Raw genomic sequence first — 111,779 nt, 5'->3', positions numbered from 1 at the left:
GCTACAAAGCGAAGCTAAACGCGTGTTGTTGGTGTACTCTGATGAAGTGCCTCCGGCGGTGTATTCCGGGCAAGTTCAATCGCCAGCGAAAAGCTTTTCGCATGCGGTTTTACTCGATAGGGAAAACGGACAAGAATTGATTTTGGATCGCCTTGTTGCAAAAGAAAGTCAGTTACAGGAAGACGTCTGGGGAGTTGCGAGCAGCGTGCAGAAGATGTTTGATGATGGTGGCGGTAAGGTGGTTCAAGACTATAACGGGGTAAGGTGGAGCTGGCATGTTGCTGAGTCTCTGGCAGATAATTAATCGCACCTGGCGACGTTTCGCCACAGGGCTTTGCTTTGCCATTTTTGGCTTAGGCGGCCTGTTGCTGTCGGTGACTGCGCTGCCCTTACTGGCCATACTCTCGAAAGGGAGTGAGCAGCAGCGCCAAGCCCGGGCCCGGCGTTTAGTGCAACTGACGTTTAAGTGGTTTATTGGTGTGATGAAGTGGACCGGCGTGTTCAACTTTGACTTTAAGGCAATTGAGAAGCTACGAAGCGTTCGGGGCCATGTCATTATTGCTAATCACCCCTGCTTAATTGACGTGGTGGCGCTAATCTCTTTTGTGCCGAACCCAGATTGTGTGGTCAAGTCACACCTCTGGAAGAACCCATTTATGCGTGGTGTTATTCGCTCGACGGGTTACCTGAGCAATGATGACCCTGAAGATTTGGTGACGGACTGTGAGCGTTCTCTGGCCTGGGGAAATAACCTCATTATATTCCCCGAAGGTACACGCAGCACCCCGGAGAAAGCCATTAAATTTCAACGCGGTGCAGCGCATCTTGCGTTACGTACAGGGGCAAAAATTACGGCGCTGCGTGTGGATTGCTTACCCGTAACGTTGATTAAACATGAGGCCTGGTATTGTGCCCCGAAACGGAAGCCGACGTTGTCGGTTTCCTATCTGGGCGAAATAGATTCGGCCGTATACTGCCAGGCTGAAAAGCTTAGCATTGCCGCGCGTCAACTGACTCGTGACTTACAGAAGTACTATGAAAAGGTGTTAGAAGATGACGGAAAACCTGAAGCAAGAGATCAAAGCCTTGATTATCGAGTCGCTGGATCTTGAGGATGTTGAGGTATCAGACATCAATGATTCAGCCGCTTTATTCGGAGATGATGACGACGGCCTGAACCTTGATTCCATTGACGCATTGGAACTGGGTTTGGCGATAAAGAAAAAGTACGACGTAAAGCTGGATGCAAACTCAGCGGAAACAAAAAAGCACTTTTACAGTGTTGATACGTTAGCGGACTTTGTCGCTAATAATCGCGGCGAATAAACGAGGGAACGATGAAAACGAAAGACGAAGTGTATGCGCGATTAGTTCAAATTCTTGAAGAAGACTTCGAGATAGAATCTGATGATATTTCTTTAGACGCAAACCTGTATCAGGATTTAGATCTTGATTCGATTGATGCGGTGGATTTAGTGGTTAAATTACGCGAAATCACGGGTAAAAAAATCAGTCCGGATGCGTTTAAAGCGGTGCGTACTGTCGAGGATGTTGTCGAAGAAGTTTATAAACTCGTTCACAGCGAATAATGAAAAACGTGCTGCGCATACTCATCAGTGGCTTGCTGATTGCCTACCCTCTGATGGTTTGGTGGTTTGCGCAGAACGGCCTGACAAACTGGTTGCTACTGGCACTGATTACCTTACTGAGTTTAAGCATTGTTGCCCAGGGTATTGGTCATCCCAGAAGCTGGCTTTCAATGGCCGTGTTATTGGTCGTTTCCGTAACGGCTATTTTTGCTGACCAGCTGACCGGTGTGTTGTTCTATCCGGTTTGGATGAACGCGGCGTTACTCCTGGTCTTTGTTGCATCCTTATGGCGTAAGCCGGCGGTAATAACCCGTTTAGCGACGTTAATGGAAGGCCCGTTATCAGAGAAGGCGATTGCTTACACTGAAAAGGTGACCATCATCTGGGCTGTATTTTTCCTTCTAAATGGTGCTCTTTCCCTAGCCACGGCAGTTCATGGTGACATTGAACTTTGGACGCTATACAACGGTTTAATATCTTACGTGCTGATTGGGTTACTTTTTGTGATTGAATGGAGTGTCCGGCGTGTTGTTAAAAACAAGCACTGAGCAATGGGAGCTGCAATGGCGGCGCCCGGATGCAAAACTAGCCTCAATTAAAGGCGAACCCATTAGTGCATCAACCTGGCTTCAGGATGTTGCCGCCGCTACCCATTGGCTTAATGAGCAGAAAGGCGATGCGTTACTTTATCAGCGTGACTGGTATCGTTTTAGTGTTTGGTTCTTTGCGCTGCTAGAGAGTAAAAAGCGAATTATTCTGCCAGCTAATGATAAACCTGCGACCCTGTCCGAGCTATCATCTCAGTATGCATTCAGAGTACCGGAAGAGTTACCCTCCATAGGACGTTCGGATGCGCCTTCTTTGCTCTTAAAAGGTGACTTGGACTCCCCTCTGACCTTTTTCACCTCTGGTAGCAGTGGCAAACCTAAAGCAGTAGAAAAAACGCTGAGACAGTTATGGCTGGAAGTAGAGACGCTGGAGCAGACCTTTGCAGCTCAACTCGGTCAGACGGATATTCTGGCTACGGTGACCCATCAGCATATTTACGGGCTCTTATTTACGGTTCTGTGGCCTCTTGCCGCTGGGCGTTCGGTAACATTGCCTTTAGTGGATTACCCTGAGCAATTGCAGCAAATATTGGCGAAAGCAAGCCACCAGCGTTACGCTTTGGTAAGCAGCCCTGCTCATTTGCAGCGCCTGGATAATCTGCCGCAGCTGGCTGATTATAATCACGCTTTGGCTGTGGTTTTCTCGTCAGGCGGAGCACTGGCCGACTCGGTGCCTAACGATTTTGCTGACCATGGGTTACCAGCTCCAACCGAAGTGTACGGCAGCACAGAAACCGGAGGTATCGCCTGGCGTCAACGTAACCCGGGGGCTTCACAGAGCTTCAAACCTTTGGCGGGAATAGAAGTGAGTTGCGACGACAACGGATTGCTGGTTATCCAATCACCTTATCTTAACGACTCTCAAAGCTCCTATGTAACGGAAGATAAAGTTCAGCTTAAGGGGAACGGTGGTTTTCTGTTGCTTGGGCGTCAGGATCGAATTGTAAAAATTGCTGAAAAACGCGTGTCGCTGAATGAGGTTGAGCAGTTTATTCAACAACACAACTGGGTCGAATCAGCCAAGGCTTGTTTGTTACGCACTCCTCGTGTTGAGCTGGGTTTGGTTTTAGTACTGACACCCGAAGGTCATACTCAACTCAACACACAGGGAAAATTCAAAGCGCGTCAGGAGTTGCGGCATCATTTACAGCAGCGATTTGAAAAAGTTGTCGTTCCTAAACGTTTTCGATACATGCAGCAGCTGCCTTATAACGGCGCAGGCAAGGTCACACAGGCCGATTTACAGGCATTGTTCGAAGAGGAAAACTAGAGACATATGCAGACTCAACTACCCAAGTTTATTCACTTCTCCGAAAGCATGAGCGAGAATGACAAGCCGCGGCTTTGTGGACAGTTCCGGTTAGAATCTAACTGTATTTACCTACAGGGACATTTCCCTTCAGCACCTATTTTACCAGGTGTTGCCCAACTGGACTGGGTGGTTGAGCTGGCGGCTCAGTACTGGTCAACACCGACCTCAATTCAACGCATTGAAGTACTCAAGTTTAACGACATGATCTTGCCTGAGGCGACTGTGGATTTGTTCATTGAGCGAAAACGCGAAGACTGCGTTACCTTTAAATACTCTGACGGCAATAAAGCGCTGTCTTCCGGACGCCTGGTGTTTAATTAATATGTCTCAGTATTGCTTTCTTATTCCTATTTATAATCACGATAAAACCATTACGGCAACGGTTGAGCGACTGCTACCTTACGAGTTGCCAATTATTATTGTTGATGATGGCTCAAATGAGCACACCAAGGAAGTTTTGGCGGTTCTTGCGGAAGAACATAAGTCACTTGTCATGTTGTATACCCAGCCTGAAAACAGCGGCAAAGGCGGGGCGGTTATGGCTGGGTTTCATTTGGCCGCCGAAGAAGGCTTTACTCACGCACTGCAAATAGACGCTGACGGCCAGCACGACAGTAACGATATTCCTGAATTTTTAGCCTTATCAAAGCAAAACCCGGGCGCGCTGATAAGTGGATACCCGCAATACGATGAGAGCATACCGACCAGCCGACGCATTGGGCGCAAGATCACGCATTTTTGGGTGCATATCGAAACCTTATCGATGCAAATAAAGGACACTATGTGTGGCTTTCGGGTCTACCCTTTGTATCAGACAGTGGGGTTGATAAAGCGTCGTCATATTGGCACGCGTATGGACTTCGATATTGAGATTATGGTTCGTCTATACTGGGCAGGTACACCGGTGCTGTTTATTCCAACCAAGGTGATTTACCCACAAGGCGGGCAGTCACATTTTCGAGCGCTGCAGGACAACCTGAAAATTTCCTGGCTGCATACGCGCTTGTTTTTCGGCATGCTACCGCGAATACCGCTGTTATTACTGCGCAGGTTTAAACGTTAATTATGGTGGAAAAGCACTGGGCGAAAAAGAAAGAGCGCGGCAGTTACTGGGGTATCGTCATTGTTCTTCGAGCCTACCAGTATGGTGGTCACTGGTTAATGCGATTGATTTTAGCGCCAGTGATCACTTACTTCTTTTTGACCGGAGGTGCGCCTCGCAGAGCGTCTTTGGCCTTCCTTCGCCGCGTGCATTCATTTGCTGCTGAACAGTCTCCCTTTGCTGCTGAGCCGGGTTGGCGTCAAAGCTGGTACCACTTTTGGCAATTTGGTTTGCACGCCCTGGCAAAAATTGATGCCTGGGTTGGTAAGGTGTCTAAGAACCAAGTACGCAACTGTGGTGACACCCACTTTGACGATTTAGAGAAACAACCACAGGGCGGCATTCTTATTGGTAGCCACTTGGGTAACCTGGAAGTAGCCCGCGCGCTGGCTTCAAAAAAGTATACCCGGCGCATGAATGTACTGGTGTTCACGCAACATGCGCAGTCGTTTAACCGGGCATTAAAAAACGTTAATCCGAAAGTCGATATCGATTTGATTCAGGTGACAGATATCGATATGGGGCTGACGATGTTACTAAAAGAGCGCATTGAACAAGGCGAGTTTGTGGTCATTGTCGGCGATCGCACTTCGGTGACTCAACCGGGACAAACCATAGAGCAGGACTTTTTAGGTAAGCCAGCCTCATTTGCCTTAGGGCCGTGGATACTAGCCAGTGTGTTAGAATGCCCTGTGTACTTTTTATTCTGCTTAAAGAATCCCGACGACGGGCATTACGACTTATATCTCAACCACGCGTGTGACCAACTCAGACTACCGCGGAAAAGCAGGCGGGAAGCTTTGCAGCCAGTGTTGAAAGCTTACAGTGAAATGCTGGAGGAGCTGGTGATGCGCTATCCTTATCAGTGGTTTAATTTTTTTGATTTCTGGAAGAAGGACAGTCAGTAGTATGACGACATCGATTATAGCCTTTGGTGGCCGCCCGTTGACCATTAAAGACGTGGTAGAAATAGCCAATGGCAAAGCGCAGGTGGCATTAAGCGATGCACCGGAGTTTGTCAAAAAAGTCGATGCCGGTGTCCGTTTTCTGGATGATCTGTTAAAGCAGGACGGCGTGATTTACGGTGTTACAACGGGGTATGGCGACAGCTGCACCGTATCGGTACCGGAGAACCTGGTTAACGAGTTGCCTATTCATCTGACGCGATTTCATGGCTGCGGCTTGGGCGATACTTTTGATGAACAGGAAACCCGTGCCATTCTGGCAACCCGTTTAAGCTCGCTGGCACAAGGCTATTCCGGTGTCAGCTGGGAATTGCTGGAACGCTTGGTGGTGATGCTGAACGAAAACATGCTGCCGCTTATTCCAAAAGAGGGCAGCGTTGGTGCCAGCGGCGATTTAACTCCATTGTCTTACATTGCCGGTGCTCTCATTGGTGAGCGTGACGTACGGTTTCGCAATAAAGTGATGAACAGTGCTGAAGCCTTTAAACAGCTCGGAATGCCGGTTCACAAACTGCGACCCAAAGAAGGCCTGGCCATTATGAACGGTACCGCCGTGATGACGGCTTTGGCTTGCCTGGCGTGGGACCGAGCGGAGTATCTAACTCGGTTATCCAGCCGCATTACCTCATTGGCCAGTATTGCGCTGGAAGGCAACAGTAACCATTTTGATGACCTGCTTTTTGCTGTAAAACCTCATAAAGGGCAGCAACAGGTAGCCAGCTGGATCCAGCAAGACCTGAACCATGTGGAGCATCCGAGAAATTCATCGCGTCTGCAGGACCGTTATTCCATTCGTTGCGCGCCTCATGTTATCGGTGTACTTAAGGACAGTTTGCCGTGGTTTAAAGAGACCATAGAAAACGAATTAAATAGTGCCAATGACAACCCGATTATTGATGGTTTGGGAGAGCATGTTCTGCACGGCGGTCATTTTTATGGTGGTCACATTGCTATGGTGATGGACTCGATGAAAACTGCTGTAGCGAACCTGGCAGATTTACACGACCGGCAAATGGCGTTGTTAATGGACACAAAAATGAACCACGGGTTGCCCTCTAACTTGTCTGCGGCGGAAGGTGAGCGCAAGGCTATTAACCACGGCTTTAAAGCGGTGCAAATTGGCTGCTCAGCCTGGACCGCTGAGGCATTGAAACTAACCATGCCCGCCAGTGTTTTTTCGCGTTCAACCGAATGCCACAATCAGGACAAAGTGAGCATGGGCACTATTGCGGCTCGTGACTGCATCCGTATTTTGGAATTGACCGAACAGGTAGTTATCGCAACCTTGCTGGCAGCTTACCAAGGTGTTGAGTTGCGCAAGCGCATGACGGACAAGCTAGTAAGCCCATCGTCTGGTGTTGTTGAAATGATTGAAAGCCTGGCCAGCGAGTTTGAGTTGCTGACCGAAGACCGCCAGTTAGAGCCGGAGTTGCGCTATTGGTTGACCCAGTTACGCTTAAAAGCCTGGAACTTGTATCAGGAGCCAGCATGAAGCAAGCCAGTTTGATTATTGATGTTCCTTTTTTCGATGTCGATGCCATGCATGTTGTCTGGCACGGGCATTACATAAAATACATTGAAATGGCGCGCAGCGAGTTGTTACGTACCTTCAATTATGACTACCCCGATATGGAAGCGAATGGCCATTTGTGGCCGATTGTTGATTTGCGTTTAAAGTATGTTGCGTCGGCTACTTACGGGCAGCACATTCGGGTGACGGCCACTTTGGTGGAGTGGGAGCATCGACTTAAAATGAACTATGAAATTCGCTGTGTTGAGAGTAACGAGCTTTTAACCAAAGCCACCAGTGTGCAGGTAGCCGTGTGTAAAAAAACGCGCGAAATGCTGTTTGAATCCCCTGACATTGTGTTTGAAAAGCTGGGGGTTGAGCGCTCATGATGCGTTTATTGGTGGCAACGGTGTTCTTTATGGTCTCAGCAGTTACTTCTGCCGAGGACGATAACTCGTTAAAGGCGCTGTCGGCACTAGAGAAGCAATCAGAGCCGTTGCCGCTGTCGCTGGACTTCCATCAGAAAAAACAGTTGTCAGGGCTGCCGAGACCTTTGGTGAGTTCGGGGCAACTGGATATTAGTACGGATGAAATAGTCTGGACAACAGAACAACCACAGCAACAACAGTTGATCATCAATCGTCAGGGCATTTTTGAACAAGGCAGTGAAGGCTCTGTCAGTGGCAGTGACACCATTGCGCAGCTGTTATTGGCTATTTTGCAACAGGATAAAGCGGTACTGAAACAGCAGTTTCGCCTTTCGGTGGAAGAAGGTTGCGTGATGATGGTACCGAAAGGAGATGCGCTAGCCAGTGTGATTGAAAAAATACACAGCTGTGGTGCCAATAGCGTTGAGCTTGTGGAGCTGTTTGAGCAAAACGGTAACACGACCCGCATTGAACTAAGCAAAAGGTAAGATGCAATGAAGGGTGCGCGCGCTGCAACGGCGACTCGATTACTGCTGTTATTTGTGTTCACTGTTGGCGTCGCTGCTGCGTTGTCAGCCCAGCTGTTTAATACGCAGTGGAGCAGCAGCCTGGCCGACGCTCTGCCAAACGAGGTGTCTGACTTACAGCGCAGTTACTTAGAAAACCAGCAGCCGAATGCGCAGCAACTGCTGTTGGGCTTTGAGTCGCAGCAATATGAGGACACCGAAATCCTCAATGTTGTGCAGCAACAATTGAGCATACTGCTCCGTGCTGAGTCGGTTATCCAACTGGCTGAAATGACAAACCCAGAGGCTGTGCTGTCTTTTTATCAACAACAGGCCGGGCGCTTAGCGACACAGCGCGACAGACAAATGCTTGCAAGTGGTGATTATGAAGCCTTGATAACCAACGCCCAAAAGACCTTACAAAGTCCGGCGCCGGTTTTAACGTCACTGCAGCAGGACCCGCTCTTACTGACACAGCGGTTTATACAGCAATTGCCCGATTTAATGCCGGGGTATGAGAGCCACGGTGGGCTTTATACCCGAACCTCTCAGTCAACTCACCAGGTGTTGGTGCCGCTGCGTATTGCAGGCGATGCATTAAGTGTGAATCAGTCCGGGCGATCAGTTCAGGTTATCAATGACTTTACCGCTAAAGTCTCGGCTCAACTGCCCAACATTAAGGTGTATCGAAGCGGTCTGCTGTTTCATTCCGATGCGGCGGCGAAGCAAGCCAAACAGGAAATGACCTGGTTTGGCGGATTGTCTCTTTTGCTGGTTCTGGCGTTGTTACTCTGGGTTTTCCGTTCGGCGCAGCAGTTGCTTTATACGCTGTTCTTGCTGGGGGTGTCGGCAGCCACCGGACTCCTGATTACCTTATTGTTTAGTACCCAGCCTCATGTGTTAATGCTGGTTTTTGCGACCAGCTTTATCGGCTTGTGCATTGATTATGTTATTCATGGCTTTATTGCACGCAGCCATGGGGAAAAGGCCTGGTCTGCACTGAAACCGGCTTTATGGCTCAGCGGTTTAACCACCGTTGTGGGTTACGTTTTGCTTTTGCTATTACCTTTACCCTTATTGCAGCAGCTGGGTATTTTTATGGCAACAGCCTTACTCACTGCCATAACTTTGGTGGTGGTAACGTTACCCTGGTTGCCAGAACCAAAAGAGCCGGCCCCGCGCTGGCAACAGTTCTGTCTGGGTATGACCAAGCTTTATCGGCAGATGCGACATAAAACCACAACACATTGGTTAAGCGTGATGGCTCTGGCCACCCTGGGCCTGCTGGTGTGGTCATTTACCGCTAATGATAACGTCCGGTTACTGGCCAGCTCGCCGGAGTCTTTGCTACAACAGGAAAATCACCTGCGAGAAACCACGGACTTTTATTTTCAGCCTGATGTATTGCTGGTAGCGGGGGAAACACGTCAGGACGCACTTGAACGAACGGCTAGTCTGCGAAGTATTGAGGGTAGTGTTAGCTTATATCACTACGTCGTGCCGGTGTCAGAACAACAGCAGTTGCTACAAGATCAGCAAAACCTCTTTAATAGCCAGGTCGGCGAAGACTATCTGCAATGGTTAGGTATCGGCCAGCCTATACGAGCCAGTGAGTCGCCAGAGCATCCCTTACAAAATCAATTTTTATATCCAATGGAAGCGGGCTGGATGAGTGTTGTCCGGCTAAAACAGCCTTTTAGTGCGGATGATATTAAAGAGAAGCCGGGCAGACTGGAGCACTTTAACCCTATTGAGCACGCTTCAGATGCATTGACCGAGTATCGCCATTCCATGCAGCTATGGCTCATAGCACTGCTACTGGTTTCTTTACCCATACTGGCACTATTTTTACGTTCGCAGCAGGGGCATAAGCAGCGTGTTCAGGCGGCCTGGCAGGTTGTCTGTGTTATGACGCTATCTGTCTCGACGGCGTTGCTGCTGGCTCAGCTAATACAACCTCTGAACTTGTTTCACTGTATTGGCGCTATGTTCGTATTGGTGCTCAGCATTGACTACGGCGTTTTCTGCGCCGGGCGTTTAGAGCGGCAGCATGCGCTGCAGGCCATTTACCTTTCCGCCTTCACTACCATGGTCGCTTTTGGTGCGTTAAGTTTCAGTGCTACGCCTGCAATCGCAGCTTTTGGAGTTATTGTGTTAATTGGGGTCTTTATGAGTGCCCTGTTCAGTCCGTTGATAATAGAGTCGCCTGATAGCTAAGGAAAGAATCATGCAGGAATCGGTTTATGATGTGGCAATTATTGGTGCAGGGCCCGCAGGGGCAACTGCTGCTGCTATGTTGGCAAAGGCCGGAAAGCGTGTGTTGGTGGTTGAGAAACAGGAGTTTCCGCGGTTTTCTATTGGCGAAAGCCTGCTACCCCAGTGCATGACCTTTCTTGAAGAAGCCGGGTTGCTGGACACGGTGCTGGAAAACGCCGGGCGGTTGGGGTTTCAGTACAAAGAAGGCGCGGCTTTTTATCATCAGGGTAACAAGGTTAACTTTGATTTCCGTAAAAAATACAGTGAAGGCCCAGGTACGACTTATCAGGTTAAACGAGAGCATTTTGACCAGCTACTGGCGCAGGGCGCAGCAGAGAAAGGCGCTGAAATCAGACACGGTGTTGAGCTGGAAGCCATTGATTTTAGTGACCCGGATGCGGTCAAATTGAGTTTATTCAGTGACGTTGGAGCGATGCAAGCAAAGGCCCGGTTTGTACTGGACGCCAGTGGTTTTGGCCGAGTATTACCGCGCTTGTTGTCGTTAGAGTCGCCGTCGGACTTTCCTGTGCGTCAGGCTGTTTTCTGTCATGTGAAATCTGAACTCACCGGCGGAGACTTCGACCGAACCAAAATTCTTATCACAGTGCACCCACAGAACCCTGAAATTTGGTACTGGCTCATTCCTTTTGCGGACGGTACTGCCAGTATTGGCGTTGTTGGTGCCAGTGAATATTTTTCAGAAAGCGACAACGAGAAAGAAGCGCTGTGGAAATTGGTGAGAGAAGAGCCTTATCTACTAGAAGTGTTAGGTGAATACGAGGTGATTCGTTCTGAACAACGCATTACCGGGTATTCAGCTAATGTTAACCGTTTATATGGTGACCGGTTTGCATTGCTCGGCAACGCGGGTGAATTTTTAGACCCAGTGTTCTCTTCGGGGGTGACCATTGCAATGCAGTCTTCATCGCTGGCGGTGCCGTTGGTGTTAAAAGAGCTGAATAACGAACCCCAGGACTGGCAGAAACACTACAGTGACCCTCTGCGTGTGGGTATCACAACCTTTCGCACTTTTGTAAAGGGTTGGTATGATACCCGCTTTCAGGATGTGATTTTTTACCCGGAGCAACAGCAGCAGGTGAAAGCGATGATTTGTTCGATTCTGGCGGGTTACGCGTGGGATACGAGTAACCCTTATGTTCGCGATAGCGAACGGCGACTCAAGGTATTGGCGGAGCTATGCGGCTAGTATCTCTTAAAAGCGCCTGCTCTTTACTTGTGATTGCGTTAATTGCTGGTTGTCAGTCGCTGAGTGGACACTCGGTTCAGGTGTCCGTGGCCGGTGGGAGTTACCAATTGCAGCATAGCTGGCCGGAAAAATCGGTGCAGCTATGGCAAAAAGTAGAGTGGCAAAAAGGGCAGCAGCAACGCACTTTTATGGTTTCGGCTGTTTTTGATAATGAGAAACTGTTGCTGGTTGCGTTGTCTCCACTTGGACATGAATTGTTCCGTAGCGAGCTTAATAAGGCAGACGGAGTGAGCTTTAAGGGCAGTGAAGCTTTTGACAATTCCCGCCTGGCATTGCAGGTGTGGGCAGATTTACAAATGGCGCTTTGGCCGCTCGATAGTGTGAACGCAAATTTAAACGGCGCGAGCTTACAGACCACCCAGACAAAACGTGAACTTTGGCATAACGATCAGTTGCTATGGTCATCGGCTAATGACGATGTCAGTCAGCAACGGGTTATTCAGAATAAATCCATGGGTTATCAATTGGTGATAACAACCCTAGAGTATGAGTTATTAGAAACCGATGACAGTGACACTGAGTGAACCGGGCGCAATTTGTGCGCCGGGCCACAATTGCGAGACCATTTGGCAGGCAGCGCTAACGGGCGAGCAGGCCGGTTTGAGGGCGTCTGCTTTCGTTACTAACGATGGCACCTCGCTATTTGCTGGGCAGGTAGCGGATGACAAACTGCCAACTATCGAAAGCCTGCCGCCGGCAATGCGAACCCGGAATAACCAGTTGGTTGCGGCGGCCTTACAGCAAATTAAAGAGCCACTGCAGGCGCTGATAAATAAGCTGGGGCCGGATAGGGTCGGTGTGATTCTGGGCACTAGTACCTCGGGCATCGCTTCGGGTGAAGAAGCGTTAGCACATGATGAAACAAAAGGTGGCCTGCCTGACTCGTTTTATTACGCAATGCAGGAAATGCTCGCACCGGCGGAATGTGTCGCTGAATTAATGGGCATTACCGGGCCGGTTTACAGTATTTCTACGGCCTGTTCATCCAGTGCCCGTGCCTTTATGAGTAGCCGGTCTTTATTGCGCTCAGGTACGGTCGATGCAGTGGTTGTTGGCGGTGTTGATTCTCTTTGTCAGCTGACCTTAAATGGTTTTAAAGCGCTGGAGTCGACGTCGACCGGGCGCTGTAATCCCTTTAGCGCGAATCGTGATGGCATTACTATTGGTGAAGCGGCCGGATTGTTCATAGCAACCCGCGAGGAAGACCGTCTGCAATCTGCTCAGGTGACCTTAACCGGCGCCTGTGCCACCTCAGACGCCCACCATATGTCAGCGCCCCACCCAGAGGGTCGGGGAGCCCTCGCGGCTATGCAGGGGGCGTTGTCAGATGCGGAGCTGAGTGCCGGACAACTTAGCTACATCAACCTGCATGGCACGGCGACACCACTGAACGACAAAATGGAAGCTTTTGCAGTAAATGAACTGGGTGCCGCGCAGGTTCCGGCCAGTTCAACAAAGGCGCTGACCGGGCACACCTTAGGTGCCGCTGGTGCTATTGAAGCGGTGTTCTGCTGGCTGGCGCTGACTCAACAAAACGGGTTGCCAAAGCATGCCTGGGACGGTATCAAAGATTCGGAAGTGGTCGATATCAATTTATACCAGGGCGCCCCATTGCAGCATCCTGTCGAGCATTGTCTGAGCAACTCCTTTGCCTTTGGCGGAAACAATGTGTCTCTCGTGTTTAGCAGAGGAAAGCAACATGGCGCATAATTTAGACGAGCTGATTAAGCACCAACCCCCCATGCGGCTGATTGATGAACTGTGCTGGGCCGAACCCGGCAAGGGGCAATGTCGGCTAACAGTCAGTAGCGATAACTTGTTTTACAGCGAATCTCTTCAGGGCTTGCCAGCGCATGTTGGCATTGAACTCATGGCACAAAGCATCGCTGCTGTTGCGGGTTACCAGCATAAAGCCGCAGGCGGTGAAATTAAGCTGGGCTTTCTACTGGGAAGCCGGAAATATCAATGCGATGTTGTTAGTTTCAAACAGGGCGAGCGATACGATGTGTTCGTTGAAGAGCTGCATGTTGAGTCGTCAGGGCTGAGTGTTTTTGAGTGTGACATTCGCCAGGGTGACAACGTAATCGCACAGGCTCGGCTGAATGTTTATCAGCCACCGGATGAAAACGCATTTATAGAGGAAAATTATGGTTGAAGGTATGGCTGAACGAGTACTTGTCACGGGTTCCGGTAAAGGAATTGGTCGGGCAATTGCGCTGCAACTGGCTAAAGATGGTTTTGATTTGGCCATTCATTGTCGCTCAGACAAAGCCTCGGCGGAACAGGTTGTAGAAGAAATTAAAGTACTGGGTCAACAGGCGTCTTTATTGGTGTTTGATGTCAGTGATCGCGAAGCTGCCCGACAGGCGATTGAACAGGATATTGCAGATAACGGCGCTTATTATGGTGCGGTGTGTAATGCCGGCATCACCCGCGATGGCGCTTTCCCTTCACTAACGGAAGATGACTGGGACAGCGTGCTGCAAACTAATCTGGGCGGCTTTTATAATGTACTGCATCCGTTAATTATGCCCATGATTCAACAGCGGCGGGGTGGCCGTGTGGTCACTATCGCCTCGGTTTCCGGTATTGCGGGTAATCGCGGGCAGGTTAACTATAGCGCTTCTAAGGGCGGGGTTATTGCAGCGACTAAAGCACTGTCGCTGGAGTTAGCCAAGCGCAAAATTACCGTTAATTGTGTGGCGCCTGGGCTTATCGAAACAGACATGACCGGTGAGCTAGAGCATGAGAAAGAAATTTTATCGATGATTCCCATGCGCCGTGCAGGTAAGCCGGAAGAAGTCGCGGGTTTGGTTGGCTATCTGTTTCAGCCGTCAGCTGCTTACATTACGCGCCAGGTTTTCTCGGTTAATGGTGGGTTAGTTTAATGAAACGTGTGGTCGTAACCGGTATGGGCTGTCTGACAGCTTTTGGTGACAATTGGTCAAGCTTTCGGAGTCGTCTGGAAAGCGGCAAAAATGCCGTAGTTAATATGCCCGGGTGGGAGCGCTTTGAAGGGCTGAACACCCGTTTGGCCGCACCGATTCAGCCAGCGTTTAAGAAACCCTCGCATTATTCCCGTAAAGCGGTGCGCTCTATGAGTGGTGTTAGTCTAATGGCGACAAGAGCGACCGAGTTGGCATTAACTGATGCTGGGTTATTAGAGCATCCTTGTATTAGCGATGGAAGTTGTGGTGTTGCTTATGGTTCTTCCACCGGTGATACCGAGCAGATGAAAATCTTCGGCAATATGCTGGAAAATGGCGGTATGACCGGCTTGAATGCAACCACTTATATCAAGAGTATGGCTCATACCACGGCGGTTAATCTGGGTGTGTTTTACGGTGTGAAAGGGCGGGTGCATACCACAAGTTCAGCCTGTACATCCGCTTCTCAAGGTTTGGGCTATGCCTATGAAGCCATTCGGTACGGCCATCAGAAAGTCATGATTGCCGGCGGTGCAGAAGCTTTGTGTCCTTCTGAGGCTGTGGTGTTTGATACCCTATACGCCACTAGCACCCGCAATGAAGCACCAGAGCAGACGCCCCGACCTTTTGATAAGAGTCGCGACGGCTTGGTGATTGGCGAAGGCGCCGGAACCTTTATTCTGGAAGAGCTGGATCACGCTCAGGAACGGGGGGCGACAATTTACGCCGAGCTGGTTGGCTTTGGTACTAATTCGGATGGTGCCCATGTTACTCAACCCACAGCAGATACCATGGCGGTGGCCATGCAATTGGCGCTGCAGCAAGCGGAGCTCAAGCCTGAACAGGTAGGTTATGTGAATGCGCACGGCACAGCGACCGATCGCGGTGATGTTGCTGAGTCCAATGCCACTGCAAACGTATTTAAACGTTTAGTGCCTATCAGTTCGTTGAAGAGCTATCTCGGACATACTTTGGGTGCCTGCGGCACTATTGAAGCCTGGGCAAGCATTCATATGATGCAGGAAAACTGGTTTGCGCCGACATTGAATCTGACCGATGTCGATGCGGAGTGCGGGGATCTTGATTACATTACCGGTCATGGACGAAAGCTCGAGACAGACTATGTTATGACCAATAATTTTGCTTTTGGTGGTATTAATACCTCATTAATTTTTAAACGTTGGAATAACTCAAAATAATATAAGGAAATAGAAAATGAAAAAACTGTTTGTTATTGCTGCTGTGTTATTGAGCTCATTGTTGTCTGTGCAGGCGGAAGCAAGAAATGATTTAGTCACGTTGGAACTGAAACCGGTCGTGGAGAGCAGTAAAGCCAAAGAAGCATTGCTCGATGTTCCGGTTTACTTTGCCGGCCAGTCACACCCTGAAGTGGCTCAGTCGATGGGGGTTATCACAACCAGTCGCAAAACCAATGCGGTCAATAAATCTGATCGTGAAGCCTGTGAATGGGTTTTGTTATCGGCATTAAAAGTGCTACAAGACAACGCACGTGATAACGGTTACGATGCGGTTATTAACATTAAATCAAATTATGAACATAATGAGTTCAGCAGTGCCGAGGAGTTTCAGTGCGGTGCTGGCTTTTTAATGGCAGGGGTAGCCTTAAAAGGCGAAGTGGTTAAATTCAAATAAGGATAATAACAATGAAATATCTACTGGGAGCCGTAGCCGTCAGCTTACTGACTGCCTGTTCACAAAATGTTGAAACGGAAAAAGAGGCGAATACGCAACCTATGTCGTATCCGGAAACGCGTAAAGGCGATGTGGTTGATACCTACTTTGGTAGCGAAGTGGCGGACCCTTATCGTTGGTTAGAAGACGACCGCAGTGAAGAAACGGAAAACTGGGTTAAAGCTCAGAATGAAGTGACTTTCGCACATCTGGAGTCGATTCCCTATCGCGAAAAAATTGAAACGCGTCTGACCGAACTGTGGAACTACGAGAAAATCAGCGCACCGTTTAAAGAGGGTGATTATACCTATTTCTACAAAAACGATGGCTTACAGAATCAGTACGTGGTGTACCGCCAAAAAGGTGATGAAGAGCCGGAAGTGTTCCTCGATCCTAATACCTTTAGTGAAGACGGCACAACATCGCTGGCACAGTTAGCGTTTTCTGATGATGGCTCGTTAGCGGCCTATTCGATCTCTGAAGGTGGTAGTGACTGGCGTAAAGTTATTGTCATTGATGCAGAAACTAAGGAGCAGCTCGAAGAGCCATTAGTCGATGTCAAATTCAGCGGTGTGTCCTGGGTAGGCAATGAAGGTTTCTACTATTCCAGCTACGACAAGCCAGAAGGCAGCGAGCTTTCAGCAAAAACCGACCAGCACAAGCTGTATTACCATGAGTTGGGTACCGAGCAGTCTGAAGACAAACTTGTCTTTGGCGGAACAGATGCTGAGAAACACCGTTATGTTGGCGGCTCGGTAACAGATGATGATCGCTACTTGCTCATTTCTGCTGCAAACTCTACGTCCGGCAACAAACTGTTTTTAAAGGACTTGACTGACGAAGACAGCGAGCTGGTGACAATTCTGGATCATACTGACTCTGATACCCGTGTATTGGACAACGATGGCTCAAAGCTTTACCTGGTTACTAACCTAGACGCACCAAACCAGCGCGTTGTGACCGTTGATGCCAGTAATCCAACACCTGAAAACTGGGAAAACTTTATTCCAGAAACGGAAAACGTGTTGAGCGTATCAACCGGTGCGGGCTATATCTTTGCAGAGTACATGGTCGATGCCGTAGCTAAGGTGAAACAATACGCTTATAACGGCGATATGGTTCGTGAAGTGCAGCTTCCGGGTGTGGGCAGTATTGGTGGCTTCTCAGCTAAAAAAGAAGTGGATGAGTTGTACTACACCTTTACCAACTACAGCACACCGTCAACGATTTATAAATTCGACCCGGATCAGGGCGGCTCTGAAGTTTATGCTGAATCCGGTGCTGATTTTGATTCTGCCAACTACGAATCAAAGCAGGTCTTTTATACTTCCAAAGATGGTACCGAAGTACCTATGATCATCACCTACAAAAAGGGAACAGAGCTGGATGGCTCTAACCCAACAATTTTGTACGGTTATGGTGGTTTTAATATTAGCCTGACACCTTCATTCAGTATTGCTAACGCAGCCTGGTTAGAAATGGGTGGTGTTTACGCTGTCGCTAACCTGCGTGGCGGTGGTGAATACGGTAAAGACTGGCATAAAGCGGGTACTAAACTGCAAAAACAAAACGTTTTTGACGACTTTATCGCAGCAGCTGAGTACCTGATTGATGAGAAATACACATCGTCTGAGCAACTGGCGGTTCGTGGAGGCTCTAATGGTGGCTTGCTAGTCGGCGCGGTTATGACTCAGCGGCCGGAACTCTTTGCCGTTGCATTGCCTGCAGTAGGTGTGCTGGATATGCTTCGCTATCACACCTTTACTGCTGGCGCTGGCTGGGCGTATGACTACGGTACTGCGAACGACAGCGAAGAAATGTTTGAGTACTTGCTGGGTTACTCGCCGGTTCATAACGTGGAAGAAGGCGTGGCTTATCCGGCAACGCTGATCACTACGGGTGACCATGATGACCGCGTAGTGCCTGCGCATTCATTTAAATTTGCTGCAGAGCTTCAGGACAAAGCAGGCGGTGAAAACCCTCAGCTTATCCGTATTGAAACCAATGCCGGGCATGGTGCTGGTACGCCAGTTTCAAAAACCATTGAACAGTATTCAGACATATTCGGTTTTACCCTTTATCACATGGGGTTTGAGCAACTTCCTGAATAGTTATCAATGAAAAGCAAGGCTCCGTTGCCGATGGCGGAGCCTTTGCCTCATGCTTTCATTTTTTTCATATCTTCCCTTAATCTTTTCCCTTATCATTCACGTAGAATGAGGATTCAATAATGACGAGCGATTTTAATATCATGTGGGTAGTTGGCGCACTGGCTGTCGTGTTACTGCTGATTGCTTCGGTGCGCATTGTTCCGCAGCAAAGCGTGTACTTGGTGGAATTGTTCGGTCGTTACCGCCGCATGTTGACGCCCGGCCTTAACTTTATCATCCCCCTGATTGAACAAGTTGCTCATAAGCAGTCAATGAGAACGCGTCAGCTGGATGTTGATGTTGAGACCAAAACAAACGATAACGTTTTTGTGGTTGTCAGAGTGTCTGTGCAGTACCGGGTGAGCAATGAAACGTCGGTTTATAACGCTTTTTACCAGTTGGAAAACCCCGAATGGCAAATGCAGTCCTATGTATTTGATACAGTGCGTGCACAAATTCCTAAACAAAACCTGGATGCGGTGTTCGATAATAAAGACTCTATTTCTAAAGATGTAAAAGAGCAGTTGCGAGATACCATGGAAGAATACGGGTTTGAAATTATTGCGTCGCTGGTGACGGACATTGACCCGGACCAGTCTGTTAAAGACTCAATGAACCAAATCAATGCAGCTGAACGAGAGCGTCGTGCGGCGGAACATAAAGCGGAAGCTGAAAAAATTATGTTGGTGAAACAAGCCGAAGCGGATAAAGAGTCTAAAATTTTGCAAGGTCAGGGTATTGCTGGTCAGCGTTTAGCTATAGCAGAAGGTTTACGTGATTCCATTGCCATGGTTACCGATCAAGCAAACGATATCACCTCCAGAGATGTCATTGATTTGCTGAAGTTCACGAATTACGTGGATGTACTGGGCTCTTTCGATACAGCCGCCAGTAAAGTGATTATGTTGCCACAGCCGACAGGCCAGTTGGACTCTTTATCGTCGGATATTCTAAGCGCAATGGAAGCGGCCAAAGACAGTAAAAAAGATGGCTGAAACTTTTCCGTTACTGGCTGCTCAGCCAATTTATGACAATAGAAATCGGTTTTATGCCGTAGAACTGCTTTATCGCAATGCGCTTAACTTAAGCGCGGAAACTGTTGGAGATACTGCCGCTACCAGTGAGGTTGTTTTTAACCTTTGTGCAGGTATAACTACGCAGACTGAACAGTATGACGCAACGGCGTTTATCAACGTTTCCAGTGAATTTCTAGTGTCTCAGAGCTTTCTTCCTATTGAGCCAGACAAAGTTGTTATTGAGCTGGTGGAGAGAATAAAGCCGACCCGGGCGGTCATTAATGCTGTGGCACGCTGGCACGAAAGAGGTTTCCGTTTTGCGTTGGATGATTTTGAATTCGACCCTGCCTGGGAGCCTCTGTTGAAATATGCGTCTTATATTAAAGTGGACGTATCGACTTTAACGCTGGCGCAGGCTCAATCCTTTAAACAAAAGCTTTCCGGATTCAAAGGCAAGTGGTTGGCTGAGCGGGTGGAAGATGAAGCGACCAAACAGGCTTATGAAGCTCTGGGGTTTGAGCTATTTCAGGGCTACTATTTTGCGAAACCAACCGTTGTTTACGGCACTCGGCTAGAGCCTTCCTCGTTGCAACTGGCAAAGGTACTATCACTTTGTTTTGAGAAAGAACCGGACTTAACCGAACTCTCTCAGGTTATTTCAGAAGACCCTAAGTTGTCGGTTAGCTTGCTTAAGATAGTAAACAGTCCTTTATACCCGACCGCGAGCCCTATAACACGGGTTAAAGACGTCATTATGCGGCTGGGTATTGAAAAATTAAGACGTTGGATAGCCCTGATTGGCTCGGTAACCGCCAGCAGTCCCGAGGCTTCCCGCATGGTCTTAGTGAGGGCGCAGATGTGTTATGAGCTGGCTAAACGACAAAATTCGGCGGATATCGATCCGGACCAATGCTATTTTGTTGGGTTACTATCGGGCGTCGATATTATGCTCGGTGTTGATAAGGCGTGTTTCTTTGAAAAGTTACCGCTGTCCGAACAAACAAAAATGGCTGTTGATAGCTGTGCCGGGCCGATGGGCCAATGTTTACGTATTGCGCTAAAACTTGAGCAATTCGTGCAGATGAAACAGCAGCTCCATCAGGTCGATATGGGCCTGTTAACCAGTTACAGAACAGTGTCGGCTAATGTTCAGGATTTGTTTAATACCATTTAAGCCTGTCGGTGCTTTGCTAATTGCTGAATTTTTCCGACAATTGCACGTAAACCGTTACCGCGGGTCGGCGTAATATGATTTTCTAAGTCCAGTTGTGCAAAATAATGGTCGATATCAAACGCCAGAATTTGTTCAGGGGTTTTATTGTGGTAAGCCGCCATGACTAGGGTCAGCAGGCCTTGGACAATGACTGCGTCACTATCAACATGCAACAACAGTTTGCCGTCTTTTTCTTCACTGATAAGCCATACGTTGCTTTGGCAGCCCCGCACCAGATATTCATCTCTATGTTGGCTTTCCGGTAAGCCGGGCAGAGCTTTACCTAAATCAATGATGTACTGGTAACGTTGTTCCCAGTCGTCTAAAAACTCTAAGTCATCAATGATTTCATCTGTACTGGGTAAATTCATGCTGACCAACAACCTCTGTTTAAAGGTGAAACAAATACTTAAAAGAAAACACCGGCTTCAAGCTGAGCTTCTTCGCTCATCATATCCCGTGACCAGGGTGGGTCAAAAACCAAATCAACCTTTACGTCTTGAACGTGTGGCACCAAAGAAACGCGGTATTCGACATCACCCACTAATACCGGACCCATACCGCAGCCTGGTGCGGTTAGCGTCATATCGATAGTAACGGTGGCAGCGTCCCGGTCCACAACGACTTTATAAATAAGGCCAAGGGAGACTAAGTTAATTGGAATTTCCGGGTCGTAAATGGTTTCCAGCGCTTCCCACACCTGAGCTTCCGAGATTTTGTCATCTGCAGGAGGCTCAAAGTCGAGCTTCTCTGGCTTACGACCAATAGCATCCGCGTCTGTACCGTCAATACGCAGCATATTGCCCTGAAAGGTGACGGTATAGTTACCGCCTAAATCCTGAGTAATATTAACAAACTCACCTTTAGGGATAACTTTAGGTTCACCCGTTGGCACTTGGCGTGCTTTCACCTCTCGGGTGGTGGACACCATTTTCTGCTGCATAATCTAAACTTCCGTTACTGAACGTTGAAGCTTTCGCCACAACCACATTCGTTGACGACATTCGGGTTATTGAATTTAACCACGCCGTTAATGCCTTCTTTTACGTAATCAATTTCGGTATTACGCACCAGCTCGAGTGCATTAGAGGCAATCGCGACTGTCAGGTTGTCATTAATGTCGACGACTTCATCACCGCTTTCCAGCGCATCGACCGAATTAAGTACATAGGCATAACCGGTGCAGCCACTCTGCTTGGTGGACAGTCGAATGAACTTACCTGGCTCGTCTTTTAAGCGCGACTCGAAATAACGCACGGCGCTTTCTGTCATCGAAATTAACGACGATGATGGTACAAATGTTTCTACAGACATGAGTCTCCTCCTGCCATCAGGCTAGCATTAGACGAGCTTTTTTGATGCCTTCAAACAGCATTTCAACCTCGTCTAGCGTATTGTAAATGGAAAACGATGCGCGCGCAGTGCCCGGCACGTTCAGGCGTTTCATTAATGGCTGAGCACAGTGATCACCAGTGCGAATAGCGATGCCTTGTTTATCCAGCAAAAAGCCAATATCGGCTGGATGTGCACCGTCTATAATAAAGCTTAGCACGCCAATTTTCTTTTCGGCTTGCCCAACAATGGTTAAGCCATCGGTTTGCTCAGCTAATTGTGTCGCTCGCGCCAATAAAGCGGTTTCGTGAGCCAGGATATCGGCAGCATCATATTGTTGCAGCCAGTTAATGGCTGCCGCCAGGCCAATAGCACCGGCGATATTCGGTGTGCCGGCTTCTAATCGGTTTGGCAATTCACCCCAAGTGGCATCTTGGTAGCTAACGGTTGCGATCATTTCACCGCCAACTAACCATATCGGCCAGTCCTTTAAAACTTCATAACAGCCCCAGAGTACACCAATACCGGTAGGCCCAAAGACTTTGTGTCCGGAAAAGGCGTAAAAGTCACAGCCAATATCCTGCACGTCAATCGCACCATGCGCGACACCTTGTGCACCATCAATCATCACCAGAGCGTCCTTCGCCTTGGCGGCGGCGGTGAGCTCTTTAATTGGGTTAATGGTGCCCAGCGCATTTGAAATATGCGGCATTGAAACAAAAGCCGTATTCTCACTCAGCAGAGCATGAAACTGATCGGTATTGAGTGAGCCGTCTTCGTTAATGGGGACGACTTTCAACGTTGCGCCTGAGCGTTTACAAGCCTGCTGCCAAGTCACCAAGTTAGCGTGATGCTCCATCTCGGTTACCAGGACTTCCTCACCGGCTTTTAGTCGCTGGGCAACGCCGTTAGCCACCAAATTAATGCCTTCCGTTGTGCCACTAGTCCAGATCACCTCTTCCTGACGGCTGGCGTTTATATATTCAGCAACGGTTTTCCGCGCTGCTTCATAACGCCGGGTCGCTTCATCGGACAGGTAATGAGCGCCGCGGTGAACATTGGCATTGCACTGAGTATAGTAATCCGTCAGCGCATTAATGACCGCCTGCGGCTTCTGAGTGGTTGCCGCGTTGTCCAGATAAACTAAAGGTTTACCGTGAACCTGACGGTGCAGTATCGGGAACTGCTCACGAATTTGTGCAACGTTCAGGCTCATTGCTGCTCCATCATACTTTCAAATCGCGTTTTCAATATGGGTTGTAACCAGTCAGCCAAGGCTTTATTTGGCATCTGGAACACCATTTCCTGCACGAAGCCGAAGTTGAGCATCACCAACGCTTGCTGCCTGTCGATGCCGCGAGTCAGCATGTAATACAATGCCTCTTCGTCGATTTCAGCTACTGTTGCACCGTGAGCGCACTGCACATCGTCTGCGTAGATTTCCAGCTCAGGCTTGGTATTAATTTGAGCACCGCGGGTTAGCAACAAGTTACGGTTATTCAATTCTGCCAGTGTTTTTTGCGCATGGCGGTGAATATGAATACGTCCGTTGAATACGGCTTTTGCCCTGTCGCCAATAATGCCACGGGCGTTTTCTTCGGTGGTACCGTTGGGGGACGCATGCTCGATGGTGCTGTGCAGGTCAAAGTGCTGTCGTGGTGCCAGTAAATACACGTTGTTAAACTTGGCGAACGCATGCTCACCAGCGTGTTCAATGTCCACGTCCAGACGCGTTAATTGACTGCCATAGCCAATTAAGGTGCTGTTCATTTTGGCATGATCGTGCAGTTTGAAGTGGCTGCCACCAATATGAATGGCATCGCCTTCATGCAGAGCAAAGCGGTAGTGTTCTAAACTCGCTTTTTCGGCAATATCGTATTCAGCAAAAGCGGTGTTCAGACTATTACCTGAGCCACTACCGTGCTCTATAATGGTTGCCTGAGCGTTCTCACCCAAGCGTACCAATGTACGCTGATGAGACTCAATGCCGGCAGAAGCGAAATTAACAACACGAATCGGTTGTTCAACTTTTGCGCCAGCGGCAATATCAATAACAACACCTTGCTGTGCCAGAACGTCGTTTACCAGGCCGAACAAATGACGGTTGGGTTTTACTTGCGCAAAAATAGCTTCCGCAGGCTCACTTGGTGCCGTCAGTTCACTAATTGTCACGCCTGTTGGCAGCTTAAGTTTGCTGATGTCGGTACTCAGCTGACCGTCAACAAACACCAAATCCAGGCTGTTTAAGCCCTCAATCATTGGCGCTTCAGCGGTAGCACTACCTGTGGCTGTTTTCAGCTCTAGGTCAGCAACCGAATGCAATGAGGTATAACGCCAGGCTTCAGTGCGGCGTGTCGGCCATTGCTGTTGTTTTAGTGTGTCCAAGGCTTGTGCCCGGACCGGAGATAGCCAATCGTCAACGGTCGAGGCACGTTCTAAAACGTGGTTTAACCATTGACTCATGCATCAGCTCCTTCTGCTTCCGCTTCTGCTAACCAGGCATAACCCGAAGCTTCAACTTCTTTAGCCAGTTCAGGGCCACCACTTTTCACAATCTTGCCTTTAGACAGAATGTGAACGTAGTCTGGCTGAATGTAGTCCAGCAGGCGCTGATAATGCGTGACAACAATAAAGCTGCGCTCACCGTCGCGCTGGCTGTTGACGCCTTTTGCAACAACTTGCAGCGCGTCAACGTCAAGACCCGAATCGGACTCATCAAGAATGGCTATTTTGGGCTCCAGCATAATCAGCTGCATAATTTCGTTGCGCTTTTTCTCACCACCGGAAAAGCCTTCATTCACACCGCGCTTTAAGAAATCGAGCGGTAACTCAACCTGCTTACAAGCTTCTTTTGCTTTTTTCAAAAACTCTGCAGAGCTGAGAGTATTCTCGCCACGCGCTTCGCGTAGGGCGTTAACGGATTCTTTCATGAATTCCATGTTGCTCACACCGGGTATTTCAACCGGGTACTGGAATGCCAGGAATAATCCGGCTTGAGCGCGCTCTTCAACTTCCATGTCCAGCAAATCTTTACCGTCCATCTCAACGCTGCCGCTTTCAACTTCGTAGCCATCGCGGCCGGATAAAACGTAACCTAAAGTACTTTTACCGGCACCGTTAGGACCCATAATAGCGTGTACTTCGCCGGGTTTTATTTCTAGATTCAGGCCTTTTAAAATTGTTGTTTCTTCCACACGTGCGTGCAGATCTTTAATCGATAGCATGTTTTACCCCACTGAACCTTCAAGACTGATTTCAAGCAACTTACCGGCTTCCACCGCAAACTCCATTGGTAGCTCACGGAACACTTCTTTACAGAAGCCATTTACAATCATTGAGACTGCTTTTTCAGGGTCCAGGCCTCGTTGCCGACATAAGAATAATTGATCGTCACTCACCTTAGAGGTGGTGGCTTCGTGCTCAACAATCGCGGTTGGATTGCTGCTTTCAATATACGGGAATGTGTGTGCACCGCACTGGTCGCCAATGAGCAGCGAATCACATTCGGTAAAATTACGTGCGCCTTCGGCACCAGGGCCCATACGAACCAGGCCACGATAAGCGTTATTACTGCGGCCAGCGGAAATACCTTTGGAAATGATGGTTGACTTAGTGTTCTTACCTAAGTGAATCATTTTGGTGCCGGTATCGGCTTGTTGTCTGCCGCGGGTTAACGCAACTGAGTAGAATTCACCAACGCTGTTGTCGCCTTTAAGAATACAGCTTGGATATTTCCAGGTAACAGCCGAGCCTGTTTCTACCTGAGTCCAGGAAATTTTTGCGTTCTTCTCACACAGGCCGCGTTTAGTGACAAAGTTGTAGATACCGCCTTTGCCGTTTTCATCGCCCGGGTACCAGTTTTGCACCGTCGAGTATTTGATCTCTGCGTCATCCAGTGCAACCAGCTCAACCACGGCCGCGTGCAATTGGTTTTCGTCACGCTGTGGTGCGGTACAACCTTCCAGATAACTGACATGGCTGCCTTCTTCGGCAACAATTAAGGTCCGCTCAAACTGCCCGGTATTCTGTTCGTTTATACGGAAGTAAGTTGATAGTTCCATAGGGCAGCGAACGCCTTTTGGAATATAAACAAACGAGCCATCGGTGAAGACGGCGCTGTTCAGCGCCGCGAAGAAATTGTCGCCACGTGGCACTACGGTACCTAAGTATTTTTTAACTAAGTCAGGGTACTTGTGAAGGGCTTCAGAGATAGGGCAGAAGATCACGCCCGCTTCTTCCAGTTTCTCCCGGAAAGTAGTGACGACGGAAACTGAGTCGAAGACTGCATCGACGGCTACACCGGCCAGCATCTCCTGCTCGTGCAGAGGAATACCGAGTTTTTCATAGGTGCGCAGCAATTCAGGATCAACCTCATCTAACGACTTAGGTTTATCTTTCATGCTTTTCGGCGCTGAGTAGTATGAAATAGACTGGTAATCCACTTTGGGATAATCGACGTGTGCCCAGTCCGGCTCTTCCATTTTTAACCAGGTGCGATAAGCCTTTAGACGCCATTCTAACATCCATTCTGGTTCACCTTTAATGGCGGATAGACGGGCAATGACGTCTTCATCCAAGCCAATTGGAAAAGTCTCTGATTCTACTTCTGAAACGAAGCCTGCATCGTATTTACGCGCAAGCGCCTGATCAATCTGTTCACTCATGATTTACCCACTCTAAAAGCTGCGGATGGGAGTTTCGCCCGTTACTGGCTACTAGTATAAAATACCTGACTAAAACACTCAACTTTATCTGTTGACCGACATTATACGGGATCACAGACTTTTTGTCGCTTACTTCACCGACTGGCGCTAAGATCTTCCCGCTTTAGTACTTGTGGTTATACTTTGCTTGAAAGAGAACACTTGTTACATTTTGTTACATGTTCTAAGGTGCAAAAACTTTCCGTACAAAAATTGATCGTATATTATAAAGGGTCACATCGTTCGTTATAAAAATGTAATTTGAGTCGTAAGCGCAGTGGCGAAGGTGTGTTTCTAAGTTTAAGGGATGTTATGACGCGTTTTACTCAGTTAGCTTTAATTGAACATCAAAAGCGTACGCAAAACTTAGGGTTACTTGCAGAATCCCTAGAAATTCCGGTTGTCCACCGCACCTTCGCAGAACTTGTTGAAAAACAACCTGAGCAAGAAACGATGGTGGCCTACTCATTGGGCTCAGACCAACTCTCCCGTTCAAGTACGACGAATGAAATTGCTGCATTAACCCGAAACTACCCATTATTTCTAGTTAATGCGAAACATGATGCCATTCGTCCAAACCAAGCACTCAATTTGGGGGCAAGAGGCATTATTTATGAAAACGATCACTTAGACAGGGTGTTAACGGCTATCAAAGTGATTAGCCAGGGCGAACTCTATTACCCTAGATCGCTTCTTTCCGACAAAATTGAAGAAATGATGCTGCGGCGTCAAGCTGGTGATGATTCTTTTACAACAGCATCTCTTATTAATTCGCTAACTCCGCAGGAATTAAAAGTGATTGAGCTGGTAGCTACTGGCGCACGCAATAAGGAAATCGCGGAACAGCTAAATATCAGCGCGCATACCGTAAAAACCCACTTGTCATCTATTTTTCGAAAGACGGGAGCGCGTAACCGGGTTGAATTGCTCAAATGGTCCAGTTACGCAGCTTCGGTTTAATACACAATTAACTCTCTGACCGCCAATAACCCATTTCCTGCCCTTTCTCAATAAGTTCAACCAATGCTTTTTCCATAGCATGCTTCACAGATAACTGCACAGGCTCGTTGGTTGAATAGCCGCCCTCAAATTCGGCTAAGCGGTTGAGGGATACATACCGGAATAATCCCGCTCTTAACTCTTGAGAAAACACCTTTTTACTCGCCGAAACAGAGACCAGGACTTGGCCGCTGTATACGTCGACAGCACGAAGATAAACCGATACCTGGTCTTCCCGATAGAGCTCCGATGCGCCGATACCAAAGTATTCGGCGCCGATGCCCCCAGTACTCACATTGGTGTCATAGCTAATAATACCGCCTTCTAGTAAAAGTCGCGCTTCGCTCAAGGCCGGAAGCTCGTTTTTCTTACTGGAATTATGAATTTTTCGCTCAGTTAACAAGTTTTGCAGGTTTTCTCGTTCCATTGGAAGAAACCAGCCAGACTCGAGCAACATTTGTGTCAGCATGGAGGTTGCTCCTTGCGTCACGGCCGTTGAGAAGCTCGAAACATTGGCTTGTGGTTTATATTGACCTGTTTGGTCACGAAAAGCGTAAACCGAGACCGGGATACGAGTTTTAGGTAACGGACTTTGCTTCAATGCGACCATCATTGAACTGGGCGCATCAATTTCAGCCGGTTGCACATTAATGTCTGTTGGCTTAGGCATTAGGGCACAGCCACTCATTAGCAAGGAGGCAATAATAGGAATAATTTTACGCATGTGATTCCCCGCTTATATTGACGGCATGGTGATAACGGTTTGTTCACCAGTTCCGTTGTGAGTGATATAAACGATAACGCTGCCATCTGGCTGACCGACAACCTCAACGGTGTATTCGCCGGTGTCATATAGGCCTTCAACGATTTCACCATCTGCAATGCGGCGAGTGAGTGAGTTGATGATATTACGCTCCAGTGCCTCTCGGAATCTATCGACAAAGGATCTGTCGGAGTCGGGCGCGGTATGCGCATTCTGGCTTTGTGCTTTCTGCAATAGGAAACTTCCGTTCATTGGGTTTCCGCCAAAGCTCGGATTAATGGGTTGATAGACAATTTCAGTTGCTGCGGTATTGGCCGCGATTAAAAAGCAACTTATGAAGAGCCAACGTAATTTCATAGTTTTTGCCTTTAAAAATGATTATCTTGCGGCGTATCAAATACGGAGTCGGCTTTTACACGTGCGACTTCGTTAATACTAATAAGAATGGCTTGCTCGGCCATTTTCTTAACGTCGTTTTGCCGTCGTCCAAAATAGGTTTCGAAAATCTTTGTTTGCTCCATTTCCACCCATAAATAGGTGCCAGCTTGCGGATAAACCTGCTCATGGATAACGACCGTAATTCCATTGGTTGAGGGGATGTCACGCCAATAACTGGTGTAATAAAAGAAGAAATCTTTACCGAAACGCGAAATGGTTCTGTCCAGCACCATGCCGCCAAGCTCAATTTCATCAGCCTGACTTATTGGAGAGCACAACAGAACGAGTAGAATGAGTTTTTTTAGCATAAATACTAAGAAAGCGGCTGCACTATGCAGCCGCTAACATCACAACTTAGTATTGAACAACAGTAGCGACGTTGTAATCGCCTTGTTGGTAAACACTCATGGTGTTGCCGTCGCTAGCTTGACCGCCGGTTACCACGTTGTAATCGCCTACTTGTTGAATATCAACACTGCCGCCACTACCGCCGACAATGAAGGAGCCTTCGTCACCAGCAATAATGTTGCTGTTACCTTCTTGATAGAAGCTGATCAGGTTTTCATCGCCACCAATAATGGTATCGATTAAGTTGATATCGCCTTGCTGTTCAGAGTCTAATGTATTGCCTGAGGTAGTTCCTGCATCGTAAGAATATGCAAGTGTCACGTTGCCGTCACCTACCTGGTTAGACATAACGTCATTGTCGTCGCCAACAATAACAACTTCTGCATTGTTAGCATCACCACGTTGGCGGCTTTGGATATCGTTAGAAACGCCAGTCGTTGCGACACCGTTGAAGTTATCATCGCCGCGGCTGCTGACCAAAATATCATTTTGCTCACCGTAAGATTCACCTACTGCAATATTGTTGTCGCCTAACTGCTCAAGCTCAACATTATGCATATCGCCTTCAGTGGCAAATACGGCGTAGTTGTTGTCACCGCGTTGGTATGCATCAATCAGGTTATCGTTGCCAACCATGCCTGTAGCCGCTTCAACAACGTTAGTGTTACCTTGTTGTTGAATCGTTATAAAGTTGGCGTCGCCCTGAATTGGTTGAATTAAGAACTCGTTGGCTGAACCGTCTTGAAATACATCAACAAAGTTCTCGTTACCTTGTAAATTTTCGGCAATGAAGATGTTTGATGAACCAAACTGTTGTGCGAAGACCTGGTTGTCGTCGCCATCCGCACCGACAACACCGCCGACGTTTCCATCACCTTCCTGAATAGCTTCAAAGGTATTGCGGTCACCGGTAGCATTGAAGTATCCGGCTTCATTAAGTGAACCCGCTTGATCGCTAAGGAACAAGTTGTCGCTACCAACGATTTGGAAATTGCTCCAGTTAGTATCGCCTGACTGGTAAGCTTCCGCAGAGTTGTAATCGCCAGCAAGATCAATGGCCGCTTCGTTGGCTGAGCCTGCTTGTTCGATAGTTGCTGTATTACCATTACCCTGAAGGAAAATGCTGGCTGTGTTTGAGCTGCCTTCCTGATAAGCGGATAACCAGTTATCGTCACCAACAACATCGGCGTTAAAAATATTCCAGAATCCTGACTGGTCGCCTTCGGCTACGTTAAAGTCACCCGTTACGTAGACATAAGCTTCTTGCCAGTCGTCAAACTGGAGCAACGAAGTGGTGTTGCCTTCACCATATTGGTCGGCATAAGCCCAGTGTAAAAAGCCTGCTTGCTCTACGTACATCTCGTTACCAAATTCAGTGGCACCGGTAGAGTCCTGATTAATCGCTGCAATATGAGTATCAGCTGCTACGCTGCCTGCGAAGGCAAGACCCATAGCCAATGCGATAGCACTTTTCTTAATCGTTATCTTAGACATGATGTTCTCCATAATTGTTTTAATCAAAACTGCGTGATGGACATTTCAGCAGCAGAACCTGATTGTTGGATGGTGATGGCATTATCATTACCGAATTGTTGTAACTGAATAACGTTGTTATCACCCAACTGCAGGATCATTGCTGAATTACCGCGTCCTGATTGTTCTGCAGTGACAGAATTATTGAACCCCTGCTGTTCCAAACTAAGAGAATTCTCAAAGCCTGACTGAACCAAATACGCGTAATTTTGCTCACCTGACTGGATAACTGAAGTGAGGTTGTAGGATCCGAGTTGAGCAATTTCTGCATGGTTGGCAAGGGCCTGCCGCTCCAGTAACCCTGCTAGCGCAACAGGAATGTCTTTTGCCACTCCGGGGAGTGAGACAAAAAGCAAAGCCAATGCTGCTAAAAGTTGTTTTTTGTAAGTCAAAGCGGAACACCTTTTGTTAATAATTCCGATAACAAGAATAGGTGCTTGCGAAACCGAAACAATCGTATGAAAGGGGTATTTTGAATAGCTCGACTGATAGATTCTTGAACGGTAATAATTATATTAATCAGATGGTTATTGTCTTTCTCTTCCCGTTGGCCACCAAACGGCCTAGTCCTTTATTCGTATTTAAACGGAGATTGTGTAAAAGCATAGCTTTCGCCATATCTTAACGTCAAAAATATGCTAATTATTTTTTAGTGCTTTTTATTTTTAGGCACGAAAGTAATTCATAAAACAACAAAACAGAGGAAGCAAAATGGCTAATATTAAAAAGTTAGTCGTTGGTATTTCTATGGCGTTAGCCGCAAGTTCAGCCGTTGCGGCAACGGATAAGAAAGCTGATGATGATTCATTGCTGGTTATGTTTAAGCAAGCGGTAACAAAAGAGCAACGACAGGATTTGATCAAAAATGCAGGCGGAAGCTTGCGGGCTCTGGATGAAAGAGGCCGAGACTTAGCGATGAGAAACATTGCTGATGGTCGAATTGCCAAAGTTAACGTTCGCAACGCGGCACAGCGCGATGCATTGATAAAACGCTTATCTCAGCATCCATTGGTTGAGGTAGCTGAGCCGAACTACATTATCAGCATTAATGATGCGAAAGACTCAAAGTTTAACATTCTTGCGACTCCAGATGATCCTGGTTTTGGTGATATGTGGGCACTGGAAAATACAGGGCAAAGCGGTGGTACGCCGGGTTCTGATATTGATGCACGACCGGCCTGGGATATTACAACCGGTGATAGCAATATTGTTATTGGTGTGATTGATAGTGGGGTTGACTACACCCACCCTGATCTCGTTGGAAACATGTGGGTTAACCCAGGTGAAGTCTGTGATAATGGCCAAGATGACGATGGTAACGGCGTGGTTGATGATTGCTATGGTTATTCGGCGGTAACATCCACAGGTGATCCTATGGATGAGAATGGTCATGGTACACACGTAGCCGGAACCATTGGGGCCAGTTCGAATAATGGTCAAGGTGTTACAGGCGTTAACTGGGATGTGCAAATTATTGGTTGTCAGTTCCTCGATGCGTCAGGCTTTGGTAGTACAGCCGCGGCTATCGAATGTATTGATTACATGACCAACTTAAAAGTTAATCATGGTGTTAATTTGGTTGCTACCAATAACTCCTGGGGTGGCGGTCCATATTCTGAGTCGTTAAGAACGGCAATCAGTGACAGCACTGACCAGGGTATTATGTTTGTTACTGCTGCAGGGAACGACGGTATCGATGCTGATGTGACGCCAAGCTACCCTGGTAGTTACGACTTGGATGGCATTGTCAACGTTGCCAATACCACGCGTACTGACAGCATATCTTTTGATTCAACTTATGGTCTGGAATCGGTTGATTTAGGCGCTCCTGGTACGGAAATTCTCTCGACCTATTTGAATGACGGTTATGCAACGGCGTCAGGCACTTCAATGGCAAGCCCGCATGTTGCTGGTGTTGCTGGTTTAGTTTGGTCAATTGCGCCGCACCTAACGATTGCCGAAGTTAAGCAGATTCTTATGGATTCAGGTGAGAGCCTTCCCGATCTGGCAGGTACGACTGTTTCTGGTAATCGTCTGAATGCTCTCAGCGCTTTGGAAGCTGCCGATCCGGATCCTGCCTATCGGTTAACGTTGTCTCCTTCAATGCAAGAGATTGTTGCAGGTGATAGCACCACCTTAACTCTGGATGTAGGAAGTATTGCCGACTGGACAGGTACTGTCGACTTAAGTGTTTCAGCTGAACCACAGTTAGATGTCGCATTATCTGCAAACCAGGCTGACGAAGGTGACAGCGTCGATGTTCAGGTCACTACGACGGATGAAACCCAATGGGGTGAGTATACGATAACCGTCAGCGGTTCAGATGTTGAAACTGGAGAAATCACTCGCGAGGTGAGCTCGAGCGTTTATGTTCTGCCACAAGGTTTATCTGACTTCTATTATGAAGACGCAGCAAATGCGGATATTCCCGATGATGACAGTAACGGTATCACCCGAGTCATCAATGTGCCGGAAACGGGCGTTGTGTTTGGTGCTGATGTCAGTGTGGATATTACTCATACATGGCGTGGCGACTTAATCGTTACTTTAACATCACCTGAAGGCACTGAGCATGTCCTGCATGACCGCGCCGGTGGTAGCGAAGAAGATTTGGTTCAAGACTGGTCTGTCGATACCTTTAACGGTGAAGACATGTCGGGTGACTGGACCTTACATGTTTCAGATAACGCGGGTGCCGATACGGGCACATTAAATCATTGGTCTTTGACTCTGACTGCGATTGAAGAAGATGATGGTTTACCGGATGCACCAGTTGCCGGGTTCGAAAGCAGCGTTGATGATTTAACGGTCACCTTTACCAACACGTCAACAGACAGTGATGATGATATCGCCAGTTACTTCTGGGAGTTTGGTGATGGCAGTACATCGACTGAAGCAAGCCCGATTTACGCTTATTCCGAAGCCGGTGTTTACGATGTAACGCTAACCGTTACTGATGCGACTGAGTTATCAGATAGCGTGACGCAATCGGTTAATGTCAGTATTACTGATATTGAGTTAAGTGTTTATCGTGCGACTCACTTACGCAACGGAACAACGCTGGTTGACCTGCGTTGGAGTGGTGCGGCAGGTGATGTTGATCTTTATCGTGATGGTGAGTTTGTTGAGACACTGAGTGATTCAGGTCGTTACCGTGATCGCTTTAAGTCTGACGGAAGCGACGTGGTGTATGAGCTGTGTGAAGCGGGCACTCAAGCTTGCCACTCAGCAACTGCAAGCTTTTAATGCAACATTGAAATAACAAGTTGTATTGATGTATATTTAGGGCACCAATTTTTTGGTGCCCTTTTTTAATTAGGATCACGGAAGATGAACACAGCAAAAGGATTCACGTTAGTAGAATTGATTATTGCCGTTGTTATCCTGAGTATTATGGCAATAGCGGCCTTACCACAGTTTATCAACTTCTCATCTGATGCAGAGCGTAGCCGAATACAATCTTTGGCGGGCGCCTTAGAAAGTTCCACTGAAATTATTTATGCAAAAGCAAACGTAAAAAACCTGCAAGAAGAGGCTGTGACTTGTCTCGGAGGAAAAATGGATGTGGCAACTGAAACGTGTCCAGACGGAGGATTGCTGCTTCACTTCGGGTACCCGGCTGCGACGGAAAGAGCATTAGAACAAATGGTTACTTTAGATGACTGGGTAACATCAAGTATTACCTCAGGTTTTTCAGGCGGTATCCGGATTGCAGCGACAGAAAAGGACATCACTGCTTGTTATGTTCACTATGAAGAAGCAACAATAGGCAATGCGGCTCAAGTCGTGGTTCATACTGACGGTTGTTAACACGAACTGCATTCCACTTCTTGCGAATAAAAACGCGCTGATACATCGGGGTGAGATCGTTTCCGGCCTTTCATGACATTGTTGCCGACATTATGCAGTAATGGGTTATCAGGATCGCTAGTCGGCCCTTTTGCGTGTTTCGCTAGGTAAGGCGGAAGTTTAAGCACGGGTACCGAGGCATCCAGTTGCGCAGCCATGAAAAAAGCAGACGAATACCGGGTAACACCGGATTTTGGGCTAGTAACGCGATGATTGGTTGCTTTCAAGTAACCGTTAGAAGCTAACTCCAGTAACTCACCAATATTGACAACAAACGCGCCCGGCCGTGGCGCAACTTTATACCACTGTTGTTCAAACTCTACTTCCAGCCCACTGTTTTCGTCTTGTAATACTAACGTGAGATAACCTGGGTCTTTATGTGCGCCAACGCCTTGTCCCGCTGTTTCTGAGCTTCCGGGATATTTAATGAGCTTAGTGTGACGATAAGGGCCTTTGTCAATTGTTTTGGCCAGTGCATTTGCCGGCTGCTCTAAACTTTCGCACAGGGCTTCCAACAGTAGCAGGGAAACTTCCGTGAGTTTGTCCTGCCAGTTTAGTAATTGTGTTTTCATTGTTGGTAACTGTTGTGGCCATTGATTCGGACCGATAAGCCTTTGCCACTCAAGACGTGTGGTCGATGGGTCCTGTGCCGGCAGTTCATCCATGATATCAAACTGTTCCCGGCGATCACGTCGGCCAGCGGTTAATTCCGTATAGTTTGCTGAGTACCCACGGAAATGCGGCGAATGAATCATCTGCACCTGTTCTTTCGCGCGATTATCAAGCGCGAAAAAAGCTTTTGCTGTATCCAGTACCTTTACTTGTTCTGCCAGTGAAATACCGTGATCTTCTAAATAAAAGAAGCCTACGTCACGCGCCGCTTGACCAAGCTCGGCGATAAACTCCTGGCGGTCAGTGGTACTAAGATAGAGCTTTCGCATTGATAGTACAGGTATGGGGCTTTGCATAACGGACTCAACTGGTTATTTCTGCGGTTGAGTTTACGTTGCTTGATAGCGATAACTAAAGAATCAAAATGTTCTATGGTAGACAGCTTGGCTATATCAATAATCCGTAATTAAGCTGGCACTTATTTCTGCTAGTACTCGACCCGTAACAGCTGGCTGTGTAAAATCTTTGGGTCTTTAATTAACTAGTGAGAAATTCAGAATGGGTCGCGCCTATCAAAACCGAAAAGATTCAATTGCTAAAACGGCGAATGCAAAGAGCAAAGTCTATAGCCGTTACGGTCGTGAAATTTACGTTTGCGCCAAGCAAGGTGGTGGAGATCCTGATGGCAATCTCGCGCTTCGAGGTCTAATAGATCGAGCCAAAAAAGATCAGGTTCCTGCTCACGTTATTGAAAAAGCAATAGACAAGGCGCAGGGCGGAGCAGGGGAAGACTTTTCTCCGGCGCGCTATGAAGGCTATGGACCCAGCAATTGTATGGTTATTGTCGAATGCTTAACCGATAACCCGAACCGCACCTTCGGCGATGTCCGTAACTGCTTTACCAAAAGTAAATCAAAAATTGGCGCTCAGGGCAGTGTTGCGCATTCGTTTGATCACTGTGCGATTTTTGCCTTCAAGCATGACAATGAAGACGAAGTGCTGGAAGCCATGATGGAAGCTGATGTTGATGTGACTGACGTCGAATTTGAAGATGGTCTGGTTACTGTATTTGCGCCAAATAATGAGTATGCGGCAGCCCGCCAGGCCTTAACTCATGCGTTTCCTGATATTGATTTTGAAGCCGACGAAATTCAGTTCTTACCGCAGGTAACCACCAGCATAGCTGAAGATGATTTACCAATGTTTGAACGTTTGATGGATATGCTGAACGATTTGGATGACGTTCAAAACATTTACCATAATGCCGAACACTAGATTGATACGGATCAACTCGATTTTTTTAAAACCTTATAAACTTTAGGGGTCTTCATTAACAAGGAGTTCCCCATGAAGCTTAAAGCATTATCGTGCGGTGTATTGTTAGGCTTGCTAAGCACTTCTGCATTAGCAAACGATTTTTCCATCAATGTTGGTGCCATCTCTGTCATGCCTGATGACAGCAGTAGCCACTTGAACGTTGTTGAGTCAGTAGCTGGTTTACCAGAGAACAGTACTGGCGTTGGTGTAAACACGAATACTCAGTTAGGTTTAACTTTTGATTATAAGTTAACTGAAAACTGGACGCTTGAACTGGTTGCAGCAACACCGTTCAGCCATGATATTACCGCAACAGGTTCGTTGGCTGGGCTGAAAATAGGTAAAACTAAGCACTTGCCACCAACCTTGCTGGCGCAATATCATTTTGATATCGACAGTGAAATGTTTAAACCTTTCGTCGGTATTGGTGTTAACTACACAGCTTTCTTTGATGAGCAAGTCGACCCGCAGTTGCGTTCAACGTTAGGCGACCTGGGTGTTGTTACCGACAATGACGATGTCTCTTTAGCGCTGAAAAACAGCTGGGGCTATGCTCTGCAAGCGGGTGTAAATGTCGATCTGAGTGAAAACTGGGGTCTTCATTTCATGGTTAGTCGCATGGATATCGATACCACAGGTGATGTTCGCGTAAACGGTAATACCATTGAAAGTGTTGATGTTGATATCGACCCTTACGTTGCTATGGCCGGTGTTCGCTATAACTTCTAAAGCCTTTGCGCCGCTCAGCCATTGAGCGGCGCATTTTTAATGTGGTGAGCGTTTTGACAATTTGCGCTGTAACGTACGCCGATGCATTCCCAGTTCTCGTGCTGTCTTAGAAACATTTCCCTGATTGTCATGCAAGGCTCTTTGAATATATTCCCATTCTATTTGCCCTGGAGTCATAGGTTTCACTGCTTCTTGTGTTTCTGATTCTATTCCCTTCAAGCGGGCCAGCAATTCATTGAGTGTAACGGGCTTGCTAATGTAATCTGTTGCCCCTCGTTTCATAGCCTCAACGGTTGTGGCTATGCTTGCGTAACCTGTCAACATAATAAAATGGGTGGGCGCAAAGCGGTGTTTCAATTGCGTAATTGCGTCGAGCCCCGACTCATTTCCCAGCATCATATCCAGAATAATGGCGTGCACAGTATGTTCAGAGGTGGCATTCAAAGCCGCTTTACCAGAAGTGAAGGTTTGAACTTGGTAGCCGCCTTTAAGCTCAAGGCGTCGCTGCATTACGCTTAAGAAGGGTAGGTCGTCATCAATAAGTAGAACGGTATCGGTCATAAGTTTACTCTGGACACTCGTCTAAAGGAGAACAAGGCAAAGTTACCAGCGTCACCAGGTTGTCTGACTCACGGAACCAAATAACTTTACCATTAAACTTTTCGATAGTCGCATTACTGACGGTTGCTCCAATGCCATGCCCGGCCGTACTTGGCAGGAAACGTTGTCCCAGCTCCTTTATCGTCTGTTCACTCAAGCTATTGCTTTTATTGACTATTTTTATCCGCCATTGTGAGTTAAAAACTTCTGCGTATACGGTGACTTTGGGATCTGATGTATCTAAGGCCGCATCACAGGCATTTACAATAATACTGGTTAGGGCGGGAAGTAATGTGCGATCAGCAATCAGCTTGCCGTAGTCGTCGAGATTGTTATTTTGCCATTGGATTTCCGTTTCTGGTCGGGCTATAGACATCAGATATTTTACTTCTGACCATAGAGATCCTATCTGAAAATGATCTGATTTCTGCATTCGAATGTCCTCTGCAATAAGACGCCATTCTGACAGCTTTTGATGTATTCGCTGAAACTGCTTCTGCAGAGAAAGTAACCAGTCGGGGGTTGTCGATAACTGCTCAATACCTTCCTCTAACAAGAGTTGTGCGGATTGCACAGGTGTTGCCACTTCGTGGGTGAGTTGTGCGGCAGCAGTTCCTATTGCCAAAAGCTGCTCATTGCGTAATTGTCGCTCTCTAAGCTGCTGAATATCCGCTTCCTTTTTCGATATTTGATATTTGAAGTACAAGGTAACGACAGCAATAATTGCACTGGTTATGACGAAACTAATAATCATAGATTCGAAATGGGCGTTCATTCCGTTGTGTGCGTGGTTTACTGTGGAGAATGGAATAAGCTGCGCTAACTGTCCCCCTACACTGACTAACCATAATAAGAGCGCCGGAACATGTGGAAGCCACATAAAGGAGAGCACAACGGGAACGAGTAAAACCGCATTGAAAGGGTTACTGGCAGCGCCATTGAACGCGATAATGCTATTTAGTATGAGTATTTCAGCGAGTAAAAAAACAAAAATAATGGAGTGAGGAAAGTGGCGATGGCGGGTGAGCGCCATCGCAATAATTAATAGCATAAGAGTTCTCGCGGTGCGTTTTTTATTAGCTTAATTAAAATGAGTAACGAATACCAAAGTTAACTGAGCGCCCTGCGCCGGCTATATTATTAAATCCTTGCTCCGGAGTGTTGTTATATTGAGCAATATTAACACCTCCCAAAGGCTGCCGGTAGAAGGTATCAAATAGGTTAGTAACGCCCAGTGTCAGAGTCAGTTGTGACCACTTGTATTGCCCTTGCCAGTTTACCAGATGGTAACTGTCGGTTATATTTTCGAGACGACGAGGATCAACGCGATCTTTTTTAGCAACCCACTCCCAGCTTAAACTTTGCAGCCAATTTCCATTTTCCTGATGTAGGCTTAAGACACTGTTAAGAGGCTTTATTTGGTAGAGGGGCTGCTCATCAATGTCTCGTTCTCCCCGAGTGTAACTGACGCTACCTTGTAGTGATAACAACCCGAGTAATCCAGATGTATTCCAGCTTTTCCCGGCGTTAATGTTTACGCCAATCAGCTCAGCATCTTCATTGACCATTTGTAAGATATTACGTTGCCCGGTGGGGATATCGGAGCGATTAAACTGACCAATAACCTCTGCATCAATAGCATCGGAAATTTGGGTGTAATAAGGGCTAATGCTGAAGTCCCAATTGTTATCGCTATTGTATGCATAGCTTGCACTAAGAGTGTGTGCCGTTTCGGGTTTTAGGTCTATATTTCCAACGTAGCCGTTAGCGTCGCCGAACCAGCCGATCATGGTTGCTGCCATGACTCCACGGCCCCAACTGTAACGTTCATATAGGTTAGGAGCCCGGTTTTTTCTTGCTATTCCAAATTCTAGCGACTGGTTTGAATCTATGGTGTATAAAGCCGTCAATGTCAGGTCGATAAGCCAGTCAGACTGACTGCGGTTTGACGCGTTAAACTCATCAGCCGCCGCTGCATCAGCATTAGGCATACCCATTATTGGCATTCGGTTGTAGGGTTGAACGGCTCCGGTGTCTGTATGTACTTGCTCAATACGAACCCCGGAACTGAGTTGCCATTGCTGAGCAGGTTGCCAGTCCAGCTCGGTATAAGCCGCTATTCGGCGACGTTCTCCATCATTAATATTCAGGTAATCGTTAGGTCCCATCATGGCTGATGATTCTAACGCTGGCCAGTAGTCGTCAAGTTGGTACAAAAAAGACTCCTGGCCAACGTATAATGTGGCACCGTCAAGAATAGGCCATTGCCATTCAAGTTTGTAGCTAAAGTCATCGGCTTCGGTCAGCATAGGCATCATACCGGGCTTTTCTTGAGTGAAAAATCCCATCTCGTGCTTCACCCCTTGCCAATTCAGTTGGGCCTGAAACTTCCCCTCATTATTTAGCGAACTTTGATAACGCAAAACAACTCCGGTACTTTGGTTATCCGTCATATCCATGTACTGGTTAGCAAACCCCTGAAATGGAATACTTTGATGATTTACCTTAAATGACAACTGCTGTTCAGAATCTTTCCAGGAACCGATGAGTGAATGGTTTTGCGCTCGATATAAGGTATCCAGTACTCGGTTTCCATTTCCGTCATCGTAGCTTTTAGCATCTTCATAAGCTCCCTGATATTGAATAGTTAAGTCACGGCTAGACCATTCAGCACCAGCACTGGTTAGCCAGTGAGACGCGTTAGATTGATACTCGGCAGCTAAATAACCTTTGTTCCAGGAAAGCTCCTGTGAGTCGGTAAAGTTAGGGTTTATCTGGTCAACCCGGATAACGCCTGCAATATTGTCGCCTCCCATCCGCACAGGGCTGATTCCTGCGATAACCTGAGTTGCTTCAATCTGGCTGGACGAAACGTAAGATAAAGGCGGGTTCATCTGATTCGCACAGGAGGCCGTCAGCTCATTGCCGTCGATACTTACTTTTATGCGGTCACCCATCATACCATTAAGGACAGGAAGTGCGGACACGCCCCCGGCAGCCGAAAAGTCAACTCCTTGTTCTTTTAGAAGTTGGCTCGCATCTCCTAGCGCTGACTCGGGTTTTGTTGTCTTAATCTGAATAATTTCATCTATTTTAATCGGCTCTTTGGCATCAAGTGGAGAAGTCATGCCAGCTAAAGTGAGAGCAATAACCGAAAGAGGAAAAATCGAACGCAAGCGTTGGGACATCTTTAGCGGTATCCTTATTCTAAAAGTGAACTCCAAGTGTGAGGTTCATTTTAAGGATGTTATGGCAGTTGTTCGATGCGACAAAAGGTAGCATCCCTTTAGGAGTACCACTTAAAGTGAGGGGCAGAATTTATCTTTTAATAACTTCATAAAAGCTTCGGTGTCCGGATCTTTTATTGAGTAGTAGACGGTTTGTGACTCTTTACGAATGCTGACCAATTGCTGCTGACGCAATACCGCCAGATGTTGTGAAAAAGCTGACGGGCTTAAGTCAAAATACTGATGTAACTCACCCACACTTTGTTCACCTAATGCCAATCGACACAAAATTTGTAAGCGGTGAGGGTTGCCTAAAGAGCGCAAAAAGCTAGCCGCATTCTGCGCTTCTTCCTGAAGCATCTCTTGTGATTCTGTTGCACTCATGGTGTCTTTATTTTCCTGCTTTTTCTAACTCTCGCTCAGTCTTCAATCCTAACGCTTTTTTCATAAAAATACTTGCCGGACAAAAGCCAGTGAAAGACTGTTGAAATAGGTTGGCGCCAACAAATACTGTTAGCCACACCCAACTGGGATGAACCCAGTAAGTTAAGGCTATGGACAACAATACCATAAAGCCAGCAAAGGCAGTTAAAGCTCTTTCGACACTCATTATAAAGCTCCTTAACGTTATATTAAAACGCGTACCTGACTCGTAGGTAAGCATTGTTGTTTTCAGTAAACTGCCCGAAAAAGGTATTCGGACGTTCGCGGAAGAACAGATTAAAGCCACCGCTGAATGACCAGTTATCGTCAATGCGGTAGTCAAATGTCGGGCGTAAATAGCCGTCGTTTTGATTCGGCGACACAAAAGCAAATAGTGATAGATTCAGGTCATCACGCTCGTCGCGCCAGGTTAAGCGAGTGGTGAGTACGGTGCGTGTTTGGGTGTCACCTTTCTCAATGTAGGCCTGAAAACCGCCGGTAAAGCGTGTCCACAGCTCTTGCTCATAGCCAATCAGTGCGCGCCAGTGGTCTGCTGTGTCGTGACGGTTGTAATTGGCGACTTCGGTATTCACCAGTCCTGGTCCCAGAGGCATTCGAACGGAGGCGCCAACCACAGTTAAGCGGCCGAAGGTGGGTTGGTAGTTGTCAGTCACTGCCTCCGGGCTTTTGGTAAAGCCGTCGTAACCATAGACTGCGTATTCCACACCCTCGTAGTTACGAAACAAACGCAATGCGTACTCATGGCGGGTAGGCTCTATAAACTGAATAGAGGGGTCGTCACCGGTTAATTGCCCTGTGAGTGGGTTAAAATAGGAAATTCGCTCGCCACGAACGTAGTTATCGTGGTCAAACTCGGGTGACCAGACAACGTCGATATTAAACCAGTCGAAATAGCTGGTCATTCGTAGCGCATCAGAAGGCGCTTTTAAGTATTCCTGGTCGCGACCAACAAAAAACGACTGCCAGTCTTTAGGGAACAGGTCGTTAAGGAATAAGTAGTCGCCAGTGCCCCAGGTGAGTACCTGACGGCCAACTTTTATATCGGTGTTATCGAAAACCGTAAACTGCGCATTCAGTTCGCGAATTTGGCCATGCCAGGTTTCATCGAAACCGTCATACCAACCATCGGTTTTTGCGGTCCAGGTTATGTCTTGCCAGCGCTCGTTAAAACCAAGCTGTAGTCGAGGCTCGGCAATAGACAGACGCTTGTGATAGGGGGAGGATTCGAGCCGTCCGCCTATTGCCGCCTCAACATAACCGTAGACATCAATACTTGAGTCTTGTTCCGTTCCCCAGTCACTTTCCCATTCGTCATCACCCCAGGAGTCCTGTGCCGGTGAGGCTTGAGCCAAGGTGAAAAGAACGGTAAACGTTAAAATTTTCCGGTATGGCATCGTTAGTCTCTCAGTTGTAACCATTCTGCCGGCGGGTTACGCAGACTGCGCTCGCTGAAAATACTGTCCGGCATGCCAAGATTGTATTGCATAAAGCGGAACTGCATTTCTGTTTGTCCGCCATTGGTTAAGTCAGACATGCGTGAATGAGTCACGGTTGGATAGCCCTGTACCGTTTCCACTTTCAGGACTTCCATTTTTCGGTAGGCTTCGCCGCTCTCGTTATAAAAGGTGCTTTCTACCGGCAGCATGTGCTCTTTATCAATAACGACTTCGTAGTAGCTGAACTCGACGTTGCCAGGGTCTTTCGGTGTGCCTTTTAATACGTAACTGTCTTCGTTTTCAGAAATAAGCTCGTAGTTATCCAGCGCCGTATTGCGGCCGGAAACGTCTTCATAGAAAAAGTGTGACCCCACAAAAGAGGTGCGCTTATCGCCAGCGGATATACGCTTCACTAAATCGAGATCAGGCAAATACAACCAGCGGTCATCGTCGTCGTTGACCTGTTTGACCACACGGAACACCGTGTCACGCACATCGGCAGGGCGTGAGAAAAATATCATCATTTCTTGTACGCCGCCGTCCTGCTGGTCTTTGCGCAAAATGGTGAATTGGCGCATTTGTTGGCGGCCCTGATTATCAGTAATGATCATGCGTGCGGCACTGCGACCGTCATCGCCCGAATAATAGGCGTTTAATTCAGCTTGCTCGACAATTTCACGCGCGCTTTTCTCAGCACCAATGGCCTGGCTGCTAACAAATAAAACGGCGGCGGATAACGCGGTTAAAAATAGAGTTTTCATGATTGACCTCCACGGAATATGAGGCGGCTAAACACGGTCATTACCGCCGGGAGCATAATAAGTGTCACTATGGCCGATATCGCCATAATGCTGGCTAAGAATACGCCCACGGTAATGTAGGGCACTAGTGGTGCGAACAGCAGTGGCGTAAAGCCAATGGCAATAACAATGGCATTGCGGGAAATGGCTCGCGCGGGCTCGTCAAACATAACCGCCAGCGTGTCTTGCCAGTTACCGGTTTGCTTGAAGGTTGCGCGTGTGCGTTCAATAAAGTGAATAGCAAAGTCCACCGACAGTCCAAGAGTCAGCGACGACAACACAGCAATAGGCATGTCGTAGTCTTTACCGACCCAGCCAATAAGACCATAAATAAAGGCAATGGTCAGACTTAGCGGCAGCATAGCCAGCACACCGAAGACCACCGAGCGGAACAGCAGTACCATCATAATAAACACCACCACAAAGGCGCTGATTAAGCTGTCCAGCATGCCCTCGACCATGGCTTCCTGCCACACCACGTTCAGGTAAGCTTTACCGGCCCAGTCTATTTCAATGTTAGCAGGCAGTGGATTGTCCTGAATGTAGTTATCGATAGCGTTGACGACTTTAGTTACGTGCTGGTTGTCACCACTGGTCAGCTGCAGCCACATTAAGCTGCGTTTGTAGTCCGGGGTAACAAAGTGCCAGAGGTCTTGCGGACGGTGCGATGACTGGTACTGCAACAGGGTTTGCGCAACACCGGCGGCATTGTCCGGCAGCTCGTAGTCTTTTTCCTCGCCCGAGCGTAATTCACGGTTCACCGTCTTCACCACGTCGGACAGGCTGTTTGACTTGCCCACCAAGCCTGTTGTTTGCAGGTACGCTTGCATCTTGCTCATGTAAGCCAGTAACTCAGGGCTTTGGAACGCCTTGCTGGCGGTATTCAGTTGTTCCAGCTCAGTCATTAAGCGCTCTAATGGCTCTAATTGGTCAGAGCCGACGCTGAAGAGCAAGTCATCAATTGCGATAATCCACTGGTTAAAGTTCACTTGCTCTTGCTCAAGCAGAGCGCATAAAGCATCCCGCGATTCTTCAGACAGCGCGTCGTTATTCAGGGCGTCACGAACCGTTGAGCGAGCTTTTTCGGTCGCATCTAAGGTGTTTTCAAATACCACATACGCGTTGTACGTCCCGGCAAAGTGGTCGTTTAATACCTCGTCAGCAATACGCACCTCGTGGTCAGGTTTAAACCAACGAACCGGGTTGTCGTTAATGTTAATTTGCTGAATACCGAACCAGGCAAAGGCTAATACGGCCAGGAAAAAGGCTATCCACAGCTTCGCATGACGAGCTGCAACAGCGCCGAGTTTTTGTAGCCAGCCGTCTTTATATTCTTCATGAGTCGCCTGCGCAAAGCCTTCCAGCGTTGATGGTTTCAGTGCACACAAATAGGCAGGCACGAAAATAACGGTAATTAAGAACGCCAAAAGAATACCGGAACCAACGAAAGCACCGAACACTTGTACTGGTGGAATCGGCGTTAGCATTAATGAGTAAAAACCAATAGAGGATGTTATTGAAGTAAACAGCATGGGGGTAAATAAGTGCCCCAGCACGTCTTTTATCGTGTCTTTTGCGTTCCCTTTTTCACGGTATCGGTCAGAGAACTCAGACATAATATGTACCGAGTCGACCACCGCAATCGGCATTAGGAAAATGGCTATCATCGACGACATAATGTGCACGGTAAAGCCAAACGCAATGAGCGCGCCCATGGTAATGAGTACGGTCGACATCGCGACTATCATCGCTGCGCTTATGAAGCGCACATTGCGGAAGAAGAACCAAAGCAACGCGAAAATAACCGCGGCAGCTAATGGTGCGGAAATGCCCATTTGCACAAACATTTCAAAGCCGAACTGGTCTTCAGCCACCGGCAAGCCAGTAATATGCCAGTCGTCGCCGCCCTCTAAGGTACTAATTTTGTCACGCAGTTGCTCCGCCAGCGCATAGCTCTCGTCTTTACTTTCAATAGGCACATAAATAGCGGCGGCTTTGTTATCGCCGGAGACAATGGTGTTATAAAGCAGTGGCAGGTCTTCAGCCTGCTGCTGAATGTATTGAGCTTCGGCGTCATTTCCCGGAGGTTGCTTCATCATCCATTCAAAACGAATGGTGCCGGGGCCTTCCTGAGTAATATTATCAACGTTAGCCAGTGACATCAGGTCGTCACTAACCACCCCGTCCAAAGACTCCGCGTAATTCGACACGGTATGCAGGTCGGTTAATGTCTCTTGGTTGTATACGGTGCTCTCATTCACTACGCCAACGACAATCATGTCATGCATAGCAAAGGTTTCTTTTACCTCATTATGGAAAACCCGCTGCGGATTGTTGTCCGGTAGCATGTTCTCCGGATCAGTATCAATGGTAATAGAGGGAATGAAGGCAGCAACAGCAATAGTGATCAGCGTCAACATCCAGAAAACGCTTCTGCGGTAACCTGTCGCCAATTTCATAATGACATTGATCATATTAATTCCGAATTAACTAATTTAGATAAATACGAAATATAGTCGATAATTTCTGATTTGTCATCTAATAAATTTGAAAAAGGCGATATGGCTCACAAGGATAAAATGACAGGGTAAAGGGGCCGTTAGGTCCCTTCACTCTCGTTGATTAAAAAGCCGGAATGTCGGTTTGTGCACGTCCAAGGATCAGCGCATGAATGTCGTGAGTGCCTTCATACGTATTCACGGTTTCTAAATTCATAACGTGGCGTATGACATGGTATTCATCGGCAATACCGTTGGCGCCGTGCATGTCCCTTGCGGCTCGGGCAATATCCAGCGCTTTGCCACAACTGTTACGTTTTATCAGTGAAATAGCTGTTGGATTCAGGGTTCCTTTATCAAGTTCGCGTCCGGCCTGCAGGCAGCCTAATAAACCGAGACTAATTTCAGTCTGCATGTCGGCCAGCTTTTTCTGTACTAACTGATTGGCGGCCAGAGGACGACCGAACTGACTGCGCTCTAAGGTATAGTGTCGCGCTGCATGCCAGCAGAATTCGGCGGCGCCAAGGGAACCCCAGGCAATACCGTAGCGTGCTTTATTAAGACAGCTAAAAGGGCCTTTTAAGCCGCGCACTTCGGGGAAGATGTTCTCTTCCGGGACTTCCACTTCATCCATGACAATTTCGCCGGTTATGGACGCACGTAGCGAGAATTTCCCCTCAATTTTTGGCGCGCTCAGGCCTTTCATGCCTTTTTCCAGTACAAAACCGCGAATGTCGCCCTCGAATTTAGCCCAGACCACAAAAACATCCGCAATAGGCGAGTTGGTTATCCACATTTTGGAACCTGACAGCACATAGCCACTGTCAGTTCGTTTGGCTGTGGTGCGCATACTGGCAGGGTCTGAACCAGAATCGGGCTCGGTCAGACCAAAACAGCCAACCCATTCACCACTGGCTAACTTAGGTAAGTATTTTTTGCGTTGCGCGTCAGTGCCAAAAGTGTAAATTGGGTGCATAACTAAAGACGACTGTACACTCATAGCACTGCGATAACCGCTGTCGACACGCTCAATTTCGCGTGCAATAAGACCATAACTGACGTGGCTAACGCCGCTGCCGCCGTATTCTTCAGGTAAGGTTGCGCCAAGTAATCCAACGTTACCCAGCTCGTTCATAATTTCGCGATCAAAGTGCTCGTTGCGGTTAGCTTCTAGTACTCGGGGCATTAACTTGTCCTGAGCATACTGATGGGCACTTTCCTGAATCATTTTTTCTTCATCTGACAAAGCATTTTGCCAGTTAAGGGGATCTTGCCACGTATAGGAAGCCATAGTTACTCCGTCGTTGTGAATGGCACGGACCGATTGTGCAACTTTTTTCTATCCAGGATGGTTAGCATGGACTGATCAGAGGTAATAATACCCTGCTTTTTGAACAGGGTAAAAATTCGGCTGACGGTTTCTATGGCTAAGCCCATATAATTGGCGATATCTGTCCGTTTCATTGGTAGTTTAAATTCCGCAGGAGAACGACCGTGCTGTTGCATATGTTCACTTAGCAGCAGCAGGAATGAGGCCACTTTCTGCTCCGCGGACGTGCTGACGATATTGATGTACTGTCTACTGTTATGAGATAAGCGTTGGCTAAGTAAACGGATTAGATTCTGATGAACACCATCAATATTTTGATCAAATAAGCTTCCAAGTTTGATTTCACACAGCATCGATGTTTCAAGCGTTTCGCAGTAGGTTGATGCAGCGCCAGTGGCTATAGCCTCAAGACCAATGATATCGCCGACTAAATGAAAAGCTGTCACTTGCTGTTGACCACTCTCATTTAAAGTAAAACACTTTACTGAGCCGCTTTTTATGGCATAAACCGAACTGAGTTTTTGTCCGGCTTCAAAAACAGTGGCTTTTGAATTAAAAACCTGTGCTTTACGACTGCTAAGATCAATCGCTTCAACTTTGTCTGGAGTGAGGCCTGCTGGCACACAGACAGACTGCATGGAGCACTGGTGACAATGAATCGGCGAGCGAGCCGCTGTATGGGTCATAAATAATTCTTGCGGTTTCTGCTTAGGTGTTAAAAGACTATCACTCCGGTGAAAAATCCACCATTGATCTATGTCAATTTTTGCTCATTAAATTGCTTGATTAAACGACTTTCGAATAACGCTTTTGACCGTGGTTTAGGTATTCGTCAAAGCATGCGCAGATGCTGCGAACCCAGAGACGACCTAAGTCAGTGACACGCAGTTTGCCGTTGCTCGTGTTGACTAAGCCGTCTTCGATAAAAGGTTTTAATAGCGGTATGGCTGCGTCAAAGTGTACCCAGAAGTCGTCAATATTCCACTGCGCTTTAAAGGCTTCTGTATCGATCTCGAAGTGGCAGATAATCTGAGAAATCAGAGCTGCGCGCAGCTTGTCTTCGTCGTTTAAAGCCATGCTTTTTATTATCGGCTTTTGTCCGCTATCTATCATTTTGTAGTAAGCTGGAAGCTCTTTTTCGTGCTGCCAAAGCACGCCGTTTACCTGACTAATAGATGATACGCCCAGGCCGAGTAATACATCCTGACCATCGGTGGTGTAACCCTGGAAGTTGCGTTGTAACCGGCCTTCGCGTTGAGCCACAGCCAGACTGTCATCCTTTTTAGCGAAATGGTCCATGCCAATAAATTGATAACCCGCTTCGCTTAGTTGAGTAATGGCTTGTTCCAGCAAATGCAACTTAACCGACGGTTGTGGAATAGACTCTTCCGGTATTTTCTTCTGTCCGGCAAAACGTTGAGGTAAATGCGCATAGCTAAACACAGAGATGCGATCAGGAGCCATTTCAATGACTTGTTGAATAGATTTCTTAAAAGTTTCCGGACGCTGATAAGGCAGGCCGTAAATAAGGTCTAAGTTGATTGACTCAAAGCCTAATTCCTTACTGAGTTTTAGCTGGTGCGCAATAAGCTCAATATCCTGTACACGATTGATAGCAATTTGAACTTTCTTGTCAAAGTCCTGCACTCCATAACTGACTCGGTTGAACCCCAGTTCACGTAAATGACGAAGCTTTTCATCGCTGCAGCTTCGTGGGTCAATCTCTATGCTAACTTCAGGGTTATCCGCGAAGGTAAAATGCTGATGAACCCGTTTCATTAGACGAGTTAGCTGTTGCTCGGTCAAAAAAGTCGGGGTGCCTCCGCCTAAATGAATCTGGCGGATCTTTTTGTCTTTTACCATAGGTTGATACATCGCCATTTCGCGAGCGAGGTAGTCCAGATACTTATCGGCTTTATGCTGGTGGCGGGTAATCACTTTATTACAGCCACAGTAATAGCAAAGCTTGTGGCAGAAAGGTAAGTGCAAATACAAACAGAGTTCGTCACCTGAATTCTTTAATGCGGCTTCGATGCGGCTTTCTGAAAATTGTTCGGAAAGCATTAACGCTGTGGGATAAGACGTATAGCGAGGTCCATTAATGTTGTATTTTTCTATTAACTCTTTATCCCAGGTAACTGTACTCATAACCACCTACTAACCGCGGTCAAAAAACGGTGTCATTCGCAATTTATTTTTCTTTGTAAATAAAATTCATCGGTGGGTCTACTATTAAATGTAATGGTTTATACTGTTTTTGATTTTTATCAAAATTTTCTAGTGAATACGTTTAAATCGACCTTTTTGGCGCAATACCAATGCCTGTTGATGAGACAAAGTTTTACTCACAATGAGTTGTCATTATTTTCAGGTACAAATTCCGGCCGAGTCGCTAGCCAGTAACCAACAGAGAGTAAAACCACACCAACCAGCCCTTTTAGCCATGCAGGGACTTGCGGGACCAATAACCATAACACCAGGTAACCCGTTGCCATCATAACCAGGGCTATGACTTTTGACCGGCGCTTTATGACACGGTTGTCGCGCCAGGCTCGTATGTCCGGGCCGTATTTGGGGTGATTAATTAACCAGTATTCAAGGCGAGGCCAGCCTTTGCTGGCGGCCCAGAGTGCAGCAATAAGAAAAGGAACCGTCGGCATGACCGGCAAAGCGATACCAATCAACCCAAGTAGCACAAAAAATAAGGCTAGGCTGCGCCAAAGTAAGCGAATTAATAACGATTGATCCATGTCAGTAACTCTGCTTAAAGTACATCACCTTTTCCAGATACCGGCGGCTTTCTGCTAAAGGATGTTTAGACGTTAAGTCCCGGTAAATAACGCCGGGCTGAGTTCGGTTCATTATCTGTATGGCCCGGTTGCGGTTGGAGGAGAAGGTTTTCAGTACATTGCCGGCACCCCCGTTGTATGCTGAAACAATAGCGTACTCACGGCTGCTTGGGTTCTGTACGTTGTTCAGGTACTGGGTGTTGAGAATGTATAAGTAGGCACTGCCAATATCAATGTTCTGGGCCGGGTCAAACAGTTGTTCAGAGGTCGGTTGCCCCGGCACTTCACGTACTCGCTCAAAGACATCTCTTCCGGCGGTGGCTGCCACCACCTGCATTAAGCCATAAGCATTGGCATGGCTTACCGCATAAGGGTTGAAGCTGCTTTCGGTTTCAATAATGGCGTAAATAAGCTCAGGTTCAATATCGTAGCGTTTTGCGGCGGCAATCACGTAATCCGAATATTGGTGTTTGCGCAGCGCTTTATGGTCGTCCACCAGTGCAATTTTCACTTCATAAACGTCGTTATCTTTGGCGCTGCGTTTATTAAGCTTGTTATTAACTAAGTACTCAGCAAAGCGGTTGGCCCGCCATTGGTATTCAACCACAACGTTATCCTGGTCAACAACTTGCCCTCGCAAAAAGGGCTTTCCCGAGCCCTCAGGTTCTTGAGCGGTAAAGATATCAACTGCGGTTAGGTCTGCGGGTGTTAGCAGTGTGCGCACAATCGCTGCCTGCAACTGCTGTCGAGTTTGTTTAGGATCGTCGCTGTCATGTAAAGTGGCAACGGTCAGTAAACCTTGCTCAAAGTCGACAACGGCTTTAGCGTGAAAGTTATCACTGTATTTTACGTATTTTTTCTCGCTGGGAACGGTGTCGTCGTCTTCTCCCCAAATAGCTTCAGCAACGGTGCGAAGGTCGCGTAATGCTTTACGCAGGTCTTCAATATCGTTAATAAGCTGGCGCGGGTTGCTGCGATAGCTTTGTAAACGCTCGCGTGCTAGGGACTCAATGGCGGCGGCAGGGTCGTTACCACTGAGGACTCCGGAATTGATGACACGCCCGGCGTCTCTGGGCGTCATTTCACAGCCAGCGAGAGTTACTGTCGTGGCTATAGCCGCTATTAATGTGGTTAATTGAGTCTTTTTCTTCATAGCGCCTAAATTGAGCTTCACTTCCCTTGTTCAAGCTTTTACATTAGGGAGACATAAAAATAAACCCCAAGCGCTGTTTTAACAGTGCATAAAACAACAGGAATGAAGATGCGCAGTCTCAAATTAGCGGCGCTGATAGCCGTTTCGTGGTTCGTTATGCCCACTCAAGCACAGCAACTTGCTGGCGAAAGCTCATTACTTCCCGAAGCCAATTACAGCGACTCCGACGTTAGCGTCGAGCAAATTCTGGGCTACCCAATGGGTACCAAAATTACCAGCCCGGCGGATATGAGCCGCTACTTTGAAGCATTGAAGCAGGCCTACCCGAAGCAAGTGAAGCTACTTGAGTATGGCAAAAGCTGGGAAGGGCGCAGGCTTTATTATGCGGTTATTTCCAGTGAAAAGAACATGGCCGACTTTGACGGCTTTATGCAGGGAATGCAGTCCTTAGCTGACCCGCGTAAAACCGATAGCGACGAGGCTGGTCAGTTAATTGAGGAATTGCCTGGCAGCATCTGGTTGTCCTATGGCGTTCACGGTAATGAAATTTCCTCGCCCGAAGCGGCAATGATGACGGCTTATCATTTGCTGCATGACCAGCGTGAGCAGACTCAGCGCTGGCTGGATAACACCATGGTCTTTATTGACCCGTTGCAAAACCCGGACGGGCGGGCTCGCTTTGTGGATCGTTATTACATGAGCGTCGGCCTGGAACATTCTGGCGATCGCCGCAGTGCAGAGCAAAATGAACCCTGGCCAAACGGGCGTACTAATCACTACCTGTTTGATATGAACCGCGACTGGATTGCGCTGACTCAACCTGAAATCAGTGGGCAAATTGATGCCTTATTAAAATATTATCCGCTGGTTTTTGTCGATTTGCACGAAATGAGCGGTGACTCTACTTACTACTTCACGCCTGAGGCGCGGCCTTATAATCCACTGATAACCGATGCGCAGCGCGAAACGCTGAACTGGATTGGTAAAAATAATGGTCAGTGGTTTGATAAAAAGGGCTTTGACTACTTTACCCGCGAAATTTTTGATGCGTTTTACCCAGGCTACGGTGCCAGTTGGCCTTTGTATCAGGGCTCAGTTGCTATGACTTACGAAATGGCGTCGGCGCGTGGACACTTATTTGAGCGCGAAGACGGTGACGTACTGACCTACGCCGATGGTGTTCAACAGCATTTTATTGCGTCTATTTCGACAATCCAAACGGTTTCTGAGCGTCGCGAGGCCTTATTGCAGAAGTTTTGGGAATACCGTAAATCAGCGGTTGAAGCCGGTAAAGACGGCGATGTCCGCTCTATTATTCTGCCCGCCAAAGATGACCCGGCTGCGGCGCGCAAGCTGTCGTCCTTGCTGGTTGAGCAGGGTGCTGATGTGAAGCAGGCAGAGAAAGCGTTTGATGTGTGCGGAAGCGACTATGAAGCTGGCGCTTATATCATCGATATGGCACAGCCTGCGCACCGTATGATACGCACCTTAATGGACAAGCAAGTGGACATGGCGGATGATTTTCTGGCCGAGCAGGAACAACGCCGCAACAACAATTTGCCGGATCAAATTTATGATGTAACAGGGTGGTCGCTGCCACTGATGTTCAATGTGGACAGCCACCAGTGTGATGACCTGCCGGATGTTGCAACCACCTCAGTCGAAGAAGGGCGCATTGAGCCGGGCCAAGTGATTAATCCAGACGCGGAAGTGGCCTTTTTGGTTCGTTGGGGTGACATGAATGCGGGCCGTTTCCTCACTGCCGCGTTGCGCGAAGGGTTAGAAATTCGCCAGAGCGGATTAGCCTTTACCCATGAAAGCGCCGGTGAATTTCCTGGTGGCTCATTGATTTTAACCCGTGCTGATAACCCGAATGGCTTGCAGGAGAAATTGCAGGAATTGGCTAAAGCGTCAGGCGCAATTGTTGAAGGCGTTGACTCAAGCTGGATGACAGAAGGTCCGAACTTTGGTTCGCACAATGTGAGTAAGCTGGAAGCGCCGAACATTGCTATTGCCTGGGATGAACCCGTCAGCGCCTATAGTGCTGGCCATACACGTTTCGTTATCGAACGTCAGATGGGCTATCCGGTAACGGCTATTCGCACAATGCAACTGCTTCGCTCTGACTTGGACGGTCTTGATGTTCTGATCCTGCCGGAGGGGCGTTACGCTGACGTTTTCAATGAAAAAACGGTCGAGAAAATTCAGCAGTGGGTATCAGACGGCGGTGTCTTATTGACCTTAGGCGGCGCCTCAGCATGGGCCGTTGAAGCCGGCGTGTTAAATACCAAGCTTGAGCGCAAAGTACCCGAAGAGGGCGTTACCGAGCCTGGAGAAGAAATTAAAGTGGATGGCAAAGTCATTGAAAGCCGCGAACAATTTTTAACTGAAATAAAGCCGCATGGTGCTGATCCAGATTGGGTGCCCGGTGCGTTATTAAATGCCGAAGTTGATACCGACCATTGGTTAAGCGCCGGGGTGAAACCACAAGTTATCAGTATTTATAACGGCAACGATGTGTTTACGCCCATTGATATCAATCACGGCCGAAATATTGCCTGGTTTGCCGGTGCGGATAATATGCTGGCGAGCGGCTTCCTTTGGGATGATATTGCTCAACAATTGCCATACAAACCGCTATTAATATGGCAGCCAACGGGCAACGGCATGGTTATAAGCTTTACTCAGGAACCCACTTACCGCGCTTACATGGACGGTTTAAACACCTTGCTGATGAATGCGCTGTTCCTGGCACCGGCAAAAGCACAATAGGAGTCTGACATGGCAGAATTTGGCGTCATAGGTTTAGGGCGCTTTGGTGCCCGAACCTCAAAAGAGCTGCTCGATCTTGGTCATAGGGTAATAGGCGTCGATTCGGACGAGAAAGCGGTAGAGGCGATGGCGGATGTATTAACGCATTCAGCCATTGCTGATGTGACCGATGAAAAAGCACTGAAGGAGTTGGATTTAACCAACTGCGAAGTCGTGCTGGTGGCTATAGGGGAAGATCTTCAGGCCAGCTTGCTGTGCGTGTTGCACCTGAAAAGCATTGGTGTAGAAGAGATTTGGGCAAAAGCAACGTCGAAATCTCATCATCAAATTTTGTCGAAGCTTGGGGTTACCCGCATTATCCATCCTGAAGAAGAAATGGGGATACGAGTTGCACAGTCATTGAACTATCCGATGGTCAATGAGTACATGTCACTTGGCCATAATTGGTATTGTGTTGAAATTAGCCTTGGCGAGCACCTTAAGGGAAAAACATTGGAAGATATCATGCCTGATGATAGTGAGTTCTTTCATATTTTATTAATCAAACGACGTGACGAAGTTACGGTAGATCCTTCATTATCAATGAGTCTGGAAGGTAATGAAACTTTGGTGATGGCTGGCAGTTTAAAGGCGCTGAAAGCGATTGCCCCTAAGCTAAAAGAGCCTTCATGAAGCAGTGGATCCCATCAACAGCCTGGCTGTACCGCCGCCCGGGGCGAAAAAGACGAAAAGCTTTCAGTGCCAGTCCGCCGGTTATTTTGTCGGGTGGCTTTGCCTGCTTGATTATATTGGGCACGTTGTTGTTAAAGTTACCTTTCGCAACGGAGCAGCCAATAACCTGGTTAGAAAGTTTATTCACGGCGACTTCAGCCGTCACCGTGACTGGACTGGTTGTGGTCGATACCGGAGCAACGTACACGCCATTTGGAATGGGGGTCCTGGCCTTACTGATACAAGCCGGAGGCCTGGGCTTTATGACCTTTGCTGTGTTAGCCGCTATTTCCATCGGCGGTCATGTTGGTATTCAGCATCAGGTGCTGGCTAAAGAAGCCATGCAACAAACCAGTCTGGCCAGTATCGGACGCACGGCTAAAGCGGTTGTCTCATTAGCTCTAATTGTTGAAGCCATTGCAATAATAGGCCTGACGCTTACCTGGTGGCAGGAAAAAGGATTTATTGACGCTTTTGCTGAAAGCATCTTTTACGCTATTTCTGCTTTTAACAGTGCCGGGTTTGTTTTGTCTCCCAACGGTATTGTGGATTATGCCAGCAGCGTACCGGTGAATCTTATTATCAGCATTTTGTTTGTTATTGGTGGTTTGGGCTTTTCGGTTATTACTAATATTTACGAAAAGCGTCGTTGGTATAAGTTCTCGGTTTATACCCGGGCTATCTTATGGGCAACTTTAATCATTAATGTATTGTCGGTGACTATTATTTGGCTGCTGGAAATGAACAACCCGGCCACATTCGCAAACCTGAGTTTTGGTGATCAGGCGATGGCGGCTTGGTTTCAGGCAACCACACCACGTTCAGCTGGTTTTAACACGGTTGATACCGGGGCAATGACTGACGCAAGTGCGGTTTATACCATGCTGCTAATGCTCATTGGGGGCGGTTCAATGAGCACCGCAGGTGGTATCAAGTTAGGCACCTTCATTGTTTTGCTGGTTGCCACTTATGCGTTTCTTCGCCGTCGTGAGCATGTCACTTTATTGAACCGTACGGTGCCTCAGGAACTGGTGATGAAAGCGCTCGCTGTCACTTTGGTTACTTTAACTTTGATGTTTCTGGGCATATTTATCCTAATGATTTTGAATCCGCTGCCGTTTATAGATATAACCTTTGAAGTTTTGTCGGCTTCGGCGACCGTTGGATTATCCAGAGGAATTACGGCAGAAGTAACGGCGGCGAGCCAATTGGTGTTGGTGTTCCTAATGTTTGCAGGACGCGTAGGGCCGTTAACTCTGGCTTATTTTTTAGCGACGCCAAGGAAACGCCACGTCCGCTTCCCGGAAACCGATATTCAAGTGGGATAGCTCGATAAAGCGACTGACCGCCTAAGAATGCTCATAAGAGAACGATAATAAGAGATGCTTTTAAGATGCTGAAAAAATTAAAGTTTACACAAAAAGTGACAGCTGTTGCATCGTTAATACTGGTGTTAGTGCTGGGTATTTTTACGCTGACTAACTTTTTGCAGATGTCGACTCAGACCCGCAGTAACTTGCAGCATCAGATGCAGGCTTTATCGGATTCTGTATCCAGCAATATCTCGCAGTGGTTCAATGATCGCATGAGCATTGTTCAGGCAACGGCTGACGCTTATGACGTTGATGATTCCACCGCTCGTTCATTAGAACGTGTGCAACAGTCAAAAGCGGCCGGGAAGTTCAAAAATGTCTACTATGGCTTAATTGACGGAACCTTCCTGTTGGATGATCCGAGCATTGATTTGCCCGATGATTACGATGCCCGTAGCCGTCCCTGGTATCAATTAGCGGTTGATGAAGAGCAGCCAACCTATACCGCACCGTATATCGACGTGACAACCAATGAACTGACCATAACTGCGGTAGTCCCAATGCGTCGGGATAACCAGTTGGTGGGTGTTGCCGGCGGCGACATGATGCTTGATGAAATCTCAGACATCGTAAACGACATCGACTTTATGGGTCTGGGTTTTGCTTTTCTGGTAAGTGGTGACCGTAATATTCTGGTTCACCCGGATGAAGACTGGATTGAAAAGTCCGTCAATGACTACGCAGGGCAATCGGTGTCACTGAGCCCTGACTTTTCTGAATATCGCATTAATGACGCTGAGCGCCTGGTCTCTTTCCATAAAATAAAGGGCATACAGGGTGTTGACTGGTATCTGGGTGTGGTTATTGACCGTGATCAGGCCTACAGCAACGTGTCGACCTTTGCCTGGACTGCTGTCATCTATCTGATTATTGGCATTGTGGCGGTTGTTGTTTCGCTAACCTGGTTATTGCGTTTGCTGCTGAAACCTCTGCGCAGACTCAATGAAGCCGTGACGGATATGGCTCGTGGTGAGGGCGACTTAACTCAGCGGCTACCGGTTGAGTCGGATGATGAGTTTGGTCTGGTTTCACGCCGTATGAATGAATTTATTGAAAAAATTCAGCAAGCGTTACTTGAAGTAAACGCGGCGGCACAGCAGGTGGAAGGTAATATCCGTAGTATGGTCAAGGCGAATGATGATTCTATGGACATTGGCAGTGAGCAGGCGGGAAAAGCTAGCTCCGTAGCAACCGCTATTAATGAGCTGGGTGCCAGCGCGAATGAAATTGCGGAAAACGCAGCAAAAGCCTCCGAACAAGCCAGTTCGGGTACTGAGAAAGCTTCGTCAGCAAGAGATTCGCTACAACACAACCGCCAGCAAATTCAACATTTGTCCGAGCGTATGGATGCATCCAGTCAGGCCATTCATACTCTGGACGAAGACACTCAGAATATTGGAAATATTATTGAAGTGATTAAAGGCATTACCGAGCAAACCAATTTGCTGGCGCTTAATGCGGCAATTGAAGCTGCCAGGGCTGGTGAAGCTGGCCGGGGTTTTGCCGTAGTCGCGGACGAAGTGCGTAACCTGGCCCAGCGAACCTCGTCATCCGCTGCCGAAGTTGAATCGATGATAGAAAGGGTTCGGGCCGGCACTCGCAGTGTGGTTGATGTGATGAAAGAAAGTCAGGAAATAAGCAATGCCTGTGTGTTAAGTGCAGAGGAATCTGCTGAACACATGTCAGAGATCAACGCGATTATTGTCAATATCGATGACGTTAACCACTCGGTTGCTTCGGCAACAGAACAACAAACTTCTGTGATCCAAACGTTGGATCGTGACATTATGGATATCAGTAGTATGAACGATCAGAGTGTCAGCAATCTAAATAATACTAAGCAGGCGTGTCGTGAACTGAATACGGCATTTGAACGCTTGGAACAATTGGTGACACAGTTTAAACTGAATTGATTGATATCAATAATTGGAGAAAGTTATGAATAAAGCATGGATGATTGGCGCCTTAGCGATGCTAGGCGGTCCTGTTCTTGCAACCGCGCAGGCAGCAGAAACAGAACGTACAGAAGCATCACAAGAAGCCCAGGCTTACATTATCTCCCCGCAAGACGGTGAGACCGTGGGTAAAACCTTTAAAGTAAAATTTGGCTTAAGTGGTATGGGTGTGGCACCAGCGGGTGTCGATGTAAAACATACCGGACATCATCATTTATTGATTGATAAAGATGAGCTGCCGGCTATGGATAAACCAATGGGTGGCGATGTTATTCACTTTGGTGGTGGCCAGACGGAAACCACGGTGACGTTAGAGCCGGGTGAACATACGTTACAACTCATTCTGGGTGACAAAAGCCACATACCGCATAACCCTGCAGTGGTTTCAGAAAAAATCACCATTACGGTTAAAGACGACTAATCCAGCTCAAGCTCGAGCTGTAACTGCTCGTTGGGGTCAGGCAATGTTGCACTGATCCCCAACAGCCTCACCCCTTTTCCTTTACCACGCTGCCAGGCTTCATCTAATAGCTGATAAAACAGGCTGGGCGAAATAAATTGAGCACTACGCGAGACTGTTGTCTGAGTAAAGTCAGAGAACTTCAGTTTAAGGGTTTGGCTGCGAATGGGCTGCTCCCGCCAGTGAGAAATTTTCATTCTTTGCCGCAACTTTGGTAATAAATTGTCCTGCACATAAGCCTGCGCCGTTGATTCCAGCCGCATGTCGGTCGTTAAGGTTTGCTCAACTCCCACGCTTTTGCGAATACGCTCAGTAACGACTTCACGACGGTCACGACCATGACAACGCTCAAATAACACGTATCCGGCTTTTTCGCCGAGAATGGCCTGCAGTTGCTGTAAATCAATTTTTTGTATGTCTTTTCCGGTAGTGAGTCCGTGGTTAGTGAGTACTTGCTGACTCTTCGGGCCGACGCCGGGAATCTGTTTCAGCTTTAATGCCGCAATGTAACTCATGACTTCTGAGGGATGCACAACGAATTGACCGTCGGGCTTACGTTCTTCACTGGCAATTTTGGCAACCATCTTCTGGTTTGAAATACCGGCCGATCCGGTTATTCCCAGGGTTTTAATCTGTTCCCGCACAAAGTTCATTGCCAGAGTGGCGCTGCCCTTAAACTCTTCCAGGTGGGTTAAATCCAGATAAAACTCGTCGATCGAGGCAGGTTCAATGCGTGGTGTTAGCTCTTGCAGGATATCCAGAACCTTGTTGGACAGTTCCCGGTAATAATTGCCATCGGGACGTATAAAAGTTAACTGAGGGCATAAACGACGGGCGTGGCTGCCCGGCATGGCACTTTTGACGCCATATTGGCGAGCCAGGTAATTCGCTGTGGCAACGACGCCTCGCTCACCACCTCCACCAACAGCAAAAGGCCGTGTTTTCAGGCTGGGATCGCGCAATTCTTCAGCCGAAGCAAAGAAAGCATCCAAATCCAGCAGAGCTATTTTGCGAGCAATTTCAGCCAAGTGTTTATCCTTTGCACATTTGTGGTTATAATCGCATCCACTAACTGGGCGTGCAAGAACACCAGCCATTTGTAGGAGAAACCAGTGAAAGTTATGAATTCATTTTTCGTTAAGAGCGTTTTGGGCACTATTTCAATGTTGTTTGCGCTAAGCATCAGTGCGGCATCTGTGCAGGATGACATGTCACGCGAAGCAATAGCTGAGCGTATTAAACCGGCAGGTAAGCACTATGTAGCTGGTGAAAGCAGTGAGGCCGAGGAAAGTAGTGGTCCGCGTTCAGGTCAGCAAGTTTATGACAAGTATTGCACAGCCTGCCATACCAGCGGTGTTATGGGCGCCCCTAAAATTAACGAAGCATCTGACTGGGAAGCGCGTTTAGACCAAGGCATGGAAACGGTATTAAAACATGCGGTTGAAGGTTTCAATGCGATGCCTCCTATGGGAACGTGTAGTGACTGTTCAGAAGATGAAATTCAGGCGGCTATCGATTATATGGTCGAAGATATCTAAAAGACTTTAATTTCCAGACGCCATTAAAAAAAGGCTGCCAACTTGGCAGCCTTTTTTGATGTCAATTGACGTTAACTTATCCTCTCGACACCTCTTGCCAATTATTTCTCAAGCAAATCTTTTCTATTTTTTGACAGAGGTCTATACTGTACGACTGTTATTAAAAGCAACAAGTGTTAAAAAAGTGTGTTTTGCGGCATGGAGAGTCAGTGTTTAAGGGTGAACCTGAATGACAGACCGTAAGGTAAGCAAGGCGCAGCTTCAGGAGTTACAAACTGAAAATGAACGCTTGCAAAAGGTCATTGTCCGCTTAAAGGGCTTGACGCAAAAATACCGATCGGCTGAAGTCGTACAAAAAGCGCTGTTCCGAATTTCGGAGCTGGCGGCTTCTGCGCGCGAAATGAATAATTTTTATCAGTCGCTGCATGAAATCATCGGTGAACTGATGTACGCCCGCAATTTCTATATTTGCCTTTATGAACCACAAGAAGAACTGGTCGATTTTGCCTACTTTGTTGATGAAATTGACCAGGACACTTTATTCGAGCGTATTCCTTTAGAGCAGTTGAGTAAAGGCTTAACCGGGTATGTTCTTAGAAAAGGCCAGTCGCTTTTATGCCCGCCGGAAGTTTACCAACGGCTCATTGAGAATAATGAAATCGAAGGCTTAGGTGCTGAACACCAGGACTGGTTGGGTGTTCCACTAAAACGTGGTGATGTCACTATCGGTGTCATGGTCGTTCAAAGCTACAGCGCCGATGTTCGTTATGATACCTCTGATGAAGACTTGCTCACTTTCGTATCACAACACGTGGTTAATGCGTTGGAGCGATTAAAGCAACGTGACTTGATGCAAAGCGAGATAGAACATCAGACTGCAGAGCTGCGTCACGCGAATGAGAGTCTGATGAGCGAAATTACCATTCGCGAAAGGGCAGAGCAACAAACCTCTGTGTTGTTTGCTATTTCTGAGCTGACCAATACGTCCGATGATATGAATACATTCTACGGGCAACTACATCGGCAAATTGGTAAATTAATTCATGCTGATAATTTTTACGTTGCACTGTTATCCAACGATAAAAAATTCCTGCATTTCCCTTATCATGTCGATGAAACTGGCTCTAAGGCTGAACGTCGTCGAGTCGGTAAAGGCTTAACCGAGTATGTCATAAAAGGGCGGGAACCTGCTTTCGTCGATGCGACGGTCAGACAAAAATTACTGAAAAAGAATGAGATTGAGCTGGGCTATGGTGGTATGAAACTCGCCAAACAATGGCTGGGTAGCCCGCTAATGATGAATGGTCAGGTGTTTGGGGTTATTGCGGTTCAGACTTATGACGGCGACTTTCTCTATCAAAGTGATGATTTAGAACTGCTTAACTTTGTTTCGCAGCATGTAGCTGTTGCTATCGATAGAAAACGATCGGCGGAAGAAATTCAGCGAGTCAATCAGTTCCTGGAAAAGAAAGTCGCAGAACGTACCGAAGAACTGGTTTCAGAGATAGAGCGCCGAAAGAAAACAGAGTCCAACTTATTTCACGCAGCACATCACGATAACCTGACCGGATTACCCAACCGTATTTTATTTAATGAGCGTTTGCAGCAGGCAGTAGCTCATAAACGACGACATCCTGAGCATCACTTTGCGGTGCTGTTTGTCGATCTTGACCGATTCAAAAATATTAACGACACCCTGGGGCATTCTGCCGGCGATGAGTTTTTGCTGGAAGTGAGTAAACGTATTGGCGATTGTGTGCGTGACAACGACATGGTGGCGCGTTTAGGCGGCGATGAATTTGTGATTTTACTGGATACCATTACCAGTATCGAAGATGCTAAAGACGTGGCAAAGCGAATGATCCAGCAGATGAGCGAGCCTTTTCAGCTTAATGGTCAGGAACATTACTCAGGCGCAAGTATTGGTATTGCAGAATGCCTTGAAGAAACAGACTCTGCTGAGCGTTTATTGCGTGATGCGGATGCTGCCATGTATCAGGCCAAAGGCATGGGTCGTGGTCGCTACGTATTATTTGACGACAGTATGCACGAATCGCTGGTAGATAGTGTTCGTAAAGAAACGGCATTGCGACATGCAAAAGTTGATAAGGATTTTACTGTCAGTTATCAGCCAATAGTTGATTTAACGACGGGCAATGTTAAAGCCGTAGAAGCAAAACTTGAGTGGGAAGACCCAAGATACAGTTTTGACAGTGAAGAACTTTTACCTCTGGCGGAACGCACCGGACTTATCGTAAAGCTTGACCGATTTGCGTTGCGTGCTGCCAGTCACTGGTTAGTCGAGAATAATGTGAGTGCCGATACGCCTTTGCACCTCAACTTATCAGTGCGTCATTTATTAAAGACCAGCCATTTAAATGAGCTGGTGAATATTGTTATGGACAGTGGGGCCAAGCCAGAGAGTATCGCTCTGGAATTTGATGAAACGGATCTGGTTAAAGATGGCCGCCGGGTACTGGCTAGTTTAAGACGGTTGTCTGAATTTGGTTTTACCTTAGTGATTGATAACTTTGGTAGTGGCTCTGGGCCGCTGCAGTTCCTTTATAACTTCCCATTCACCATATTAAAGCTCGATCACCATTATATTGCGCGGTTAAGCAGCAATAATCGTGCTCAGGCCATGTTAAAACACATTGTTACCCTTTGCCATGAGCTGAATATTGACGTTTATGCTGATGGCCTGGAGACCGAAACGCAAAAGAACGAAGTAGAAAAACAAGGCGTTGTTATTGGCCAGGGCAGTTTTATTGATGACAACTACGAGAACCGTGTAGTGAAAGACGACGACACCAGTTTTGTTTGTGCTTAATCGCAAGCATTACTTAAGCGCATTTTTTAACATTTCCAGCCCCTGACTTCTTTGTTCTTCACGTTCCTCATCCGATTTTTGTTTGCGATGCTCCCACTCTAAATCGTCCTGCGGCAACTCGAGTAAAAAGCGACTGGGTTGGGGCTCTGTTTTTTCACCGAACTGACGGCGTTCTTTGGCCATAGTAAAGACTAACTTATGCTGTGCACGGGTTATGCCTACGTAGGCCAGGCGTCGCTCTTCTTCAATGTTATTTTCATCAATGCTGCTTTGGTGCGGGAGTAAACCTTCTTCCATCCCCACCAGAAACACATGCGGAAATTCCAAACCTTTGGACGCGTGCAGGGTCATTAGTTGCACCTGCTCAAATTGTTCGTCGTCTTCGTTACGTGACATCATATCGCGCAGTGACAGGCGGCTAACAACCTGGTCCAGCTCCATGGGGTCATGCTCTGCATCGCCTTTGAGCATATCGGATACCCAGCGGTGCAGCTCATACACGTTTTTAATGCGCATTTCGGCAGCTTTGGCACTAGGGCTTTGCTCAAACAGCCAGTCTTCGTAACCAATTTCACTGAGTAGTTGCCGCACCGCATCACTGGCGTCCGCCTGGTGGTCGGCTTGTCGGGCCAGGGTATCTATCATGTTGCGGAATACATCCACATGCTGAAAAACACCGGTGCTGAGCTGCGTTTTTAAATGGGGTGACTGGCAGGCTTCAAATAAGCTGCAACCTAATTCCTGCGACAAGCGACCAATACGCTCAACGGTTTGCGGGCCAATGCCACGGCGCGGCGTGTTAATAATACGCAGAAAGGCGGTGTCGTCGGTTGGGTTCACCAGCAACCGCAGGTAGGCCATAATGTCTTTGACTTCTGCGCGCGCAAAAAACGACTGGCCACCGGTAATTTTGTAGGGAATGCGATTGTTCATCAGTGCTTTCTCAAACAGACGCGACTGGTGATTACCCCGGTATAAAATAGCAAAGTGATGATACGGCGTTTTACGCAGGAACCGCTGTTTTACAATTTCGGCAACCACGCGCTCTGCTTCATGCTCTTCGTTACGACCAAAAATAACGCTTATCGGCTCGCCGTACTGCATTTCTGAGAACAGCTTTTTCTCAAATACGTGGGGGTTGTTCTCAATGAGAATATTAGCGGCTTTCAGAATACGGCCGTGCGAGCGATAGTTTTGCTCCAGCTTAACAACTTCAAGCTGTGGGAAGTCCTGCTTCAGCAGGGCCAGATTTTTAGGCTGCGCGCCCCGCCACGAGTAAATGGACTGGTCGTCGTCACCCACCACAGTAAACTGGGCGCGCTCGCCCACCAGTAACTTAACCAGTTGATACTGACTGGTGTTGGTGTCCTGATACTCGTCCACCAACAAATATTGAAACTTTTTCTGCCAGCGCGCGCGGGCGTTTTCATTGGTCGCCAGTAATAAGGTCGGTAGGCGGATCAGGTCATCAAAGTCCACGGCATTACAGGCGCTCAGATTATTTTGGTATTGCTGATAAACCTGAGCAAAGGCACTTTCCTGATCGTTTCCGGCTTTTTGCAACGCCTGCTCGGGCGAGAGCATAGCATTCTTCCAATGGCCTATCTGGTGCTGGCAAGCTTGAATCAGCGCTTTGTCGCCCTCAAATACGTCCTCAGTAAGGGCATTAAGCAAGGCGTAGGTGTCCTGGTCGTCGAATAAGGAAAAACCGGGTTTAAACCCCAGAGTGCTGAGTTCCCGACGGATAATGTTCAGGCCCAGCGTATGAAAGGTGCACACGGTTAAACCGCGCAGTTGCGCTTTTGGCAAGGTTTGCGCAATACGCTCTTTCATTTCTTTGGCGGCTTTATTGGTGAAAGTCACCGCGCCAATTTGGCGTGCCGTGTAAATTTGCTGACGAATAAGGTAGGCAATTTTTTCGGTGATCACACGGGTTTTACCGCTACCGGCACCGGCAAGTACCAATAAAGGACCCTGAATGTAATGTACAGCCTGGTTCTGGCGATCGTTCAGCATGGGCGCCGCGGAGTTCCTGATTCGTGAAAAAGCCGATAAGAAGCTCGGATTTTACCTGAATCTCCTGCTAAGCTAAACGAATAAGCAACGATTTACACAAAGAGAGACTTATGGACAACAAAACAATAGAGAATATTGCTCGCCAAATTAACGACAGTATGCCTGCTGGTGTTAAAGAACTGGCCGGAAATATGGAGCAGCGTGTTAAGCAAACCCTGCAGTCACAGCTGTCAAAACTGGATTTAGTCACTCGTGAAGAGCTTGACGTGCAGCAGCAAATGTTACTGCGTTTGCGCGAGCGCGTTGAGTTGTTAGAAAAAGAACTGGAAGCGACCAAGAACCAAAACAAGGACTAAGTCAGACGTATGATCCAATGGATTAGTGGGAAAGTTGTCGAGAATTACCGTTGGAGTTCTGGCGTTTTCAGTTTGAGAGTTGTGGCTGAGCCGTTTGATTTTAAGGCCGGGCAGTTTGTCCGTTTAGGCCTGAATGTGGGTGGCGAGCAGCTATTGCGTGCCTACTCGCTGGCCAGTGCGCCGGGCGAAGCCATACTGGATTTTGTCATAGCCGAAGTGGAAGACGGCGAGGTTAGTACTAAGCTCGCTAAGTTGCAGCCGGGCGACAGTGTGGACATTACCCAGCCCGCCGGTGGCTTTTTCACATTGGATGAAGTGCCGGACGGCGACAGCTTGTGGATGCTTTCTACCGGAACCGGCATTGGCCCCTTTATTTCCATGCTGAGAACCGAAAAGCCGTGGGAACGATTCAAGCGCATTAACCTAGTGCACGGTGTTCGTGTGGCAGAAGACCTGGTTTATCAGAGCCAAATAGAGCATTGGCAACAAGAATACCCCGGGCAACTGGGCTACCAGCCGGTGATTACTCGTGAAAACATCCCGGGCGCGCTCTCTGCACGCATTCCTGAACTGATTAGTTCCGGGCAGTTAAGCGACGCTCTCAACACGCCGTTAGACACCCGCGCACAAGTCATGCTTTGCGGTAACCCCGACATGATAAAAGAATCACGCGCCGCGCTGGCTGAATTGGGGCTTGCTAAAAACACTCGGCGTAAGCCTGGTAATGTGACTTCGGAAAATTATTGGTAAGACGCCTACGTAAATGGAAATTGCTGCTTCTCATGCAGCACGCGCAAAACTCGTATCTTGGTCCCGTCGATATAGTAAGGGACAAGCATTGAAATATCGGGGAGGATTAAAAGTCTTCCCTTTATATTCTCGCGTTTAACGCCAATATAGGGCTGCTCAAGCAATGTTTCGATTTTGCTTTGTATCACTGAATCGGTTTGCTCGGCCACTATAGGGTTAAAACTGTAAAGAAACTCGAAAATCCTTTCTCTGTCTTTCAGGGCATCCTCTTCCCAATAAATCATTTGCGCGCCTTATTCTCGAAATTGAGCTTTAAATTTTTCCATGCGGCTTTTTGCCTGTTCGTTATCCATGAACTCAGACTGGCCAGACTCCAACTTCTGGAATGCTTGGTTCACTTGTTCTGTAAGCCAGCTGTCCTGCGATAGTTGCTTTCGACGCTCCGATGCCAGCTGTTCGGCAAGCTGCCGACACGCGTCACTCAAAGTCCGACCTTCGCTCTCAGCCTGCTGCTGCGCTAAGTGCTTTGTTTGTTCATCGATACGAAACTGAATTCTTGTTTCCATGATGGTTCTCTTTTAAATGTGTGCTCACAAATGTTAGTACGAGCCGAAGCCTTTATCAAGTAATCCTTTAAAGAAGGGAGCTTGTAGCAAGCTCCCTATCTATTTCTCAGTTAATCTAGTTCAAACTGCTCGGTAGCTATGGTTTCCAGCTTGTCATAAGGGATGTAACCGGGCGTTACCTGCTGGCCAATGATAATAGTCGGTGTGCCGCGAAAGCCTAGTTCGCGAAATGCTGACATATTTTTGCGAATAACCGCTTCGCTTTCGCTGGACGGTGACAAAAAGGCCTCGGTACCCGTGACTTGCGCAACGCTTTGCAGTGAGTCAGCGGTATGCATGCCCGACTTTTTCATCATTAGGTTATGAGCTTCAAAGAACGCCTTAGGGTCATTGCGCCACAGGTTCAGTCCATAGAGTGCTGAGTTGGTTTTGAGCCCATCGACCTGCTGTTGGCGTAAAGGCACAAAAATGTTCACGACCTGAATAGACGGGTATTCCTCAACCAGCTTATGCAGGCCGGGCTCTAACTTTTTGCAAAACGGACAGTTGTAATCGGTAAAAACAATGATTTTATGCGGCGCATCTTGGTCACCTAAAATTGGATGTGCCGCCGACTGATACAGCCACTCCTGATGGTTAGCGAAGGCGTTTTTTTGCTCACTTTGCTGTTCTAAAAAGCGCTGTAAGCCTCGGTGAATGTTTGGAATAAGCTCCGGGTTTTCACGCAATAGCTGTTCGACTTTTTCCAAGTCTTCTTCTTGTTGCGGGTTTAAATCTTGCGCAAATACGTTGCTGCTAAAGATAAAAGCAACGATGAAAAACGTTTTATAGATAAAATTCATACTACTTTCCTACTTCAAAAAACTGGTGAAACCAAAGACGAATAAACAAACCGGGAGGTGTTGTGACCCCAGTTGTCGCCGAAACTATGTCACCGTTTTCAATAATGATGATGGTTGGCGTGGCAGATACCTGCCAGCCATTTGAGACGCGGTTGAGGTTGTCGTTAACAATAGGGAACTCATACCCTTTCGCCTGCGCGTAGCGCGTGAGTTTGTCGTTGTCGCCGGAGCGCAACGCCACGCTAATGGTTGGGTAGTGGTTGCCAACGTAATCAACCGTAGGCGATACCGCCGGGCAAACAGGACACCAGGTTGCCCAGAAATACAGCACAACCGGGCTGTCCTTGCTCATCTCGCGTAAGTTATATTGCTCGCCGTTTATGTCCGTTAGTGACGACAGCTCCGCCGGAACAGACTCCGGCACGTCACTATTACGAAAGGCATCAACTACGAAAGCGACGACCGAGAACAGCACAATATAAAGCGCTGCGGTTCGTAGCCGCTTTGCCCATGACGGTTTCGCTTTGCTATTACTCACGAGCATTCTCCAGTGCGTCCATGACTTTGTCTTTACTGAGTACTACGGGCAGGGTTACACCGTCCGGAGCCCCGGGTCCGTAGACTTTGTTAAAGGGCACACCAAAGGTATTGTTGGTCTTTAAGTATTGCGTGATGCGCTCGTTGGCTTTGGTCCAGTCGCCGCGCAGGCGGGTGACATGTTCCTGACCTAAGGCTGTAAATACCGGGTCTTGCAGTAATACGCCGACTTTATTGGCCTGGCAGGTCACACACCAGTCTGCGGTCACATCCACAAACACGGTTTGGCCACTGGCAACGGCTTCATCAATACGCTGCTGGGTTAGTGGCTGCCATTGATGGTCCTGCGGTAGTTTGTTGACCCAACGGTCAGCGGTAAGAATTAACGTCGTACCGACAACGGCAGCTAATACCAAAAAGCCACCAATGGATAAAAACAGCGCCTTACGGCCATGCACTTTACCAATAATCACCAATGTCAGAATCGACAAACCGACCGTTAGTGCCAGGAATACTTCGTTGCTGATAAAGTTTTTCAGCAAGGTTGTCAGCCAGACCGTGGTTGCCAGCATCATAATGGCGAAAACGGGTTTCACCCATTGCATCCAGCGACCGGGTTTGGGCAGTAACTTGGCGGTTTTCGGGAACACGGCTATAAGTAACCAGGGCAGCGCCATACCAACCCCAAGCGCGGCAAAAATCAGCAGAATAATCGATGACTCAGCAGCCAAAGCAAAGGCTACCGCGGTGCCTAAAAAAGGCGCTGTACAAGGTGTTGCCAATACGGTGGCCAGCATGCCTTGCAGGAAGTGCCCTTTGTAGCTGTTATCGCCAGCGGTTGCGGCACTGGTACTCAAAGAAGACGGTAATTTAAACTCAAAGGCGCCCATTAAGTTCAACGCAAATACCCAGGTAATAGCGACTAATGCGGCAATGAAGTAAGGGTTCTGAAATTGAATACCCCAGCCGACAGAACCGCCTGACCAGCGCAATGCCATAAGCCCCAGGGCAATGATCAGAAACGAGCTGATAATACCCAGTGACGACGCAAAAAATTGCTTACGCACCACCTTCGGCTCATGTGCACCAGACAACATCAGGCTTTGAACTTTCAGGCCCAGTACCGGCAACACGCAGGGCATAATGTTCAGAACAAGCCCACCCGCTAACGCCATAAGTAAAATGGCCCACAGCGGCGGAGTGTTATTCGTAAGAGTCCCCGCAGTGAGTTGAACCTTATATTCAGCGGCAAACTTTTCATCACTGACTGTTGCTATAAGTTCAGCGCCGCTTAGGTCTGGCAGCTCCAGCCAGTGGCCAACGTCAACATTCGCCGTGAGCGCATTGTCTTCCACCTGAATATCTGGTGATGAAAATTCTGCGTCGGCCAAAGTGTCGTCGTTGCTGTGTATAAACAGCTGTGGGTTTTGCCAGCCACTGTCACGCTCTATGGTCAGTTGAACGCGCTGGTTGGCGTCGGACCAAATAGCTTGCTTGACGTTATTGCTGTCGTATTCCCGAGGTACCTTGCCCATCGCCTGATTAAAGGCAAAGGCACGATCACTGTCGACGGTCAGGGTGTCCAGATCAACTTGCAAGTCAATTGGGTAGTCCGTTAACACACAGACGGTGGTACAGGATGACATAGTTAGTGTACCGCTAATGCGCGCCTGCCTGGCATCCGGGCTTAGCTGTACCATTAACGGAAAGGTTGACGATCCCTGATACCCAACGGTATTGATACCCTGAATGTTGTAGCGCGAGGGCACCGGCCAGTGCCACTCAATATCGTCAATATTAGAGGACTCAGACCAATCAAAGGTTGGCGGTATACCGCCTTCCCCCGGCGAGCGCCAGTAGGTTTTCCAGCCGTCATCCAGCTCAACATGCAGCAGGGCGGGTAGCAGATTCCGCTCAGCCTCATAGTGGCCGGTCAATTCCAGCTTCACCGATACCGGCGGATGGTCTTCATGACTGAGCCAGCCAGTAGACGGTGTTTCCGCTAAGCTTTGTGCGCTATAAAGCAGCAGCGCAGCAATAAGCGATACGAGCCATAACGGTAAAATTTTATTCATACATTACTCCTGAAGTTAGTATTCCAACGATGAAAATCCGTTGGAAGTGCTACTCCAGAAAGCAACAAAATACGGCGTGGGGTCGCCTTTTACAGGAAAAGAAAAAGAGTGGAGGCGCTAACTGCTTGTTAACAGCGGTCTTCAGCGCCAAAATCAGAAGAACAAAGAAAGACAGTGCCGCGTAAGTTATGTCGGACTGGAACTGCTGCAATAAATGCGCTGTTTTGTCGCAGTCGGCTTTGACGCTTTCGTGTTTTACTCCCAGGTCCGCATGGCTTCCCGCAAGCTGTTCAGCCGCGGGTGCGCTCTGATGCTTTGGACAGCCTTCCAGCCAACCAAAGTTTTGTCCCCAACACAGCGCAAAAACCAGCAATAGCAATGGTGCTATATACCGACCTTTTCGACACTGTTGATTCAGTTGGTGGAACATGGCTGTTGGTGACCCTTGGTTATTCGTCTTGTTCTTAAGTAAGCAAAGATGATGACAGAAGCTAGTTTAAAAGCAAGTTGTCAGGGAAATGATATCCTCTGTTGCTCGATATGTTTAGCTAAGTAATTTTCTTCCCTGAGGTCGCTGCCCAAGCTTAGATGAACTTTTTACCTAAAGTTTCCGATAATAATTTCTCTGGAACTGCATTCATTATCATCGTTGAATTCAAAGTAAATTTGTTTTGGGTATCCGAAAGAATCATCGAAAGTCGGCAACTCATTTTGGGCGGTAAATGAGAGAGCGACAACTTGGGGGGCTTCTGCCAACTGCTGTTCCAGATACTCAAATATATCGTTAATCGTTCCAAAGTATTCCTCATAGGGTAGTTGCTTAGGCTCGTCAGTTGATGTGTTTCTTACGGAGATGACTTCATTGTCCTCAACTGTAACTAACCAAGGAGGAGCTGGGTCGGGAACCACTCCATCAGGTAAGCATGCCCTATCAATTCTGGGTGAATAGTAGAAGCTATAATCGATAAGTCCCTGATCTTGCCAAATCTGTCTGGCCGCATTGAGATCGTCTTGTACCTCATTAATTCTCGGGTCGGATCCTACGCCATCTGGTTCGGCTGAATCTGACCCTCCGCATGAGGCTAAAAATAGGCTAGTAGTAATAATAGTTAATATTCTAATCACAGTGGCTCACCTGCTGATTTGGTAGTGATTACTTTATTCAACTAATTTATAACATTGACTTCTGTATAACAACTTAGCGGCTGGTTAGGTGGTAAACAGGTAACACAAAAGTCTCTGATATCGCCTACCGTTTGACGCTTTGGGCTGACATACATCGCTTTTTTAAGAGTCTATAGTTACGCCGTTGTTTAGTCATGGAGAGACAGATGGCGTTAGCGCGAGTTTATACCCGGGCATTGATAGGCATTCATGCGCCGGAAATTCGGGTTGAAGTGGATCTGGCAAGGGGAATGCCAGGGTTTACTATGGTTGGAATGCCGGCAACCACGGTTAAGGAAGCTCGCGACCGGGTCAAAACCGCCTTGATGAACGCGGGGTTTGAATACCCACCAGCCACGCGTATTACCGTCAATTTAGCACCGGCCGATATCCCTAAAACCGGGGCGCGTTATGATTTAGCTATAGCGGTTGGTATTTTGGCGGCTTCAGGGCAAATACCGGATACTATTCTGGAGCAGGCGGAGTTTTATGGTGAGCTGGCACTAACCGGTGAGTTACGTGCAGTAAATGGCTTGATTCCGGCGTTGCTAGCGTGTCGTAGTAAAAAGCGTCAGGCATTTGTGCCTAATGCTAACCAGCAGGAAGCGGGGTTAGTGCGCAAACAAAAAAGCTGGTTGGCGTCCGACTTAGTCAGTGTTTACGAGCATTTGCACGAACACCAGCCGTTACGCCAGTCAAAGCCGATTAACTGGGCGCAGCAGAACGCTAATGAAGAAGGTGATTTAGCCGACGTGGTGGGGCAGGAGCAGGCAAAAAGGGCTTTGTTGTTGTCTGCTGCCGGGAAGCACCACTTATTGTTTGTCGGGCCGCCGGGAACGGGTAAAACGATGCTGGCGCAACGCCTTAATGGCATACTGCCTGCTCTGACAGAACAGGAAGCGATGGAAATTGCGGCGGTTAAGTCGGTGTCTTTTGATTACCACCATGCGGACGCATTGACCCGGCGCGAACTGCGTGTGCCCCACCATACTTGTACGGCGGCTGCGTTAGTAGGAGGAGGCGCGGGTAATTCTGTTCGCCCTGGAGAAATATCCTTAGCAAACAATGCGTTACTGTTTCTCGATGAGCTTCCAGAGTTCAGCCGTCATGTACTGGATTGCTTGCGCGAGCCACTTGGAAGTGGAGAAATAACCATTAGCCGCGCGGGATACAATGTGAGGTTCCCGGCTAAATTTCAGCTCGTTTGCGCATTGAACCCGTCGCCGTGCGGACAGTTTGACGGTTCTCTGGCTAACTGTCGTTCAACCCCGGATCAAATTTTAAAATATTTAAGCAAACTGTCCGGGCCGTTGCTTGATCGCATCGATATACAGGTGATGGTACCCCGAGAAACCGAGTCTATGAGTTTAAAGGGCGTTGCTAAGCAGAAAGTTCAGCCCATGACCTCACGACAAGCAAAAAGCTTAGTAGAAAAAGCGCGGCTGCGCCAAATTAAGCGGCAAGGTTGCCTGAACAGTGAAGTAAAGCCGAAAGCGTTAAAGCAAATATGTGAGCTGTCAGATAAAACAGAAGCGTTTTTAGCAACAGCCGCCGAGAAAATGAAGCTGTCGCACCGAGCTTATCACCGAACCCTTCGGTTAGCCCGAACCATCGCCGATTTAGCCGACAGTAAAAAAATAGAACAACAGCATCTGGCAGAGGCATTGAATTATCGTGCGCTGGATCGGCTTATCGAGCAGGTGCAGAGCTTATGATGCTGCCGCATCAGGTTCGGTTCCAATTTATTTATGGGTGCTTTGTATATACAGGTGTATTACGCTACAATTCAATGGAGGAGTTGTGCTGGAAATTAGCGATAAAGTTAGGGAAAAACTAAGAAACAAGCATAACGTCTCAGAAAGCATGATCAGAGAGGCTTTTGCAAATAGACAAGGTGGCTTCTTGGAAGATCAAAGAGAGAAGCATGGCACCATTCCACCTACTCAATGGTTTGTATCTGAGACAGATAACGGGGTAAAGCTAAAAGTTTGCTTCATTCATTCTAACGGAGCTATCTATATAAAGACTGCTTATGAAGCTAATTCGTTAGAGCAAAGAATCTATGAAAAGTATGGAAGCTAGCATTATCCCTGCATGAATTGGAGAGTCGTATGAAAAAAGAAGATATCAGAGAAGCGGTTGAGCAAGATGAAAAATGGGATAGTGGTGAATTAGGTCAAGAAGAAGCTCATGTAGAACGTGTGGGATTTGACCAGGCAATTGAAGATGCAATCAATCAGTCTGTGCGACTGCGGCCTATATCTATTCGTATGGAAGAAGAGCTCATCGACGATTTGAAGACCATCGCAGAGCATTATAACTTGGGATACCAACCGCTAATTAGGCAACTCCTGAAGCGATTTGTGGCATCGGAAAAGAAAGTCCTGAAGCAAAGAGCTCAGGTCATGGAAATCAAAGGCCCAGAAGATAAAGAAGCCGAAGAAGGGTAGCCTGATGCTATTGCATCAGGTGCGATCTGCCCGTTTATACCAAGAGGTAAGAATTATCATTGGTGGTTAGCTTGACACCCCACCTGACGTGAACGTCAGGTTACGAAGCCAGCAACCTCAGCGCTTGCGACTAAGCCACTGTTTGAACAATTCGACAAAACGTTCCAGCTGTTCGCGGCTGACATTCAGGTGGCACACCAGCCGCAGCTTCTGCCCCCCGGGCAGTTTAATATCATTTTCAGCCATCAGTTCCCGTAGGCTGTCTGTCGGTAAACTGTCCGGTAGCTCAACAAAGGTCATGTTGGTGCCGGAATAGCGAACTTTGGCCTCGGTGCCTGCCAGCAACTCAGAAAGTTGCTCAAACAACCATGTCGCGTTGTCGTGGTCCTGCTGTATGCGTTCAAACTGGTGTGTCAGTGCGTAATCAATGGCTATTGCAACAAACCCGGCCTGGCGCATACCGCCGCCGACCATTTTGCGCCAACGACGCGCGCGGGCAATTAATTCTTTTGAGCCTGCCAGCAGTGAACCAATAGGCGCCCCCAGACCTTTTGAGCAGCACAGAGACACACTATCGAAAGGGGCGGCGAGTTCCGCCATGCTGCGCCCGCTGGCAACAGCGGCGTTGGGCAGGCGCGCGCCATCCAGATGCATGGATAAGCTATTCTGGTCGGCCAGAATACGGGCTTTATCGAAATAAGCCTGGTCTATTAACTGCCCGCCGTGGGTATTTTCAAAGGCCAGCAATCGGGTGATAGGAAAGTGCGGATCGTTGGGTTTTATGCGCTGCTTGATGGTCTCCAGCGACAAGGTTCCGTCCGCTTCTACTTCTACTGTCTGTGGCACTATGCTGCCTAAAACTGCAGCACCGCCGGCTTCGTACCGGTAAGTATGGTATTCCTGACCCACAATGTATTCTTCGCCGTTACGGCAGTGGCTCATTAACCCCAACAAGTTACTTTGCGTGCCCGAGCTGCACAGCAGGGCGTCTTCTTTACCCAGAAGCTCAGCCACTCGCTTTTCCAGTGCGTTAATTGACGGGTCTTCACCATAAACATCATCACCGACCTTGGCGTCGGCAATCGCGGTGCGCATATCAGCGCTGGGAAGGGTTACGGTATCACTGCGTAAATCCAGCATAACAGCCTCATTTGGGGTTAGTTATAACAACTATCATCCGGTTCTAAGCCCAAGGTTGTTTAGCGAGCTCAGTCAAGGGATAATGACCCGATATTGAACCAGACACTCGACAACAAAGCGAGCCAATATGAAAGTTTTTAATAATGTAATAGAAATGGTCGGTAATACGCCAATGGTGAAAGTCACCAATATGGATACCGGCCCGTGCGAGCTGTATTTAAAACTCGAGCTACAGAACCCGGGCGGCTCTATCAAAGACCGGATTGCGGTAGAAATGGTTGAGCAAGCAGAAAAGCAAGGCAAGCTGAAACCGGGCGACACCATTATTGAAGCAACGGCTGGTAATACGGGGTTGGGTCTGGCGTTAGTGGCAGCGGGCAAAGGCTATCCGCTAAAAATTGTTATGCCGGACAAAATGAGTCAGGAGAAAGTGAACAACCTGCGAGCGATGGGTGCTGAAGTGGTACAAACTCGCTCAGATGTGCAAAAAGGCCACCCTGAATATTATCAGGATATGGCGGCGCGTATGGCGGAAGAAAACGGTTACTACTATGTAAACCAATTTGAAAATCCGGCAAACGTCGATGCTCATTACAAAACCACCGGTCCGGAAATCTGGAAACAAATGGACGGCAACCTGGATGCGTTCGTTTGTGGTGTTGGGTCAGGTGGTACCTTGAGCGGTGTTGGGCGTTATTTACGCGAGCAAAACAGCCAAGTGGACTTGGTACTCGCCGACCCGGCGGGCTCTATTTTAGAACCTCTGGTTAACCGTAATGAAGAAGTGGAAGCGGGCAGTTGGCTTGCCGAAGGTATTGGCGAAGACTTTATTCCAACCATCTGTGATCTGAAGTTGGCTAATACCGCGTTTGCTGTTTCTGATAAAGAAGGTATGCAAACCGCGCGTAAGGTACTGGAAAAAGAAGGTGTGATGGTCGGTTCATCCAGTGGCTATTTAATTGCCGCGGCTCTGCGCTATTGCCAACAACAAACCGAGCCAAAACGCGTTGTAACGCTAGCTTGCGATACGGGTAACCGTTACCTGTCCAAGCTGTTCAACGATGACTGGATGCGTTCTCAAAACTTGCTGTAACGAGGAACCTGAATCATGGCAAATGAAAAAACAATGAAATTCGCGACGCGCGCCATTCACGGCGGGCAGTCTCCGGAGCCTGTTACCGGTGCGGTAATGCCTCCTATTTTCACCAGCTCAACCTATGCTCAGGAAAGCCCGGGACAGCACAAAGGGTTTGAGTATTCGCGCTCACATAACCCGACGCGCTTTGCCTGGGAGCGCTCTGTTGCTTCTTTAGAGGGTGGTAAGCAGGGTCTGGCTTTTGCTTCGGGTATGGCGGCAACCTCGACCATTCTGGAGTTACTAGACAGCGGCGATCACATCGTTGCTATGGATGACTTATACGGCGGTAGCTTCCGTTTATTCGATAAAGTGCGTGGACGTTCTGCTGGGCTGAAATTCTCTTATGTCGACTTAGCTGACTTAAGCGCAGTGGAAGCCAGCATTCAGGATAATACCCGCATTATATGGGTGGAAACGCCAAGTAACCCGATGCTGAAACTGGTCGATATTGAAGCCATCGTTAAACTGGCGAAGAAAAAGAACCCGGATATTATTGTGGTGGTGGACAACACTTTCGCCACGCCGTTTAACCAGCGTCCGCTGGAAATGGGTGCCGATATGGTCATGCACTCAGCAACCAAATACCTAAACGGCCACTCTGACATGGTTGGTGGTATTGCCGTTGTTGGCGACAATGACGATCTGGTCGAGCGTATGCTGTTCTTACAAAACTCAGCAGGTGCTATTGCCGGTCCGTTTGACTCATACCTGGCACTGCGCGGCGTGAAGACGTTGGCATTGCGTATGCGTCATCACAATGAAGCGGCAATGGAATTGGCCAAGTGGCTTGAGCAGCATCCGAAAGTGGAAAAAGTGATTTACCCGGGGCTTGAAAGCCACCCCCAGCACGAGTTGGCTAAAAAGCAGATGCAGGGCTTTGGCGGCATGATCTCTATTTTGCTGAAAGGTGATTTAGAAGCGGCGCGTAAATTCCTGGAGTCGGTAGAAGTCTTTGCTTTAGCAGAAAGCCTGGGCGGTGTGGAATCGCTGATTGAGCATCCGGCTATTATGACTCACGCGTCGGTTCCAAAAGAGAATCGCGAGAAGCTCGGCATTCTGGATAACTTCGTGCGGGTGTCTGTTGGTATTGAAGATCTGGATGATCTGAAAACGGACTTAGATAACGCGCTTAATGCATTTTAATCGTTACTAACGATTAAAAGTGTAACACTTAATATGAAAAACCGGCCTTTTGGTCGGTTTTTTGTGTTTTATTTCAACAATTTATACAAAATTTTACACTTTCGTCATAATTGAGTAGTCTTTACCTATCAGGAAAAACTGATCAAAAACAAAAATAAAAACGCAAAAGCGTTGCATAAATAACGAAAAGGAAAGACTTATGCTATTGAGCCTCATGGTACTCCAAGGACTCGTAGCCGCTCTATTGTTTTATACATTAGTGGGCCAACACCAGAAAAAGCCACTATGGAATTTGTTAGCGGTATTAACCGCGGGTTTCATTCCTCCGGTAAACTGGGCGCTTCTGGTGTTCGCTATTGGTGTCAGAATGTGGCGTCGTTCGCCGCAAACAAGTGCACCACAAAATATAGCGGCAAAACTCAGTCATTAATTTAGTCATTAAGAATGAAGGCAATTTAGCAGTATGTCAGACACGACAAACGTACGACCCTTTCATTTAGCTATTCCTGTCAGCTCACTCGATAACGCCCGTGCGTTTTATGGTGATGTGCTTGGGCTGTCACAGGGACGCAGCAGTGACGAATGGATAGACTGGAACTTCTTTGGTCATCAGTTTGTAACTCATTTAGCACCTAATGTTGCCGGTTTAAAAAACCACAGCGGTGTTGATGGTCATTCGGTTCCCGTTCCACATTTTGGTGTGGTGTTATTACGTGACGACTGGGAAGCGTTGGCAGAACGTGTGAAAGCTGCGGATATTGAATTTGTGATAGAACCCTACATTCGCTTTAAAGGTAAGCCAGGCGAGCAGGGCACTATGTTCTTCTATGATTACTGCGGTAACGCGTTAGAATTCAAAACCTTTAATGACGACAGTCAAATATTCGCGACCTGAGCTTTTGAAACCGGCTTAACTATTGGCGCAGCTTGATATCTTCCGGCTGTGCTGCAACATTACCACCACTCAGAACTAACCCTACTCGTTTACCCTCAAACAGTGCCTTATTTTGTATAACCGCAGCTAAAGCGATAGCCGACGACGGTTCAACGATGATTTTCAGATGATGCCAAATTAGTTGCATGGCGCTTAGCGTATCTTCATCCTTTATCACCAAAATATCGCTAATGCGTTGCTGAATAATGGCAAAAGGCAGTTCACCAATTTGAGTCAGTAAACCATCGCACAGGCTTTTCGCAGGTAATGCCGACTGCCGCTCTCCGGCTTTTAACGACAAGAAAGCATCATTTGCTAATTCCGGCTCCGCACCGAACACTTGTATTTCGGTACCGTCGCAGGCAAGACAGGCTCCTGAAAGCAGACCTCCGCCGCCCAGTGGCGTTATTACCGCATCCAGTGCATCGGTTTGCTCCAGTAACTCAAGTGTTGCTGTGCCCTGACCGGCAATAATGTTGGCATGATCATAAGGCGGTATAAAGTGACTTTCGCCTTCTTTCTGCCACTTGGCAACAATGGCTTCACGCGCTGCCATACCAGGTTCTATGTCGGTAATTTCCGCACCGCCGGCTTCAATATTTTGCCGTTTTATTGCGGGAGCATTAGTGGGTACCCCCACTTTTACTTTTACACCCAAAGCTTTACCTGCATGAGCTAATGCCGCACCATGATTGCCGGAAGACACGGTGATAACCCCTTGCTGGCGCTGCTCCGGGCTAAGTTTAAGTAACGCGTTAGTGGCACCACGGAACTTAAAGGCTCCGGTTCGCTGTAGATTCTCGCACTTGAAAAATAATTCGCAGCCCAATTGCTGATTTAACGCAGGGTTTGTCAGTACAGGGGTCTTAACGGTATAGCTATTAATTCTTTGCTGCGCTTGTACGACATCGGCATGGCAGGGGAGCGATAACTTCGGCATAATACGAGCCCTTAACGAATAAAACGACACAGTGATAAGCATACACTGTCTGGAGCCGGAACGTGAGTCAACTCGATACCTTTCAGCGCATACGCGAACTGCCGCGTGAACAGCAAATTGTTATGGCGTTATATTTGTGCGAACGCATGGTTCCTAATTACGACTTCTTCCATCAGTTAACCGGCTTTGGCGACAGTAAACCTTTGCACGGTACGTTAAATGCCTGCTGGGACTGGGTCGCGAACCCGAAGAAAACCAAAGTGAATTTCGCTCGCTGGCAGGAAAAAGTGGACGAACAGACGCCCAGTGAATACGGGCACGATATGCTGGGTGTCTACCCGGCGATGGATGCCTGTACGGCGTTGAGTACGTTGTTGCAGGGTCTGCTGGATGATAACGCCTCGAACTTTCTGGATGTGGCAAAAATATCACAAGCCAGCGTGGCGAAGTTTATAGAACTCAATGACGCCGAAGAAGTGGGCACCGAGCAGTTAAAAGAGCACGTTCAGAACCATGAATTAATGGAATATGAGGTTGCGATTCAGCAGGCCATGATCAATTTTCTTGAACAACAGCCTGCGGTAAACAAGGCTTTGGTAAGCCAGTTAAAAATGATGCTCAAGGACGAGGGGGTGTCGAATCTTGGTCTGGCTTTGGACGCTGAAGAATAGATAGCCAGGCGAAAATACCAAATGCCAGAATCTGCCAGCTGTCGCCTTTGCGCCATGGGAAAACCTCTTTCATGGTGGCAACAAAAATACCAAGCAGCAGCAGGTGAGTAATAACCATAACGGCTAATAACAAGCTCAGCAAACCAATGGACTGGGTGCTGAGTTCGCCGTTTGCCCCTGCAAGCAGAGCGAAAAGACCCAGCCAAATAACGGCAAAAACCACTTTGCCCGCAATAATAATAACTTTCATGCTATGTCCTTAGTCAGTAAGCGAAAGCAAACTTGTCCGTGAGTTTTCTCTTTGGTCACACGCCAGTTTGCGGGTAATTTCAACGACCATTCCTTTTCTGTTTCCAGATACACCTGATTGTCGACTGCGAGCCAGTTATTTTCATCCAGCAGCTTTAATGCTTTATCAGCCAGCCCTTCGCGAAACGGCGGGTCAATAAAAACGATGTCATAAGCTTCAATATGCTGAGTTTGCAGCCAGTCGAGCGCGTTATGAGTAACAACTTTAATGTTCTGGCCTTTTAACAGGCCGATGTTTTTCTGTAACTGTTGGCTGACAGACTTTACCGCTTCTATCAGGGTAACTTGCGCCGCGCCGCGTGACGCTGCCTCGAAACCTAAGCTGCCACTGCCTGCAAATAAGTCCAGCACCCTGGCGTCGGTAATGTCCCACTGTAGCCAGTTAAACAGAGTTTCGCGTACGCGGTCCGTGGTGGGACGTAGGCCCGGGCTGTCGGCTACGGGTAAACGCCTGCCGCGCCATTGTCCGCCAATAATCCGATAGTCGCCGCTGGCGCTTGTCTGGCGTTTTTGTCTCACTCTGTGGCTTCCTTTATTCAGACCGTCGTCAGTTTGTTAACAGCATGGTAAACTAAAGCCTATAGTTTAACGATTCCTGCGTGTCAGTTCCAAGGAAACCAATATGTCGATGTTTTCGCTGTTTAAGAAAAAGCGTAATGAAAAGGCACCCGAGGCCGAAGAGAAAAAAGAAGATGCGGTAGTAGAAGAACAGGAGCAGCCAGAGCCTGAATCAGAAGTTGATCCTGAACCTAAGCCTCAGGGCGAGCCGGAACCAGAAAGAACCGAGACACGCGAAGAGTTGCCCAGCGCAGTTGACGACTGTGCGCAAGTTACTGCTGAATCGCATGCGGCAAAAACTGCTCCGGAAGCGAAAGAAGCAGCTCAGCCTGAGTCGGTTACCGAACCTGAGCCCGCAGTTGAACCAGAGCCAGAGTCAGAAATCAAACCAGAACATAAACCAGAACCAACCGGAGCCACACCGAAAGAGAAGGGTGAGAAAAAAGGTTTCTGGGCACGCCTGACTCAGGGTTTACGCAGAACCTCTGGTTCTATCGGTTCAGGTCTTATTGGCGTATTCCGTGGTAAGAAAATTGACGATGACCTGTTCGAAGAACTCGAAACTCAGTTATTAATGGCTGATTTAGGCGTCGCGACCACCACCAAAATTATTGATAATCTGACAAAGCAAGCCGACCGCAAGCAGTTAAAAGACGCCGAGGCCTTATATGAGTTATTACAAGAGCAGTTAGCTGAAATTTTAAAGCCGGTCGACAAACGTCTGGAAATACCAGAATCTGACTCGCCTTATGTGATTCTGATGACCGGCGTAAACGGTGTGGGTAAAACCACTACTATTGGTAAGCTGGCTAAGCAATTTAAAGCCGAAGGTAAGTCGGTAATGCTGGCCGCTGGTGATACCTTCCGTGCGGCGGCGGTAGAACAGTTGCAGGTGTGGGGCGAGCGTAACGACATTCCGGTTGTTGCTCAGCATACCGGTGCCGACAGTGCCTCGGTTCTTTACGACGCCTTGCAGGCCGCTAAAGCACGAGATGTTGATGTGCTTATTGCCGACACCGCCGGGCGCCTGCAGAATAAAGCCAACTTAATGGAAGAGCTGAAAAAGCTGGTTCGGGTAATGAAAAAGCTGGATCCGGAAGCACCGCACGAAGTGATGCTGACGCTTGACGCAGGCACTGGGCAAAACGCCATTAGTCAGGCAAAACTCTTTACCGAGGCTGTGGGCGTTTCGGGTATTGTGATGACTAAGCTCGACGGCACTGCAAAAGGCGGGGTGATTTTCGCGGTCGCAGACCAGTTCGCCATTCCTATTCGCTATATTGGTGTGGGCGAAAGCTTAGAAGATTTACGGCCTTTTGTGGCAAAAGACTTTATCGCGGCGCTATTTGACCGTAACGTAGACGAATCAGAAGAAACAACAGCGAGTTAAAGATGATCCGCTTTGAGCAAGTCAGTAAAACCTACCGTGGAGGCCATCAGGCACTGAGCCATGTGGATTTCCATGTACAGCCGGGTGAGATGGCCTTTTTAACCGGTCATTCCGGCGCGGGTAAAAGTACTTTGCTCAAACTCATCAGTTTAATGGAAAGACCAACCGCAGGCCGGGTGCTGATTAACGGGCACGATTTGCGAAAGATTAAGCCCTCGCAAGTGCCTTATGTGCGTCGCGATATTGGCATGATTTTTCAGGATCACCGCCTGCTCATGGATAAAACGGTATTCGATAACGTTGCGCTGCCGCTAATTATTGAAGGTTACAGCGTTCAGGAAGCGCGCAAACGTGTTGTGGCTGCGCTGGAGAAAGTGGGTATAGCTGACAAAGTAAAACACTATCCGAAAATGTTATCCGGTGGTGAACAGCAACGAGTGGGTATTGCCCGCGCTATTGTTACCAAACCGCCTTTGCTACTGGCCGATGAGCCTACTGGTAACCTCGACCCTAAGTTGTCGATGGAAATCATCCGGCTGTTTGAAGAATTTAATAAAGTGGGTGTTGCCGTCCTCATAGCCACCCACGATTTAGGCCTCATTGCGCGTTTACGCTACCGGACGTTAACCTTAAAAGACGGGCGCATGATTAACGATGGTCTGGAGGACAGTGAACTATGAGTTTATTGTTCCGCAACCGCAGTATTGAAAAAGGTGCCAGTAATCGCGGGCGCTTACCCTGGTGGCGTCGACTCATTATGGTTCCTGTGCATCATGCCCAGCAGGCCATTGCGAGTTTAGGCGAATTGTGGCGTAACCCTTTTGCTTCTTTTATGACCATGGCGGTACTGGGGCTCAGTCTGACTTTACCGTCATCACTGTATGTTTTAGTTAAAAATACCAGCACGATTGCTGATAACTGGCAGGAAGCCTCTGAAGTCACCCTGTTTTTAAGAAAAGATCTACAGCAATCTGAGATCGACACACTAAAAACGCAAACGGAACTGTCTGAGGGTGTTGAGTCGGTGCGTCTTATTCCGAAGGAGCAGGGACTGAAAGAGTTTAAAGAGCAATCAGGCTTTGGCGAAACGCTGGATTATCTGTCTTCGAATCCGCTACCCGATGTGTTGGTAGTGATCCCGGCTGAGTCGTATCGTTCGCCGCAACGGGCGGAAGAGCTGCTTAACCGACTGGAAAAACAGCGCGAAGTGGCTTATGCGAAAATGGATCTGGAATGGCTAAACAGACTGCAGGGTATTCTTAATTTAATTGAAGATATTCTCGGGGCGTTAGCTGTGGTGCTGTGCCTGTCGGTTGTTCTTATTGTTGGTAACACCATTCGACTGAATATTCTGTCTAAGCGGGACGAAATTATGGTGATGAAACTGGTTGGCGCGACTAACGCCTTTATTCAGCGGCCCTTTTTATACACTGGCGTCTGGTACGGAATTATTGGTGGTTTGGTTGCCTGGTTGGCAACCGCGTTATTGATCTGGTGGGTCGAGAGTGCCGTAGTAGATTTAACCGAACTTTACGAAACACCATTTAAATTAAATGGTCTGACGTTAGGCGAGCTATTGATTATATGGGCAATCGCTGTTGGATTAGGTCTAGCGGGTTCTTATTTGGCTGTAAGACGTCATATACAGAGCATTGAGCCTGAATAAAATGGGGTTGCGAAAGCCATAGGCTTAGTTATACTAAATCACCTGATCTGAAACGATCACAATGGAACTTTTAGACTCAAAATGGGTCTTAGAAGCTGACTGAAAGGCAGTAGTTAAGTCGGTATTTTAAGTAGAGGTTGTTAAATGAGCACTGAATTAAACACCATGGCATTATCGGTTCCCCAAGGGGGAGGACTGGACGGGTATATTCAGTCAGTCAACCGTATTCCTATGCTCACCGCCGAAAAAGAGAAGGCGTTGGCAACAAGACTTTATGAGAACAGCGACCTGGATGCAGCAAAAGAACTGATCATGTCGCATCTCCGCTTTGTGGTGCATGTAGCCCGTAGTTATTCAGGCTATGGTTTACCGCAAGCCGATTTAATTCAGGAAGGCAACATTGGCCTGATGAAGGCCGTCAAACGATTTGATCCATCCGTTGGTGTTCGACTGGTGTCATTTGCTGTTCACTGGATTAAAGCAGAAATTCATGAATACGTGCTGCGTAACTGGCGCGTTGTTAAAGTGGCGACTACGAAAGCCCAACGCAAGTTGTTCTTTAACCTGCGTAAAATGAAAAAGCGTTTAGGTTGGTTTAGCCAGAAAGAAGTTGAAACTGTCGCCGATGAGCTGGGTGTCAGCACCAAAGAAGTGCTGGAAATGGAATCCCGTATGAGTGCTCATGATCAGGCGTTTGAATTGAGTTCTGACGATGATGATTCAAAAGAAGGCAGTGCGTATTCTCCCGCTATGTATCTGGAGGATAAGCGTTCAGACCTTGCATCGGAAATTGAAGCTGAAGACTACGAGAACCATACTCAGAAAAAACTGTTCAGTGCAATGGATCATCTGGACGAGCGCAGTCAGGATATCGTTCAGGCTCGTTGGTTGTCCGAAGATAAAACCACGCTGCATGACTTAGCAGCAAAATACGAAGTGTCGGCAGAGCGTGTTCGTCAATTAGAACAGAACGCAATGAAAAAGCTTCGTCTCGCAATGAGCTAAATGAAGTGCCGCATTGGTTGCGGTGCTTGCTGCATAGCTCCTTCCATTAGTTCTCCTATCCCCGGCATGCCCAACGGCAAGCCGGCGGGTGTGCGTTGTGTCCAGCTTGATGATGACAATTTGTGCCGCTTGTTTGGTAAACCAGAGCGGCCAAAAGTGTGCGGTGAGTTTTCAGCGGATAAAGACGTTTGCGGCGAAAGCCGGGGTGAAGCAATTATTTTGCTGACGTCACTGGAAAAAGATACCCATTCTGGTTAGTGACTTTCGTTAACTCGGATACAAACACCAGTTCAATTCCTTGCTTCTCTAACTCGGGTAATTGTTGCTGCAGAAAGCTTAATGTTTCTGGGTAGGGATGGCCAATACCGATGGCTTGGCCATGGCGTTTTGCCAGACGAAGCAGTTGCTCAAATTGCTGTTTCAAATAGTGCTCATCCACTTCATTATCAAGAAAAACATGGCGACGTGAGACTTTCACACCGAGTTTTCCGGCAATTTGTTCTGCGACGCTAAATTCTGACGTTCGGCTATCAATAAAGAAGAGTTTGCGAGCTGCCAGAGTTTCCATTACGGCCTGCATTGGCATGGGCAGTTGAGTTAGCTTACTGCCCATATGATTATTGACTCCGGCAACATAAGGAATGGAGTCCAGTGCGTTGACCAATTGCAGTTTAATTTGAGCGCTGCTCATATCGGCAGTGACGACTCCTGGTCCAGGTCGATCATTCTCAATGGCTTCCATCGGCATATGCAGAAGCACTTGCTTTTTCTGGTGATGAGCTCTTAGGGCAAAAGCACGAGCATAAGGCGTGTAAGGAAGAACCGCGAAACTGATATTACCCGGTAAAAGGGTCGCGTTTAAATCACTTCTATTATTGCCAATATCGTCTATGACAATAGCGACTTTATCTGCGTAGGCCGGGCCAGGACTCATCAGAAAAACCAGCAAACCCAGAGTTGTCAGAAACCTTAACATTAGCGTATCCAGTTGCTAGGATTTTGCGGACGCCCCTGGTGGCGTATTTCAAAGTACAGAGCGGCACTATTACGAGAACCAGACTGGCCCATTAGTGCAATTTCTTCATCTTTACGTACTTTATCACCAACCGCTTTAGTCAATGTCTGATTGTGCCCATATAAGCTCATATAGCTTTCGCCGTGGTCAATAACAATGACTAAACCAAAACCTCTTAGCCAGTCAGCATAAACCACACGGCCATTGGCAATAGAACGGACCGATTGTCCATTATTGCCTTCTATTAACACACCTTTCCAGTCAACCGGACCCTCGCGGCGTTGCCCGAATAAGCGCTTTACGTCACCGTCGCTTGGCCAGTTTAATTGATTTTTTACCGCTTGCAGACCAACCAGTTGAACATCTTTCTGCTGGGCTAACGCATTTTCAATGGCACGTAATACCTGCTCCAGTTGCTCGCGGCTTTGCTCCAGTTGATTAACCCGGGAGCGGTCTTTGCGTTGTTGCTGCTGTAGCTCGGCTAATTTATCTTCTTGCCGGTGTTGCTGTTGTTCAAGTTGAGCACGCTGTTTTTGCTGTTGTTCCTGAAGACTCGCTAACTGGCTTTGCTGTTGTTTCAGCTCTTCCGTTAAGGCAGTAATTTCCTTTTGTGTGCGCTGTATGACTTCAATTTCCTCAACTCTGGCGGTATTGAGGTATTGGTAATAACTTAGTGTTCTTTCAAATTGCCCGGGGTCTTGCTGATTTAACAGCATTTTCAGGAAGTCGTGGTTTCCGTTCATATAAGCGGAAACCAGCTGATCTTCCAACAGAGCCACTTGTTGCTTTTGTTTTTGTTGAAGTTCGTTTCGGCGCTGTTCTGAATCAGTAATTTCTTGATTAATCTGCTTAAGTTCGGTTTGAGTCTGGCGCAATGAACCAGCGATTTCTGCTGTTCTAATTTCCAAATCCCGCAGTTGCTGTTCAGTTGAATTCAGTGCGCTGCTGCGCTCTTCTATGGCTTTAATGCGTTCTGCTAACTCGTCATTAACCGCTTGAATTTCGGCCTCGGTCGAGGCTTTATCATCCTCACTATAGTCTTGTGCTAAGGTCGGGCTGGTGAGAAGCAGCCCGACCATAACGAAGAAAAACGCCTTTAGCGGCATGAGTTAATCTTGCTCCAGCGTCATAAGCGGCGTGCCAGTCATTTCATCCGGCTGTTCCATACCGATAAGGTGCAGTATGGTCGGTGCGACATCGGACAAACGTCCATTTTGGGCTTTGGCAGGGCGACCCACATAGATGAAAGGGACGAGTTCATTAGTATGAGCCGTGTGTGCCTGACCGGTCGAGGCATCACTCATTTGCTCAGCGTTACCGTGATCGGCCGTTATCAGACATTCACCGCCAACGGCCTCTAATGCTGAAACCACTCGTCCGACACTGTGGTCAACGGCTTCACAGGCTTTAACGGCGGCATCAAAGTTACCAGTGTGGCCCACCATGTCACCATTAGGATAGTTGCAGATAACCACATCAAAGGCTTGTGACTCAATCGCTTCAACTAACTCGTTTGTCAGTTGTTCTGAACTCATTTCCGGTTGCAGATCGTAAGTTTTTACCTTAGGCGAGGGGATAAGTACTCGTTTTTCTCCCTCAAATTCCTGTTCACGGCCACCGCTGAAGAAGAATGTGACGTGCGCGTACTTTTCTGTTTCGGAAATACGTAACTGTGTTTTGTTGTGCTTGGCCAGCCACTCACCCAGCACATTATTCAGTGGTTCTGGTGGAAAGGCACTGGGTGCTTTTAACGTATCCGCATATTGCGTCAGCATGACAAACTCACTGATGTCTGAGTGCGAACCACGGTCAAAGCCATCAAAATCATCATCGGTAAAGGCTTGAGTCATTTCTCGGGCACGGTCAGCACGGAAATTCATGAAAAACACTGAATCGCCGTCGGCAACAGGGGCAGGCTGTCCGATAACTACCGGTGTCACAAACTCGTCGGTTTCACCGCGTTCGTAAGCGTCTTCCAGTGCATCTGTTGCATTAGGTGAGGTAACACCAGAAAGGCCGTGATAAATCGCTTTGTAAGACTGCTCAATTCGCTCCCAGCGCTGATCCCGATCCATGGCGTAAAAGCGACCACTTAATGTGGCAAAACGGCCTTTACCCAAACGGGCGAATAGACCTTCAAACCGTTCAATAGAAGCTATTGCTGATTTAGGTGGTGTGTCGCGACCATCTAGAAAGGCGTGTAGGTAAACATCTTCTGCGCCTTGTTCGACAGCCATTTCAATCATGGCTATCAGGTGGTCTTCGTGACTGTGAACACCACCGGCAGACAGTAAACCCATAATATGCACGGCGCCTTTGGCCTTCTTTGCCTTCTTCAAGGCTTCGCAAAGCACCGGGTTACTGTAAAAGCTTCGGTCAGCGATGGCTTTACTGATACGGGTAAAGTCCTGATAGACAATTCGGCCGGCACCCAAATTAACATGGCCTACCTCGGAATTGCCCATTTGCCCATCGGGTAAACCAACGGCGGCACCTGAGCCGTCAACTAAGCAATGTGGGTATTGTTCCCATAAACGATCCATAACCGGTGTGTTCGCTCTTACAATCGCATTGTCGGGCGCATCTTCACGGTAACCCCAGCCGTCCAGAATCAACAGTACCAAAGGTTTTATCGTAGGAGTCATAATGGGCCTCATTGCTCGGTGTTTTCGATGATGAAATTAGTCAACATTCTACTCGATTTCCTGAGCTTACGCATCCATCCAAGATTTTTCTGGAAACTGCGATTCGTACAGGTATACTCTTGACCCGCAATCCTTTTCTGTTACCGACGAATACTGGTAGGTCTTATGCAAGAAATTTTTGAGTTTGTCAAAAGCAACCCGATGATGAGTGGCGTATGGGTCGTCCTTTTAATTGCACTGATTGTGACCTCTGTGCGCTCGGCCATGTCGCCGACTAAAAATTTAGAACCGCAAGAAGCGACAGTTTGGGTCAATCGCGGTAATGGGGTCTTTGTCGATATTCGTAGTAAGGATGAGTTTAAAAAGGGGCACATCCATGGTTCGGTATCATTACCGATGGAAAAAATTAAGCAAAAAGAACTTTCGTCTATTGAAAAGTTCAAAGAAGCCCCCATTGTGATAGTCTGTGCAACAGGAATGACGGCAAAATCGGCGGTCAGCCAGCTAACGGCTGAAGGCTTTAGTCAAGTGGCGGTGCTGCAAGGTGGTATCAACACATGGCGCAGCGCCAAATTGCCGGTTTCGCAGAAAAAATAAAAAAATTCGTCTAAAACTTAAAATGAATAGGAAGTAGAACCATGGCTGAAGAACAGCAAGCAAACGGCGCTGCCGCAGAGAACGAACAACAGCAAGTACAATTCGCAATTCAGCGCATTTACGCTAAAGATATTTCATTTGAAACGCCAAGCTCTCCGGCTATTTTCCGTAAGGAATGGAAGCCAGAATTAAAATTGGACCTGAACGTTAAACACGAAAAAATTGAAGATGGTGTTTACGAAGTGGTTCTGACTCTGACCGCAACGAACAAAGTTGAAGACGATGTCGCTTTCCTTTGTGAAGTGCACCAGGCTGGTATCTTCACTATTGGTGAAGAAGTTCAGGAAGGCCAATTGGCGCACATGCTGGGCTCATTCTGCCCGAACATTTTGTTCCCTTACGCTCGTGAGTGCGTTTCAAACCTAGTTAACCGTGCGACATTCCCGCAGTTGAACCTGTCTCCTGTAAACTTTGATGCTATTTTCCAGCGTCATATGCAGCAGCAAGCTGAACAGGCTCAAGGTCAACAAACTGCAGACGCGTAAGCGATACGATAATGCAGACACCTCAGGTGACAGTATTAGGGGCGGGCTCTTATGGGACCGCCCTTGCTATTTGTTTCGCCCGTAAAGGCATTGCGACCACATTGTGGGGGCGGGATGCTGACAAAGTGGCGATCATGCAAACGGCGCACGAGAATGAGCAATACCTACCGGCATGTCCGTTTCCTGAATCTTTAAAGGTCACAGCGGATCTAGCAGAAGCCCTGCAGGATGTGAAAAACGTTGTGGTGGTAGTTCCCAGTCACTCTTTTTCATCTATGCTGAAGCAGGCGAAACCTTTGTTGGCTGACCATGCTCGTGTTGCCTGGGCAACGAAAGGACTGGAGCCTGACAGTGGCCGTCTTTTGTATGAAGTGGCAGAAGAAATTCTCGGCGAAGAACATCCTTTAGCGGTGTTATCCGGTCCCACCTTTGCGATTGAAATGGCAAAAGGATTACCCACGGCAATTTCAATGTCCTCGACTGATCAAGCTTTTGTCGATGAGCTTTCTGAGCTTTTGCATTGTGACCGGTCTTTTCGTGTTTACACCAATAATGACTTTATTGGTGTGCAGCTGGGCGGGGTGGTAAAAAATGTGATAGCCATTGGTGCGGGTATGGCTGACGGTATTGGTTTTGGTGCTAACGCCCGAACTGCATTAATTACTCGCGGATTGGCCGAACTGACCCGGTTGGGTCTGACGTTAGGTGCGAAAAGCGATACCTTTACTGGTATGGCTGGCCTGGGTGATTTAATCCTCACTTGTACCGATAATCAGTCCCGTAATCGCCGTTTTGGTCTGGCTTTGGGCCAGGGGAAAGGGGTCGAGCAAGCACTGAAAAGTATTGGTCAAGCGGTCGAAGGTTATCGTAATACACGCGAAGTTGTTGCTTTAGCCCGGCGCTATCAGGTGGAAATGCCTATTTGTGAGCAGATATTTGCGGTCCTTTACGAAGGCAAAGAACCGCAGCAGGCTGCTATCGATTTATTAAGTCGTGAGCGTAAAACGGAGTGATCTGTTTTACGCACTAATTAATTGCTGTTCCATCACTTGCCATTGAGCCGACAAATGCTCTGTCGGCAAACGTTTGAAGTTAGAACGCACAAACTGACTGATTTTGCCATCGGCATAACTCAGTAACAGATTCGCCAACACGGCCTCATCGACGATAAAACGCTGTTGTTCACGCATGGCTTTTTCACGCAATACTTGCTTGATTGAGCTTTCTATACGGTTAAATAAATCTTCCATACGCCCACGCAAACGGTCGTGCTCACCCATTAATGCATCACCTGTCATAACACGGGTAATACCAGGATTACGCTCTGCAAAGGTGAGCAATAACTGCAAAATGGCATAGCAACGAGAGAGCGTATTTTTCTCCTCGTTCATGATCATATTAATGCGGGTTAGCAGGGTGTCTTCAACAAATTCAATTAGCCCTTCAAACATGCGAGCTTTCGAAGGAAAGTGGCGGTATAAAGCCGCTTCTGAAACGCCTAAATTGGCTGCCAGTTTTGCTGTTGTAATACGCTGGCCCGGGCTGGTCTCCAACATTGCCGCCAAAGCCTGTAAAATTTCCTCACGACGGTTACGTTTTTGTTCTGCCATGCTAGTAACTTTCCTTATTTGAGAAGCAGGAATTGTAAGTGGTCGGAGTTACGAACGACCCGAGTGACCAAAACCACCTTCACCACGGTCAGTCTCGTGGAACTCATCAACAATTGACATGTTCGCCTGCACAACAGGCAGAATGACTAATTGTGCTATACGATCGCCCGGCTCGATGGTGTAAGCTTTGTCGCTGCGGTTCCAGCAGGACACTTTAAGTTCACCCTGGTAGTCAGAGTCGATAAGCCCAACTAAATTACCCAATACCAGACCGTGTTTATGGCCTAAACCCGAGCGAGGTAAAATGGTTGCCGCATAATTTGGGTCGCCAATGTACATCGCAATACCGGTGCCTATTAACTGAGTTTGTCCCGGCTTAATGGTTAATGGTTGATCCAGGCACGCGCGCAGATCCATTCCGGCCGAGCCCTGTGTGGCGTATTCAGGAAGCGGAATAGACTGGCCAATGCGGTCATCTAAAATTTTTACTTCGACTTGCGTCATGGAGTTCTCACTTTCTTATTAATTAGCCCTGAATTAAGGAGCTGTATTACTAAAATAACGTTTGGCTATCGCGTCGATAATGGCACTAGCCATATCATGCTTGCTCATTGTTGGAAGTGACTGCTCACTGTCCTTACTCAAAATAATTGCGTTATTGCTGTCGCTGTTAAAACCCAGTCCAACCTGACTGACGTCGTTAGCGACTATCATTTGTAGCTGCTTTCGTTCCAGCTTGCGCAGCGCGTTGCCCTTTAAGTTTTCAGTTTCGGCCGCAAATCCAACAGTAAAAGGTGGTTTTTCAGAGCTGGCTACCTGCTGCAGAATGTCCGGGTTTTGCACCAGCTTAAGTTGCGGTGGCTGGTCGCTCTGCTCTTTTTTAATTTTCTGCTGCGCAATTTCAGCGACACGGTAGTCCGATACGGCGGCACAGCCAATAAACACGTCGCAGTGTTCCAGTTGTTGCTGCACGGCATTGAGCATTTGCTCAGCGGTCTCTACATCAACACGGTGAACCCCGGCGGGCGTCGGCAATTGCGTTGGCCCGGAAACCAAAATGACTTTGGCACCCGCACGGGCCGCAGTTTCCGCCAGGGCATACCCCATTTTTCCCGAGCTGTGATTACTGATGTAACGCACCGGGTCGATGGCTTCGCGGGTCGGTCCTGCGGTAATAACAAAGGTTTTACTTTGCCATTGCTGCTTAACTTTAGGTGCTTTTTCTATTAACGCTTGTACTATTTCTGTCGGGTCGCTCATGCGACCATAGCCCACGTCGCCACAAGCTTGCTCGCCGCTACCAGGGCCTATCATCTGCACGCCGCGGTTTAGCAGGGTTTCGATATTTGCCTTTACGGCCGTTGCAGCCCACATTTGCTGGTTCATTGCCGGCGCAATAGCAAGCGGTGCTTTGCTGGCCAGAACTAATGTGCTCAGCAAGTCATCGGCAAAACCTTGAGCGATACGGGCGATGGTATTGGCCGTTGCCGGGGCAATAACAATTTGGTCAGCCCAGCGGGCCAGTTCTATATGGCCCATAGCGGCTTCCGCTGTGGGATCTAACAAGTCATCACTGACCGTAAAGCCCGATACGGCCTGTAAGCTAAGTGGGGTAACAAAGGCCTTGGCACTGTCGGTCATTACCACACGAACTTCTGCGCCTTGCTCACGCAAACGACGGACTAAGTCAGGTGCTTTATAGGCGGCAATACCACCAGTAATACCTAAAAGTATGTGTTTGTTCTGCAACTGTGCCATGCGAACCCCTTTGTGTTAATTCTTGTAAAGATAACATGAGACCCCGTAACAGGGTAGATGGTCGTTATACTTCTCTCTTTAGAATTAAGGAGAGAGCAATGAGCGTCAAGGAGTGGCCCGTTTCGGAACGACCCAGAGAAAAACTGCAAACTCAGGGGGCAGAATACCTGAGTGACGCTGAGTTATTAGCCATTTTACTCGGTAGTGGTAGCCAGGGACAGGATGTTGTAAGTTTCGCCCGGCGTCTGCTCAGCAACTTCGGTGGAATTGGCGCCTTATTAACAGCGACTCAGGAGCAATTACTTGCCTGCAGTGGTATTGGACCTGCCAGAGTGAATCAACTGCAGGTAGTGATGGAACTGTCACGACGCTACCTGAAATGGCAACTGGAGCGCTCGGACGGTTTCACTGAACCATCGATGGTCAAAGACTATTTAATCGCTCAGCTGCGCCATCAGGGGCGCGAAGTCTTCGCTATTCTCCTGTTAGACAGTCAGCATCGGCTGTTACGTTATGAGGAATTGTTTCAGGGCACCATTAACGCCGCGCCTGTTTATCCGCGCGAAGTTATTAAATTGGTGATGCAGTACAATGCGGCGGCGGTGATTCTGGCACATAATCACCCATCGGGCGTGGCAGAGCCCAGCCAGGCTGACCAACGGGTTACTGAACGGGTCAAAAAAGCCCTGACATTAATTGATGTAGCGCTGTTGGATCATTTCGTTGTGGGCGCAGGCGATCCAATTTCTTTCGCAGAGCGCGGATTGTTGTAGTTTTGTACTGGCGGTTTGGTTAAAAATCACGTAAAATCCGCACCGAACGATCGATAAGGATCAAATTTCCGTCGTATTAGCTTGATTAGAAGGGCAGTTTGCTGTATAAAATGCGCCCTCGGATTTATAGGCAAGGTCACGTTGGGCGACAGGCGAGCTTGCAGCAATTTTGGAGTAGAGACATGTCACAAGTATGCCAAATTACAGGTAAGCGTCCGGTAGTCGGTAACAACCGCTCGCACGCACGCAATGCGACTAAACGTCGCTTCCTGCCGAACCTACAATCGCACCGCTTTTGGGTAGAAAGCGAGAAGCGTTGGGTTAAGTTACGCATTTCTACTAAAGGTATGCGTATCATTGATAAAAACGGTATCGATACGGTATTAGCGGATCTCCGCGGCCGTGGTGTTAAGGTTTAAGGAACTAAATTATGCGCGATAAGATTCGTTTAGTGTCATCTGCTGGTACAGGTTATTTCTATACCACAGACAAAAACAAACGCACCATGCCAGAAAAAATGGAGATCAAAAAATTCGATCCAGTGGTTCGTAAGCACGTGATCTTCAAAGAAGCTAAAATCAAGTAATTGGTTTAAAGCTTACAAAAAACCCAGCTTCGGCTGGGTTTTTTATTGGCTGGTATTTGAGCTTAGCGCGGCGGATCGATAATGCCCGAGACGCTGGCATTAATGCGGAACCAGCCAGTAATGCTAAAGCGGTCACGCTCGGAGCGCAGTACTTCATGGACAAAGCGGTCGCTTAAAAACACCACCAGGCGTCCTTGTTTTGGCAAAACAGTTTCAAGCGCCTGACCCTTGTCACCATAAATAACCAGCTGCCCACCATCGCTGTCCTGCCATTCCGGATTGAGATAAAACACTGTGGTCAACACGCGGTTACTTCGACCTTTAAACGCATCCAGATGCTTTTTGTAGAAAGCGCCTTTGGGGTAATGCGCCAGATGGCATTCGTAATCGAACAGGCCAAGAAACAACTCGCGGTTAAATTCATGGCGTAATTGTTCCATAATGGCTAAGTAATCTTTGTGACGGGGTTCTTCCTGAGTCAGCCAGTAAATGCGATCATTGCGCACCATAGTATTAATGGTTTGGTTTTGCTGACGTCCAATTCCCGCCAGGTTCCAATGTTGTGCCGGTAATTGCTGAGCGTAATGGTACAGTGCCTGAGAACGTTCCGGCTGGAGAAAATCATCGATAATGCAGTAGCCCTTATCGGCGACTTTGTCGATAATATCAGATAGCACCATAATGCAATAAAGCCCCGTATTTTGTTGTCGCGCGAGAATATAGGGTATTCTGGTTACAAGCAACAAGGGATACAGCAACAAGAAAATTATTCGATACGTTAGCACAAAGAGCACAAGCCAATGAAAGTGAATGAAAAGCGAAAAATATTTGGGTTGACCATGACCCGCAGAGCGTGGAATAACGTTCTGGTCTACGCCATACTGATAATTATGGTGGTGTTCTGGTATGTTGCTCCACCGGTTAAAGAAGAAACAGAAAGCGGCATTGCGGAAGAGCCTGTATCGGGCAACGTGATTGGTCTTATTCCCGATGATGGCAACCTGAAGTCAATACAAATTGACCAACTGACGTTGGCACTGAAAGATCAGCAATGGCGGTGTCAGGCGCCTTGTCGTTTGTCGGAAAAAGCTGTTCAAAGTGTTGCCGGAAATTGGCTGGCATTAACCATGGAACCAACCAATCAGGCGGCGGAAAACTTAATCACGGAAGTTTACTTTCGTTTTGCCGGGGGCGAGGAAGCACGTGTTGAGCTTTATGCTGAACCCGAACTGATGATCCGTCTGCCGAATCAGCAGCAAAATTATAAAGTCAAAGAATTCACCGCCAGCCAGTTACTGGGTCATTAAGGAAGCCTGAAGATTATGCCGGAATTACCCGAAGTTGAAGTCAGCCGTTTAGGCATATCTCCGCACATTGAAGGCCGTAAAATTAAGGCGGTTCATGTTCATGATAAGCGTCTTCGTTGGCCAGTGCCGGAAACGGTACACCAGGTTGAAGGGCATGTGCTGCGTTCGGTCAGCCGCCGTTCAAAGTATTTGTTACTGCAGACCGACAACGGTTGTTTGATCCTCCACCTTGGCATGTCCGGCAAGCTTAGAGTGGTGCCTGCTGAAACTGGTCATTATAAGCACGATCATATCGATATCGAGTTTGATAATGGGCAGACCTTACGTTTAAACGACCCGCGTCGTTTTGGTGCTTTGCTTTACAGTGAAACGGATGTGGCTGGGCATAATCTACTGAAACAGCTTGGCCCGGAACCATTAACGGAAGCCTTTCATGTCGACTATTTGTTTGAACGTTCACGCGGGCGTTCGCAGTCGGTAAAGACCTTTATTATGGACAACAAAATTGTGGTGGGTGTCGGCAATATCTACGCTAACGAAGCACTGTTTAAGGCGGGCATTAATCCCAAGCGGGCGGCTGGTAAAATAAGTAAAGCGCGCTATCAAAAGTTGGTGCCACTGATAAAAGAGACACTGACAAGCGCAATAGAACAGGGCGGAACCACTTTAAAAGACTTTACCCAGGTCGATGGTAACCCCGGTTATTTCGCTCAGAAGCTTCAGGTTTACGGGCGCGGCGGTAAGCTTTGTATGGTATGTAGTACTCGTCTAAAAGAAGTTCGTCTGGGCCAACGCAGTACGGTGTACTGTACCCAGTGCCAGCGTTAGTTTACTGCTTCAGTGCTCTTAGTAATTCACTGACAAAACGTTCCGGTTCGGAAATAAACGGAGCGTGTGAGCTTTTGTTAAAGACTACCGCTTTTGATTTAGGTGTCAGGGTCGAAATACTATCAATAGCGCGCTCCGGAACCAGACTGTCTAATCGTCCGTAAAAGCGGTTAAAGGGCATTTCAATTTTTGACAGTTGCGGACGTAAATCCGCAGTCTGCAAAATGGTTAATGCCTGTTTTAGCACGCCGGGGTTAGGCATGGGTTTGGTAAATATCAACTGTCTGACCTGCTTGACTTGCTCTCGTGCGTCCTCACTTCCCATGGCCTGGATTGCTAAAAAACGCTCAATGGTTTTTTTAAAGTTGCGGTCTAATTGTTGCTGAAATTGCTCCAGTACATTGGGTTGAATACCTGACCAGCTGTCACTTTCGACGAAGTGAGGTGAGGAAGCAACGGTATTTAGCGACAGTACTCGTTCAGGATGCTCGAGCGCAATCTGTGTCGCAATCAGTCCTCCCAACGACCAGCCCATTAAATGAAAACGCTGGGGCAGAGCCGGCATGATTTGCTCAACGAAAGTCTCCAGTGACACGTCGTTTTCTGATAACCAGGTAGAGTCACCAAAGCCAGGTAAGTCGAGACAGTGGAGTTGAAAATACTGGCTCAACGCCGGTACTACCGGTTGCCAGATATTCGCATTCATTCCCCAACCATGGAGTACAACAAAAGGCGTTCCTGTACCACAGCACATTACCGAAAGGCTCACTATACTACCTGTCCCGAGTTCATGATTAAGGGATGCTATGCTAGCGTTTTTACGCCGTCTCGCCAATGCTTTTGAATTGGGTACGTGCTGGAGTTGTGGCTATTCCTGCGTTGGCGCCAACAGCCTATGTCGTGATTGCGATAATGCATTACCTCGCTGGTATCCGCGTTGCTGCCAGCACCTTTCGGATATCGAGCAACATATATCGGAAGGACAACGGCTATGTCGTTATTGGTATGGCGCATTGCGCTGGGAGCCGCAGGTACAACAACTGATCACCTTGTTTAAATTCCGCAATAAGGCGGAGTTAGCCCCGTTACTGGCTAATCAATTGGCAGCTCATTTATTGCTGTGCTACCGCGAACAAGCGTTGCCGGACTGTATTGTTGCTGTGCCTATGACTCAGCAAGCCTGGCGTAGGCGAGGGTTTCATCAAACGGCATTATTGGCTCGTTACTTGTCTGCCGCGCTAAAGATTCCTTATATCAATGGCGGTTTGCGTAAAATACGTTCTGTACCGATGCAACATATGACTTCGCAGTCATCGCGATGGGACAACAGTCGCCGCAGTCAGTTGGCGCTCAAGGACTTTAGTGGTTGCACGGTAGCGGTTGTCGATGACGTGCTCAGTACCGGAGCCACCATGATGGCAGCCGCTGATGCGCTTTACAAAAAAGGAGCTAAAGCGGTGGATGCGTGGGCGGTTGTCTATAACCAACACGACTAGAAACTGAAGGGTATCTCGGTTACACTATACCTTAGTAATTTACTCAGGTATAAGCCGTGAGGTCAGTATTTATGATTCGTATTTCAGAAGCAGCGCAGTCCCACTTTAAGAAGCTCTTAGCCGACCAACCCGACGGCACGTGTATTCGTGTGTTTGTGGTTAACCCGGGTATGGCTAATGCAGAGTGTGGTGTTTCTTATTGTCCACCAGATTCTGTTGAACCGGACGACGAGCGTCTGCCGTTTAACGGTTTTGATGCGGTGGTTGATTCCGGTAGTGCGCCGTTTTTAGAAGACGCTGCTATTGATTTTGAAGAGCAGGAAATGGGCTCTCAGTTAACCCTGAAAGCACCCAACGCTAAAGCACGTAAGGTTGCCGACGACGCGCCGCTAATTGAGCGGGTTGAGTATGTGATTCAGGCCGAAATTAATCCACAGCTGGCAAGCCACGGTGGTCAGGTTATGGTTGCAGAAATTACCGATGACGGCGTCGCTATTCTGCAATTTGGCGGTGGTTGTAATGGTTGCAGCATGATCGATGTCACGTTGAAAAACGGCATTGAGAAAGAGTTGCTTGAGCGCTTCCCGGAAGAAGTGAACGGGGTTCGTGATATTACTGATCATGAGCACGGAGAGCACTCGTACTACTAGACCTTTCGACTATACAACTTGGTATTGTTCGATTTTTTAATGTTAAAAATATGTGATCCCTTGCACGATCTTATCTCGTAACGATATTTGCCTAATCAATACGAGGATTTCAATTATGCAAGGGATCAAAAAACTGGGTGTCCTAGCGACATCACTTCTACTTATCACTGGTTGTGACTGGTTTGACAGCGATAGTGACACTGACAATACTACCACACCACCTCCTGAAGCTGAATCAAGCTTTGTACGGGTACATCATACTTCAGCTGATTCGCCCAACGTTAATGTCTTAGCAGGTGAAACCGCATTATTAGAAAATGTGCCTTACCATACGTCTTCCGGCATTCTCGAAGTTGACGCTGGCGACTATGATATTACGGTTCAGGGCATTCTTCCTGATGACAGTACCGTTGATGCCATTGGTCCTGCCTCATTAACTTTTTCAGCCGATACGCGTTATGAAGTTTTTGCTGTGGGTCAATTGGCGGACGAATCTTTAGAGCCGTTAATTCTCTCAAACCCGGTATCGGATGTAGCCGCAGGTGAAAGCCGTATCCAAGTGGTGCATGCTGCCTACGATGCACCAACCGTTGATGTTTACCTAACGGCTCCGGATGCGGATCTAAGTGCTGCATCGCCTACCCTAACACTTGCTTACGGTGAAGACAGTGGTCAGGTGGATGTTGAAACCGGTGACTACCGCATTCGTTTAACCGGTGCTGGTGATGATGCTGTTGTCTATGATTCGGGAACTGTGAGCCTGGCTGATGGTGGTGATTACATTATTGCCGCAACCAATAATGTCGCAGCAAACTCTGCTAATTCACCGGTCACTTTGCAAATCAGTGATGGTGAGTCGACTACGTTAGTGAATGACGCAGATGCTGGTGCCGATGTTCGTGTGGTGCATGCCGTAGCAGATGCGCCTAATGTCGATGTGACATTGAATGATGCTGCAGAAGCCCAAGTCCAAGACTTGCCTTTCCAGAATGCAACGGGTTACCTGAATCTGGAAGCCGCTGAGTACAGCGTTGACGTTGCTGCGGCGGGTGGCGATCCGGTGGTTATCGAAGATGCCGCTCTTGCTGTAGAAAACGCAATGAGCTATTCAGTTTATGCGGTTGGTGAACTGAGCACTATCGGTTTGCAAGTACTGACTGAAGAACGTCGTCGAGTGACGACTGAAGCTAAAATTCAGTTGGTTCATGCTGCACCAAGCGCCGGTAACGTTGATATCTACGTGACTGAGACTGATGACATCAGTGGCGCAGACGCCGCCTTTACCGATATTCCGTTTGATGCAGAAGGTTTGGTCAGCACGGGCAATGTTGCGTTAACACCGGGTGACTATGTGGTAACGGTAACTGCAACGGGTACGCAGGACATTGCTATCCAGACACCTGTACTGACATTGGAAGGCGGTGGTATCTACACGGCTGTTGCGGTTGACGCAACAGACGGTGGACTTCCTCCCCAGCTTATCCTGATGGATGATTTGGCGAACTAAGATATTTGAGCCAAACTGCCTGGGTAATACCACGCATGAATAAAAAGCCGCTGAGAGCTAACCACAAACCGTGGTTCTCCAGCGGCAATCCTGCCCACCACAAAGGCAAAAAGCCAATCACAGCACTTAGAATCATGGTATTACGCATACCACGACTGAATGACAAGCCAATAAATACGCCATCAAACCAGTAACTCCAGTGCGCCAATAGCGGCAGTACGACTATCCAGGGCAAATAATCTTGAGCAACCTGAATGATCTCTGGAATATCGGTAATAAGACGGATAATGGCATTGCCTGCCAACGCAAAAACCAAGGAATAGACAACGGCAAACAGTGAAGACCAGAGCAAGGTGATTTTGCACCAGTACCGAATTTTATCGTGCCGTTTTTGACCTTTAGCCTGTCCCGCCAAGGCTTCGACCGAATACGCAATGCCGTCCAGCCCCAGTGATATCAACATTAAAAACTGCATTAAAACCGCGTTTACCGCCACCATCGTACTGCCATAACGGGTCGCATAGCCGGTCATTGTGGCCATACACAGCTGCAGTACCAAGCTGCGAATAAAAATGTTGCCGTTAACTCTCAAAAACTGACGCAGTTGCTGAAACTTCAACTGCCAGTGCCGTAAATGCCAGCCCAGAGCGCGTGCCGTCCAGTAGAAACCGATAATAGCGGTCACCCACTCAGCACTAAGCGAAGCCCAGGCAGCCCCTTCTACATTCAGTCCAAAGCCCAGTATCAGTATGACATCCATAACCACATTCACGGCGTTGGTAATTATTACCAGCAGCATGGCTTTGCGGCTGTTTTGGCGGCCTAATAAGACACCCAGGGCTACCAGCGTCATTAGGGAGGCTGGTGCTGACCATAAGCGTATTTCAATGTAGTCGCGGGCGTAGCCTTCAAGTTCGGCGCTCGGTGCTACGACCCACATAGCCAAATCATTAATCCAGGGGCTGGCAATGGCGATTAATACGCCTAAGCCCAGTGCAATGACAATGCCGTTATTAAAGTGCTGGCGCTGCGCCTGTATGTCGTCGGCACCATACGACTGGGCTATGTAGCCGGTTGTTGCCATGCGCAAAAATACCGCCAGTAAATAAATAAAACTGACTACCATGGCACCAATGGCAACAGCCGATAAGTAGATAGCGTTCGGCAAATGACCTATGATGGCAGTATCGACCAGACCGAGAAGTGGTGCAGCAATATTGGAAATAATCATTGGCAGGGCAATCGCAAAAACGCGGCTGTGATCTGACAATGGAAATCCAAACAGCTTGTGCATAAAGCTCCTTAAGAGAATTCGGTTAATGACGGCTTTTATACTTTATCAGGAGTCAGTATGAAGATGTTGAACAAAATGACGTTGAGCGCCGCATCGGGATTATTGCTGGGGTGTTCGCCATTAGCTCAGGCAGGTAGTGCTGACAGTGTGGTGGTGTTGCAATACCATCATGTCAGCAGTTCGACCCCGGCTGTTACCTCTATTGACCCGGAGACGTTTCGTGAGCATCTGCAATACCTGCAGGACAACAACTTCAACGTTATTGATATTACTGTTGCGCGTGAAGCCATTGAAAAAGATAAAGCGCTTCCTGAAAAAGCCGTTGTCATTACCTTCGACGATGGCTACCAGAATGTCTATGAGAACGCTGTAGAGCTTCTGGAGGAGTTTGAAATGCCTTATACGGTGTTCGTTAACCCTGAACTTATGCGTAAGCACAGCGGCCACTACATGGGCTGGGAAGAACTTAAAGAAATTCAGCAGAACGGCGCTACCATTGCTAATCACGGGCAGACTCACGCACACCTTATTCGCAAGCAGGAAGGTGAAAGCGATGACGAGTGGCAGGAGCGCATGCATTACGACGTTGTTACCGCGCAGGAAGCCATTGATGAGAACTTAGGGGAGCAGCAAAAATATTTTGCTTATCCTTATGGTGAGTACAACAACGAATTGCGAGGTTTACTGAATGAATGGGGCTTCCTGGCCTTTGCTCAGCATTCAGGCCCATGGTCCAAATGGAGCGAAGATACTGTTATTACGCGTTTCCCTGCGTCGGGTATCTATGCGAACTTAAATACGTTGAAAGCCAAGTTAAATTCTAAAGCTATGCCGGTACGTACTTACCAACCGGAAGAGCCTTTAGTTGCACATGATAATACAAAACCGACAATTAGCGTAACGCTAGAAGAGGGCGATACCCTTGACGATATGCGTACCGATGCACTGCAATGCTTTGCCGGTAGTTCGGTTTTAAAACCTGAGTGGGAAAGCGATACTCAGTTTAGTGTGACGCTTGAAAAAGACATTAACATTGGGCGCTCACGCATTAACTGTACTGCGCCCAGTGCCTCTGAGTCGCGTTATTATTGGTATTCTGTCGCGCTTATTCGACCCGATCAGTCAGGTAGCTGGCCTGACTAATTGGCGATAATGGCAAAATCTTTTGCCAGTTGTTCCATGTCGACCACCGGTACTTCCCCGCGTTGGTGGTCGGCATTAAATATCGCTTTGCGGTGTCCGTTGGGGTTAACCAGAATAATAGCGGCGCTGTGGTTCACCAGATAATTTTCTTCGCCTTCATCGGGAATCGAATACATTAAACCTAAATCGCGTACGAACGGGAACAGCTCCTTATGTTCGGCTCGAACACCGACAAAGTCATCGCCAAAATAATTTACGTACTGCGTTAAGCGTTCAATATCATCGCGTTTGGGGTCAACTGAAATCATCCAGACTTTAACCGGGTCGGAGGTTTCTTCCTGTAATGCAGGTAGCACACCTTTTAAGTCTGACATGGTGGTTGGACAGATATCAGGACAGAAGGTATAACCGGTAAAGAGCAAGGTCCACTGGCCTTTGAGTGCATCATTTTCAATAGAGCCTTCGGCTGTGCTGTTTAACTCAAACGATTTTAACGCACGAGGGGGCTCGTATATTAAAGCTTCCGGTTTTTCTTCCGGCCAAAAGTTGTAAACTGCGAACCCGGCTGCAAGGGCGATAAGCGCAGCCAGCAGCGTAACGATACGACTCATTTCTTACTCCAGTTATACGTAGTGATCGACCAGTAAAATCACAAACAGCAGCATGAGATGCCAGATAGAAAAGGCAAACATATTAAATGCTGTTTTCTTGCTTGGCGCGTATTTCAGTTTCCAGGCGTAAGCCAGGAAAATCGCGTTAAGCAGACTCACACCTACCAGGTAAATCATGCCGGTCATGCCAATTAAAAAAGGCATAAGACACACCACAGTCAGCAAAATGGTATATAAGAAAATACAGGTTTTGGTGAAGTCGATACCGTGAGTAACCGGCAGCATCGGAATTTCTGCTCGTGCGTAGTCTTTGGCACGATGCACAGCAAGTGCCCAGAAGTGAGGCGGTGTCCAGGTGAAAATGATCATAACTAATAGTACCGCTGGCGCGTTAATCTCGTTAGTCACCGCTGTCCAACCAAGCAATGGTGGCGCAGCACCGGCTAAACCACCAATAACAATATTCTGCGGCGTTGCCCGTTTTAGGAACATTGTGTAGATAACTGCATACCCCACCATACTGGCAAAGGTTAGCCAGGCGGTTAATGGGTTAACCCAGGCATACAGAGTCACAAAACCAATAGCGCCAATTGAGGCTGCAAACACAGTCACTTTTGTGGGTGATAAATTGCCTTGAGGCAGCGGACGGCGCAGTGTACGCGCCATTTTAGCGTCGATATGACGGTCGACCAGGTGATTAATAGCCGCGGCAGCAGCTGACATCAACCCGATGCCGATTAAGGCGGGGACCAGAACATTGAGCGAAACAAGCTCTTCAGTGGCCAGGCACATGCCGACCACTGCGGTCAGTAACAATAGGGCGACGACACGAGGTTTGGTCAGCTCTAGGTAATCTCGCCAGTTAGCGTTGCGCGTTTTTGTTATATTTTTTGTGGCAACGGATTCCATAATGACAACTCCTCTACGCCTTTCTGGACAGGTTATAATTCAACGCGACCAGCGACAGTAACAACAAAGCCCCAGTAGCATTGTGTGCCACTGCATTCCAAAGCGGTAATTGAAAGACCACGTTACTAATACCGAGCAGAATTTGCAAAGACAATAACAAGCCGATAACAAGTAATGAGCGGCGGAAAAAATGCGATTTTGCTTTTCGCCAGCATTTAAAGAGTAAAGCACAAACCACTAAGAAAGTGATAATAGCCCCAACTCGGTGCATCACATGCATGGTCATGCGGTCGTTGTAATCATGCGCACCATACTGGTAGGTATCGGCTTCGGGGATACTGAACGCACCGCTAAAGTCTAGTTGAGAGGTCCAGTCGCCCTCGCAAAAGGGCAGCTCAGTGCAGGCTACGGCGGCATAGTTTGCCGCAACCCAGCCACCTAAAGCGATTTGCGCAATGACAACCAGCAGGGTAAAGAAAGCCAGCCCTCTGTAGCGCCTTAATTCAGGGTCTCCGCCGGCAAGCCGGTATGAAGACAGTCGCAATGAGAGCAAATACAGCAGTGAGATCACTGAAAATCCGCCTAACAGATGGCCCATGACAATCAGCGGCTGCAAATTCATGGTCACTGTCCACATGCCCAATGCAGCCTGAAATATGACTAACCCCAGTAGCAAGGTCGGTAGTTTAACCGGTGTAGGGTAATGGCTGTAGCGACGGCTTTTGACCCAGGCAATGATGGCAATAGCTAGTATGAGCAAGCCTAAGGTGCCGGCAAAGTAGCGGTGAACCATTTCGTTCCAGGCTTTGGCGTGTTCCACAGGCGCATCCGGGAACCTGAGTTCCGCCTGCTGAATGTGCTCCTCCTGCGATGGTACCTTCATGAAACCATAGCAGCCGGGCCAGTCCGGGCAGCCCAAACCTGCTTCAGTCAGTCGGGTAAAAGCGCCAAGAACAATAACGACAAAAGCAAAAAAAACACTAATTTTTACCAATAAACGCATGGCATTTTCCTTACCCAATTCTGGACAATTTAAGCAGTTTACGGAGATCCGCAAGCACATTTTTACCTTCCGCAATCATCTGCTCTTTATCCAGGTGCGTTGGGTAATACAGCATGACGTTGTGCATTGGGTCGATAATAAACACGGTGTTATCAGGTAGCTCACTCAGTTGTTCAATCAGTTGCGGTGTGATCATTTGCGTAATATGTGGCGCACTGTGATTAAAGTTGGTTTTTTCGGCTTCACTTTGATGCAGAACTACCGGTGTCAGACGCTCGGTGTCTTTACCAATAGCAACGTCGACTTGGTTCATTACGTACAAGGTATTTTCGCAGATTGCCTCACAATTTTGTGGTGCAATATAGCCAATTTGCCAACCTTCAGGTAGCTGGTCAGCTTCCTGATTTAAAGTAATAGGGGGCTGCAGTAAGGTGCCTTTATTGGTACCCGCCTCATACCAGTCTTGCGACAGAATCAGCCAGGCAGCCAACACGGGAATAATAAAAGCAACGAAAACGATAATAATAGCGCGTCGAGAGCGATTCAGGGAGCTCATCGGGTCTCCTCTTTTTTTGGTTGTTTATTCAGTTTTATAACAGCAAATAGAAAAATCACCAAGCAGGCAACGGCCAGCGAGAACCACTGAACAGCGTAACCCTGATGTTTTTCCGGTGACATCACCTGAGGTTGCCAGTCGCGCTGCCAACCCATAGCTTCTGGTGACTCAAGTAAAAACGTGTAATCGGTTAACGACATACCAAGTTGCTTTGCTATGGCGTGTGGCTGAAATTCTTGTACCCGAATTTTGTTATCGGCTAAATCTGTTTCGTAAGTGTTATTAACAAACTGATTATCTGAAGGAAAGTAAAGAAAGCCGGTTAAATCATGCTTCCCTGTGGGCAGCTCCACTTCTGGTAATTCTTGCCGCGAAGCCGGGGCCGGTAACCATCCCATATTAACCGGAACATAATTTTCAGACATTGCTTGCGGTTGGAACAAGGCAATCACCTGATAACCAACGGTGCCTTCTTCAATCTGATTATCCAGTAAAAATACGGGCTTTGGAACAAACTCGCCGCTCATCTGAACATAGCGAAAGCGATCTGTTTTGGGAGATATTTGGTGCAGCTGGCTAAACTCGCTTGCTTCACCCTTTAATTGTTGCTGCTCGTAATCGCTGAACAGCTGACGTTTTTGCTCAGCCCGTTCAAGCTGCCAAAAACCTAACTTGACCAATACCACAATTGCCAGCAGAGTAACTAACGTAGCGACAAGAGGAAAACGTATGTTGGTCTTTTTTAAAATCATTATTGTACTGCTGCTTGTTTATATGGTGGTGAATTTATTCCGGGCAATGTTCAGTATGCTACGGAATGATCCGAACAAGCCACCGATGTCCCATTATCTGGGAAAACGAGTGGGAGTAGCCGCCGTTATCTTTGTGATACTGATAGCGGCGACTGCCAGTGGTTTCTTACCTTTAAATCCACGCCCCTACTAAACGGGGCGTTTTTTCTTACAGAACGTACACCACCACAAACAGACATAACCAAACGACATCAACAAAGTGCCAGTACCAACTGGTCGCCTGAAAGGCAAAGTGGTTATCTGGTGTGAAATGGCCTTTTATAACACGCAGGAACATGACAATCAGCATGACGGTTCCCAATGTTACGTGCATACCGTGAAACCCGGTCAGCATGTAAAAGGTGTTACCGTATATACCGGAGTCAAGTGCCAAGCCAAGCTCTTCGTAGGCGTGAACGTATTCTGCACCCTGTAAGTACAGGAAGATACAACCCAGGATAATAGTAATACCCAGCATGGCTGTTAGCTGTTTACGTTTATTTTGTTCTAAACCTGTATGGGCAAAATGGCAGGTTACCGAGCTGATTAACAGAATAATGGTGTTAATAGCAGGCAAACCATACCAACCCATAGCCTGAGTTTCAGTTCCACCCGGGGTATTCACCAGTGGCCACTGAGCCACAAACTCTGGCCACAAGACTTCGTTAGTCATGGCGTTGTTGCTGTCACCGCCGAGCCATTGAACGGCTATAATACGAGCGTAAAAAAGCGCACCAAAGAAAGCCGCAAAGAACATGACCTCGGAAAAAATAAACCAGCTCATCCCTTGCTTGTAAGAATCGCCTAGCTGACTACTGTATTTGCCACTCATGGATTCGTTAATTTGGTCGCGAAACCAACCAAAGAGCATAACTGCGATAACAACTAAACCAGCGATTAATACAGTACTGCCGTAACCATCCTGCTCTTTACTCATGTCGATAACGGTGTGTCCCGCGCCCCAGGCAATTAAGCCTAATCCAACTGCACCAACAATTGGCCAGGGACTGGAAGCAGGAACATAATAACTCTGTTGTTCTGCCATAACGTCGTTTCCTTATTCTGTTTTTAACAGCTGAGCCATTTGCTCAGCCGACGTATTGGCTGTCATATCGTACAGCGTGTATGACAGGGTAAATGTTGTAATATGATCAGGAATATCCGGATCTAAATAAAACTGCATGGGCATTTCTGCATCAGAACCCGCGGCTAAAGGCTGTTGATTAAAGCAGAAGCACTCAACCTTATTGAGGTACAGTGACGCTTCAGCCGGTGCAACCGATGGGATAGCCTGTGCAACCATATTGGAAGAGGTTGGGTTCGACGCCAAAAAGTTAACCACCTTGACCTCACCGGGATGAATCTTGACTTGTTTGATCGATGGTTCAAATTTCCACGGAATGCCTTTGGCATTCCGCGTTATAAACTGCACCGTAACCGTCCGAGACTCATCGACTTCCACCTCTTGATAAACCGCGGCTTCATTGCTGGTACGGCCGTTAAAGCCAGTGACTTCACAAAATACATCGTAAAGCGGTACCAGCGCGAAACCGAAGGCAAACATCCCGGCGACTGTCAGTAACAGTCGCTTAACCAGAATGCTGTTGTCAGGGCGCTGATCAGACATAAGTCATCACTCCACTTTCGGCGGTTTTTCGAAGGTGTGATAAGGCGCTGGTGATGGAACAGTCCACTCCAGTCCTTCTGCACCTTCCCATGGCTTAGCTTCTGCTTTCTCGCCACCTTTGACACATTTGATTGCCACCCAAAGGAAGATTAACTGCGACAAGCCGAAGGCAAAACCACCAATACTGGCTATCTGATTAATATCCGCAAACTGTGTGGCGTAATCAGGAATACGCCGCGGCATACCTGCCAGCCCTGCAAAGTGCATTGGGAAGAACAGCACGTTAACGGAAATAAGCGACGTCCAGAAATGGGTCTTCGCCAGTGTGGTGTCGTACATATGACCTGTCCATTTTGGTAGCCAGTAATACGAGGCTGCCATGATGGAGAAAATCGCACCTGTCACCAGAACATAATGAAAGTGAGCCACTACGAAATACGTATCGTGATACTGGAAATCGACTGGCGTAATCGCCAGCATCAAGCCGGAGAAACCACCAATGGTAAACAGAATAACGAACGCCAGGGCGAACAACATGGGTGTTTCAAAGGTCATTGAGCCTCGCCACATGGTGGCAACCCAGTTAAAGATTTTAACCCCGGTAGGTACCGCAATGAGCATCGTGCAATACATGAAGAAGAGCTCAGCAAATACTGGCATACCGGTAGTGAACATATGGTGAGCCCACACCAGGAAGGACAGTAAGGCAATGGCTGCCGTGGCGTAAACCATGGAGGCGTAACCAAAGAGCCGTTTTCGGGTAAAGGCCGGAATAATGGCTGAGATAATACCAAAGGACGGCAAAATCATAATGTAAACTTCCGGATGCCCAAAGAACCAGAAAATATGCTGGAACATAACCGGGTCGCCACCGCCGGCGGCATCAAAGAAGCTGGTGCCAAAGTATTTATCGGTCAGTACCATGGTCACTGCACCGGCCAGTACCGGCATAACCGCAATAAGCAGAAAAGCCGTAATGAACCAGGTCCACACAAACAATGGCATTTTCATGTAATTCATACCCGGTGCGCGCATATTCATGATAGTGACTATCACGTTAATGGCACCCATGATGGATGAAATACCCATAATATGTATTGCAAACACGAACAACGCGGTTGAGTCCGAGCTGTAAGTGGTAGATAGCGGTGCATAAAAAGTCCAGCCGAAAGCAGGGCCGCCACCTTCCATAAATAATGAACCCAAAAGAATGACGAAAGCAAAAGGTAAAATCCAGAAGCTCCAGTTATTCATTCGTGGCAGCGCCATGTCCGGCGCACCAATCATCATTGGGATCATCCAGTTAGCAAGCCCGGTAAAGGCCGGCATAACCGCGCCGAAGACCATAATAAGTCCATGGACTGTGGTCATTTGGTTAAAGAAATGAGGATCAACCAATTGCAAGCCTGGTTGGAACAATTCCGCGCGGATAACCATCGCCATGGCACCGCCGGTTAAAAACATAATGAAACTAAACCACAAATACATTGAGCCAATGTCTTTGTGGTTAGTGGTAAACAGCCAGCGACCAATACCGTACGGCTTGTGATCGTGGTGTGTGTCGTGATGTGTCTCTTCCACTGCAGTGCTCATCACCGTCTCCTTATTGATTCATGACTTCGTTAATGTCGGCGGCCTGAATCAGGTCTCCGGTTTCGTTACCCCAGGCGTTACGCTCGTAGGTGATAACGGCGGCTAACTCGCGCATTGAAAGCTGGCTTCCAAAGGCTTGCATGGCCGATCCGGTAACGCCGTTAACGACGATGTCGATGTGTTTGTCCTTGGCTTCAGGGTCTACAGAAACGCCGGAACCGGCAAGTGCCGGGAATACGCCGTCCACGCCTTGACCATTAGCCTGGTGACAAGCTGCACAGGTGCTGTTGTAAACTTTTTCACCGAGATCCATCAGTTCGTCTTCTGACATCTCCATGGCGAGCAGCTCTTGCTCACGCTCACGCGCTGCCTGCTGCTCCGCTTCCTTCTCGGTAATCCATTTTTCGTACTCAGCAGGTTCTTTTGCTATAACAACGATTGGCATGAAGCCATGATCTTTCCCGCAAAGCTCGGCGCACTGCCCGCGATAGATGCCAGGCTCGTCGACTTTAGTCCAGGTTTCATTAATAAAGCCCGGGTTAGCATCTTTTTTAACGGCAAAGTCAGGAACCCACCAACTATGAATAACGTCGTCTGAAGTGACCAGGAAGCGAACTTTCTTTCCGGTTGGAATAACCAACGGACGATCCACTTCCAGCAAGTAGTTTTCGCCTTTCTCAAATTTATTATCGATTTGTTCTTGTCGAGTGGCTAAACGACTGAAGTATTCCACTTCGTTTTCAAAGTATTTGTAGTGCCATTTCCATTGCGAACCGGTTACCTGCACCGTGACATCGGCATCGGAAGTGTCTTCCATTGCAATTAAGGTAGTGGTTGCAGGTATGGCCATACCGACCAGAATGAGCAAAGGCACAATCGTCCAGGCAATTTCAACTTTGACGTTCTCGTGGAAATTTGCAGGGTTCGGATTTTTCGACTTCCGGTGCCGGATCATCGAAATAAACATGAGACCGAATACAACCACACCAATTACACAGCAAATGTAAAAGATTATCATGTGGAGATCGTAAACCCGGTTACTCACTTCAGTGACACCTTGGGTCAAATTGAGACGCGACTGAGCAGCAGCCGGCAGACTCGTTAGCGCCAATAGTGCCCACAAAGGCTTCATTTTCACGTGGCTTCTCCTCTTATTCTTCAATGAGACCGCAAAGCAAGTTTTGCTAGCCTGAATTAGAAGAACAAAGAGGTAAGCAGAAAAAGGAACAGCTTCTCCCCAGAAATCACTTTCTCTACTGACTCTTTGTTGTAGTTATCGTTGTTATATTATTTTTATAGTCGGGTAGTGCATTTATTAACGAATTTACACCCAAAGATCCAGATCAAATCAAACAAACGCACAAAAAATAAGCGGATCTGTTAAAAAAAGGCTGCAAAAGCAGCCTTGGGGGATAAAACACACAAACAAGGTGGGATTAATGCAGGTGGGATGTCAGTGTGTTTTTATCAAACAGAAAATACTGTGTTTCGCTCAATTTACTGGCCATTTTGGCACGTTGCCAGGTACGGTTCGAAACAGAGTCGAGATAACCGATAACTATACTGCTGGTACCGGCCAGCAAAGCCTGCTCCAGCGCCCATTCGCAGCGTTCAGCTGAGTGGCTGCGTAACCAGCGGATCTGAGATTCGGCGACACCGCAAGCAATCAGTTGTTGAATCACGTTTTTGTCCCCGCCAATAACCGTTACCCACTGACTGGGTTTTTGCTGCAAAGCCTGTTGCACAACGGGAGACAGGTTGTCAACATCGATTGAGTCATGAGTGCTTTTTGCCTCTAACTGGAACGATGGCGCTGCACTTTCAGCAGTCCATAGGCCCGGGTGATGTAATTTATTCTGATATTGAGTTTTCATAAGGTCGCTCCGTTTCTGATCACACCTACCGCCAGTCCTTCAATCGCAAAAACTTGGTCGGCCAGGTTGACAGTAATGGTCGAGAATTCTTCATTTTCGGGATGAAGCAAAATAGTTTTTCCGCGTTGTTCAAAACGCTTTACAGTGACTTCGTCTTCAACACGGGCAACAACAATTTGTCCGTTTCGGGCTTGCTCTGTTTTATGCACAGCCAGTAAGTCACCGTCTAAAATTCCAATATCTCTCATGCTCATGCCGTTAACTTTAAGCAAAAAGCTGGCGGCAGGGTGAAACAGGGACTCGTCTACTTTGTAGTGGCCTTCAACGTGCT

General features: G+C 47.8%; 121 protein-coding genes (2 of these 121 cut by a window edge). 63 read left to right on the top strand and 58 right to left on the bottom strand.

Translation table 11 applies throughout. The features are described from left to right. The 23 genes from CWI78_RS06425 to CWI78_RS06315 all read left to right on the top strand — a co-directional run. A protein-coding gene (locus CWI78_RS06425; RefSeq protein ID WP_126781375.1) for a beta-ketoacyl synthase chain length factor crosses the window boundary here: on the top strand, positions 1–304 show its end. 383 nt of this gene lie to the left of the window's left edge; the window shows 304 of its 687 coding nt (coding positions 384–687); its start codon lies off the left edge, out of view; the stop codon is at positions 302–304. Next, the gene (locus CWI78_RS06420; RefSeq protein WP_126781373.1) at positions 276–1,112 is read left to right on the top strand and encodes a lysophospholipid acyltransferase family protein; all 837 of its coding nucleotides are present in this window, start codon (positions 276–278) and stop codon (positions 1,110–1,112) included. Before CWI78_RS06425 ends, CWI78_RS06420 begins: the two co-directional genes overlap by 29 nt. Beyond that, the gene (locus CWI78_RS06415; protein WP_054488782.1) at positions 1,054–1,326 is read left to right on the top strand and encodes a phosphopantetheine-binding protein; all 273 of its coding nucleotides are present in this window, start codon (positions 1,054–1,056) and stop codon (positions 1,324–1,326) included. The genes CWI78_RS06420 and CWI78_RS06415 overlap by 59 nt, the downstream gene beginning before the upstream one ends. A gap of 11 nt (positions 1,327–1,337) precedes the next feature. Beyond that, positions 1,338–1,589: an acyl carrier protein gene (locus CWI78_RS06410; RefSeq protein WP_126781371.1), complete on the top strand. Its 252-nt coding sequence runs from the start codon at positions 1,338–1,340 to the stop codon at positions 1,587–1,589. Continuing rightward, complete coding sequence (locus tag CWI78_RS06405; protein ID WP_126781369.1) at positions 1,589–2,137, top strand: COG4648 family protein; 549 nt, start codon at positions 1,589–1,591, stop codon at positions 2,135–2,137. The genes CWI78_RS06410 and CWI78_RS06405 overlap by 1 nt, the downstream gene beginning before the upstream one ends. Next, on the top strand, positions 2,115–3,467 hold the full coding sequence (locus CWI78_RS06400; RefSeq protein WP_126781367.1) for an AMP-binding protein: 1,353 nt from the start codon (positions 2,115–2,117) through the stop codon (positions 3,465–3,467). The genes CWI78_RS06405 and CWI78_RS06400 overlap by 23 nt, the downstream gene beginning before the upstream one ends. A gap of 6 nt (positions 3,468–3,473) precedes the next feature. Then, complete coding sequence (locus CWI78_RS06395; protein ID WP_126781365.1) at positions 3,474–3,830, top strand: ApeI family dehydratase; 357 nt, start codon at positions 3,474–3,476, stop codon at positions 3,828–3,830. Position 3,831: 1 nt separating this feature from the next. Further along, positions 3,832–4,572, top strand: coding sequence for a glycosyltransferase family 2 protein (locus CWI78_RS06390; protein ID WP_126781363.1), 741 nt, complete (start codon positions 3,832–3,834; stop codon positions 4,570–4,572). Positions 4,573–4,574: 2 nt separating this feature from the next. After that, positions 4,575–5,519 carry an LpxL/LpxP family acyltransferase gene (locus tag CWI78_RS06385; RefSeq protein WP_126781361.1) on the top strand — a complete coding sequence of 315 codons (945 nt, stop codon included), beginning with the start codon at positions 4,575–4,577 and terminating at the stop codon, positions 5,517–5,519. Position 5,520: 1 nt separating this feature from the next. Then, positions 5,521–7,068: an HAL/PAL/TAL family ammonia-lyase gene (locus CWI78_RS06380; protein WP_126781360.1), complete on the top strand. Its 1,548-nt coding sequence runs from the start codon at positions 5,521–5,523 to the stop codon at positions 7,066–7,068. Then, positions 7,065–7,475, top strand: coding sequence for an acyl-CoA thioesterase (locus CWI78_RS06375; RefSeq protein WP_126781358.1), 411 nt, complete (start codon positions 7,065–7,067; stop codon positions 7,473–7,475). The genes CWI78_RS06380 and CWI78_RS06375 overlap by 4 nt, the downstream gene beginning before the upstream one ends. Next, on the top strand, positions 7,472–8,002 hold the full coding sequence (locus CWI78_RS06370) for a LolA family protein (protein WP_126781356.1): 531 nt from the start codon (positions 7,472–7,474) through the stop codon (positions 8,000–8,002). The genes CWI78_RS06375 and CWI78_RS06370 overlap by 4 nt, the downstream gene beginning before the upstream one ends. 6 nt (positions 8,003–8,008) lie before the next feature. Continuing rightward, positions 8,009–10,237: an MMPL family transporter gene (locus CWI78_RS06365; RefSeq protein ID WP_126781354.1), complete on the top strand. Its 2,229-nt coding sequence runs from the start codon at positions 8,009–8,011 to the stop codon at positions 10,235–10,237. Between the two features lie 10 nt (positions 10,238–10,247). Continuing rightward, positions 10,248–11,483, top strand: a complete 1,236-nt coding sequence (locus CWI78_RS06360; protein ID WP_126781352.1) for an NAD(P)/FAD-dependent oxidoreductase — start codon at positions 10,248–10,250, stop codon at positions 11,481–11,483. After that, positions 11,474–12,067 carry a DUF3261 domain-containing protein gene (locus tag CWI78_RS06355; protein WP_126781350.1) on the top strand — a complete coding sequence of 198 codons (594 nt, stop codon included), beginning with the start codon at positions 11,474–11,476 and terminating at the stop codon, positions 12,065–12,067. The genes CWI78_RS06360 and CWI78_RS06355 overlap by 10 nt, the downstream gene beginning before the upstream one ends. Continuing rightward, positions 12,048–13,253 carry a beta-ketoacyl-ACP synthase gene (locus CWI78_RS06350; RefSeq protein ID WP_126781348.1) on the top strand — a complete coding sequence of 402 codons (1,206 nt, stop codon included), beginning with the start codon at positions 12,048–12,050 and terminating at the stop codon, positions 13,251–13,253. The genes CWI78_RS06355 and CWI78_RS06350 overlap by 20 nt, the downstream gene beginning before the upstream one ends. Beyond that, positions 13,243–13,698 (top strand): hotdog family protein, encoded by a 456-nt coding sequence (locus tag CWI78_RS06345; RefSeq protein ID WP_126781346.1) that lies wholly within the window; start codon positions 13,243–13,245, stop codon positions 13,696–13,698. The genes CWI78_RS06350 and CWI78_RS06345 overlap by 11 nt, the downstream gene beginning before the upstream one ends. A gap of 4 nt (positions 13,699–13,702) precedes the next feature. Next, a complete protein-coding gene (gene fabG / locus CWI78_RS06340; protein ID WP_126781703.1) occupies positions 13,703–14,431 on the top strand; it encodes a 3-oxoacyl-ACP reductase FabG in 729 nt (242 codons plus the stop codon). Next, on the top strand, positions 14,431–15,669 hold the full coding sequence (locus CWI78_RS06335) for a beta-ketoacyl-ACP synthase (RefSeq protein ID WP_126781344.1): 1,239 nt from the start codon (positions 14,431–14,433) through the stop codon (positions 15,667–15,669). Before fabG ends, CWI78_RS06335 begins: the two co-directional genes overlap by 1 nt. A 16-nt stretch (positions 15,670–15,685) precedes the next feature. Further along, positions 15,686–16,123 (top strand): excinuclease ABC subunit A, encoded by a 438-nt coding sequence (locus CWI78_RS06330; RefSeq protein WP_126781342.1) that lies wholly within the window; start codon positions 15,686–15,688, stop codon positions 16,121–16,123. A gap of 11 nt (positions 16,124–16,134) precedes the next feature. Then, positions 16,135–18,273: a prolyl oligopeptidase family serine peptidase gene (locus CWI78_RS06325; protein WP_126781340.1), complete on the top strand. Its 2,139-nt coding sequence runs from the start codon at positions 16,135–16,137 to the stop codon at positions 18,271–18,273. A gap of 119 nt (positions 18,274–18,392) precedes the next feature. After that, positions 18,393–19,307 carry an SPFH domain-containing protein gene (locus tag CWI78_RS06320; RefSeq protein WP_126781338.1) on the top strand — a complete coding sequence of 305 codons (915 nt, stop codon included), beginning with the start codon at positions 18,393–18,395 and terminating at the stop codon, positions 19,305–19,307. Beyond that, entirely contained in the window at positions 19,300–20,502 is a 1,203-nt protein-coding gene (locus tag CWI78_RS06315) for an EAL and HDOD domain-containing protein (protein WP_126781336.1), read from the top strand. The genes CWI78_RS06320 and CWI78_RS06315 overlap by 8 nt, the downstream gene beginning before the upstream one ends. Here CWI78_RS06315 and CWI78_RS06310 read toward each other — a convergent pair. Genes CWI78_RS06310 through sufB form a run of 7 tightly spaced genes read right to left on the bottom strand, consistent with a single transcriptional unit; the run spans position 20,499 to position 26,537 of the window. Further along, positions 20,499–20,912, bottom strand: coding sequence for a SufE family protein (locus CWI78_RS06310; RefSeq protein ID WP_126781334.1), 414 nt, complete (start codon positions 20,910–20,912; stop codon positions 20,499–20,501). The genes CWI78_RS06315 and CWI78_RS06310 overlap by 4 nt on opposite strands. Before the next feature lie 38 nt (positions 20,913–20,950). Further along, the gene (gene sufT, locus CWI78_RS06305; protein WP_126781332.1) at positions 20,951–21,484 is read right to left on the bottom strand and encodes a putative Fe-S cluster assembly protein SufT; all 534 of its coding nucleotides are present in this window, start codon (positions 21,482–21,484) and stop codon (positions 20,951–20,953) included. Positions 21,485–21,498: 14 nt separating this feature from the next. Next, complete coding sequence (locus tag CWI78_RS06300) at positions 21,499–21,855, bottom strand: HesB/IscA family protein (protein ID WP_126781330.1); 357 nt, start codon at positions 21,853–21,855, stop codon at positions 21,499–21,501. 16 nt (positions 21,856–21,871) lie between these two features. Next, complete coding sequence (locus CWI78_RS06295) at positions 21,872–23,089, bottom strand: aminotransferase class V-fold PLP-dependent enzyme (protein WP_126781328.1); 1,218 nt, start codon at positions 23,087–23,089, stop codon at positions 21,872–21,874. Then, the gene (gene sufD / locus CWI78_RS06290) at positions 23,086–24,336 is read right to left on the bottom strand and encodes a Fe-S cluster assembly protein SufD (protein ID WP_126781326.1); all 1,251 of its coding nucleotides are present in this window, start codon (positions 24,334–24,336) and stop codon (positions 23,086–23,088) included. Before sufD ends, CWI78_RS06295 begins: the two co-directional genes overlap by 4 nt. Continuing rightward, positions 24,333–25,097 (bottom strand): Fe-S cluster assembly ATPase SufC, encoded by a 765-nt coding sequence (sufC, locus tag CWI78_RS06285; RefSeq protein ID WP_126781323.1) that lies wholly within the window; start codon positions 25,095–25,097, stop codon positions 24,333–24,335. The genes sufD and sufC overlap by 4 nt, the downstream gene beginning before the upstream one ends. A gap of 3 nt (positions 25,098–25,100) precedes the next feature. Further along, the gene (gene sufB, locus CWI78_RS06280) at positions 25,101–26,537 is read right to left on the bottom strand and encodes a Fe-S cluster assembly protein SufB (protein ID WP_126781321.1); all 1,437 of its coding nucleotides are present in this window, start codon (positions 26,535–26,537) and stop codon (positions 25,101–25,103) included. 351 nt (positions 26,538–26,888) lie between these two features. On the opposite strand from sufB, the gene CWI78_RS06275 reads away from it, so the two are divergent. Beyond that, entirely contained in the window at positions 26,889–27,536 is a 648-nt protein-coding gene (locus CWI78_RS06275; RefSeq protein ID WP_126781319.1) for a response regulator transcription factor, read from the top strand. A gap of 7 nt (positions 27,537–27,543) precedes the next feature. Here CWI78_RS06275 and CWI78_RS06270 read toward each other — a convergent pair whose 3' ends face one another. Genes CWI78_RS06270 through CWI78_RS06250 form a run of 5 tightly spaced genes read right to left on the bottom strand, consistent with a single transcriptional unit; the run spans position 27,544 to position 31,049 of the window. Further along, on the bottom strand, positions 27,544–28,299 hold the full coding sequence (locus CWI78_RS06270) for a CsgG/HfaB family protein (RefSeq protein ID WP_126781318.1): 756 nt from the start codon (positions 28,297–28,299) through the stop codon (positions 27,544–27,546). 12 nt (positions 28,300–28,311) lie between these two features. Then, positions 28,312–28,695 (bottom strand): curli assembly protein CsgF, encoded by a 384-nt coding sequence (locus CWI78_RS06265; RefSeq protein WP_126781316.1) that lies wholly within the window; start codon positions 28,693–28,695, stop codon positions 28,312–28,314. An 11-nt stretch (positions 28,696–28,706) separates the two neighbouring features. After that, positions 28,707–29,084, bottom strand: coding sequence for a curli production assembly/transport protein CsgE (locus tag CWI78_RS06260; protein WP_126781314.1), 378 nt, complete (start codon positions 29,082–29,084; stop codon positions 28,707–28,709). 46 nt (positions 29,085–29,130) lie between these two features. Further along, positions 29,131–30,618, bottom strand: coding sequence for a hypothetical protein (locus CWI78_RS06255; protein WP_126781312.1), 1,488 nt, complete (start codon positions 30,616–30,618; stop codon positions 29,131–29,133). A gap of 23 nt (positions 30,619–30,641) precedes the next feature. Beyond that, positions 30,642–31,049, bottom strand: coding sequence for a curlin subunit CsgB (locus CWI78_RS06250; RefSeq protein ID WP_126781310.1), 408 nt, complete (start codon positions 31,047–31,049; stop codon positions 30,642–30,644). Positions 31,050–31,368: 319 nt separating this feature from the next. Here CWI78_RS06250 and CWI78_RS06245 point away from each other — a divergent pair, with 319 nt between their 5' ends. Then, positions 31,369–33,903, top strand: coding sequence for a S8 family serine peptidase (locus tag CWI78_RS06245; protein ID WP_126781308.1), 2,535 nt, complete (start codon positions 31,369–31,371; stop codon positions 33,901–33,903). Positions 33,904–33,987: 84 nt separating this feature from the next. Beyond that, positions 33,988–34,467: a type II secretion system protein gene (locus tag CWI78_RS06240; protein ID WP_126781306.1), complete on the top strand. Its 480-nt coding sequence runs from the start codon at positions 33,988–33,990 to the stop codon at positions 34,465–34,467. Here the strand turns inward: CWI78_RS06240 and CWI78_RS06235 are convergent. Beyond that, positions 34,464–35,474, bottom strand: a complete 1,011-nt coding sequence (locus tag CWI78_RS06235; protein WP_126781304.1) for an isopenicillin N synthase family dioxygenase — start codon at positions 35,472–35,474, stop codon at positions 34,464–34,466. The genes CWI78_RS06240 and CWI78_RS06235 overlap by 4 nt on opposite strands. A 202-nt stretch (positions 35,475–35,676) precedes the next feature. Between CWI78_RS06235 and CWI78_RS06230 the strand changes: the two genes are divergently transcribed. Then, positions 35,677–36,393, top strand: a complete 717-nt coding sequence (locus tag CWI78_RS06230) for a YebC/PmpR family DNA-binding transcriptional regulator (RefSeq protein WP_126781302.1) — start codon at positions 35,677–35,679, stop codon at positions 36,391–36,393. A gap of 72 nt (positions 36,394–36,465) precedes the next feature. After that, positions 36,466–37,164, top strand: a complete 699-nt coding sequence (locus CWI78_RS06225; protein ID WP_011233428.1) for an OmpW/AlkL family protein — start codon at positions 36,466–36,468, stop codon at positions 37,162–37,164. A 36-nt stretch (positions 37,165–37,200) separates the two neighbouring features. Here the strand turns inward: CWI78_RS06225 and CWI78_RS06220 are convergent, their stop codons facing one another. From CWI78_RS06220 to CWI78_RS06160, 13 genes are all read right to left on the bottom strand, one after another. After that, positions 37,201–37,725 carry a response regulator transcription factor gene (locus CWI78_RS06220; RefSeq protein ID WP_126781300.1) on the bottom strand — a complete coding sequence of 175 codons (525 nt, stop codon included), beginning with the start codon at positions 37,723–37,725 and terminating at the stop codon, positions 37,201–37,203. A gap of 4 nt (positions 37,726–37,729) precedes the next feature. Beyond that, positions 37,730–38,815 carry an ATP-binding protein gene (locus CWI78_RS06215; protein WP_126781298.1) on the bottom strand — a complete coding sequence of 362 codons (1,086 nt, stop codon included), beginning with the start codon at positions 38,813–38,815 and terminating at the stop codon, positions 37,730–37,732. Between the two features lie 34 nt (positions 38,816–38,849). After that, on the bottom strand, positions 38,850–40,952 hold the full coding sequence (locus CWI78_RS06210; RefSeq protein ID WP_126781296.1) for a TonB-dependent receptor plug domain-containing protein: 2,103 nt from the start codon (positions 40,950–40,952) through the stop codon (positions 38,850–38,852). Positions 40,953–41,063: 111 nt separating this feature from the next. Continuing rightward, complete coding sequence (locus CWI78_RS06205; protein ID WP_126781294.1) at positions 41,064–41,375, bottom strand: ArsR/SmtB family transcription factor; 312 nt, start codon at positions 41,373–41,375, stop codon at positions 41,064–41,066. Positions 41,376–41,382: 7 nt separating this feature from the next. Beyond that, entirely contained in the window at positions 41,383–41,601 is a 219-nt protein-coding gene (locus CWI78_RS06200) for a YgaP family membrane protein (RefSeq protein ID WP_126781292.1), read from the bottom strand. 22 nt (positions 41,602–41,623) lie between these two features. Continuing rightward, positions 41,624–42,829: a hypothetical protein gene (locus CWI78_RS06195; RefSeq protein ID WP_126781291.1), complete on the bottom strand. Its 1,206-nt coding sequence runs from the start codon at positions 42,827–42,829 to the stop codon at positions 41,624–41,626. 2 nt (positions 42,830–42,831) lie between these two features. Next, entirely contained in the window at positions 42,832–43,632 is an 801-nt protein-coding gene (locus CWI78_RS06190; protein ID WP_126781289.1) for an outer membrane lipoprotein-sorting protein, read from the bottom strand. Next, positions 43,629–46,145, bottom strand: coding sequence for an efflux RND transporter permease subunit (locus tag CWI78_RS06185; protein WP_126781287.1), 2,517 nt, complete (start codon positions 46,143–46,145; stop codon positions 43,629–43,631). Before CWI78_RS06185 ends, CWI78_RS06190 begins: the two co-directional genes overlap by 4 nt. Positions 46,146–46,293: 148 nt before the next feature. Further along, the gene (locus CWI78_RS06180) at positions 46,294–47,460 is read right to left on the bottom strand and encodes an acyl-CoA dehydrogenase (protein WP_126781285.1); all 1,167 of its coding nucleotides are present in this window, start codon (positions 47,458–47,460) and stop codon (positions 46,294–46,296) included. 2 nt (positions 47,461–47,462) lie between these two features. Then, complete coding sequence (locus CWI78_RS06175; protein ID WP_244213084.1) at positions 47,463–48,185, bottom strand: helix-turn-helix domain-containing protein; 723 nt, start codon at positions 48,183–48,185, stop codon at positions 47,463–47,465. Between the two features lie 100 nt (positions 48,186–48,285). Beyond that, positions 48,286–49,647: an oxygen-independent coproporphyrinogen III oxidase gene (gene hemN, locus CWI78_RS06170; protein WP_126781283.1), complete on the bottom strand. Its 1,362-nt coding sequence runs from the start codon at positions 49,645–49,647 to the stop codon at positions 48,286–48,288. Positions 49,648–49,844: 197 nt separating this feature from the next. Beyond that, positions 49,845–50,249: a YbaN family protein gene (locus CWI78_RS06165; RefSeq protein WP_126781281.1), complete on the bottom strand. Its 405-nt coding sequence runs from the start codon at positions 50,247–50,249 to the stop codon at positions 49,845–49,847. A 1-nt stretch (position 50,250) separates the two neighbouring features. Next, complete coding sequence (locus CWI78_RS06160; RefSeq protein WP_126781700.1) at positions 50,251–51,441, bottom strand: murein transglycosylase domain-containing protein; 1,191 nt, start codon at positions 51,439–51,441, stop codon at positions 50,251–50,253. A gap of 108 nt (positions 51,442–51,549) precedes the next feature. Between CWI78_RS06160 and CWI78_RS06155 the strand changes: the two genes are divergently transcribed. From CWI78_RS06155 to CWI78_RS06135, 5 genes are all read left to right on the top strand, one after another. Further along, a complete protein-coding gene (locus CWI78_RS06155) occupies positions 51,550–54,213 on the top strand; it encodes a M14 family zinc carboxypeptidase (protein ID WP_126781279.1) in 2,664 nt (887 codons plus the stop codon). A gap of 9 nt (positions 54,214–54,222) precedes the next feature. Beyond that, on the top strand, positions 54,223–54,885 hold the full coding sequence (locus CWI78_RS06150; protein WP_126781277.1) for a potassium channel family protein: 663 nt from the start codon (positions 54,223–54,225) through the stop codon (positions 54,883–54,885). After that, positions 54,882–56,252, top strand: a complete 1,371-nt coding sequence (locus tag CWI78_RS06145) for a TrkH family potassium uptake protein (protein ID WP_126781275.1) — start codon at positions 54,882–54,884, stop codon at positions 56,250–56,252. The genes CWI78_RS06150 and CWI78_RS06145 overlap by 4 nt, the downstream gene beginning before the upstream one ends. Positions 56,253–56,317: 65 nt before the next feature. Next, positions 56,318–58,210 carry a methyl-accepting chemotaxis protein gene (locus CWI78_RS06140; RefSeq protein WP_126781273.1) on the top strand — a complete coding sequence of 631 codons (1,893 nt, stop codon included), beginning with the start codon at positions 56,318–56,320 and terminating at the stop codon, positions 58,208–58,210. A 25-nt stretch (positions 58,211–58,235) separates the two neighbouring features. Then, a complete protein-coding gene (locus CWI78_RS06135) occupies positions 58,236–58,673 on the top strand; it encodes a DUF4399 domain-containing protein (protein ID WP_126781271.1) in 438 nt (145 codons plus the stop codon). Here CWI78_RS06135 and dinB read toward each other — a convergent pair. Beyond that, entirely contained in the window at positions 58,670–59,740 is a 1,071-nt protein-coding gene (dinB, locus tag CWI78_RS06130) for a DNA polymerase IV (RefSeq protein ID WP_126781269.1), read from the bottom strand. The two genes, CWI78_RS06135 and dinB, sit on opposite strands and share 4 nt — an antisense overlap. A gap of 84 nt (positions 59,741–59,824) precedes the next feature. On the opposite strand from dinB, the gene CWI78_RS06125 reads away from it, so the two are divergent. Both CWI78_RS06125 and CWI78_RS06120 read left to right on the top strand, forming a co-directional pair. Beyond that, a complete protein-coding gene (locus CWI78_RS06125) occupies positions 59,825–60,250 on the top strand; it encodes a c-type cytochrome (RefSeq protein ID WP_126781267.1) in 426 nt (141 codons plus the stop codon). Between the two features lie 229 nt (positions 60,251–60,479). Further along, positions 60,480–63,080, top strand: coding sequence for a sensor domain-containing phosphodiesterase (locus tag CWI78_RS06120; protein WP_126781266.1), 2,601 nt, complete (start codon positions 60,480–60,482; stop codon positions 63,078–63,080). Positions 63,081–63,089: 9 nt separating this feature from the next. Here the strand turns inward: CWI78_RS06120 and rep are convergent, their stop codons facing one another. Continuing rightward, positions 63,090–65,096: a DNA helicase Rep gene (rep, locus tag CWI78_RS06115; protein WP_126781264.1), complete on the bottom strand. Its 2,007-nt coding sequence runs from the start codon at positions 65,094–65,096 to the stop codon at positions 63,090–63,092. A 110-nt stretch (positions 65,097–65,206) separates the two neighbouring features. On the opposite strand from rep, the gene CWI78_RS06110 reads away from it, so the two are divergent. Further along, a complete protein-coding gene (locus CWI78_RS06110; protein ID WP_011233471.1) occupies positions 65,207–65,452 on the top strand; it encodes an accessory factor UbiK family protein in 246 nt (81 codons plus the stop codon). 9 nt (positions 65,453–65,461) lie between these two features. Then, entirely contained in the window at positions 65,462–66,202 is a 741-nt protein-coding gene (locus CWI78_RS06105; RefSeq protein ID WP_126781262.1) for a ferredoxin--NADP reductase, read from the top strand. A 5-nt stretch (positions 66,203–66,207) separates the two neighbouring features. Here CWI78_RS06105 and CWI78_RS06100 read toward each other — a convergent pair whose 3' ends face one another. The 6 genes from CWI78_RS06100 to CWI78_RS06070 all read right to left on the bottom strand — a co-directional run bounded on the left by CWI78_RS06100 (position 66,208) and on the right by CWI78_RS06070 (position 71,347). Beyond that, positions 66,208–66,486, bottom strand: coding sequence for a type II toxin-antitoxin system RelE/ParE family toxin (locus CWI78_RS06100; protein ID WP_126781260.1), 279 nt, complete (start codon positions 66,484–66,486; stop codon positions 66,208–66,210). A 9-nt stretch (positions 66,487–66,495) separates the two neighbouring features. Further along, on the bottom strand, positions 66,496–66,768 hold the full coding sequence (locus CWI78_RS06095) for a type II toxin-antitoxin system RelB/DinJ family antitoxin (RefSeq protein WP_126781258.1): 273 nt from the start codon (positions 66,766–66,768) through the stop codon (positions 66,496–66,498). 110 nt (positions 66,769–66,878) lie between these two features. Beyond that, positions 66,879–67,610, bottom strand: coding sequence for a DsbA family protein (locus tag CWI78_RS06090; protein WP_126781256.1), 732 nt, complete (start codon positions 67,608–67,610; stop codon positions 66,879–66,881). A gap of 1 nt (position 67,611) precedes the next feature. Continuing rightward, positions 67,612–68,148, bottom strand: a complete 537-nt coding sequence (locus CWI78_RS06085; RefSeq protein ID WP_126781254.1) for a protein disulfide oxidoreductase — start codon at positions 68,146–68,148, stop codon at positions 67,612–67,614. Next, positions 68,141–70,222, bottom strand: coding sequence for a protein-disulfide reductase DsbD family protein (locus CWI78_RS06080; protein ID WP_126781253.1), 2,082 nt, complete (start codon positions 70,220–70,222; stop codon positions 68,141–68,143). Before CWI78_RS06080 ends, CWI78_RS06085 begins: the two co-directional genes overlap by 8 nt. A 597-nt stretch (positions 70,223–70,819) precedes the next feature. After that, positions 70,820–71,347: a DUF6174 domain-containing protein gene (locus CWI78_RS06070; protein WP_126781249.1), complete on the bottom strand. Its 528-nt coding sequence runs from the start codon at positions 71,345–71,347 to the stop codon at positions 70,820–70,822. 206 nt (positions 71,348–71,553) lie between these two features. On the opposite strand from CWI78_RS06070, the gene CWI78_RS06065 reads away from it, so the two are divergent. The 3 genes from CWI78_RS06065 to CWI78_RS06055 all read left to right on the top strand — a co-directional run bounded on the left by CWI78_RS06065 (position 71,554) and on the right by CWI78_RS06055 (position 73,836). Next, entirely contained in the window at positions 71,554–73,101 is a 1,548-nt protein-coding gene (locus CWI78_RS06065) for a YifB family Mg chelatase-like AAA ATPase (RefSeq protein WP_126781247.1), read from the top strand. Between the two features lie 85 nt (positions 73,102–73,186). Further along, positions 73,187–73,468: a BrnT family toxin gene (locus CWI78_RS06060; RefSeq protein ID WP_126781245.1), complete on the top strand. Its 282-nt coding sequence runs from the start codon at positions 73,187–73,189 to the stop codon at positions 73,466–73,468. Between the two features lie 29 nt (positions 73,469–73,497). Beyond that, a complete protein-coding gene (locus CWI78_RS06055; protein ID WP_126781243.1) occupies positions 73,498–73,836 on the top strand; it encodes a hypothetical protein in 339 nt (112 codons plus the stop codon). 117 nt (positions 73,837–73,953) lie between these two features. Here the strand turns inward: CWI78_RS06055 and ltaE are convergent, their stop codons facing one another. Continuing rightward, positions 73,954–74,976 carry a low-specificity L-threonine aldolase gene (gene ltaE / locus CWI78_RS06050; protein ID WP_126781241.1) on the bottom strand — a complete coding sequence of 341 codons (1,023 nt, stop codon included), beginning with the start codon at positions 74,974–74,976 and terminating at the stop codon, positions 73,954–73,956. Between the two features lie 127 nt (positions 74,977–75,103). On the opposite strand from ltaE, the gene CWI78_RS06045 reads away from it, so the two are divergent. The 4 genes from CWI78_RS06045 to CWI78_RS06030 all read left to right on the top strand — a co-directional run bounded on the left by CWI78_RS06045 (position 75,104) and on the right by CWI78_RS06030 (position 78,152). Next, positions 75,104–76,069: a PLP-dependent cysteine synthase family protein gene (locus tag CWI78_RS06045; RefSeq protein ID WP_126781239.1), complete on the top strand. Its 966-nt coding sequence runs from the start codon at positions 75,104–75,106 to the stop codon at positions 76,067–76,069. Positions 76,070–76,084: 15 nt separating this feature from the next. After that, complete coding sequence (locus tag CWI78_RS06040; RefSeq protein ID WP_126781237.1) at positions 76,085–77,257, top strand: cystathionine gamma-synthase; 1,173 nt, start codon at positions 76,085–76,087, stop codon at positions 77,255–77,257. Positions 77,258–77,456: 199 nt separating this feature from the next. Continuing rightward, positions 77,457–77,687, top strand: coding sequence for a hypothetical protein (locus CWI78_RS06035; RefSeq protein WP_126781235.1), 231 nt, complete (start codon positions 77,457–77,459; stop codon positions 77,685–77,687). Positions 77,688–77,720: 33 nt separating this feature from the next. Continuing rightward, the gene (locus tag CWI78_RS06030) at positions 77,721–78,152 is read left to right on the top strand and encodes a VOC family protein (protein ID WP_126781233.1); all 432 of its coding nucleotides are present in this window, start codon (positions 77,721–77,723) and stop codon (positions 78,150–78,152) included. Between the two features lie 19 nt (positions 78,153–78,171). On the opposite strand, the gene CWI78_RS06025 is transcribed toward CWI78_RS06030, so the two are convergent. Then, positions 78,172–79,131 (bottom strand): threonine ammonia-lyase, encoded by a 960-nt coding sequence (locus CWI78_RS06025; protein WP_126781232.1) that lies wholly within the window; start codon positions 79,129–79,131, stop codon positions 78,172–78,174. A 62-nt stretch (positions 79,132–79,193) separates the two neighbouring features. On the opposite strand from CWI78_RS06025, the gene CWI78_RS06020 reads away from it, so the two are divergent. Further along, on the top strand, positions 79,194–79,802 hold the full coding sequence (locus CWI78_RS06020; protein WP_126781230.1) for a YjaG family protein: 609 nt from the start codon (positions 79,194–79,196) through the stop codon (positions 79,800–79,802). Here CWI78_RS06020 and CWI78_RS06015 read toward each other — a convergent pair. Beyond that, positions 79,750–80,052, bottom strand: a complete 303-nt coding sequence (locus tag CWI78_RS06015) for a DUF1145 domain-containing protein (RefSeq protein WP_126781228.1) — start codon at positions 80,050–80,052, stop codon at positions 79,750–79,752. The genes CWI78_RS06020 and CWI78_RS06015 overlap by 53 nt on opposite strands. After that, positions 80,049–80,630 carry a 16S rRNA (guanine(966)-N(2))-methyltransferase RsmD gene (gene rsmD, locus CWI78_RS06010; protein WP_126781226.1) on the bottom strand — a complete coding sequence of 194 codons (582 nt, stop codon included), beginning with the start codon at positions 80,628–80,630 and terminating at the stop codon, positions 80,049–80,051. The genes CWI78_RS06015 and rsmD overlap by 4 nt, the downstream gene beginning before the upstream one ends. A 103-nt stretch (positions 80,631–80,733) precedes the next feature. Here rsmD and ftsY point away from each other — a divergent pair, with 103 nt between their 5' ends. The 5 genes from ftsY (at position 80,734) to CWI78_RS05985 (ending at position 84,988) form a co-directional block, all read left to right on the top strand. After that, positions 80,734–82,059 carry a signal recognition particle-docking protein FtsY gene (gene ftsY, locus CWI78_RS06005; RefSeq protein WP_126781224.1) on the top strand — a complete coding sequence of 442 codons (1,326 nt, stop codon included), beginning with the start codon at positions 80,734–80,736 and terminating at the stop codon, positions 82,057–82,059. Positions 82,060–82,061: 2 nt separating this feature from the next. Continuing rightward, positions 82,062–82,739 carry a cell division ATP-binding protein FtsE gene (gene ftsE / locus CWI78_RS06000; protein WP_126781222.1) on the top strand — a complete coding sequence of 226 codons (678 nt, stop codon included), beginning with the start codon at positions 82,062–82,064 and terminating at the stop codon, positions 82,737–82,739. Beyond that, the gene (gene ftsX / locus CWI78_RS05995) at positions 82,736–83,725 is read left to right on the top strand and encodes a permease-like cell division protein FtsX (protein WP_126781220.1); all 990 of its coding nucleotides are present in this window, start codon (positions 82,736–82,738) and stop codon (positions 83,723–83,725) included. Before ftsE ends, ftsX begins: the two co-directional genes overlap by 4 nt. 144 nt (positions 83,726–83,869) lie before the next feature. After that, positions 83,870–84,730, top strand: a complete 861-nt coding sequence (gene rpoH / locus CWI78_RS05990) for an RNA polymerase sigma factor RpoH (RefSeq protein ID WP_126781218.1) — start codon at positions 83,870–83,872, stop codon at positions 84,728–84,730. Continuing rightward, a complete protein-coding gene (locus CWI78_RS05985) occupies positions 84,731–84,988 on the top strand; it encodes a YkgJ family cysteine cluster protein (protein WP_126781216.1) in 258 nt (85 codons plus the stop codon). Here CWI78_RS05985 and CWI78_RS05980 read toward each other — a convergent pair. The 3 genes from CWI78_RS05980 to gpmI are packed head-to-tail and all read right to left on the bottom strand — an operon-like array spanning position 84,945 to position 88,390. Then, positions 84,945–85,706, bottom strand: coding sequence for a divergent polysaccharide deacetylase family protein (locus CWI78_RS05980; RefSeq protein WP_126781214.1), 762 nt, complete (start codon positions 85,704–85,706; stop codon positions 84,945–84,947). The genes CWI78_RS05985 and CWI78_RS05980 overlap by 44 nt on opposite strands. Beyond that, complete coding sequence (locus CWI78_RS05975) at positions 85,706–86,851, bottom strand: murein hydrolase activator EnvC family protein (protein WP_126781212.1); 1,146 nt, start codon at positions 86,849–86,851, stop codon at positions 85,706–85,708. The genes CWI78_RS05980 and CWI78_RS05975 overlap by 1 nt, the downstream gene beginning before the upstream one ends. 3 nt (positions 86,852–86,854) lie before the next feature. Next, positions 86,855–88,390: a 2,3-bisphosphoglycerate-independent phosphoglycerate mutase gene (gene gpmI, locus CWI78_RS05970; RefSeq protein ID WP_126781210.1), complete on the bottom strand. Its 1,536-nt coding sequence runs from the start codon at positions 88,388–88,390 to the stop codon at positions 86,855–86,857. A 165-nt stretch (positions 88,391–88,555) separates the two neighbouring features. On the opposite strand from gpmI, the gene CWI78_RS05965 reads away from it, so the two are divergent. Genes CWI78_RS05965 through gpsA form a run of 3 tightly spaced genes read left to right on the top strand, consistent with a single transcriptional unit; the run spans position 88,556 to position 90,545 of the window. Then, the gene (locus tag CWI78_RS05965; RefSeq protein WP_126781208.1) at positions 88,556–88,987 is read left to right on the top strand and encodes a rhodanese-like domain-containing protein; all 432 of its coding nucleotides are present in this window, start codon (positions 88,556–88,558) and stop codon (positions 88,985–88,987) included. 41 nt (positions 88,988–89,028) lie between these two features. Beyond that, positions 89,029–89,532, top strand: coding sequence for a protein-export chaperone SecB (secB, locus tag CWI78_RS05960; RefSeq protein WP_126781206.1), 504 nt, complete (start codon positions 89,029–89,031; stop codon positions 89,530–89,532). Positions 89,533–89,543: 11 nt separating this feature from the next. After that, positions 89,544–90,545 carry an NAD(P)H-dependent glycerol-3-phosphate dehydrogenase gene (gene gpsA / locus CWI78_RS05955; RefSeq protein ID WP_126781204.1) on the top strand — a complete coding sequence of 334 codons (1,002 nt, stop codon included), beginning with the start codon at positions 89,544–89,546 and terminating at the stop codon, positions 90,543–90,545. 6 nt (positions 90,546–90,551) lie between these two features. On the opposite strand, the gene slmA is transcribed toward gpsA, so the two are convergent. From slmA to coaBC, 3 genes are read right to left on the bottom strand one after another with little or no spacing between them, the layout of a single operon-like run. Next, a complete protein-coding gene (slmA, locus tag CWI78_RS05950; RefSeq protein WP_054490872.1) occupies positions 90,552–91,142 on the bottom strand; it encodes a nucleoid occlusion factor SlmA in 591 nt (196 codons plus the stop codon). 48 nt (positions 91,143–91,190) lie between these two features. Next, positions 91,191–91,646, bottom strand: coding sequence for a dUTP diphosphatase (gene dut, locus CWI78_RS05945; RefSeq protein ID WP_126781202.1), 456 nt, complete (start codon positions 91,644–91,646; stop codon positions 91,191–91,193). A gap of 33 nt (positions 91,647–91,679) precedes the next feature. Next, positions 91,680–92,900, bottom strand: coding sequence for a bifunctional phosphopantothenoylcysteine decarboxylase/phosphopantothenate--cysteine ligase CoaBC (coaBC, locus tag CWI78_RS05940; protein ID WP_126781200.1), 1,221 nt, complete (start codon positions 92,898–92,900; stop codon positions 91,680–91,682). 98 nt (positions 92,901–92,998) lie between these two features. Between coaBC and radC the strand changes: the two genes are divergently transcribed. The 3 genes from radC (at position 92,999) to rpmG (ending at position 94,259) form a co-directional block, all read left to right on the top strand. Then, positions 92,999–93,673, top strand: coding sequence for a RadC family protein (gene radC, locus CWI78_RS05935; protein ID WP_126781198.1), 675 nt, complete (start codon positions 92,999–93,001; stop codon positions 93,671–93,673). A gap of 182 nt (positions 93,674–93,855) precedes the next feature. Then, positions 93,856–94,092: a 50S ribosomal protein L28 gene (rpmB, locus tag CWI78_RS05930; RefSeq protein WP_126781196.1), complete on the top strand. Its 237-nt coding sequence runs from the start codon at positions 93,856–93,858 to the stop codon at positions 94,090–94,092. 11 nt (positions 94,093–94,103) lie between these two features. Then, positions 94,104–94,259: a 50S ribosomal protein L33 gene (gene rpmG, locus CWI78_RS05925; RefSeq protein WP_006953863.1), complete on the top strand. Its 156-nt coding sequence runs from the start codon at positions 94,104–94,106 to the stop codon at positions 94,257–94,259. 62 nt (positions 94,260–94,321) lie between these two features. Here the strand turns inward: rpmG and CWI78_RS05920 are convergent, their stop codons facing one another. Further along, complete coding sequence (locus CWI78_RS05920) at positions 94,322–94,939, bottom strand: 2OG-Fe(II) oxygenase (RefSeq protein ID WP_126781194.1); 618 nt, start codon at positions 94,937–94,939, stop codon at positions 94,322–94,324. A gap of 120 nt (positions 94,940–95,059) precedes the next feature. Here CWI78_RS05920 and CWI78_RS05915 point away from each other — a divergent pair, with 120 nt between their 5' ends. Both CWI78_RS05915 and mutM read left to right on the top strand, forming a co-directional pair. Continuing rightward, positions 95,060–95,566, top strand: a complete 507-nt coding sequence (locus CWI78_RS05915; protein WP_126781192.1) for a hypothetical protein — start codon at positions 95,060–95,062, stop codon at positions 95,564–95,566. Positions 95,567–95,581: 15 nt separating this feature from the next. Beyond that, on the top strand, positions 95,582–96,394 hold the full coding sequence (mutM, locus tag CWI78_RS05910) for a bifunctional DNA-formamidopyrimidine glycosylase/DNA-(apurinic or apyrimidinic site) lyase (RefSeq protein ID WP_126781190.1): 813 nt from the start codon (positions 95,582–95,584) through the stop codon (positions 96,392–96,394). Position 96,395: 1 nt separating this feature from the next. Here mutM and bioH read toward each other — a convergent pair whose 3' ends face one another. Then, positions 96,396–97,163: a pimeloyl-ACP methyl ester esterase BioH gene (gene bioH, locus CWI78_RS05905; RefSeq protein ID WP_126781189.1), complete on the bottom strand. Its 768-nt coding sequence runs from the start codon at positions 97,161–97,163 to the stop codon at positions 96,396–96,398. A gap of 37 nt (positions 97,164–97,200) precedes the next feature. On the opposite strand from bioH, the gene CWI78_RS05900 reads away from it, so the two are divergent. The 3 genes from CWI78_RS05900 (at position 97,201) to CWI78_RS05890 (ending at position 100,047) form a co-directional block, all read left to right on the top strand. Then, positions 97,201–97,890 (top strand): ComF family protein, encoded by a 690-nt coding sequence (locus tag CWI78_RS05900; RefSeq protein ID WP_126781187.1) that lies wholly within the window; start codon positions 97,201–97,203, stop codon positions 97,888–97,890. Positions 97,891–97,961: 71 nt separating this feature from the next. Continuing rightward, positions 97,962–98,540, top strand: a complete 579-nt coding sequence (gene nfuA, locus CWI78_RS05895) for a Fe-S biogenesis protein NfuA (protein ID WP_126781185.1) — start codon at positions 97,962–97,964, stop codon at positions 98,538–98,540. Between the two features lie 115 nt (positions 98,541–98,655). After that, positions 98,656–100,047: a DUF4397 domain-containing protein gene (locus tag CWI78_RS05890; protein WP_126781183.1), complete on the top strand. Its 1,392-nt coding sequence runs from the start codon at positions 98,656–98,658 to the stop codon at positions 100,045–100,047. Here the strand turns inward: CWI78_RS05890 and CWI78_RS05885 are convergent. Beyond that, positions 100,019–101,341: an MATE family efflux transporter gene (locus CWI78_RS05885; RefSeq protein WP_126781181.1), complete on the bottom strand. Its 1,323-nt coding sequence runs from the start codon at positions 101,339–101,341 to the stop codon at positions 100,019–100,021. The genes CWI78_RS05890 and CWI78_RS05885 overlap by 29 nt on opposite strands. A gap of 57 nt (positions 101,342–101,398) precedes the next feature. Here CWI78_RS05885 and CWI78_RS05880 point away from each other — a divergent pair, with 57 nt between their 5' ends. Continuing rightward, positions 101,399–102,484 (top strand): polysaccharide deacetylase family protein, encoded by a 1,086-nt coding sequence (locus CWI78_RS05880; RefSeq protein WP_126781180.1) that lies wholly within the window; start codon positions 101,399–101,401, stop codon positions 102,482–102,484. Here CWI78_RS05880 and CWI78_RS05875 read toward each other — a convergent pair. Genes CWI78_RS05875 through CWI78_RS05855 form a run of 5 tightly spaced genes read right to left on the bottom strand, consistent with a single transcriptional unit; the run spans position 102,481 to position 106,315 of the window. Then, on the bottom strand, positions 102,481–103,095 hold the full coding sequence (locus CWI78_RS05875; RefSeq protein WP_126781178.1) for an SCO family protein: 615 nt from the start codon (positions 103,093–103,095) through the stop codon (positions 102,481–102,483). The genes CWI78_RS05880 and CWI78_RS05875 overlap by 4 nt on opposite strands. Before the next feature lie 12 nt (positions 103,096–103,107). After that, positions 103,108–104,004, bottom strand: a complete 897-nt coding sequence (gene cyoE / locus CWI78_RS05870) for a heme o synthase (RefSeq protein WP_126781176.1) — start codon at positions 104,002–104,004, stop codon at positions 103,108–103,110. Positions 104,005–104,017: 13 nt separating this feature from the next. Beyond that, the gene (locus CWI78_RS05865; protein ID WP_126781174.1) at positions 104,018–105,007 is read right to left on the bottom strand and encodes a COX15/CtaA family protein; all 990 of its coding nucleotides are present in this window, start codon (positions 105,005–105,007) and stop codon (positions 104,018–104,020) included. Positions 105,008–105,017: 10 nt separating this feature from the next. Continuing rightward, positions 105,018–105,563 (bottom strand): hypothetical protein, encoded by a 546-nt coding sequence (locus CWI78_RS05860; protein ID WP_126781172.1) that lies wholly within the window; start codon positions 105,561–105,563, stop codon positions 105,018–105,020. Next, on the bottom strand, positions 105,560–106,315 hold the full coding sequence (locus tag CWI78_RS05855) for an SURF1 family protein (RefSeq protein WP_126781170.1): 756 nt from the start codon (positions 106,313–106,315) through the stop codon (positions 105,560–105,562). Before CWI78_RS05855 ends, CWI78_RS05860 begins: the two co-directional genes overlap by 4 nt. Between CWI78_RS05855 and CWI78_RS05850 the strand changes: the two genes are divergently transcribed. Continuing rightward, the gene (locus CWI78_RS05850) at positions 106,293–106,508 is read left to right on the top strand and encodes a DUF2909 domain-containing protein (protein WP_126781168.1); all 216 of its coding nucleotides are present in this window, start codon (positions 106,293–106,295) and stop codon (positions 106,506–106,508) included. The genes CWI78_RS05855 and CWI78_RS05850 overlap by 23 nt on opposite strands. A gap of 15 nt (positions 106,509–106,523) precedes the next feature. Here CWI78_RS05850 and CWI78_RS05845 read toward each other — a convergent pair whose 3' ends face one another. The 6 genes from CWI78_RS05845 to lexA form a co-directional block, all read right to left on the bottom strand. After that, complete coding sequence (locus tag CWI78_RS05845) at positions 106,524–107,399, bottom strand: cytochrome c oxidase subunit 3 (protein WP_126781166.1); 876 nt, start codon at positions 107,397–107,399, stop codon at positions 106,524–106,526. 12 nt (positions 107,400–107,411) lie between these two features. Further along, positions 107,412–107,981 (bottom strand): cytochrome c oxidase assembly protein, encoded by a 570-nt coding sequence (locus tag CWI78_RS05840; protein WP_126781164.1) that lies wholly within the window; start codon positions 107,979–107,981, stop codon positions 107,412–107,414. A gap of 6 nt (positions 107,982–107,987) precedes the next feature. Continuing rightward, the gene (gene ctaD, locus CWI78_RS05835; RefSeq protein WP_126781163.1) at positions 107,988–109,574 is read right to left on the bottom strand and encodes a cytochrome c oxidase subunit I; all 1,587 of its coding nucleotides are present in this window, start codon (positions 109,572–109,574) and stop codon (positions 107,988–107,990) included. Positions 109,575–109,584: 10 nt separating this feature from the next. Next, a complete protein-coding gene (gene coxB, locus CWI78_RS05830) occupies positions 109,585–110,706 on the bottom strand; it encodes a cytochrome c oxidase subunit II (RefSeq protein WP_126781699.1) in 1,122 nt (373 codons plus the stop codon). 304 nt (positions 110,707–111,010) lie between these two features. Beyond that, entirely contained in the window at positions 111,011–111,448 is a 438-nt protein-coding gene (locus CWI78_RS05825; protein WP_126781161.1) for an SOS-response cell division inhibitor, read from the bottom strand. Next, positions 111,445–111,779, bottom strand: the 3' portion of a protein-coding gene (gene lexA, locus CWI78_RS05820; protein WP_126781159.1) for a transcriptional repressor LexA. It continues 283 nt past the right edge of the window; 335 of the gene's 618 nt are visible here — the last part of the coding sequence; its start codon lies off the right edge, out of view — the gene reads right to left on this strand; the stop codon is at positions 111,445–111,447. The genes CWI78_RS05825 and lexA overlap by 4 nt, the downstream gene beginning before the upstream one ends.

Source organism: Idiomarina ramblicola (assembly GCF_003987255.1).
GTDB classification, from domain to species: domain Bacteria; phylum Pseudomonadota; class Gammaproteobacteria; order Enterobacterales; family Alteromonadaceae; genus Idiomarina; species Idiomarina ramblicola.
Note: the sequence above shows the minus strand (reverse complement) of the source record. Positions and strands in the feature narration are given on the sequence as shown.

Excerpts from the sequence above, each read along its gene's own strand:
- CWI78_RS06410 (WP_126781371.1), top strand. The coding sequence starts at position 1,338 with ATGAAAACGAAAGACGAAGTGTATGCGCGATTAGTTCAAATTCTTGAA.
- CWI78_RS06120 (WP_126781266.1), top strand. The coding sequence starts at position 60,480 with ATGACAGACCGTAAGGTAAGCAAGGCGCAGCTTCAGGAGTTACAAACT.
- CWI78_RS06385 (WP_126781361.1), top strand. The coding sequence starts at position 4,575 with ATGGTGGAAAAGCACTGGGCGAAAAAGAAAGAGCGCGGCAGTTACTGG.
- CWI78_RS06325 (WP_126781340.1), top strand. The coding sequence starts at position 16,135 with ATGAAATATCTACTGGGAGCCGTAGCCGTCAGCTTACTGACTGCCTGT.
- CWI78_RS06045 (WP_126781239.1), top strand. The coding sequence starts at position 75,104 with ATGAAAGTTTTTAATAATGTAATAGAAATGGTCGGTAATACGCCAATG.
- CWI78_RS06360 (WP_126781352.1), top strand. The coding sequence starts at position 10,248 with ATGCAGGAATCGGTTTATGATGTGGCAATTATTGGTGCAGGGCCCGCA.
- CWI78_RS05825 (WP_126781161.1), bottom strand. The coding sequence starts at position 111,448 with ATGAAAACTCAATATCAGAATAAATTACATCACCCGGGCCTATGGACT.
- CWI78_RS06080 (WP_126781253.1), bottom strand. The coding sequence starts at position 70,222 with ATGAATAAAATTTTACCGTTATGGCTCGTATCGCTTATTGCTGCGCTG.
- CWI78_RS06275 (WP_126781319.1), top strand. The coding sequence starts at position 26,889 with ATGACGCGTTTTACTCAGTTAGCTTTAATTGAACATCAAAAGCGTACG.
- CWI78_RS06240 (WP_126781306.1), top strand. The coding sequence starts at position 33,988 with ATGAACACAGCAAAAGGATTCACGTTAGTAGAATTGATTATTGCCGTT.
- CWI78_RS05985 (WP_126781216.1), top strand. The coding sequence starts at position 84,731 with ATGAAGTGCCGCATTGGTTGCGGTGCTTGCTGCATAGCTCCTTCCATT.
- CWI78_RS05840 (WP_126781164.1), bottom strand. The coding sequence starts at position 107,981 with ATGTCTGATCAGCGCCCTGACAACAGCATTCTGGTTAAGCGACTGTTA.
- CWI78_RS06420 (WP_126781373.1), top strand. The coding sequence starts at position 276 with ATGTTGCTGAGTCTCTGGCAGATAATTAATCGCACCTGGCGACGTTTC.
- rpmG (WP_006953863.1), top strand. The coding sequence starts at position 94,104 with ATGCGCGATAAGATTCGTTTAGTGTCATCTGCTGGTACAGGTTATTTC.
- CWI78_RS05850 (WP_126781168.1), top strand. The coding sequence starts at position 106,293 with ATGTTGGTCTTTTTTAAAATCATTATTGTACTGCTGCTTGTTTATATG.
- CWI78_RS06100 (WP_126781260.1), bottom strand. The coding sequence starts at position 66,486 with ATGATTTATTGGGAAGAGGATGCCCTGAAAGACAGAGAAAGGATTTTC.
- CWI78_RS05980 (WP_126781214.1), bottom strand. The coding sequence starts at position 85,706 with ATGTTAAGGTTTCTGACAACTCTGGGTTTGCTGGTTTTTCTGATGAGT.
- slmA (WP_054490872.1), bottom strand. The coding sequence starts at position 91,142 with ATGGCAGAACAAAAACGTAACCGTCGTGAGGAAATTTTACAGGCTTTG.
- gpmI (WP_126781210.1), bottom strand. The coding sequence starts at position 88,390 with ATGACTCCTACGATAAAACCTTTGGTACTGTTGATTCTGGACGGCTGG.
- CWI78_RS05855 (WP_126781170.1), bottom strand. The coding sequence starts at position 106,315 with ATGATTTTAAAAAAGACCAACATACGTTTTCCTCTTGTCGCTACGTTA.
- CWI78_RS06210 (WP_126781296.1), bottom strand. The coding sequence starts at position 40,952 with ATGTCCCAACGCTTGCGTTCGATTTTTCCTCTTTCGGTTATTGCTCTC.
- CWI78_RS05875 (WP_126781178.1), bottom strand. The coding sequence starts at position 103,095 with ATGAGTCGTATCGTTACGCTGCTGGCTGCGCTTATCGCCCTTGCAGCC.
- CWI78_RS06220 (WP_126781300.1), bottom strand. The coding sequence starts at position 37,725 with ATGACCGATACCGTTCTACTTATTGATGACGACCTACCCTTCTTAAGC.
- CWI78_RS05880 (WP_126781180.1), top strand. The coding sequence starts at position 101,399 with ATGAAGATGTTGAACAAAATGACGTTGAGCGCCGCATCGGGATTATTG.
- CWI78_RS06015 (WP_126781228.1), bottom strand. The coding sequence starts at position 80,052 with ATGAAAGTTATTATTATTGCGGGCAAAGTGGTTTTTGCCGTTATTTGG.
- CWI78_RS06405 (WP_126781369.1), top strand. The coding sequence starts at position 1,589 with ATGAAAAACGTGCTGCGCATACTCATCAGTGGCTTGCTGATTGCCTAC.
- sufB (WP_126781321.1), bottom strand. The coding sequence starts at position 26,537 with ATGAGTGAACAGATTGATCAGGCGCTTGCGCGTAAATACGATGCAGGC.
- CWI78_RS06395 (WP_126781365.1), top strand. The coding sequence starts at position 3,474 with ATGCAGACTCAACTACCCAAGTTTATTCACTTCTCCGAAAGCATGAGC.
- ctaD (WP_126781163.1), bottom strand. The coding sequence starts at position 109,574 with ATGAGCACTGCAGTGGAAGAGACACATCACGACACACACCACGATCAC.
- radC (WP_126781198.1), top strand. The coding sequence starts at position 92,999 with ATGAGCGTCAAGGAGTGGCCCGTTTCGGAACGACCCAGAGAAAAACTG.
- CWI78_RS06370 (WP_126781356.1), top strand. The coding sequence starts at position 7,472 with ATGATGCGTTTATTGGTGGCAACGGTGTTCTTTATGGTCTCAGCAGTT.
- CWI78_RS06200 (WP_126781292.1), bottom strand. The coding sequence starts at position 41,601 with ATGAGTGTCGAAAGAGCTTTAACTGCCTTTGCTGGCTTTATGGTATTG.
- hemN (WP_126781283.1), bottom strand. The coding sequence starts at position 49,647 with ATGAGTACAGTTACCTGGGATAAAGAGTTAATAGAAAAATACAACATT.
- CWI78_RS05915 (WP_126781192.1), top strand. The coding sequence starts at position 95,060 with ATGAAAGTGAATGAAAAGCGAAAAATATTTGGGTTGACCATGACCCGC.
- nfuA (WP_126781185.1), top strand. The coding sequence starts at position 97,962 with ATGATTCGTATTTCAGAAGCAGCGCAGTCCCACTTTAAGAAGCTCTTA.
- rpoH (WP_126781218.1), top strand. The coding sequence starts at position 83,870 with ATGAGCACTGAATTAAACACCATGGCATTATCGGTTCCCCAAGGGGGA.
- CWI78_RS06055 (WP_126781243.1), top strand. The coding sequence starts at position 73,498 with ATGAAAAAAGAAGATATCAGAGAAGCGGTTGAGCAAGATGAAAAATGG.
- CWI78_RS06345 (WP_126781346.1), top strand. The coding sequence starts at position 13,243 with ATGGCGCATAATTTAGACGAGCTGATTAAGCACCAACCCCCCATGCGG.
- CWI78_RS06215 (WP_126781298.1), bottom strand. The coding sequence starts at position 38,815 with ATGCTATTAATTATTGCGATGGCGCTCACCCGCCATCGCCACTTTCCT.
- CWI78_RS06380 (WP_126781360.1), top strand. The coding sequence starts at position 5,521 with ATGACGACATCGATTATAGCCTTTGGTGGCCGCCCGTTGACCATTAAA.
- CWI78_RS06165 (WP_126781281.1), bottom strand. The coding sequence starts at position 50,249 with ATGGATCAATCGTTATTAATTCGCTTACTTTGGCGCAGCCTAGCCTTA.
- CWI78_RS06355 (WP_126781350.1), top strand. The coding sequence starts at position 11,474 with ATGCGGCTAGTATCTCTTAAAAGCGCCTGCTCTTTACTTGTGATTGCG.
- CWI78_RS06095 (WP_126781258.1), bottom strand. The coding sequence starts at position 66,768 with ATGGAAACAAGAATTCAGTTTCGTATCGATGAACAAACAAAGCACTTA.
- CWI78_RS05890 (WP_126781183.1), top strand. The coding sequence starts at position 98,656 with ATGCAAGGGATCAAAAAACTGGGTGTCCTAGCGACATCACTTCTACTT.
- rep (WP_126781264.1), bottom strand. The coding sequence starts at position 65,096 with ATGCTGAACGATCGCCAGAACCAGGCTGTACATTACATTCAGGGTCCT.
- CWI78_RS06090 (WP_126781256.1), bottom strand. The coding sequence starts at position 67,610 with ATGAATTTTATCTATAAAACGTTTTTCATCGTTGCTTTTATCTTTAGC.
- CWI78_RS06235 (WP_126781304.1), bottom strand. The coding sequence starts at position 35,474 with ATGCAAAGCCCCATACCTGTACTATCAATGCGAAAGCTCTATCTTAGT.
- CWI78_RS06375 (WP_126781358.1), top strand. The coding sequence starts at position 7,065 with ATGAAGCAAGCCAGTTTGATTATTGATGTTCCTTTTTTCGATGTCGAT.
- CWI78_RS06365 (WP_126781354.1), top strand. The coding sequence starts at position 8,009 with ATGAAGGGTGCGCGCGCTGCAACGGCGACTCGATTACTGCTGTTATTT.
- CWI78_RS06160 (WP_126781700.1), bottom strand. The coding sequence starts at position 51,441 with ATGAAGAAAAAGACTCAATTAACCACATTAATAGCGGCTATAGCCACG.
- sufC (WP_126781323.1), bottom strand. The coding sequence starts at position 25,097 with ATGCTATCGATTAAAGATCTGCACGCACGTGTGGAAGAAACAACAATT.
- CWI78_RS06205 (WP_126781294.1), bottom strand. The coding sequence starts at position 41,375 with ATGAGTGCAACAGAATCACAAGAGATGCTTCAGGAAGAAGCGCAGAAT.
- CWI78_RS06040 (WP_126781237.1), top strand. The coding sequence starts at position 76,085 with ATGGCAAATGAAAAAACAATGAAATTCGCGACGCGCGCCATTCACGGC.
- CWI78_RS05845 (WP_126781166.1), bottom strand. The coding sequence starts at position 107,399 with ATGGCAGAACAACAGAGTTATTATGTTCCTGCTTCCAGTCCCTGGCCA.
- CWI78_RS05965 (WP_126781208.1), top strand. The coding sequence starts at position 88,556 with ATGCAAGAAATTTTTGAGTTTGTCAAAAGCAACCCGATGATGAGTGGC.
- CWI78_RS06225 (WP_011233428.1), top strand. The coding sequence starts at position 36,466 with ATGAAGCTTAAAGCATTATCGTGCGGTGTATTGTTAGGCTTGCTAAGC.
- CWI78_RS06105 (WP_126781262.1), top strand. The coding sequence starts at position 65,462 with ATGATCCAATGGATTAGTGGGAAAGTTGTCGAGAATTACCGTTGGAGT.
- CWI78_RS06300 (WP_126781330.1), bottom strand. The coding sequence starts at position 21,855 with ATGTCTGTAGAAACATTTGTACCATCATCGTCGTTAATTTCGATGACA.
- CWI78_RS06110 (WP_011233471.1), top strand. The coding sequence starts at position 65,207 with ATGGACAACAAAACAATAGAGAATATTGCTCGCCAAATTAACGACAGT.
- ftsE (WP_126781222.1), top strand. The coding sequence starts at position 82,062 with ATGATCCGCTTTGAGCAAGTCAGTAAAACCTACCGTGGAGGCCATCAG.
- sufT (WP_126781332.1), bottom strand. The coding sequence starts at position 21,484 with ATGCAGCAGAAAATGGTGTCCACCACCCGAGAGGTGAAAGCACGCCAA.
- CWI78_RS06315 (WP_126781336.1), top strand. The coding sequence starts at position 19,300 with ATGGCTGAAACTTTTCCGTTACTGGCTGCTCAGCCAATTTATGACAAT.
- CWI78_RS06150 (WP_126781277.1), top strand. The coding sequence starts at position 54,223 with ATGGCAGAATTTGGCGTCATAGGTTTAGGGCGCTTTGGTGCCCGAACC.
- CWI78_RS06310 (WP_126781334.1), bottom strand. The coding sequence starts at position 20,912 with ATGAATTTACCCAGTACAGATGAAATCATTGATGACTTAGAGTTTTTA.
- CWI78_RS06330 (WP_126781342.1), top strand. The coding sequence starts at position 15,686 with ATGAAAAAACTGTTTGTTATTGCTGCTGTGTTATTGAGCTCATTGTTG.
- CWI78_RS06245 (WP_126781308.1), top strand. The coding sequence starts at position 31,369 with ATGGCTAATATTAAAAAGTTAGTCGTTGGTATTTCTATGGCGTTAGCC.
- CWI78_RS05920 (WP_126781194.1), bottom strand. The coding sequence starts at position 94,939 with ATGGTGCTATCTGATATTATCGACAAAGTCGCCGATAAGGGCTACTGC.
- CWI78_RS06025 (WP_126781232.1), bottom strand. The coding sequence starts at position 79,131 with ATGCCGAAGTTATCGCTCCCCTGCCATGCCGATGTCGTACAAGCGCAG.
- CWI78_RS06195 (WP_126781291.1), bottom strand. The coding sequence starts at position 42,829 with ATGCCATACCGGAAAATTTTAACGTTTACCGTTCTTTTCACCTTGGCT.
- CWI78_RS05885 (WP_126781181.1), bottom strand. The coding sequence starts at position 101,341 with ATGCACAAGCTGTTTGGATTTCCATTGTCAGATCACAGCCGCGTTTTT.
- coaBC (WP_126781200.1), bottom strand. The coding sequence starts at position 92,900 with ATGGCACAGTTGCAGAACAAACACATACTTTTAGGTATTACTGGTGGT.
- CWI78_RS05900 (WP_126781187.1), top strand. The coding sequence starts at position 97,201 with ATGCTAGCGTTTTTACGCCGTCTCGCCAATGCTTTTGAATTGGGTACG.
- CWI78_RS06180 (WP_126781285.1), bottom strand. The coding sequence starts at position 47,460 with ATGGCTTCCTATACGTGGCAAGATCCCCTTAACTGGCAAAATGCTTTG.
- CWI78_RS06190 (WP_126781289.1), bottom strand. The coding sequence starts at position 43,632 with ATGAAAACTCTATTTTTAACCGCGTTATCCGCCGCCGTTTTATTTGTT.
- CWI78_RS06335 (WP_126781344.1), top strand. The coding sequence starts at position 14,431 with ATGAAACGTGTGGTCGTAACCGGTATGGGCTGTCTGACAGCTTTTGGT.
- CWI78_RS06390 (WP_126781363.1), top strand. The coding sequence starts at position 3,832 with ATGTCTCAGTATTGCTTTCTTATTCCTATTTATAATCACGATAAAACC.
- cyoE (WP_126781176.1), bottom strand. The coding sequence starts at position 104,004 with ATGGAATCCGTTGCCACAAAAAATATAACAAAAACGCGCAACGCTAAC.
- CWI78_RS06065 (WP_126781247.1), top strand. The coding sequence starts at position 71,554 with ATGGCGTTAGCGCGAGTTTATACCCGGGCATTGATAGGCATTCATGCG.
- CWI78_RS05865 (WP_126781174.1), bottom strand. The coding sequence starts at position 105,007 with ATGCGTTTATTGGTAAAAATTAGTGTTTTTTTTGCTTTTGTCGTTATT.
- CWI78_RS05860 (WP_126781172.1), bottom strand. The coding sequence starts at position 105,563 with ATGAGCTCCCTGAATCGCTCTCGACGCGCTATTATTATCGTTTTCGTT.
- fabG (WP_126781703.1), top strand. The coding sequence starts at position 13,703 with ATGGCTGAACGAGTACTTGTCACGGGTTCCGGTAAAGGAATTGGTCGG.
- mutM (WP_126781190.1), top strand. The coding sequence starts at position 95,582 with ATGCCGGAATTACCCGAAGTTGAAGTCAGCCGTTTAGGCATATCTCCG.
- CWI78_RS06135 (WP_126781271.1), top strand. The coding sequence starts at position 58,236 with ATGAATAAAGCATGGATGATTGGCGCCTTAGCGATGCTAGGCGGTCCT.
- CWI78_RS06415 (WP_054488782.1), top strand. The coding sequence starts at position 1,054 with ATGACGGAAAACCTGAAGCAAGAGATCAAAGCCTTGATTATCGAGTCG.
- CWI78_RS06140 (WP_126781273.1), top strand. The coding sequence starts at position 56,318 with ATGCTGAAAAAATTAAAGTTTACACAAAAAGTGACAGCTGTTGCATCG.
- CWI78_RS06185 (WP_126781287.1), bottom strand. The coding sequence starts at position 46,145 with ATGATCAATGTCATTATGAAATTGGCGACAGGTTACCGCAGAAGCGTT.
- secB (WP_126781206.1), top strand. The coding sequence starts at position 89,029 with ATGGCTGAAGAACAGCAAGCAAACGGCGCTGCCGCAGAGAACGAACAA.
- dut (WP_126781202.1), bottom strand. The coding sequence starts at position 91,646 with ATGACGCAAGTCGAAGTAAAAATTTTAGATGACCGCATTGGCCAGTCT.
- CWI78_RS05975 (WP_126781212.1), bottom strand. The coding sequence starts at position 86,851 with ATGCCGCTAAAGGCGTTTTTCTTCGTTATGGTCGGGCTGCTTCTCACC.
- CWI78_RS06175 (WP_244213084.1), bottom strand. The coding sequence starts at position 48,185 with ATGACCCATACAGCGGCTCGCTCGCCGATTCATTGTCACCAGTGCTCC.
- CWI78_RS06255 (WP_126781312.1), bottom strand. The coding sequence starts at position 30,618 with ATGTCTAAGATAACGATTAAGAAAAGTGCTATCGCATTGGCTATGGGT.
- ltaE (WP_126781241.1), bottom strand. The coding sequence starts at position 74,976 with ATGCTGGATTTACGCAGTGATACCGTAACCCTTCCCAGCGCTGATATG.
- ftsY (WP_126781224.1), top strand. The coding sequence starts at position 80,734 with ATGTCGATGTTTTCGCTGTTTAAGAAAAAGCGTAATGAAAAGGCACCC.
- CWI78_RS06260 (WP_126781314.1), bottom strand. The coding sequence starts at position 29,084 with ATGCTAAAAAAACTCATTCTACTCGTTCTGTTGTGCTCTCCAATAAGT.
- rpmB (WP_126781196.1), top strand. The coding sequence starts at position 93,856 with ATGTCACAAGTATGCCAAATTACAGGTAAGCGTCCGGTAGTCGGTAAC.
- CWI78_RS06350 (WP_126781348.1), top strand. The coding sequence starts at position 12,048 with ATGACAGTGACACTGAGTGAACCGGGCGCAATTTGTGCGCCGGGCCAC.
- CWI78_RS06145 (WP_126781275.1), top strand. The coding sequence starts at position 54,882 with ATGAAGCAGTGGATCCCATCAACAGCCTGGCTGTACCGCCGCCCGGGG.
- gpsA (WP_126781204.1), top strand. The coding sequence starts at position 89,544 with ATGCAGACACCTCAGGTGACAGTATTAGGGGCGGGCTCTTATGGGACC.
- CWI78_RS06035 (WP_126781235.1), top strand. The coding sequence starts at position 77,457 with ATGCTATTGAGCCTCATGGTACTCCAAGGACTCGTAGCCGCTCTATTG.
- sufD (WP_126781326.1), bottom strand. The coding sequence starts at position 24,336 with ATGAGTCAATGGTTAAACCACGTTTTAGAACGTGCCTCGACCGTTGAC.
- coxB (WP_126781699.1), bottom strand. The coding sequence starts at position 110,706 with ATGAAGCCTTTGTGGGCACTATTGGCGCTAACGAGTCTGCCGGCTGCT.
- CWI78_RS06155 (WP_126781279.1), top strand. The coding sequence starts at position 51,550 with ATGCGCAGTCTCAAATTAGCGGCGCTGATAGCCGTTTCGTGGTTCGTT.
- ftsX (WP_126781220.1), top strand. The coding sequence starts at position 82,736 with ATGAGTTTATTGTTCCGCAACCGCAGTATTGAAAAAGGTGCCAGTAAT.
- CWI78_RS06230 (WP_126781302.1), top strand. The coding sequence starts at position 35,677 with ATGGGTCGCGCCTATCAAAACCGAAAAGATTCAATTGCTAAAACGGCG.
- CWI78_RS06320 (WP_126781338.1), top strand. The coding sequence starts at position 18,393 with ATGACGAGCGATTTTAATATCATGTGGGTAGTTGGCGCACTGGCTGTC.
- CWI78_RS06030 (WP_126781233.1), top strand. The coding sequence starts at position 77,721 with ATGTCAGACACGACAAACGTACGACCCTTTCATTTAGCTATTCCTGTC.
- CWI78_RS06270 (WP_126781318.1), bottom strand. The coding sequence starts at position 28,299 with ATGCGTAAAATTATTCCTATTATTGCCTCCTTGCTAATGAGTGGCTGT.
- CWI78_RS06265 (WP_126781316.1), bottom strand. The coding sequence starts at position 28,695 with ATGAAATTACGTTGGCTCTTCATAAGTTGCTTTTTAATCGCGGCCAAT.
- CWI78_RS06295 (WP_126781328.1), bottom strand. The coding sequence starts at position 23,089 with ATGAGCCTGAACGTTGCACAAATTCGTGAGCAGTTCCCGATACTGCAC.